Consider the following 111493-nt stretch of genomic DNA (forward strand, 5'->3'; position numbering starts at 1 on the left):
TTCCTCCATCAACTGCTGAGCAAGAAAAACTCTTGGCATTGCTGGAGGTTCAGAGTGTCCGTCTTAGCAAAATTGAACAAAGGGCAGCGGACAGCGTGGCGCTTCTCAAAGAACGCCGCTCCGCCCTGATCACCGCCGCGGTCACCGGCCAGATCGACCTGAGGGAAAGCGCATGAGCCAGGGCCGCAGCATTCGCCTGTTCCTCGTCGACGGCACGCCCAACGGCCTGCTCACCGCCGAGATCATGAACTGGACCGGCCATGTGCTGACCGGCCCGCGCAGCAAACTCGCCGAGCTGGTGCAGCGCCCCGAGTGCGCGCGCACTGGCGTGTACTTCCTGATCGGCCCCGACCCGGACGACAGCCTGCGCACCCGCGTATATGTGGGTGAGTCCGACGACGTGGCCCAGCGCCTCAAGCAGCACAACCGCCCCGAAGAGCAGGGCGGCAAGGACTTCTGGGAGCGCGTGTGCCTGGTCACCAGCAAGGACCAGAACCTCACCAAGGCCCACGTGAAGTACCTGGAAAGCAAGCTGATCGACATCGCCACCGGCGCCGGCCGCTGCCTGCTGGCCAACGGCACCGCCCACGAATACGCCGGCCTGCCGGAGTCCGACCGGGCCGACATGGCGTACTTCCTGGAGCAGATCCGCACCGTGCTGCCGGTGCTGGGCTTCGACTTCCTGCGCGAACTGACCAAGCCCTCCAGCCTCGCCACGGCGCCGGCCGAACAGCCGGTCAGCCGGTCGCCGCGCTTCGTGCTGGATATCCCCAAGAGCAAGGCGCGCGCCCTGGCCGAGGAAGTCGACGGCGAATTCTTCGTGCTCAAGGGCTCCAAGGCCCGGGCCGAGTGGGTAGGCGCCCAAGGCGGCTATCAAGGCATGTTCAAGCAACTGGTGGTTGAGGGCATGCTGGTTCCCGATGGCAATGGACACTTGTCGTTCAGCAATGACTACGCCTTCAACAGCCCCAGTGCCGCAGCAGCGGTGGTTTGTGGCCGGTCAGCCAACGGCCGCACCACTTGGCTGGTGGAAGGCTCCGGCCAGACGTACGCTGCCTGGCAGGATCAACGCTTGAACACAGTCACCCCCCTGGCGGAGGACGCATGACCCCCATCTCAGCAGATACCGCTCTGCAGCCCCTGCTGGGCAGCCTTGCCGAGCTGATCCGCCAGGCCCGGCAACAGGCTGTCCGGGCGGTGGATGTGATTCAGGTAAAAACCTGCTGGGAAATCGGCCGGCACATCGTCGAGGTCGAGCAGGGCGGTGAAGCGCGTGCGGCCTATGGCAAGAAGCTGCTGCCAACGCTCGCCGAAAGGCTCAGGGCCGAGTTTGGCAAGGGCTTCGATGAGCGCAACTTGCGGCATATGCGTGCCTTCTACCAGGCCTTCCCCATTTGGAACGCACTGCGTACCGAATTGAGCTGGACCCACTACCGCACCCTGCTCAAGGTGGACAGCGACAGCGCCCGCCAGTGGTACATGAACGAGGCTGTGACGCAGAACTGGAGCACCCGCGCGCTGGAGCGGCAGATTGGCACGCTGTATTACGAACGCCTGCTGGCCAGCCAGGATCGTGCGGCCGTCGAGCAGGAAGCTGCCAGCAACCTGCAGGCGCTAGGCAAGAGCCCGCGCGAATTTGTGCGCGACCCGGTGCTGCTGGAGTTTCTCGGGTTGCCCAATGCCGGCGCCTTGCTGGAAAGCCAACTGGAGCAGGCGCTGATCGACCAGCTGCAGGGGTTTCTGCTGGAGCTGGGCAAGGGCTTTGCCTTCGTCGGTCGGCAGCAGCGTATCAGCACCGAGAGCAAGGACTTCTATGTCGACCTGGTCTTCTACAACTACTTGCTCAAGTGCTTCGTGATCTTCGATCTCAAGCGCGGCGAGCTGACCCATCAGGACATTGGCCAGATGGACATGTACGTGCGCATGTACGACGACCTCAAGCGCGGCCCGGACGACAACCCGACCGTGGGCATCATCCTTTGCGCGCAGAAGGATGCGTCGATCGTGCGTTACTCGGTGCTCAATGGCAGCGAGCAACTGTTCGCCAGCAAGTACAAACTGGTGCTGCCCACCGAGGAAGAGCTGAGGGCCGAGCTGGACCGCGAGCGAGCCTTGCTGACAGAGCAGGGCGCCGCGCGGGATGACTGACCAGTACGGCGGCCCGAATCCGGGCGCTGTCTTGAATTGAAAGTTTGATAGGGAAGCAGGGAACGCATGAGCCACATCCACCACGAATGCGAACTGGAACGCCACATCGTCGAGCAGCTTGCCGCGGCCGGTTGGCTCGTCGGCAAGTCTGCGGATTACGACGCCGCTCGGGCGCTGTACCCCGAGGATGTGCTCGGCTGGCTGGAGGACAGCCAACCGCAGGCCATGGCCAAGCTGCAGGCGATGAATGGCGCCGGCACCTCGCAGGTGGTGCTGGATCGCCTGGTCAAGCAATTGGAGAACAAGACCGAGGGTGGCACGGTGAATGTGCTGCGCTACGGCTTTGCCGTGGCGGGCGGCGGTACGCTCGCCATGAGCCAGGCGATGCCCGAGGACGAGCGTAACGAGACGGTGATCCAGCGCTACGCGGCGAACCGCCTGCGCGTGGTGCCGCAGCTGCGCTACTCGCTCGACAAGGCCGATGAGATCGACCTGGCCTTCTTCATCAATGGCATTCCCGTGGCGACCGTCGAGTTGAAGACGGACTTCACCCAGTCGGTGCAGGCTGCCATGCAGCAGTGCCGCATGGACCGCCGCCCCGAGCGCAAGAGCGGCGGCACCGAGCCGCTGCTGACCTTCAAGCGCGGCGCGGTCGTGCATTTCGCCATGAGTGACAGCGATATCCGCATGACCACCAAGCTGGCCGGCGATTCGACCTTCTTCCTGCCGTTCAACCGGGGCAACGATGGTGCTGCCGGCAACCCGCTGGGCGACAACGGCGCCTATCCGGTGAGCTACTTCTGGGAGCGCGTGCTGCAGAAGGGCAACTGGCTGCACATCTTCCACCGCTTCGTGCTGCAGGAGCGCAAGGAAGCCCAGGATGTGAACGGCAAGACCTACTTCAAGGAAGGCCTGATCTTCCCGCGCTTCCACCAGTGGGAAGGCGTGACCCGGATGATCGATGCCGTTCGCCTGGAGGGTGTCGGGCAACCCTATCTGATCCAGCACAGCGCCGGCTCCGGCAAGACCAACACCATCGCCTGGACAGCCCATTCGCTGATCCGCGTGCGCCAGCCCAATGGCGAGCCGTTCTTCCATAGCGTGATCGTGGTGACCGACCGCCAGGTGCTGGACCAGCAGCTGCAGGACGCCATCCAGCAGATCGAGCACCAGGCTGGCGTGGTGTGCGCCATCGACCGGCAGCAGTCGAGCCTGCCCAAGAGCCAGCAATTGGCCAAGGCGATGCTGGAAGGCGTGCCGATCATCGTCTGCACCCTGCAGACCTTCCCGTATGCGCAGAAGGCCATCCTGGGCGAGCAGAGCCTGCGGGATCGCCGCTTTGCCATCATCATCGACGAGGCGCACAGCTCCACCGGTGGCAGCACCGCCGACGACCTGCGCTATGTGCTGACCGGGCAGAGCGAGGAGGAGTGGGAGAAGCTGTCCAAGGAGGAGCGGCTGTCTGTTTGGCAGAACTCGCGCAGCCGGCCGGGTAATGCCAGTTACTTCGCCTTCACCGCTACGCCCAAGCATTCGACGCTGAGTTTGTTCGGTCGCCCGCGTAATCCGGCCCTGCTGGTGAGCCAGGAAAACCCGCCGGCTCCGTTCCACCTCTACACCATGCAGCAGGCGATCGAGGAGGGCTTCATTCTCGACGTGCTGCTCAATTACACGAGCTACCAGGCGGCCTTCAAGATCGGCAGCGAGTTGGCGGACGACAAGCGCGTCGATGAGAAGAGCGCACGGCGCAAGCTGGCCAAGTGGCTTTCGCTCAACCCGGTGAACGTGGGGCAGAAGGTCGAGCTGATCGTCGAGCACTTCCGCAAGAACGTGGCGCACCTGCTCGGCGGCCAGGCCAAGGCGATGGTGGTCACCAGCTCTCGCGCGGCGGCGGTGAAGTACCACCTGGCGCTGGAGGATTTCTGCAAGCGCAAGGGCTACGACAACGTGCGGGCGATGGTGGCGTTTTCCGGCGAGGTGCCGAACGCGGAGGTCGAGGAAGCCAGTCTGCCGGCCGACCACCAGTTCAGCGAAACCAACCTGAACCCCGGCCTGAACGGCCGCGACATGCGCAAAGTGTTCGACACCCCGGACTACCGGGTGATGATCGTGGCCAACAAGTACCAGACCGGTTTCGACCAGCCCAAGCTGGTGGCCATGTACCTGGACAAGAAGATCTCCGGCGTGGAGGCGGTGCAGACCCTCTCCCGGCTGAATCGAACCTTCCCAGGCAAGGACAAGACCTTCGTCATCGATTTCGCCAATGAGGCGAAGGAGATCCTGGCGGCCTTCAAGACCTTCTACCGCGACGCACAGATGGCGGATATCCAGGACCCGAACATCGTCTACGACATCAAGCAGCGCCTGGACGGCATGTTCATCTACGAGCAGGGCGAGGTAGAGGCTTTCGGTAATGCCATCGTTGACCTGAACGTCACCCACCAGAAGCTCTACGCACTGACCCAACCCGCTACTGACCGCTTCAACGGCAAGCTGAAAACCCTCAACGATGCCATTGACCTCTGGGAGAAGGCCTGGGAGAAGGCGCATGACGAGGGTAGCGAGAAGGACATGGAGTACGCCGACGCCCAACGATCGGAATACTGCAAGGCGCGCGACGAGCTGATGATCTTCAGCGAGAGCCTCTCCAAGTTCGTGCGGAGCTACGAGTACATCGCCCAACTGGTCGAGTTTGGCGACCCGACCCTGGAAGCCTTTGCCAGTTACGCTCGCCTGCTGCGCAAGCGCCTGAAAGGCATCACGCCCGAGCAGGTTGACCTGGGCGATCTCAAGCTCAGCCACTACAAGCTCAAGAAGGGCGACAACCTCAGTGGTGTCGCAGTCCTGGCGGAAACGCCCGGCCTGTACGGCATCACCGACAGCGGCCTGCGCGATGCCCGCGACCGCGAGAAGAAGTATCTCGCGGAGCTGATTGAGAAGCTCAACAACGCGTTCGGCAAGGACATTACCGATACCGATCAGGTGAGCCTGGCGCTGCAGGTATCCGAACACTTGCGCACGGATGGCGTCGTGATGGCTCAGGTGAAGAACAACAACCTGGAGCAGGCTAAGAAGGCTGACTTCCCGTTGAAGGCTATTCAGATCATTACGAGTGCCATGAGCAGTCACACCGCCATGGCAACCAAGTTGCTCAGCGATGAGTCTGCTCGCGATGTGTTCCTGACGGTGATCTATGAGCTGCTGAAGAATGACTCTGGAGCGGAGTTGCTTGCTGCTACCAGAAAATAGGAACGGTTAGAAACGCAAAAGCCGCGCAATGCGCGGCTTTCGTGTATCTGGAAGGTGGTGGGCCCACACGGACTCGAACCGTGGACCAAAGGATTATGAGTCCTCTGCTCTAACCGACTGAGCTATAGGCCCCCAGAAGGCCGGCGGATTATACCGGCGTCGTCTGCGGGGCGCCAATCGGATGCAGCGGAGTCAGGAATCTTGCGGCGAATTGGTCGGCGGGCAGGGGCGGGCTCAGGGCGTAGCCCTGGACGTGGTCGCAACCTTCGCTGGCGAGGAATTGCTCCTGCTCCTCGCGCTCGACGCCTTCGGCGATCACCGTCAGGCCCATGCTGCGGCCCAAGGCGATGATGGCTCGGGTAATCGCCGCGTCCTGGGCATCTTCGGGGAGGCCGTGGATGAAGGACTGGTCGATCTTCAGGATGTCCAGCGGCAGTCGCTTGAGGTAGCTGAGCGAGGAATAGCCGGTGCCGAAGTCGTCGATCGCCAGTTGCACGCCCAGGCCCTTGAGGGCGTGGAGGGTGATCAGGGCTTCTTCGGTCTGGTGCATCAGGAAGTTCTCGGTGATCTCCAGTTGCAGCCGGGGCGCGTGCAGGTTGAAGCGCTGCAGCAGTTCGCGCACCTGTTCCACCAGGTCCACCTGGTGCAGCTGGGCGCCGGCGAGGTTCACCGAGAGCGGGCCGAAGGCGGCGTGGCTTTGCTGCCAGCGGCTCATTTGCCGGCAGGCTTCTTCCAGCACCCAGGTGCCCAGCGGCAGGATCAGCCCGGTTTCCTCGGCGAGGGGGATGAAGCGGTCCGGCGGGATGCTGCCCAGCTGCGGGTGGTGCCAGCGGATCAGGGCTTCGGCGCCGACCAGCGAGCCGTCGAGCAGCGATTGCTTGGGCTGGTAGTAGAGCTGCAGCTGGAGGGTTTCGAGGGCGCGGCGCAGTTCGTTTTCCAGGGCGACGCGCTCGGTGGCCTGGAAGGTCAGTTCGCGGGTGTAGAACTCGGTGCGGTTGCGGCCCTGGGCCTTGGCCCGGTACATGGCGGCGTCGGCATTCTTCACCAGGGTGGCGACGTCCCGGCCGTCGCCGGGGTACAGGCTGATGCCGATGCTGGCGCTGACGAAGAACTCCTGGTTGTTGGCCTGGTACGGTTTGCCGAAGCACTGCAGGAGCTTGTTCGCCACCAGCTCCGCGTCGCGCGGCTGGTGCAGGCCGGGAAGCAGGATGATGAATTCGTCGCCGCCCAGGCGTGCCACTGTGTCGACGTCGCGCAGTTGTTCGCGCAGGCGTTGGGCGATGGACTTGAGCAGCTGGTCGCCGACCGGGTGGCCCAGGCTGTCGTTGATGTGCTTGAAGCGGTCCAGGTCGAGGAAGAGCACGGCGCCTTGCTGGTGTTCTTCCTGCGCCTCCTTGAGCGCCGTGGTCAGGCGGGCCTCGAACAGCAGGCGGTTGGGCAGGCCGGTGAGCGGGTCGTGGTGGGCCTGGTAGTCGAGGCGGGCCTGGGCGTACTTGAGCGTGGAAATATCGGCGAAGACGCCAACGTAGTGGCTGATCTCGCCCTGGCCGTCCCGGACCGCGCTGATGGTCAGCCATTCGGGGTAAAGCTCGCCGCTCTTACGCCGGTTCCAGATCTCGCCCTGCCAATGCCCTTCGGCGTTGAGGTGGTGCCAGAGGGCCAGGTAGAAACTGCTGTCGTGCTGGCCGGAAGCGAGCAGGCGGGGCGACTGGCCGAGCACTTCGTCTTCGCCGTAGCCGGTGATTTCGCTGAACGCGCGGTTGACCGCGATCATGCGCTGGCTCGCGTCGGTGATCATCACGCCTTCGGCGGTGCTTTCGAACACGGTGGCGGCCAGGGTGAGCTTTTCCTGCATCTGCTGGCGTTCTGTGATGTCGCGGGCGATGGTCAGCAGGCAGTCGTCTTCGCCGATGACAATGTGGTGCGCTGAAAGCTCGCAGAGCCGTGCGGCGCCCTCGCGGGTGCGGATGAACGCGGTGAAGCCCTGCACGGACGAGCGCTCGACCAGTAGTTGCAGCAGGCGCCGACGGTCCGCCGGATTGGCCCAGAGGCCCAGTTCGAGGGTCGAGCGGTCGTTGGCTTCGTCGCGGTTGTAGCCGGTGATGCGGGTGAAGCCTTCGTTGGCTTCCAGCAGCATGCCATCGCGGATTCGGGTGATGAGCATGCCGTCGGGCGAGGCGTGGAAGGCCTTGGCGAACTTCTCTTCGGAGGTGCGCAGCTGTTCCTGGGTGGCCTTGAGCTGGGAGATGTCGCGGACCACCACGACCAGTGCGGGGGTGTCGTCCAGGGCGATCTGCTGGGCCGAGAGCAGGGCGGTGAAATGGCTACCGTCGCGGCGATGCAGGGTGGTCTCGATGTTGTTGAGGTTCTCGCCCTGCAGGCGCGCGAGCATGCGCGGGCCCATGCCCGGTTCGCCCCAGATGTTCAGTTTCGTGGCGGTGCTGCCGAGGGCTTCACTGGCGGGAATGCCGACCTGTTGCTCGAAGGTGCTGTTCACCGCCAGCAGGCGGCCGTCGATGCGCCGGGCGAGGACGATGATGTCGGGGCAGTGGTGAAAGACCGAGGCGAATTTCTGTTCGGACAGGCGCAGCGCCTGCTCGGTGCGCTTGGTTTCGGTGATGTCGACCATCAGGCCGCGCAGGATGAGTTCTTCGCCGTGGTGGATCAGGGTGATGATGTCGCGAATCCACACCACTCGGCCGTCGGCCGCGAGCATGCGGTAGTCCATGCTGTGGTTGCGCCCGGCGCGGCTCTCGGAGAGGCAGTAGCTCATCGCCTGCTCTGCGTCGTCGGGGTGCAACGTGCGTTGCCAGAAGCCCGGCTTCAGCCATTCACTCAACGGATAGCCGAGCAGCGCCTGGGCGTGTGGCGAGACGTAGGTGAAGCGGTTCTCCGACAGGCGCATTTCCCAGGCGATGGCGGTCATGCTTTCGACCAGGCCACGGTAGTGCTGCTCGCTGTCGCGCAGGGCCTGTTCGAGCTTTTCCCGGCGCGCCACTTCGCCGCGCAGGCGGCGGTTCATGGCCACCAGCATGGTGACGATGGCGATGCCGAGAAGCAGGGCCGGTATGCCGAATTTGAGGATCTGGCCCCAGTCGGTGCGGTTGTCGACCAGGCCGCCGACCCAGGGCGTTTGCAGGGCTTCGATCTCGTCGCGGCTGAGGTCGGCAAGCACCTTGTCGAGGATGCCGCTGAGGATCGCCTCGTCATGCGGTACGGCCATGGCAAGCTGATAGCGGTAAGGCGTTTCGCCGCTCACCAGAATGCCTTCGATCTTCAGTTGTCGCAGACTCCAGACGCTGGAGGCGAAGTCGCCCACGAAGGCGTCGACCTGTCCGGTGGCCAGCGCCTGCAGGGCGGCGGGGACGTTGGGCAAGGGCTGCAGATTGAGGTCCGGGTGATTGGCGATCAGCAGTTCGTGGGAGGCGTAGTGGTCGACCACGCCGACCTTGAGTCCGTACAACTGCTTCAGGTTGCTCGGACTGGGCCCGTTCTTGCGGCTGAGGATGACGATCGGGAAGTCCAGATAAGGACGGGTGAAGCTGAGGTATTCGCTGCGTTCGGGCGTGGACATCACGCCGGGCAGCAGGTCGACCTGGTCGTGCCGGGCCTTGTCCAGCACCTCGGCCCAGCTATGCGATTCGGTGGGGATCAGCTGGATCTGCAGGCGCTCGCCGAGGATCTTGACGTAACTGGCCGCCAGGCCCTGGTAGCGGCCCTGGTCGTCGCGAAATTCGAAGGGTGGCCAGGAGGCGTCGACGCCAAGGCGTAGCTGCGGATGCTGCTTGAGCCAGGCCTGCTCATCGGCGCTGAGGGTAAAGGCGTCCGCCTGCGCGACCCAGCACGCAAAGCACAACAAGACTGCCTGCAGACGCGGCATAGCGGGGCCTCGGTCAAGGGAGTATTGGCGAAGTGTAGTCGCGCCCCCGTGCCTGCTGGAACCCCAAAGAAAAACCCCCGGCTTTCGGGCCGGGGGTTCGTCTTCACTCGTCGAGGAAGGAGCGTAGATGCTCGCTTCGCGACGGGTGACGCAGCTTGCGCAGCGCCTTGGCTTCGATCTGGCGGATACGCTCGCGGGTTACATCGAACTGTTTACCGACTTCCTCGAGGGTGTGGTCGGTATTCATGTCGATGCCGAAGCGCATGCGCAGGACCTTGGCTTCCCGGGCGGTGAGGCCGGCGAGGACTTCGCGGGTGGCTTCCTTGAGGCTCTCGCTGGTCGCCACTTCGATCGGGGACTGCATGGTGGAGTCCTCGATGAAGTCGCCCAGGTGCGAATCTTCGTCGTCACCGATCGGGGTTTCCATGGAGATCGGTTCCTTGGCGATCTTCAGGACCTTGCGGATCTTGTCTTCCGGCATGTCCATGCGTTCGCCCAGCTCTTCCGGGGTCGGTTCACGACCCATTTCCTGCAGCATCTGGCGGGAAATACGGTTGAGCTTGTTGATCGTCTCGATCATGTGCACCGGGATACGGATGGTGCGCGCCTGGTCGGCGATCGAACGAGTGATCGCCTGGCGAATCCACCAGGTGGCGTAGGTCGAGAACTTGTAGCCGCGACGGTATTCGAACTTGTCCACCGCCTTCATCAGGCCGATGTTGCCTTCCTGGATCAGGTCGAGGAACTGCAGGCCGCGGTTGGTGTACTTCTTGGCAATCGAGATCACCAGACGCAGGTTCGCCTCGACCATTTCCTTCTTGGCACGGCGGGCCTTGGCCTCGCCGATGGACATGGCGCGGTTGACGTCCTTGATCTCATTGACCTTCAGCTCGACTTCGCTTTCCAGGGCAGACATTTTCTGCTGGTTGCGAACTACGTCGGCCTTCAGGCGCTCCAGGGCTTCGGCGTACTTGGGCTTGCCCTTGAGTACGGCGTCGACCCAGCCTTCGTCGGTTTCGTTGCCCGGGAACAGGCGCAGGAAGTCGGCGCGCGGCATACGCGCATCACGCACGCACAGTTGCATGATGGCGCGTTCTTGCTGGCGTACGCGATCCAGTGCATCGCGGACACGGGCCACCAGGGCGTCGAACTGCTTGGGTACCAGCTTGATCGGCATGAACAGCTCGCTCAGGGCGAGCAGTTCTTCGTCGACTTGCTTGGTGCCGCGGCCGTGCTTCTTCAGGGCCTTCTTGAATTTCTCAAGCTGATCGGCGACCAGGCCGAAGCGACGCGCGGCTTCTTCCGGATCCGGACCGCCATCGCCTTCTTCTTCCTCGGAGTCGCTTTCGCTTTCCTCTTCCTCGTCCTCTTCTTCCTTGGCAGCAGCACTGCTGTCCTTGAGGTCGAGTTCGACTTCCTCGGCCGGTACCGAGCCGTCGTCCGGATCGATGTAGCCGCTGAGGATGTCGGACAGGCGGCCGCCTTCGGTGACCACCCGTTTGTAATCGTCGAGAATGCTGTCAACCGCGCCAGGGAACTGGGCGATGGCACCCATCACCTCGCGGATGCCTTCCTCGATGCGTTTGGCGATTTCGATTTCGCCTTCGCGGGTTAGCAGCTCCACGGTACCCATTTCGCGCATGTACATGCGCACCGGGTCGGTGGTGCGGCCGACATCGCTCTCTACCGCAGCCAGGGCCGCAGCGGCCTCTTCGGCAGCGGCTTCGTCGGTATCGGTTTCCGCCAGCAGCAGGGCATCCGCATCCGGGGCTGTCTCGAATACGTTGATCCCCATGTCATTGATCATGCGGATGATGTCTTCTACCTGTTCCGGATCGGAAATATCCTCCGGCAGGTGGTCGTTGACCTCCGCGTAAGTCAGGTAACCCTGCTCACGACCACGGCTGATCAACTCTTTAAGACGAGATTGCTGTTGCGCTTTTCCGGACATAACACCCTATCCACTGAAGGTCTTGGCGGGCAAAAAACAAGCTGACCATTATAGCTGAAAGATGACCTCAAGCGCCAGATGAGGTCGGGGCGACGGGAATTGCGGTGCGAGTGAGGAGTTCGAGGAGGCGCCCCTTTTCCTCTGAACTGAGTCCGCTTTCGCGATCCTTGCGGATCAGTTGCTCAAGGCTGCGCTCGCGTTGGCTGGCAGCCATCCTAGTTATAGTGTCGAAAAACTGTTGTTCAAGGTTGTCGGCGGAAATCAGCCATTCCTTCTCCGCCAGGGCGCGCAGCAGGCGGCCCTGTTCGGTGCCGTGCCAGCGGGCGATCAACTGCATCGAACGCTGCTTCGGATTCTTCTGCAGGGCCTCGAGCAGGGCGACCAGCAGTTGCGAGTAAGTCTGGTCTTCTCCGGCGAAATGGCTGGCATCTTCGACTTTCTGCGCCAGTTGCGGATGATGCAGTAAAGTCCGCAGGGCGGTCAGGGTTGGCGATTCGACACCTATCTCGGTGCGTGGTTGGCGAGGGGTGAAGTCACCGCGCTTGCCGCCTTTCTTGCCGTCCCATTTACCTTCCCACTTGCGCTCGCCTTTCCAGGGCTTTTTCTCCTGTTTCGAGAAACTTGGAGTGCTCGGCGCTTCGAAGTAGCTGGCGCTGTCCTGGTAATGCGAGTCGCCGTGATCGGCGAATTGTCCTACGTCGTAATCGGCATATTCGTGCGCGTGCTTATCAGCATGACTTGGTGCGGTGCTACCGCCCGAGCTGCGCGGTGCGCTCAACTGGTTGAGCGCTTCGCCGCTTAGGCCGGTGATTTCGCCCAGGCGTTGGCGCATCAGCAGGCGCAGGGTGTTGCCGGGGATCTTCTCCAGCAGCGGGCTGGCCAGGGTGGCCAGGTGTGCCTTGCCTTCCAGCGTGCTGGGGTCGGCTTCGCGCATCAGTTGCTGGAAGAAGTAGTCGGCCAGCGGTTGGGCTTGCTGCGCCAGGCGGGCGCGGAAGGCGTCGGGGCCTTCGGCGCGTACCAGGCTGTCCGGGTCCTCGCCTTCGGGGAGAAACAGGAAGCGTACTTTGCGCCCGTCCTGCAGGTTCGACAGTGCCGATTCCAGGGCGCGCCAGGCGGCGTTGCGGCCGGCCTGGTCGCCGTCGAAGCAGAACAGGATGTTCGGGACCAGTCGGAAGAGGCGCTTGATGTGCTCTTCGCTGGTTGCGGTGCCAAGGGTCGCCACGGCATTGCGGATGCCTTGCTGGGCAAGGGCGATGACGTCCATGTAGCCCTCGACCACCATGATCTCGTCGAGGTCGCGGTTGTTCTTGCGCGCCTCGAACAGCCCGTAGAGCTCCTGGCCTTTGTGGAAGACCGGGGTTTCCGGGGAGTTCAGGTATTTCGGCTTGTCGTCGCCCAGGACTCGGCCGCCGAAGGCGATCACTCGCCCACGGCTGTCGCGAATGGGGAAAATTACCCGGTCGCGGAAGCGGTCGTAGCGTTTGCCGCTGTCGGGGTTTTCCACCAGCAGGCCGGCGTCGAGCATGGCCTTGAGCTGCAGGTTGTCGCCACCCAGATGCTTGAGCAGGTTGTCCCAGCCGGGTGGTGCGAAGCCCAGGCCGAAGTCGCGGGCGATCTCGCCGGTCAGGCCGCGGCCTTTTAGGTATTCCACCGCGGCCTTGCGCGCCGGATGGCTCTTCAGTGCCTGGCGGTAGTAGTCGGCGGCGGCGGCGAGTAGCGGGTAGAGTGGCGAGTCGGTCGGCTGGCGCGGCTTGCCGCGACGACCGTCTTCTCGCGGCACGTCCATGCCGGCGCGTTTGGCCAGTTCCTCGACGGCCTGGGGAAAGTCCAGGCTGTCGTGGTCCATGATGAAGCCGAGCGCGTTGCCGCCGGCGCCGCAGCCGAAGCAGTAGTAGAACTGCTTGTCCGGACTGACGGTGAAGGAGGGGCTCTTTTCCTTGTGGAACGGGCAGCAGGCGCTGTAGTTCTTGCCGGTCTTCTTCAGCTGGATGCGCGAACTCACCACATCGAGGATGTCGGTGCGGTTGAGCAGGTCGTCGATGAAGGATTGCGGGATCAGGCCGGCCATAGGCTCACGCGATACGCGGGGTGGACCAAGCATAGTGCAGCGAGGCTGCGCGGGGCTTGGTTTTCAGTGGCGCGAAAAGCAAAAAACTCCGAGCTTCGCCTGCGCGAATCGGAGTGCGGTGTAGCTTGTCAGGCACTCGCCCGGCGAGTGGGCCGGGCGATGTGCAGCGCGTGCGACTGAGTAGTGAAACTCAGTACAGACGCTCGCGGCGGCGCTGTTCGCGCTGCACTTTCTTGGCATGACGCTTAACAGCGGCAGCGGCTTTGCGCTTGCGCTCAGCGGTCGGCTTTTCGTAGAACTCGCGGCTACGGACTTCAGCCAGTACGCCTGCTTTTTCGCAGGAGCGCTTGAAACGACGCAGGGCTACGTCGAAGGGTTCGTTCTCTTTAACTTTGACGGCGGGCATCCAGGTCGTACCTATCAATGATTACCGGGGATTTGCACGCTCCTGGCAGTAGGCACGGGAGACGGCGGTTTTCAAGGGTTGCGGATATTAACGGTTCGGGCTGAGGAATGCAAAGCCTCCGATCGAAAAACGCTGGTCGGCGTCCGCAGCCGGCGATTATCATGCGCGGCTTCTCATTTGCCCAGAACTGAAGGCTCGAACCCATGCGTGTGCTGGGGTTGGAAACCTCCTGCGACGAAACCGGCGTCGCCCTCTACGACAGCGAACGCGGCTTGCTGGCCGATGCGCTGTTCAGTCAGATCGACCTGCATCGCGTCTACGGCGGCGTGGTTCCCGAGCTCGCCTCGCGCGATCACGTCAAGCGCATGCTGCCGCTGATCCGCCAGGTGCTCGACGAAGCCGGCTGCAAGCCGGACGAGATCGATGCCATCGCCTATACCGCCGGTCCCGGCCTGGTTGGCGCGCTGCTGGTCGGCGCTTCCTGCGCCCAGGCCATGGCGTTCGCCTGGGGTGTTCCGGCCGTCGGCGTGCATCACATGGAGGGCCACTTGCTGGCGCCTATGCTCGAGGAGCAGCCGCCGCAGTTCCCGTTCGTCGCCCTGCTGGTTTCCGGCGGCCACACCCAGCTGGTTCGGGTGGATGGCATCGGCCGCTACCAGGTGCTCGGCGAGTCGCTGGACGACGCCGCCGGCGAAGCCTTCGACAAGACTGCCAAGCTGCTCGGCCTGGCTTATCCGGGTGGCCCGGAGATCGCCCGCATGGCCGAACAGGGCACCCCGGGGCGTTTCGTCTTCCCGCGGCCGATGACCGATCGTCCCGGCCTGGACTTCAGTTTCAGCGGTCTCAAGACCTTCGCCCTGAACACCTGGCAGCGTTGCCGGGAAGAGGGCGACGACGGCGAGCAGACTCGCTGCGACATCGCCCTGGCCTTCCAGCAGGCGGTGGTCGAGACGCTGACCATCAAGTGCCGTCGTGCACTCAAGCAGACGGGCCTGAAGAACCTGGTGATCGCCGGCGGCGTGAGCGCTAACCGCGCGCTGCGCGAGCACCTGCAGAAGATGCTCGGCGAGCTGAAGGGGCAGGTGTTCTACGCGCGCCCGCGCTTCTGCACGGACAACGGTGCGATGATCGCCTACGCTGGCTGCCAGCGCTTGCTCGCCGGCCAACAGGAAGGCCCCTCGATCGATGTGCGCGCCCGCTGGCCGATGGAATCCCTGCCGGCCGTCTGAGCACGGTGAGCTGAAAACGACAGGCTGCAAGCTGCAAGCGGCGCGCTGCCACATTCTTCTTGCAGGCTGTGGCTCGCGGCTTGAAGCTTTCTTTCTAGAAGTGCCGTTCGCGTCCTGCCAGCAGGTCGCGGAGGTTGCCGCGATGGCGCCAGACGATGAGCCCGGTCAGGAGGGTCATCGGGAACAGCACCGCCGGCATCTGCCAGGCCAGTAGCGGCAAGGTCAGCGGGGTGGCGACCAGCGAGGCGAGCGAGCTGGTGCGCGAGAGCTTGAAGGTGACGAGCCAGGCCACGACCGCGAGCAGCGCGGCCGGCGGGTAGAGCGCCAGGAGTACGCCGGCGGCGGTGGCGACGCCCTTGCCGCCGCGGAAGTTGAAGTACAGCGGGTAAAGGTGGCCGAGTACCGCCGCCAGGCCTATCCAGGCTTCCTGCATGGCGCCGACATCGAAAAGGCGGCCGATCAGGACCGGCAACAGGCCCTTGGCCAGATCGCCGAGAAGCGTGAGGATAGCGGCCTTCTTGCCGGCCAGGCGCAGCATGTTGGTGGCGCCGGGATTGCCCGAGCCGCTGGCGCGCGGGTCGGTGCTGCCGAACAGGCGGCTGAGGAGTACCGCGAAGGACAGCGAGCCAAGCAGGTAGGCGAGGATCGCCAAAAGCCAGACCATGGTTTCCACCGGGGACGAGATTGCCCCGATTCTAGCGGGGCGGCGTGCGCTTGTCGTGCGCCTGCCTTGGAGCGTGCAGCAAGTGGACAAAGTTTTTATCGAGGGCCTGGAAGTCGACACCGTGATCGGCGTCTACGACTGGGAGCGGGGGATCCGCCAGTGCCTGCGGCTGGACCTGGACCTGGGCTGGGACAATCAGCCGGCGGCCGCCGACGACGACATCGCCAAGGCGCTGGACTATGCCGTGCTGTCCGAGCGCATCGGCGCGTTCGCACGTGACGCGCACTTTCAGCTGGTGGAAACCTTCGCCGAACGCCTGGCCGCGCTGTTGATGGCCGAGTTCGGCATTCGCTGGCTGCGCCTGCGGGTGACCAAGCCGGGGGCGGTAGCCGCTGCTGCCGGCGTTGGCGTGGAGATCGAACGCGGATGCCGCTGACCACCGTTTTCCTCGGCATGGGGAGCAACGTCGAGCGCGAGCGTCATTTGCACGCAGGCCTCGAGGCGCTTACCGGCTTTGTCCACAACCTGCGCTGCTCGCCGGTCTTCGAGAGCGAGCCGGTAGGTATCCGTAGCGGTCCCTTCTTCAATCTGGTGGTGACCGGCGAAACCGAGCTGTCGCTCACCGAACTGAGCCTGCGGTTGAAACACATCGAGGCCGACAACGGCCGCTACGCGCCGGATCGCAAGGGCCTGCCGCTGGATATCGACGTGCTGCTCTACGGCGACTTGCATGGCGACTTCGACGGCCTGGTGCTGCCGCGCGCCGAGGTGCTGAAGAACGCCTTCGTGCTCTGGCCGTTGGCGCTGCTGGCTCCTGACGTTCGCCATCCGGGTGTTGATCGCGACTTCGCCAGCCTCTGGGCCGATGCGCAGATCGACCAGAGTCTGTGGCCGGTGCCCTTCCAGTGGCGCGGCATGGAGCTGACCCCGGCGGAGCTGATCCAGGCGCATCCGGCCGCCTAACCGGTTCCGGACTTCCTGCTCGCGAACCGTCGGCGCGCCGGAGGTTCGCGAGCATGCTCGCTCCTACAAGCGCGCTTATTCGTCCGGCGTGTGCGCTGCCTTGTAGGTCTTGAGCGCGTTCAGGCGCTCGCGCTTGAGCGCCTCGCCCAGTTCCGCCCCCTTGAATCCTTTCTCCAGCAGCGGTTGCACGGCTACTTCGCGTGCGGCCTGGGCTGCGCCGCGAAGGTAATCCGCCTGTGGATAAGCACGTTGCTCCAGGCCATGGCGGCCGCGCGCATCCATTTCGCTGGCGGCAATGAACTCTTCGAAGCGCTGCGGCCGGCGATAGACGTCGAAGGCCTGCAGCAACTCGAGCAGGGTATTGGGACGCAGCTCCAGCGCACGGTGCGCGTGGGTGTGGTACTCGCCGACCAGGCGCGCCAGCTCCTGGCAGTCGCGCGGCACCTTGAAGCGTGCGTTGACCGCGTCGATCAATGGCAGGCCAAGGTGTTCGTGGGCGATGTGCTTTGGCCAGTCCTCGCGCCGTGTGCGTGCCTTGCCCAGGTCGTGGAGCAGGCAGGCCCAGCGCACGGTCAGTGGCTGCTTGTGCTCGGCGCACTGGCGCAGCACGGCCAGCAAGTGTTCGCCGGTGTCGATTTCCGGGTGGTGCTCGGCCGGTTGTGGTACGCCGAACAAGGCGTCTACTTCGGGCATCAGCACGCTCAAGGCGTTGCAGTCGCGCAGCACCTGGATGAATACGTCGGGACGCGTCTCCATGAGGGCGCGGGAGATTTCCTTCCAGGTGCGCTCGGGCGTCAGCGCTTCAAGTTCGCCGGAGTCGGACAACTCGCGCATCAGCTCCAGGGTTTCATCCGCGACGCGGAAGCCCAACGGCGCAAAGCGCGCGGCGAAGCGGGCGACCCGCAGGACGCGCAGCGGGTCTTCGACGAAGGCCGGGGAGACGTGGCGTAGCAGGCGGGCCTGGAGATCGCGTTCCCCGCCGTAGGGGTCGATGACCCGGCCCTGGTCGTCCTCGGCCATGGCGTTGATGGTCAGGTCGCGGCGGATCAGGTCCTCTTCCAGGGTGACATCCGGGCTGGCGTAGAAGGTGAAACCGCCGTAGCCGCGACCGCTCTTGCGTTCGGTGCGCGCCAGGGCGTACTCCTCGCCGCTCTTGGGATGGAGGAAGACCGGGAAGTCGGCACCGACCGGGCGGTAGCCTTTTTCCAGCATGTCTTCGGCACTGGCGCCGACCACGACCCAGTCGATGTCGCTGGTGGGTTGGCCGAGCAGGCGGTCGCGCACGGCGCCGCCCACCTTGTAGATCTGCATGAAGCTGTCTCCTGTGAAGGGGATAGCTTGGGTCTTCACGGGGGCGGGTTCAAGCCGGGTGCAGGTTCGCGAGCAAGCTCGCTCCTGTGCAGAGCCGAAATCAGGGTGCCGCTTTCGGCACCTGGCCGACCAGTGCCTCGGTGGCGTGCCGCAGCAATTCGCTGCTGGCGTGCTGCGGGCTCAGGCCGGTGCTGACCGTGCCTTCCCAGAGCACCTGGTCCCGCAGGTCGGTCAGGCGCACTCGCAGAGTGCCGGTTTCGTCGTGCAGGCGGTGGATCGCGAGGTACGGGCCGAGGCTCTGCGGTGGCGGCACATCCACCTTGAACTCCAGCGGCGCGTCGCGCAGGGCCAGCCAGTAGTAGACGCGCAGTTGCGGTTGGGCAGAGTCCCGGTAGCCGCGTTGTTCCATGCCCTGGCGCAGCCAGGCATTGAGCAGCGGATAGCGGCTGGCGTAGGGCAGGGCGTCGACGGCATTTTCCGGCGGCATCAGCTGGAACGCGTGCAGGCCGTTCAGGCGCGCGTCGGCCAGCTGGGTGACGTGCGCCTGGGGAATCTGCGTGGTGCAGGTGGCGAGGGCGAGGCAGAGCAGGAGGATGGCGAACAGGCGCATGGCGACCTCGACTGGGCTAGTCGCCATGCTCTGTCGCGCTCCGGAGAGGGTCAACCGATCAAATGGGCGGGATGATCAGGTCGAGACGCGGGTAGCCCTCCTCGCTCTCGCGTTCACCCTTTGGGGGCATGTGGTGGGTCTGCACGATCTGTTCGCCGTTGAGGGTTTCCAGGTGGATGTCGAAGCCCCAAAGGCGGTGCAGGTGCTTGAGCACGTCTTCGGTGGACTCGGCCAGCGGCTGGCGATTGTGCTGCTGGTGGCGCAGGGTCAGCGAGCGGTCGCCGCGGCGGTCGACGTTCCATATCTGCACGTTCGGTTCGCGGTTGCCGAGGTTGTACTGGGCGGCCAGGGTCTCGCGGATCTTGCGGTAGCCGTCGTCGTCGTGGATGGCGTCGACCAGCAGGTCGTCCTTCTGGTCGTCGTCGAGGATGCTGAACAGCTTGAACTCGCGGATCACCTTGGGCGAGAGGAACTGCAGGACGAAGCTCTCGTCCTTGAAGCTCTTCATGGCGAACTTGAGGGTCTCCAGCCAGTCGCTGCCGGCGTAGTCCGGGAACCAGCGCTTGTCCTCCTCGGTGGGCTCCTCGCAGATGCGGCGGATGTCGCGGTACATGGCGAAGCCCAGGGCGTAGGGGTTGATGCCGCTGTAGTAGGGGCTGTCGAAGCCGGGCTGGTAGACCACGCTGGTGTGGTACTGGAGGAACTCCATCATGAAGCCGTCGGTGACCAGGCCCTCGTCGTAGAGGTCGTTGATCAGCGTGTAGTGCCAGAAGGTCGCCCAGCCTTCGTTCATCACCTGGGTCTGGCGCTGTGGATAGAAGTACTGCGCGACCTTGCGCACGATGCGCACGACTTCGCGCTGCCACGGCTCCAGCAGCGGGGCGTTCTTCTCGATGAAGTAGAGGATGTTCTCCTGCGGTTCGCTCGGGTAGCGCGCCAGTTCGTGTTCCTTGTCCTTGCCGCCGCTGCGCGGGATGGTCCGCCAGAGGTCGTTCACCTGGCGCTGGATCAGCTCTTCACGCTCTTTCTGGCGCTGCCGTTCCTCTTCGGCGGAGATCGGGTAGGGACGTTTGTAGCGGTCCACGCCGTAGTTCATCAGCGCGTGGCAGGAGTCGAGCAGGTCTTCCACGGCATCAATGCCGTAACGCTCTTCGCACTGGTTGATGTACGACTTGGCGAACACCAGGTAGTCGATGATCGAACTGGCATCGGTCCAGGTGCGGAAGAGGTAGTTACCCTTGAAGAAGCTGTTGTGCCCGTAGCAGGCGTGGGCGATCACCAGCGCCTGCATGCACTGGGTGTTTTCTTCCATCAGGTACGCGATGCAGGGGTCGGAGTTGATGACGATCTCGTAGGCCAGGCCCATCTGGCCGCGCTTGTAATTCTTTTCCGTGCTGAGGAAGTGCTTGCCATAGGACCAGTGGTTGTAGCCGATGGGCATGCCGACGGATGCATAGGCATCCATCATCTGCTCGGCGGTGATCACTTCGATCTGGTTCGGGTAGGTGTCCAGCGCATAACGCTCGGCGATACGGCTGATTTCCCGGTCGTATTGGCGGATCAGGTCGAAGGTCCACTCCGACCCTGTGGCGATCGGCTGGCGCTTGCTCATGCCACTAGCCTCCTCTGGAACAGCTCGCGGAACACCGGGTAGATGTCGGCGGCGGAGACGATCTGCTGCTGCGCGAAGCTCTCTTCGAAGGCCTCGCGTACCCGCTCGTATTCGAACCAGAGCGCCTGGTGCTCGCGCGGGGTGATCTCGACGTAGGTGTAGTACTGCACGAACGGCATGATCTGCTTGGCCAGGATATCGCGGCAGACCGGCGAGTCGTCGTTCCAGTTGTCGCCGTCCGAGGCCTGGGCGGCGTAGATGTTCCACTCGTTGGTGGGGTAGCGCTCGGCCATGATCTCCTGCATCAGCTTGAGCGCGCTGGAGACGATGGTGCCGCCGGTTTCCCGGGAGTAGAAGAACTCTTCCTCATCCACTTCGCGGGCGCTGGTGTGGTGGCGGATGAACACCACTTCGATCTTCTCGTAGTTCCGCTTGAGGAACAGGTAGAGAAGGATGAAGAAGCGCTTGGCGATGTCCTTGGTCGCCTGGGTCATAGAGCCGGAAACGTCCATCAGGCAGAACATCACGGCCTTGGAGGTGGGGTTCGGCTGCTTGATCAGCAGGTTGTACTTGAGGTCGAAGGTGTCCAGGAAGGGCACGCGGTCGATGCGCGCACGCAGCCGGGCGATCTCGATCTCCAGTTCCTGGATGTCGCCGAGGTTGTCTGGCTCATCGCGTTTCAGGCGTTCCAGCTCGGCTACTGCGAGGCGTAGTTTCTTCCGTGTGCTGCCGGTCAGGGCGATGCGCCGGGCGTGCGCCGAGCGCAGCGTGCGGACGATGTTGATGCGCGATGGGTTGCCGTCATTGCTGATGCCGGCCCGCACGGTCTTGAAGGTGTCGCTGCCGGTCAGGTGGCGCTTCACCAGGTTGGGCAGCTCCAGGTCCTCGAACATGAAGTCGAGGAATTCTTCCTGGGTGATCTGGAAGACGAAGTCGTCCATCCCTTCGCCCTGGTTGCTGGCCTTGCCGGAGCCGCGGCCGCCACCGCCGCCTTGCGGGCGCTGGATGTGTTCGCCGGTGGTGAATTCCTTGTTGCCGGGGTGGACGACGGTCTGCCGACCGCCGCGGCCATGGTGCAGCACGGGTTCGTCGATGTCGCGGCCGGGGATGCTGATCTGTTCGCCGTGTTCCATGTCGGTGATGGAGCGGCGGCTGACGGCCTCTTCGACCGCCTTCTTGATGTGATCACGGTAACGCCGCAGGAAGCGCTGGCGGTTCACCGTGCTCTTGTTCTTGCCGTTCAGACGCCGGTCGATGACGTAGCTCATGAATGCTCCTCAGGGCCTGCTGCGCGGCGGCGAGCGGCCGCCACGCAGAGGTCCGAATGCGACGGCGACCGGCGCGGCGGAATCCGCCGCGCCGATGGCAGACTACTGCGACTTGCGAACGCGCAGATACCATTCCGACAGCAGGCGCACCTGCTTCTCGGTATAGCCGCGCTCGACCATGCGCCGCACGAAGTCGTTGTGCTTCTGCTGGTCTTCCTTGCTGGCCTTGGCGTTGAAGCTGATGACCGGCAGCAGGTCCTCGGTGTTGGAGAACATTTTCTTCTCGATCACCACACGCAGCTTCTCGTACGACAGCCAGCTCGGGTTCTTGCCGTTGTTGCCGGCACGAGCGCGCAGCACGAAGTTCACGATTTCGTTGCGGAAGTCCTTCGGATTGCTGATGCCGGCCGGCTTCTCGATTTTCTCCAGCTCCTCGTTCAGCGCGGCACGGTTGAGGATCTCGCCGGTTTCCGGGTCGCGGTATTCCTGGTCCTGGATCCAGAAGTCGGCGTACAGCACGTAGCGGTCGAAGATGTTCTGGCCGTACTCGCTGTAGGACTCGAGGTAGGCGGTCTGGATTTCCTTGCCGATGAACTCGACGTAGCGCGGCGCCAGGTATTCCTTGATGAAGCGCAGGTAGCGCTCGCGGGTCTCGGGCGGGAATTGCTCCTGCTCGATCTGCTGTTCAAGCACGTAGAGCAGGTGCACCGGGTTGGCGGCGATCTCGTGAGGGTCGAAGTTGAACACCTTGGAGAGGATCTTGAAGGCGAAGCGGGTGGAAAGCCCGGCCATGCCCTCGTCGACCCCGGCGGAGTCGCGGTACTCCTGGATCGACTTGGCCTTGGGATCGGTGTCCTTGAGGTTCTCACCGTCGTAGACGCGCATCTTCGAGTAGATGTTGGAGTTGTCCGGCTCCTTCAGGCGCGACAGCACGGAGAACTGCGAGAGCATCTTCAGGGTGTCCGGTGCGCAGTGCGCATGGGCCAGCGAGCTGTTGATCAGCAGCTTGTCGTAGATCTTGATCTCGTCGGCAACGCGCAGGCAGTACGGGACCTTGACGATGTAGATGCGGTCGATGAAGGCCTCGTTGTTCTTGTTGTTGCGGAAGCTGTGCCATTCCGATTCGTTGGAGTGGGCGAGGATGATGCCGCTATAGGGCAGCGCGCCCAGGCCTTCGGTGCTGTTGTAGTTGCCCTCCTGGGTAGCAGTCAGCAGTGGGTGCAGGACCTTGATCGGCGCCTTGAACATCTCGACGAATTCCATCAGGCCCTGGTTGGCCCGGCACAGTGCGCCCGAGTAGCTGTAGGCGTCGGCGTCGTTCTGTGGGTATTCCTCGAGCTTGCGGATGTCGACCTTGCCGACCAGGGCGGAGATGTCCTGGTTGTTCTCGTCGCCCGGTTCGGTCTTGGCGATGGCGATCTGGTTGAGGATCGAGGGGTACAGCTTGACCACGCGGAACTGGCTGATGTCGCCGCCGAATTCGTTCAGCCGCTTGGTGGCCCAGGGCGACATGATCGAACGCAGGTAGCGCCGCGGGATGCCGTAGTCCTCTTCGAGGATGGCGCCGTCTTCGTCCGGGTTGAACAGCCCCAGGGGCGATTCGAACACCGGCGAGCCCTTAATGGCGTAGAAGGGCACCTTCTCCATCAATTGCTTGAGCTTCTCGGCCAGGGACGATTTACCGCCGCCGACCGGGCCCAGCAGGTAGAGGATCTGTTTCTTCTCTTCCAGGCCCTGAGCGGCATGGCGGAAGAAGGAAACGATCTGGTCGATGCACTCTTCCATGCCGTGGAAGTCGGCGAACGCCGGGTAACGGCGGATGACCTTGTTGGAGAAGATCCGCGACAGGCGCGGGTCGGTGGATGTGTCCAGAAGCTCAGGATCGCCAATGGCCATCAGTATGCGTTCGGCGGCCGTGGCGTAGGCAGTCTTGTCCTGCTTGCAGATGTCCAGGTACTCCTGCAGGGAGTATTCCTCCTGGCGGGTCGCTTCGAAGCGTTCCTGGAAGTGACTGAAAATACTCATGACGTCTCCTCGCTCGATGCATGGAGCCGGCGCGGGATCGGTCGTGTGCGGGTGCGGTCGGGCTGCCAGCGTAGCCGGCGAGATTCCCCCCAGAACTCCAACGGTGCCTGGCTTACGCCCTGAACCGCCCCAAAATGGTCACTGCCGATATCCCGGAAGCCGGTGGGCCGGCTCTCCCCTTTGATGGATGGCCTGAGGAAAAGGATAGTTCGTTATCCGGCCTGTAAAGGGGAATCGGGCGAGAAGTTACAGAAATTTTGAAGCGCGGGATCTGACGCTTCAGTCAGCCGATTCCCTGGCCGTATCCGCAGGATAGACGCTGCGCCACAGTTCGAAGCCGCCGTCGACGCTGTAAACGTCGGTGAATCCTTGCTGGACGAAGTAGGCCGCAGCGCTCTGGCTGGAGTTGCCGTGGTAGCAGACCACCAGCAGGGGCGCGTCGAGGTCGGCCTGGCGGATGAAGTCGGCAACCGAGTAATTGTCTATGTGCTGCGAACCGGTGATGTGGCCCATGGCGAAACTCTGCGGATCGCGGATATCCACCACCTGGGCGCCGGACTGACGCAGCTGTTGGGCCTGTTCGGGGGCTATGCGCTTGAATTCGCTCATGTTCTCTACCTCGGGAAAAGTCAGCTGGGCTTGGCGGCACAGCTGCAGTTGATGCGTTCGCCAGTGTCGACGTTCAGCAGCGTCATGCTACCGCCCCACACGCAGCCGGTGTCCAGGGCGTAGAGGCCGGGGATGTCGCATTGGCCTTCCAACGCCGCCCAGTGGCCAAAGATGATCTTGCGTCCTTGGGCCTTGCGCTCGGCATAGCTGAACCAGGGGGCGTAGCCCTCGGGCGCGGTGCCCAGGCCTTCCTTGCTCTTCAGGTCGAGCTTGCCGTCGGGTGTGCAGAAGCGCATACGCGTGAAGTAGTTGGTGATCACCCGCAGGCGGTCGATGCCGTGCAGCTTCTTGTCCCACTTGGCGGGTTCGTTGCCGTACATGCCTTCGAGGAACAGCGGCAGGCGATCGTCGTCGCGCAGCACTTCTTCCACCTCGGCGGCGCGTAGCAGGGACTTCTCGATGCTCCACTGCGGCGGGATGCCGGCGTGGACCAGGGTGACGTCGCGCTCGGCGTCGTGGTGCACCAGCGGCATGCGTCGCAGCCAGTCGAGCAGGTCGTCACGCTCCGGCGCTTCGAGAATCTCGCGCAGGGTGTCGGCTTTCTTCAGGCGCTCTGCGTTGTGCGCCACGGCCAGCAGGTGCAGGTCGTGGTTGCCGAGCACGCTGATCACCGAGCCGCGCATGGCGTAGAGGAAACGCAGGGTCTCCAGGGACTGCGGGCCGCGGTTGACCAGGTCGCCGACCAGCCAGAGGCGGTCGGTGGCGGGGTCGAAGTGGACTTGATCGAGCAGGCACTTCAGCGGTTCCAGGCAGCCCTGGACGTCGCCGACGGCGTAGGTGGTCATCAGTGCAGCGCCCCGGGCACGGCAAGGCGGAATACGGGGATTTCCGCGTCGAACTGGTGGCCATCGGTGGCGACCATCTGGTAACTACCGTGCATGCTGCCAACTTTGGTGTTGAGCACCGTGCCGCTGGTGTAGGTATGGCTGGCGCCTGGCTCGATCAGCGGCTTCTCGCCTACGACGCCGGCACCCCGCACTTCCTGCACATGGCCGTCGCCGTCGGTGATGATCCAGTGCCGGCTGAGCAGCTTGGCAGCCTGTTCGCCGTGGTTGTGGATGGTCACCGTGTAGGCGAAGACGTAGCGCTGCTGGTCCGGCTGCGACTGCTCGGGCAGGTGGCGGGTGGTAACGCTGACGGTGATCTGGTAACGGGGATCGCTCATGCTCGGGGTCGTCGCCTAGGGCAGGTGGATCAGGAATCGGGGGTCAGCTCGGCCAGGCGGTTGGCCAGCTTGACGAAGTCGGACACGTCCAGTTGCTCGGGGCGCAGGGTCGGGTCGACACCTACCGCTTCGATATCTTCCACCGAGAGCAAGGTTTTGAGCGTGTTGCGCAGGGTCTTGCGGCGCTGGTTGAAGGCTTCGCGGACGATGCGTTCGAGCAGGCGGTGATCCTTGGCCGGGTAGGGCGGCTCGGCATAGGGCGCCAGGCGCACGATGGCCGACTCGACCTTGGGCGGCGGGTTGAAGGCGCCCGGGCCGACGGTGAACAGGTAATCCACCTTGCAGAAGTACTGCACCATGATCGACAGGCGACCCCAGTCGCCATTGCCGGGTTCGGCGGCCAGGCGTTCCACCACTTCCTTTTGCAGCATGAAGTGCATGTCCTGGATGATCCCGGCGTGTTCCAGCAGGTGGAAGATCAGCGGCGTGGAGATGTTGTAGGGCAGGTTGCCCACAACGCGCAGTTTCTCGCCGGCCTGAGGCAGGGTGGAGAAGTCGAACTTCATCGCATCGCCCTGGTGCAGGCGGAAGTTCGGCTTCAGGCCGAATTTCCATTTCAGCTGCGGGATCAGGTCGAGGTCGAGCTCGATTACGTCCAGTTGCGCGCCGCTGTCCACCAGGCCTTCGGTCAACGCCCCCTGGCCCGGGCCGATTTCCAGCAGGTGCTGGCCTTCCTTGGCGGCGATGGCGCGCAGGATACGGTGGATCACCCCGGCGTCATGCAGGAAGTTCTGGCCAAAGCGCTTGCGCGCGCGGTGTTGGAAAAGCTCGGACATGGAGGCTCCAGGGGAGCAGCTGACAGCAGCTGGATGCGGAAAAAGGCGTAAGTTTACCAGCCCTGGGCGGCCAGCACGTAGCGCTGGCCGAACGGCGGCCGGTTGCACCTAGCCGGCGTTGCGTGCTTCCGCCATCTGGTAGGCGGTTTCCAGGGCCACCAGCAGGCTGCCGCCGTCGATCCGGCCGCTGCCTGCGAGGTCGAGTGCGGTGCCGTGGTCGACCGAGGTGCGGATGATCGGCAGGCCGAGGGTGACGTTCACCGCTGCGCCGAAACCCTTGTACTTGAGCACCGGCAGGCCCTGGTCGTGGTACATGGCGAGCACGGCGTCGCAGTGTTCCAGGTGCTTGGGGGTGAAGAGCGTGTCGGCCGGCAGTGGGCCGATCAGGTCCATACCCTCTTCGCGCAGGCGCTCCAGGGTGGGCTCGATGACGTCGATTTCCTCGTGCCCGAGGTGGCCGCCTTCGCCCGCGTGGGGGTTGAGGCCGCAGACCAGGATGCGCGGGCTGGCCAGGCCGAACTTGTCGCGCAGGTCGGCATGCAGGATGCGGGTAACGCGCTCCAGGCGTTCCGCGGTAATGGCGTCGGCCACATCGCGCAACGGCAGGTGGGTGGTCACAAGCGCCACGCGCAGGTCGCGGGTGGCGAGCATCATCACGACCTGTTCGGTGTGGGTCAGCTCGGCGAGGAATTCGGTGTGACCGGAGAACGCAACGCCGCCTTCGTTGATTACGCCTTTGTGCACCGGGGCAGTGATCATCCCGGCGAAGTCGCCGTTGAGGCAGCCGGTGCCGGCGCGGGTAAGGGTCTCCAGGACGTAGGCGGCGTTGGCCGGGTCGAGTCGACCGGCTGCGACTGCGGCGCCGAGCGGAGTGTCCCATACGAATAGGGCGCCGGCTGGCGCCGGTTGCTGCGGCCAACGTCCCGGGCCGACTTCCAGCAGCTGGATGTCCAGGTCGAGCAGCTTCGCGCGGTCGGCGAGCATCTGGCGGTTGGCGATGGCCACCAGCGGATGCGGTTGTGCTTCGCGGGAGAGCAGCAGGCAGAGGTCCGGGCCGATACCGGCTGGCTCACCGGGGGTCAGGGCGAAAAGCTTGGGGTCTTGCATGGCGGGTATCCCAGGGCGTCGACCGCTCGAATGCGGCCGGGATTATTCGTGAGTTCTTCACTCTACGACGAAGCCGGGCGCGGACAAAAAGAAACCCGGCCTGGGCCGGGTTTCCTTGTCGCGCGAGGCGCGGCTTACAGCTTGATCTCGACGTAGGCTTCGTCGCGGATCTGGCGCAGCCAGGCCTGCAGTTCCTCATCGTACTTGCGGTTGCGCAGGACCTGGGCGGCCTGCTGCTCGCGGAACTTGTCGCTGCTGTCGGTGGCGCGGCGGCCCAGTACTTCCAACACGTGCCAGCCGAACGGCGAGCGGAATGGCTTGGACAGCTGGCCTTGCGGGGTGTTGTTCATCACTTCGCGGAATTCCGGTACCAGGGCCTCCGGGTCGATCCAGTTCAGATCGCCGCCGTGCAGCGCCGAGCCCGGGTCTTCCGAGAATTGCTTGGCCAGGGTGCCGAAGTCTTCGCCGCTCTTGATGCGGTCGTAGAGCTTCTGCGCCAGCTTCTGGGTCTCTTCGTCGCTGCGGATCTCGCTGGGCTTGAGCAGGATGTGGCGAACGTGGACTTCGTCGCGCACCATCTTGCTGCCGCCGCGCTTCTCCTCGACCTTGAGGATGATGAAGCCGCCGGGCGTGCGTACCGGCTCGGTAACGTCGCCAACAGCGATGCTGCTGATCATGCTGTCGAACGGCGAGGGCAGCTGTGCGGCCTTGCGCCAGCCGATCTCGCCGCCTTCCAGGGCGTTGTCGCCAGCCGAGCGGGAAATTGCCAGCTGGTTGAAGTCGGCACCCTGCTTGAGCTGCTGGTAGATGTCCTGGGCCTGCTTGCCGGCGGCCTGCAGCGTCTGCGAGGACGCGCCATCGGGTACCGGGATCAGGATGTTGGCCAGGCGGTACTCTTCGGAGAGCTGGATCTTGCCAAGGTCGGAGGCGAGGAAGTTCTGCACTTCCTGCTCGCTGACCTGGACGCGCTCGGCGACGCGGCGCTGGCGCACGCGGCTGATGACCATCTCGCGGCGCACCTGCTCGCGGGCGTCGTCATAGGACAGGCCGTCGCGGGTCAGGGCCGCCTGGAACTGATCCAGGGTCATGTGGTTGCGCTGGGCGATGGTGCCCATGGCCTGGTTCAGCTCTTCGTCGGTGATGCGGATGCCGGAGCGCTCGCCGATCTGCAGCTGGATGTCCTCGATGATCAGGCGCTCGAGCACCTGCTGGGTCAGCACGTGCTCCGGCGGCAGCGGTGCGCCGCGCTTCTGGATGGTCTGGCGCACTTCGCGCAGACGCTGGTCCAACTGGCTCTGCATGACCACGTCGTTGTCGACGATGGCCACGACGCGGTCCAGGGGGGTCACGTCTGCACGGGCGAAGGAACTGATGAGGAGCGCGCCCAGCATCAGCGGGCGCAGGGCGTTACATAGAGTTGTCTTCACGTTGACGATAGCCTTGGATGCCTTGGTCGAGGAAGCCTTCGACTTGGTTGCCGACCACGCCGCCAAGGCCTTTCAGGATGATTTGCAGGAAGATGCCGCGGTCAGCTTTCGAGTTCGCAGTAATGAACTCGTTGTCGTCGTACTTCAGCCAATAGCGGTTGACCAGACGCAGCTTCCAGCAGCAGCTGTCGTACTCGAAGCCGCCGAGTGCTTCGAGGGTACGGCTCTGGTTGTAGTCGAACTGCCAGCGCGCGATGGCGCTCCACTGCGGAACGACCGGCCAGATGACCGAGAAGTCGTGCTGGTTGATCTTGTACTGGTCGCTGTTGTAGGTGAACTGGCCCAGGTTCGGGTCGAACACCTTGCTGTTCGCGCGATAGCGATAGCCCGCGTTGAACACTTTCTGCGGTTCCGCTTCCGGCTGGTAGTGGAACATCACGCTGCCGTTGTCGGTGTGGTGAGTGTTCGGGTTCCAGTTGTAGTCGGAGTTCAGGCGCCAATCGTGGTTGAAGCGATAGATGCCTTGCAGTGCATAGGGCGAGCGCCAGGCGTCCGCATCCGGATTGGAAATCTGGTTGTTCGGGTTGGCCAGGTTGTAGTTGCGGATGTAGTCCTCGGTCAGGCCGGGGAGCTGCACGCGACGATCGGAGAAGTAGTAGATCTGGCCCGCGCTGATGGACGCCCGCTCGAAGCCGTTGTCCTCGATGAAGCGCGAGGTCGCGCCGAGGGAAAGCTGGTTGGCATCGCCAATGCGGTCCTTGCCGGTGAAGCGGTTCTCACGCCACAGCGAGTCGTAGCTGAAGGTGAATTCGCCGGTGTCGAAGGTCGGCAGGTCGTCCTGGTTCTTGTACGGCACGTACAGGTACATGGCGCGCGGTTCCAGGGTCTGGCGGAACTTGGTGCCAGCGAAGCTGGTGTCGCGGTCGAAGTACAGACCGCTGTCGAGCTTGGCCAGGCCCAGCGAACGATCCGGGCTGTCGTCGAAGCTGATGCCGGCATAGTTCGGATGCGCCGGGTCGAGACCTTTCAGCTGTGCCTGGCCGGTGCTGTCCAGGTCCAGGTTGTACTTGGTGTACATCGCCTTCAGCGTCGGGGTGACGAAGCCGTAGCTGCTTGCCACTGGCAGGCTCACGCCCGGCTCGAGGTGCATGCGGTCGCCGGTGGCGCGGGCCAGGCCGGAAATGTTGACGTCCGGGCGCTGGCCGATGACGTTGCCATCGGTATCGAAGTAGACGTCCTCGTCCAGGTTGCGGTCGAAGCGCACCAGTTCGCTGCCGTAGGTGAAGTTCAGGCCGCCCGGGTTGTACGGCAGGTGGCCGTCGAGGGTCAGCTGCGGCAGGCGGTCATACGGGGTCACGTCGGTGACGGTGGCGAGTTGGTACGCCTGAGCGTTGAGGCGAGCGGTGAAGTCATCGCCGCGATAGGTCAGTGCGCCCTGCTGGTTCACGTAGGTCGGCGAACCGAGGCCCAGCGAGGTGTCCAGGTCCTGGAAGTAGTACGGATCGCTGATGCGGGTGTAGTCGACCTGCGCCAGCCAACGGGAATCCAGGCCGCTGGTGTTCTTCCAGCCGTACAGCCAACGTTGGTCGGTGTAGTGCGGCTGGTTGCTGCGGCTGTCGTCGCTGTCGTTCAGGTAGGCGGCTGTGAACTGGCCTTCGCTGCTGTGGGTCAGGTAACGGAAGTCGCCTTCCATCATCAGGCCGCGCTTGGCCATGTAGCGCGGATACAACGTGGCGTCGTAGTTCGGGGCCAGGTTGAAGTAGTACGGCGTGACCAGCGTGAAGCCAGTGTCCGAGGTGCTCGACAGGGTCGGCGGCAGGAAGCCGGACTGGCGACGGTCGTCGATCGGGAAATAGATGTAGGGGGTATAGAACACCGGAATGTCCTTCACCCGCAGGGTCGCGTTGGTCGCGGTGCCGAAGCCGGTGGCCGGGTTCAGCTTGATGTTGTTGCCCTTGACGTACCAGGAGTTGCTGCCCGGCTCGCAACGGGTGTAGGTACCGTCCTTGAGCTGGATGATGGCGTCTTCCTGGCGCTTGGCGTAGAGCGCGCTGCCACGGACCTGGGCCTGGTGCATGACGTACTCGGCGTTGTCGATCTTCGCCTCGCCGTTGTCCAGTTGCAGGTCGGCGTGGTCGCCGACGATCAGCGCGCCGTTGTCGCGCAGGCGCACGTTGCCGGACAGCTCGCCGCGGTTCTCGGCCTGGTGCAGGTTGGCCTCGTCGGCCTCGACCTGCATGCTGCCCTGGCGCAGCACGACGTTGCCGGCCAGCGTCGCGACCTGGGATTCCTGCTCGTAGCGGGAGGCCTTGGCCGAAACGTAGGTCGGTGCTTCGTCGCGCGGGGTCTTGTCGTTCATGCCCGGACGGACCGGCTCGACGTATTCGCCGCTGCAGTACGGGCCGACTTCCGCGAGTTGTGCGGCGGTCAGCTTCTCCCGCGGTACCCAGTCCAGGTGGCTATAGTCGGCGCTGCGCGACTTGAGGGCGCGGCCCGAGCTTTCGGTTACCAGCTGCTCCTTGGCTTCGCCGGAGGTTTGCTCGGCGGCTTCGCTGCCGCCTGCACTCACGGCGTTGGCGCTGTGCTGCGGGCGCGGCGGGAGGGCGGCGGCCGGTTGTTGGCTGGAGCAGTCCCAGCTGCCGCCGGAGGGCGCGCAGCTGAATTGTTCGGCCGCGGAAGCGGTCGAGGAAGCGAGCGGCTGTATAGCCAGCAGGCCACCGGTCACCAGTAAGGGAAACTTTCTACGGAACACGGGGAAGTTAACTGCCATCTTGTTAATCCGGGCTTCCTGCGAGCCTGCAGCGCGATCGAGCTGCGCGCCTCTCGATGGGCTCAAAAAGATGCTGGATAATAAAGCATGACCCGCGCAACGGCTAGGGCCGTGGAGAACCCCTGAAGATGTCAGATGATGCCCGTTACCAGCAATTGAATGGCTGGCTGGACTCGTGTATGCCCGCTGTGTTCGCCGCCGAAGGCTGGGGTGCGGTTCCGCCCGCCGAGCTGACTCCCGCAAGCAGCGATGCCAGTTTCCGCCGCTACTTCCGCTGGCAGGCCGGAGACCGCACGCTGATCGTCATGGATGCGCCGCCACCGCAAGAGGACTGCCGTCCCTTCGTCAAAGTCGCCGGCCTGCTCGCTGAAGCTGGCGTGCATGTGCCGCGCATCCTGGCCCAGGACCTGGAGCAGGGTTTCCTGCTGCTCAGCGATCTCGGCCGGCAGACCTATCTCGATGTGCTCAATGCGCAGAACGCGGAGGAGCTGTTCGAGGATGCCCTCGACGCCCTGGTTGCCTTCCAGCAGGTGCCGGTTGAAGAGCGCCTGCCGCCCTACGACGAGGCCCTGCTGCGCCGCGAGCTGCAGCTGTTCCCCGAGTGGTACCTGGGCAAGCACCTGGGCGTCGTCCTCGAGGGCGAACAACTGGCGCGCTGGCAGCGCACCTGCGACCTGCTGGTAGCCAGTGCCCTGGAGCAGCCTCGCGTGCTGGTGCACCGTGATTACATGCCACGCAACCTGATGCTCAGCGAGCCCAACCCGGGCGTGCTCGACTTCCAGGACGCGGTGTACGGCCCGGTTACCTACGACGTCACCTGCCTGTACAAGGACGCCTTCCTCAGCTGGCCGGAGCCGCGCATCCACGACGGACTCAGCCGTTACTGGCGCAAGGCACAGGCGGCAGGCATTCCCCTGCCGCCTACCTTCGACGAGTTCTTCCGCGCCAGCGACCTGATGGGCGCGCAGCGCCACCTCAAGGTGATCGGCATCTTCGCGCGCATCTGCCATCGCGACGGCAAGCCGCGCTACCTCGGTGACGTGCCCCGCTTCTTCCGCTACCTGGAAAGCGTGATTGCGCGACGTCCCGAACTGGCCGACCTGCGCGCCCTGCTCGCCGACCTGCCGCAGCCGGTGGCCCCATGAAAGTGATGATTCTCGCAGCCGGCAAGGGCGAGCGACTGCGTCCGCTGACCCTGCACACGCCCAAGCCGCTAGTGCAGGCCGGCGGCCTGCCGTTGATCGAGCACCAGCTGTTGTCCCTTCGCCGTGCCGGTTTCGACGAGTTGGTGATCAATCACGCCTGGCTCGGCCAGCAGATCGAGGATTACCTCGGCGATGGCGCACGCTTCGACGTGAGCATTCGCTACTCGGCCGAGGGCGAGCCGCTCGAAACCGGCGGCGGCATCTTCCGCGCGCTGCCGCTGCTGGGGTCGGAGCCTTTCGCCGTGGCCAATGGCGACATCTGGACCGACTTCGACTACGCCCATCTGCACAACGCGCTGGCCGACGGTGACCTCGCGCATCTGGTGCTGGTCGCCAATCCCGAGCACAACGGACGTGGCGATTTCTGCCTGCGCGAAGGGCGCGTGAGCGATTACCGCGAAGGCGAGCCGAGCTTCACCTATAGCGGTATCGCGGTGCTGCACCCGGCGCTGTTCGCCGCCAGCCAGGACGGTGCCTTCAAGCTTGCCCCATTGCTGCGCGAGGCGATGGCGGCCGGGCGCGTCAGCGGTGAGCTGCACGAGGGGCGCTGGGTCGATGTCGGTACCCATGAGCGCCTGGCCGAGGTCGAGCGCTTGTTGGCGGCGCGCTGAATGTTCTGGCCTGGCACCCTGATAGGCATCCTCGCCGGCTGGGCGCTGGCGAGCATTCCCGGCGCCATGCTCGGCGGGGTGCTCGGCCAGGTGCTCGACCGGCGCATGCGCCAGCGCACCTGGCGCGGCTTGTTCGAGCAGCTTCGCGGAAGCGGGCGGGTGCCGGACGACGAGCTGCTGTTCATGCTTCTAGGCCGCCTGGCGAAGATTCGCGGGCGGGTGCAGGACGCGCATATCCAGCAGGCGCGGGCCGAGATGCTGCGTCTCGGTCTGGATGAGCCGGCACGCTTGCGCGCCATAGATGCCTTCGGGCGCGGCAAGCAGGGTGGTCCGCTGCTCGACGAGGGGCTGGAGCAACGCCATGGCCAGCGTCCGACCGCAGATGGCCTGCTCCAGGCCTGCTGGCGCATGGCCTGGGCCGCCGGGGTGCCGACCGCTGCAGAGAAGGCGCTGATCCTGCGCTGGGGTGAAACGCTGGGGTTGCCGCGGGCTACCGTGCTGGCGCTGGCTTCGGGTGCGGAGAAAGTCCGCGCACCGCTGACCCGCGCCGAGAGCTACACCCGTGCCCTGCGCCTGCTCGGCGTCGAGGAGGGTGCCGAACCGGCGGAGATCAAGCGTGCCTACCGCCGGCTGATCAGCCAGCACCATCCGGACAAGCTGGTCGGCGCCGGCGAAGCACGCATCGCCGCGGCCACCGAGAAAACCCGCGAGATCCAGGAAGCCTACTCGCTGATCCGCGAGCGCCACGGCTTCCGTTGAATTGCCCTCAGGGGCTGTCGGCCTGCTTGATGTGCATTGAAAGCCAGCCGCGCACCCGACGATAGAGCTGGTCCTGCTCGCTGACGGGGTCGCCGGGAAGGGCGTTCATGCCGATCTGTACGTAGGTCTTGCCGGTTTCGCGTTTGCTCGCCTGCAGGCGCAGCTGCGCCGCTTTTCGGTCCGTATCGCGGTCGCGGTAGAAGAAGTCGCCGGTGGCCAGCGCCAGGCGCGGCACCATGTCTTCCAGTGGCGGGCGGAATTCATTGGGCATTTGCGCTGCGACCAGCAGCAGGTTGCGGATGTCGGTCGGTTCGCGTTCGGCCAGGTAGCGGGCGGCCCAGTAGGCGCCCGTGCCGTGGCCGAGGAGGATGATGCTCTTCGGCTTTTCCTGCCGGGGGGAGTCGACGCCGGCCTGGATACGCGCCATGACCCGGTCGGAATAGGCCTTGCGCCGTTCGATGGCAGGGTCCTGCGCGGGCGCGGCCTCGCTGGCGGAAGGCGTGTCGCCTGAGGGCGCCGGCGCATCGGCCTTGGCCGCTTCCTTGTCGTCGCTAGCGACAGCGTCCACCGGGCGCGTCTGCGCCAGGCTGTCCATGCGGTCGGGCAGGCTCAGGCTGAGGGTCTGCCAGCCGGCGTCGGGCAGTTTGTGCCGCAGAGGGCCGACCGCCTTGGGCCAGTCGGGGCTCTCGCCATCTCCGGGCACGATGATCACCACACCTTCGGCCTGGGGCGCATTGGCGGGCAGCCAGAGGGCGAGGAAGCTTTCGTCGCCGGCCTGCAGGGTCTGTTGCTGGCGATCGGGCAGGTGCTGTATCAGGCCGCTGGCCTCGGCCTGGCTGCGCTCTTCCACGGCCGGTCGCTTGGGTTCTGCCGGGGCGGCGGTTTCGGCTGGAGCGGCGGCAGGCTTGTCTTCCGCCCAGCCTGGTGCGCCAGGCAGCAGGCAGAGGGCGATGCAGAGGGCGAGGCGTGTAGGTGACGAGGAGCGTGGCATCGGGCTATTCCCGGAGGTTCGGCTGGCGTGCGGGCGCGAAAGGCGCCAGCCTAATCGGTTGTGCCCGCTTTGTCAGGCCGTGGCTTGGCAGCTGGCCAGCACACTGCGGTAAGGTAGCGGCGCTTTCAATTCGGTACGTGGTGCTGTCGGCATGAGACCTCTGTTGCGCAAGGCCCTGGTGGCGCTTCTTCTGTTCCTTCCGCTCTGGGCGCAGGCGCAGGCGGCGCAGTTGGCTGCGGGGCTGGACGCAACTCAGCGCGACTGGCTGCAGGCGCATCCGCAGCTGCGTGTCGGCGTCGTGCTGGAAGCGCCCTATGCCCAGCAGGACCGTCGCCTGCAACAGCTCTCAGGGGCTAACGTCGAACTGCTGGAGTGGATCGCCGGAAGTCTCGGGGTCAACCTGCAATGGCAGGTCTATTCCGATCAGAACCTGCTGGAGCGCGCGGCCCGCGCTGGCGAGATCGATATGGCGCCGGGCCTTGCGCAAACGCCCGACACGCTGCGCGAGTGGCTGTTCTCCGATCCCTACCTGCGCGTACCGCGCCTGCTGGTCGGCTTCCAGGCCGAAGCGGCCACGGTGGAGCTGGAGCACCTCGGTAGCGACGAGCCGGTGGCGTTGCGGGGACCCGGCCCGGTTTCGGACTACCTGCACGGCACTTATTACGGGGCGCGCCTGCAACTGACCGGAAGCGACCGCGAGGCGCTGCGCCGGGTGCTCGATCAGACCGCCAGCTATGCGGTGGTCGACGAAGCGAGCCTGGCGCGCCTGAGCCGCGAGGGCGAGTTCGGCGGCTTCCGCGTGGTCGCTGACATCGGCTATCCGCAGCTGCTGCGCCTGGCCACGCGGCGCGACTTGCCGGAGCTGGCCGCCATCCTCGATGCCGCCTTGCGCGCCGTTCCGGCCAAGGAACTCGACCAGATCCACCAGCGCTGGCTGCAGCCGCAGTATCCGCGCCTGGTCGAGTCGCCGAGCTTCTGGAAGAACCTTTGCATTCTGCTCGGGCTGCTGCTCGTGCTGGCCCTGGCGACTGTGGCCTGGCTGCGTCGTCAGCGCGGTGCCCTGGAGCAGCGACTGCTCGCAGCGCGGCGTGACATCGAGCTGCGCCAGGCGGCGGAGGAAGCGCTGCGCCTGACCCAGTTTGCCATCGACAGCAGCACGGTCGGCATCCTCTGGGTCAACTGGGACAGCCATATCCGCTACGCCAACCGAGCGGCCGAGGAAATGCTCGGCGAGGCGGCCGGCGCGCTGGCCGAGCGCCCGCTGGCGGATTTCGAGCCGACGCTGAACATGGACAACTGGCTGAACCTGTGGCGCCGAGCGCGCAACAGCGACGAGGGACCATTGAGCTTCGAGACCGGTCTGCGCCGCGCCGACGGTAGCTGGCTGCCGGCCGAAGTCTCGCTGAGTTTCCTGCGCTTCGGCGGTTCGGAATACCTGCTGGTTTTCGTCAGCGACGCCACCGAGCGGCGGCGCGCGCACGCGGCCCTGGAAGAAAGCGAGGCGCGCCTGCAGGGCATCGCCGGCAACGTGCCGGGGCTGGTGTTCCGCCTGGAGCCGAGCGCACCGGGCGACGACTCGGACTTCGCGCACCTCAGCTTCATCAGTGGTGGTAGCGAAGCCTCGCTCGGCTACAGCCCCGGTTACCTGCGCGAAAGCGGCCTGGGCATCATGGGCCTGGTGCATCCGGATGAGCGCGGCGGCTATCTCGCCAGCCAGGAACAGGCAGTCTTCAACGGCACCAACTGGCATTGGCAGGGGCGCATCCTCACCCGCAGCGGCGAGCCGCGCTGGGTCGATATCAAGGCCACCGCGCGGCGCCTGGAGGACGGCCGCCGCGCCTGGGACGGCGTGGTCTGGGACATCACCGAGAACAAGCAGATCGAGCTGGAGCTGGCCGAGTCCCGCGCCCAGCTACGTGAGCTTTCCGCGCACCTCGAGAGCGTTCGCGAAGAAGAAAAGGCGCGCATCGCCCGCGAGGTGCACGACGAGCTCGGCCAGGTGCTGACGGTGCTCAAGCTGGAGACGTCGATGTGCGAGCTCGCCTATGGCGAGCTGGATCCGGGATTGCACGACCGCCTGGGCAACATGAAGAAGCTCATTGCCCAGCTGTTCCAGTTGGTGCGCGACGTGGCAACGGCTTTGCGTCCGCCGATCCTCGATGCCGGCATCGGCTCGGCGCTGGAGTGGCAGGCGCGGCGTTTCGAGGCGCGCACCGGCATCCCCTGCCTGGTGACGGTGCCGGAGCATTCGCCGCGGCTGGCCGACGCCAAGGCCATCGGGCTGTTCCGCATCCTCCAGGAGGCGCTGACCAATGTCATGCGCCACGCGCAGGCGCATACTGTGGAGCTTGAGCTGACGGTCGAGAACGGTGAGTTGTGCCTGAGCATCGGCGACGATGGCCGCGGCTTCGACACGGAGGCGGCTTGGCGCGGCAGCTCCTTCGGCCTGGTCGGTATGCGCGAACGTGTGCTCATGCTCGGCGGCAGCCTGGAAATCCACAGCCAGCCGGGCGAGGGCAGCAACCTGCGTGTGCGGGTGCCGCTGGGGGCCGACGAGGTCGTGGAGCAAAGCGCCTGAGGTGTTCACAGAAATACTCGGCGCGTTAGAGCGTTTTACGGGGAGAAGTGCAGTGATCCGAGTACTGGTGGCCGAAGACCACACCATCGTCCGCGAGGGCATCAAGCAACTGATCGGCATGGCCAAGGACCTGCAGGTGGTCGGCGAGGCCACCAATGGCGAACAACTGATCGAGACGTTGCGCCAGGTGCCTTGCGAGGTGGTCCTGCTGGACATCTCCATGCCCGGGGTGAACGGCCTGGAGGCGATCCCGCGGATCCGCGCGCTGGCCAATCCGCCTGCCATTCTCATGCTGTCGATGCACGATGAAGTGCAGATGGCGGCTCGCGCGCTGAAGATCGGCGCGGCCGGCTACGCCACCAAGGACAGCGACCCCGCACTGCTGCTCACCGCCATCCGCAAGGTTGCCAGCGGCGGTCGCTACATCGACCCGGCACTGGCCGACCGCATGGTCTTCGAGGTCGGCCTGACCGACTCGCGGCCTTCCCACGCATTGCTCTCGGAGCGCGAGTTCTCGGTGTTCGAGCGCCTGGTGAAGGGCGAGGGCGTGAACGAGATCGCCCAGCACCTGGCGGTCAGCAACAAGACCGTGAGCACCCACAAGGCGCGGCTGATGCAGAAACTCAACGCGCACTCGGTGGCAGACCTGGTGAAGTACGCCGTCGAGCACAAACTGGTTTGATCCGCGACGCGCGGACGCGCCGAATGTGCGTCCCTTCCGCTTTTTGCAAAGCCCGTCTATCTCGCGCACCGGCGACAGTGAATGATGGCCGGCGCAGTGAGCTGCCTCATCAGAACAAGGAGAAAAGGATGTTGTTGCGAGCGGTAAAGCGGGGGCTGGTATTCGGCCTGCTAGGCGCAGTCGCCACCCCGGCGCTGGCGGAGTACGTGACGGTGATTTCCTTCGGCGGGGCCAACATGGCCGCGCAGGAGAAGGCGTTCTACAAGCCGTTCAAGGACAGCACCGGCACGGCGGTGGTGCATGGCTCCTATAACGGCGATCTCGACAAGCTCAAGCAGATGGTGCAGATCAGCCATGTGTCTTGGGACGTGGTCGAGGTGGAGGCGCCGGAGCTGGCGCGCGGCTGCCAGGAAGGCCTGTTCGAGAAGCTCGATCCGAAGCTGGTCGGCAATGCCGCGGACTACGTGCCGGGAGCGGTGCAGCCGTGCGGCGTCGGCATCTTCGTCTGGACCACGCTGCTGGCCTACAACCAGGACAAGGTGCAGGGGCAGCCTTCGGGCTGGGCCGACTTCTGGGATGTGAAGAAGTACCCAGGTAAACGCGGCCTGCGCTGGGGCGCCAAGTACAGCCTGGAGTTCGCCCTGATGGCCGATGGCGTGGCGCCCAATGAGGTCTATCAGGTGCTGGCGACGCCGGCCGGTGTCGACCGCGCCTTCCACAAGCTCGATGAGCTCAAGCCCTACATCCGCTGGTGGAAATCCGGCCAGGACCCGGTGCGTGATTTGGCCGACGGCAGCGTGGTCATGAGCTCGGCCTACAACGGCCGGATCGCTGCGGCGCAGGGTGAGCAGAAGGGCTACCGGATGGTCTGGAGCGGCGGCATCTACGACTTCGACTACTGGGCGATGCCTTCCGGGGTATGGAAGAAGGCCGATGCCGAGCGCTTCATCGCCTTCGCCAGCCAGCCGGCGCAACAGAAGGTGTACTCGCAGAACATCGCCTACGGCCCCGCCAACCGCAAGGCGGTGGAGCAGCTGGACCCGCAGGTGGCGGCCAATCTGCCCACCGCGCCGAAGAACATGAGCAATGCGCTGGGCATGAACGTGGCCTTCTGGAGCGAGCACGGCGACGCCCTGGAGAAGCGTTTCGAGGCCTGGGCCAAGCGCTGAGGTCGCTCTCGGAACGGTCGGTGTCGCAATCGTGCGGCACCGATTTTCCGGCGCTGCTAGCGCGCCGGTTTTGTAGGAATCGCCCTACAGACGATCCTCTTCTACCCTTATAGCAAGTTCTCTTCCCGCCCGATTTGCGCGTGCTGCAGGCTTCTCTAGTCTTGCTGTACGGCATTACTTACATAAATACAAAGGTGCGGTTATGGCCGAGACTCAGGCGAGCGATGTGCTGGTCAGCTTTCGTGGCGTACAGAAGAGCTACGATGGCGAAACCCTCATCGTCAAAGACCTCAATGTGGATATTCGCAAAGGCGAATTCCTGACCCTGCTGGGGCCGTCCGGTTCCGGCAAGACCACCAGCCTGATGATGCTGGCCGGTTTCGAAACCCCCACGTCCGGCGAGATCCTCCTGGCCGGCCGCGCGATCAACAACGTCCCCCCGCACAAGCGCGACATCGGCATGGTGTTCCAGAACTATGCCCTGTTCCCGCACATGACCGTGGCCGAGAACCTGGCGTTCCCGCTCTCTGTGCGCGGCATGAGCAAGACCGACGTCGCCGAACGCGTTAAGCGCGCGCTCTCGATGGTCCAACTCGACGCCTTCGGCGGCCGTTATCCGGCGCAGCTTTCCGGCGGCCAGCAGCAGCGCGTGGCCCTGGCCCGTGCGCTGGTCTTCGAGCCGCAGCTGGTGCTGATGGACGAACCCCTGGGTGCGCTCGACAAGCAATTGCGCGAGCACATGCAGATGGAGATCAAGCACATCCACCAGCGCCTGGGCGTGACCGTGGTCTACGTGACCCACGACCAGGGCGAGGCGCTGACCATGTCCGACCGCGTGGCGGTATTCCACCAGGGCGAGATCCAGCAGATCGCGCCGCCGGCGGAACTCTACGAGCACCCGCGCAACTCCTTCGTCGCCAACTTCATCGGTGAGAACAACCGTATCGCCGGCCAACTGCAGAGCCGCGACGGCGACCGTTGCGTGGTCAGCCTGGCGCGGGGCGAGAAGGTCGAGGCACTGGCAGTCAACGTCGGCGAGCCGGGCCAGCCGGTGAGCCTGTCGATCCGCCCGGAGCGGGTCCGCCTGAATGGCCACAGCGAGAACTGCGCCAACCGTTTCTCCGGCCGCGTGGCCGAGTTCATCTACCTTGGCGACCACGTGCGCATCCGCCTCGAGGTTTGCGGCCGCACCGACTTCTTCGTCAAGCAGCCGATCGCCGAGCTGGACTCCGCGTTGGCGGTCGGGGATGTGGTACCGCTGGGCTGGGCCGTGGAGCACGTGCGTGCCCTCGACCCGCTCCCGGCGGCCTGAGTCGAAGAAAAACAAACCTGCACACTGTGGAGAGAAGAATAATGTCGAAGTTCCCGTCCCATCCGTTGAAAGCCGGTCTGCAGCTCGCCGCACTGAGTCTGGGCCTGGCTGCCGCCGCGCAGAGCATGGCCGCTACCGATCTGACCGTGATCTCCTTCGGCGGCGCCAACAAGGACGCCCAGGTCAAGGCCTTCTACCAGCCCTTCGAGAAAGCCACTGGCAACAAGATCGTCGCCGGCGAATACAACGGCGAGATGGCCAAGGTGAAGGCCATGGTCGACACCAAGAGCGTGACCTGGGACCTGGTCGAGGTGGAATCGCCGGAGCTGGCCCGTGGCTGTGACGAGGGCATGTTCGAGGAAATCGACCCGGCCATCCTCGGCAAGGCCGAAGACTACGTTCCGGGCGCGGTGAGCAACTGCGGCGTCGGTTTCTTCGTATGGTCCACCGTGCTGGCCTACAACGCCGACAAGCTGAAGACCGCTCCGACCGGCTGGGCCGACTTCTGGGACGTGAAGAAATTCCCCGGCAAGCGCGCACTGCGCAAGGGCGCCAAGTACACCCTGGAATTCGCCCTGATGGCCGACGGCGTTGCGCCGAAAGACGTCTACAAGGTGCTCGCCACCAAGGAAGGCCAGGATCGCGCGTTCAAGAAACTCGACGAGATCAAGCCGAACATCCAGTGGTGGGAAGCCGGCGCCCAGCCGCCGCAGTACCTCGCTTCCGGTGACGTGGTCATGAGCTCGGCCTACAACGGCCGTATCGCCTCGGTTCAGAAAGAAAGCAACCTGAAGGTCGTGTGGAACGGCGGCATCTACGACTTCGACGCCTGGGCCATCCCGAAAGGCGCCAAGAAGAAGGACGACGCGCTGAAGTTCATCGCCTTCTCGGTCAAGCCCGAGCAGCAGAAGATCTACGCCGAGAACATCGCCTACGGTCCGGTGAACAAGAACACCGTGAACCTGCTGGACAAGGGCGTTCTGACCAACATGCCGACCACCCCGGCCAACATCGAAGGCCAGGTGGGCATGAACGTCGGCTTCTGGGCTGACTACGGCGAGCAGCTGGAACAGCGCTTCAACGCCTGGGCCGCCAAGTAAGGTCGGCCCCGCGCCGCCGGCTCTCGGCGGCGCCTGTGGCGACGCCGCCACGAACCGCGCAGTTTGCGGTCCGCAGCGGCCGGGAGGCTCTCCCGGTCCGGCGGCGTTCGTCCCGAAACGTCCGAAATACCACACTTAAGCCGCCTTCGCGGGCGGCTCGTTTTACCGGAGTTCGCTATGGCCACCGCTGTGTCCTTGAACGAGGTCGCCGGCCCCACCCTCAAGCAGCGCCTGGCGCGTGCAGAGCGGATGAACCGTCTGAAATCCCAGGCGCTGATCCTGCCGCTGCTGCTGTTCCTCCTGCTGGTGTTCCTGGTGCCGATTGCCGCGCTGCTCATGAAGAGCGTGAACAACCCCGAGGTGGTCGGCTCGCTGCCGAAGACCGTCAACGCCATCACCGTATGGGACGGCAAGTCGCTGCCGCCTGAGCCGGTGTACCAGGCGCTGAGCGAAGACCTGGTCGCTGCGCGCAAGAACCAGACCATCGGTGACCTCTCCAAGCGCCTGAACATGGAGCTGGCCGGCTACCGCAGCCTGATGGCCAAGACCGCCCGTGCCCTGCCGTTCCAGCAGCCGCCGGCCTCTTATAAAGACGCCATGGAAGCGCTCGACGAGCGCTGGGGCGACCCGGCCTACTGGCAGGTGATCCGCCGCAACGCCAGCAGCATCACCCCCTATTACCTGCTCGCCGCGCTCGATCATCGTATCGACGACCTCGGCGAACTGGCCCAGGCCACGCCCGACCAGTCCATCTACCTGGACATCTTCGCGCGCACTTTCTGGATGGGCGCGGTGATCACCGTGATCTGCCTGCTGTTCGCCTATCCGCTGGCGTACCTGCTGGCCAACTTGCCGACGCGCAAGAGCAACCTGCTGATGATCCTGGTCCTGCTGCCGTTCTGGACGTCCATCCTGGTGCGCGTAGCGGCGTGGATCGTGCTGCTGCAGTCCGGCGGCCTGATCAACGGCGCGCTGCTCAAGCTGGGCTTGATCGACCAGCCGTTGCAACTCGTGTTCAACCGCACCGGCGTGTACATCGCCATGGTGCACATCATGCTGCCGTTCATGATCCTGCCGATCTTCAGCGTGATGAAGAGCATCTCGCCGAGCTACATGCGTGCGGCCATCTCCCTGGGCAGCCATCCGTTCGGCGCCTTCTGGAAGGTCTACTTCCCGCAGACCGTAGCCGGCGTCGGCGCCGGTTGCCTGCTGGTGTTCATCCTGTCGATCGGCTACTACATCACCCCGGCGCTGCTGGGCAGCCCGAACGACCAGATGGTCAGCTACTTCGTCGCCTTCTACACCAACACCACCATCAACTGGGGCATGGCCACGGCCCTGGGCGGCCTGCTGCTGTTCGCCACCCTGGTGCTGTACGTGATCTACGGCTGGCTGGTGGGCGCGAGCCGCCTGCGCCTGGGCTGAGGAGAAGAAGAAAATGCTGAGTCCCTACATGTCCCCGGTCGAGCGCGTGTGGTTCTACACCCTGCGCATCCTCTGCGGCCTGGTGCTGCTGTTCCTGGTGCTGCCGGTGCTGGTGATCATTCCGTTGTCGTTCAACTCCGGCACCTTCCTGGTCTACCCGCTGCAGGGCTTCTCGCTGCGCTGGTACGCCGACTTCTTCCACTCCGCCGAGTGGATGCGTTCGCTGACCAACAGCATGATCGTGGCCCCGGCCGCGACCGTGCTGGCTATGGTCTTCGGCACCCTGGCGTCGATCGGCCTGACCCGCGGCGAGTTCCGTGGCAAAGCCCTGGTGATGAGCCTGGTGATCTCGCCGATGGTGGTCCCGGTGGTGATCATCGGTGTGGCGAGCTACCTGTTCTTCGCGCCCTTCGGCCTGGGCAACAGCTACATCTCGCTGATCATCGTGCACGCCGTGCTCGGCGTGCCCTTCGTGATCATCACGGTGTCGGCGACCCTGCAGGGCTTCAACCAGAACCTGGTGCGCGCCGCCGCCAGCCTGGGCGCGCCGCCGGTGCTGACCTTCTTCAAGGTGACCCTGCCGCTGATCGCCCCCGGGGTGATCTCGGGTGCGCTCTTCGCCTTCGCCACCTCGTTCGACGAAGTAGTGGTGACGCTGTTCCTCGCCGGCCCCGAGCAGGCCACCCTGCCGCGCCAGATGTTCAGCGGTATCCGCGAGAACCTCAGCCCGACCATCGCCGCCGCGGCGACCCTGCTGATCGGCTTCTCCGTCCTGCTGCTGCTGACCCTGGAATGGCTGCGCGGCCGCAGCGAGAAGATGCGTACCGCACCGACTGCCTGATCCACAGTGGATCGCGGCAGGTCCGTCGCCTCGGCGGCGGGCCTGTTCCGCGATCTTTTTTTTGCCTGGCACTCGGCCATCGGGCCGATCCCACCTCGCCGCTGTCAGCGGCTACAATGCGCGCCATCCGTGATTCCGCCCACAGAGGTGCGCCATGCAACCCTACGCCATCGCCCCGTCGATCCTCTCCGCCGACTTCGCCCGCTTGGGCGAGGATGTGGACAAGGTGCTCGCCGCCGGCGCCGACATCGTCCACTTCGACGTGATGGACAACCATTACGTGCCGAACCTCACCATCGGCCCGATGGTCTGCACGGCGCTGCGCAAGTACGGCGTGACCGCGCCCATCGACGTGCACCTGATGGTCTCCCCGGTGGACCGCATCATCGGCGACTTCATCGAAGCCGGCGCCACCTACATCACCTTCCACCCGGAAGCCTCGCAGCACATCGACCGCTCCCTGCAACTGATCAAGGACGGCGGCTGCAAGGCCGGCCTGGTGTTCAACCCGGCCACCTCGCTGGACGCGCTCAAGTACGTGATGGACAAGATCGACATGGTCCTGCTGATGAGCGTGAACCCCGGCTTCGGCGGGCAGAAGTTCATCCCCGGCACCCTCGACAAGCTGCGCGAAGCGCGCGCACTGATCGACGCCTCCGGCCGTGACATCCGCCTGGAGATAGATGGCGGCGTCAACGTGAAGAACATCCGCGAGATCGCCGCGGCGGGTGCCGACACCTTCGTCGCCGGTTCGGCCATCTTCAATGCGCCGGACTACGCCGAAGTCATCCGCACCATGCGCGCCGAGCTGGCACAGGCCGGCAAGTGATGAGCGCTGCGCAACCGTTGTTCGCCGGGAAGCTGCCGCGTCTGGTGATGTTCGACCTCGACGGCACCCTGGTGGACTCGGTTCCGGACCTGGCTGCTGCGGTGGACAAGATGCTGCTGCAGCTCGGCCGTCCGGCTGCGGGCCTGGAGGCCGTGCGCCACTGGGTCGGCAACGGCGCCCGCGTGCTGGTGCGCCGCGCGCTGGCCGGTGACATCGAGCACGATGGCGTGAGCGAGGAAGACACCGAGCGCGCCCTGGCCCTGTTCATGGAGGCCTATGCCGACAGCCACACGCTCACCGAGGTCTATCCCGGTGTGGTCGATACCCTGAAGTGGCTGAAGAAGCGCGACGTCGAGCTGGCGCTGATCACCAACAAGCCTGAGCGTTTCGTCGCTCCGCTGCTGGACGAGATGGGCCTGGGCAAGTTCTTCCGCTGGATCGTCGGCGGTGACACCCTGCCGCAGCAGAAGCCCGATCCGGCAGCGCTGCTGTTCGTGATGAAGGCTGCCGGTGTGCTCGCGGATGACGCCTTGTTCGTCGGCGACTCGCGCAATGACGTGCTGGCAGCGAAGGCCGCCGGCGTACGTAGCGTTGGCCTCACCTACGGCTACAACCACGGCCGTCCGATCGATGAAGAGCAGCCGACCCTGGTGGTGGACGACCTGCGCCAACTGCTGCCTTGCTTCGATCAGGGCAAAGCGATAGTGTTGCCGGACTCTGTTTCGACCCCCGCTCAACGAGATCGCATCGTGCTGGACTCGGCTCCCCGCAAACTCTGGATGAAGGTCATCAAGGCCCTGGCCCGTTGGCGCTGGCGCGCCTGACATCTGCCTGGCCGGTCATCCCGGCGTGTTTGCCACAAGCCCGTTTCCTCCCTCTCTCCACGAGGCCGATCATGAACCGTGAAGCATTCCAGCGGCTGGCCGCCGAAGGCTACAACCGCATCCCCCTGACCTGCGAAACCCTCGCCGACTTCGACACCCCGCTGTCGATCTACCTCAAGCTCGCCGACGGCCCGAACACCTACCTGCTCGAATCCGTCCAGGGCGGCGAGAAGTGGGGGCGCTACTCCATCATCGGCCTGCAGTGCCGCACCGTGCTGCGCGTCTACGGCCACAGCGTGAGCATCAGTGTCGACGGCGTGGAAACCGAACACTTCGAGAGCGAAGACCCGCTGGCCTTCGTCGAGGAATTCAAGGATCGCTACCGCGTTCCGACCCTGCCGGGCCTGCCGCGCTTCAACGGCGGCCTGGTCGGCTACTTCGGCTACGACTGCGTGCGCTACGTCGAGCAGCGCCTGGCGAAGTGCCCGAACCCCGACCCGCTGAACAACCCGGACATCCTGCTGATGGTTTCCGACGCGGTGGTGGTGTTCGACAACCTGGCTGGCAAGCTGCACGCCATCGTCCTCGCCGACCCGGCCGAAGACGGCGCCTACGACAAGGCCGAGGCGCGCCTGGAAGAGCTGCTGGAGCACCTGCGCCAGCCGATCACCCCGCGCAAGGGCCTGGACTTCAGCGCGGTCAACGCGCCCGAACCGCAGTTCCGCGCCAGCTTCACCCGCGAGGACTACGAGCGCGCGGTGGAAACGGTCAAGGAATACATCCTCGCCGGCGACTGCATGCAGGTAGTGCCGTCGCAGCGTATGTCGATCGACTTCAAGGCGGCGCCCATCGACCTGTACCGCGCGCTGCGTTGCTTCAATCCGACGCCGTACATGTACTTCTTCAACTTCGGCGATTTCCACGTGGTGGGCAGCTCGCCGGAAGTGCTGGTGCGTGTGGAAGACGGCGAGGTCACCGTACGCCCGATCGCCGGCACCCGCCCGCGCGGCGCGACCGAGGAAGCCGACCACGCGCTGGAAGTCGACCTGCTCTCCGACGCCAAGGAAATCGCCGAGCACCTGATGCTCATCGACCTCGGCCGCAACGACGTCGGCCGCGTCTCGCAGACTGGCTCGGTGAAGGTCACCGAGCAGATGGTCATCGAGCGCTACTCGAACGTCATGCACATCGTTTCCAACGTCAACGGCCAGCTCAAGCCCGAGCTCAGCGCCATGGACGCCCTGCGCGCGATCCTCCCGGCCGGCACCCTGTCCGGCGCACCGAAGATCCGCGCGATGGAAATCATCGACGAGCTGGAACCGGTCAAGCGCGGCGTCTACGGCGGCGCCGTCGGCTACCTGGCGTGGAACGGCAACATGGACACCGCCATCGCCATCCGCACCGCGGTGATCAAGAACGGCGAGCTGCACGTGCAAGCGGGCGGCGGCATCGTCGCCGACTCGGTACCGGCAGCGGAGTGGGAAGAAACCATCAACAAGCGCCGCGCGATGTTCCGCGCCGTGGCGCTGGCCGAGCACACCGCGCGGTTGCACGGCGACGACTGATCCCGTTCGCGGCAATGCAAAACGCCGTTTCCCTGAGAGGGGAAACGGCGTTTTCGTTTGTGTTCTTCGTAGGAGCGGGCAGGCTCGCGAACCTGTTCTGCTGCGGGGGCTATTACAGGGCCGCGGCTTCCGGATTCCAACTGGCGCGGCGGCGGGCGAGGGTAGCGTCGGCCAGGCTGGCGCGCTGTTCGACGAAGGCGGCCAGGTGGTCCACCGAGACGAACTGCATGGCCTTGTGGCTGTCGTCCAGCGTGGTCACCGGCAGGGCGATGCGCCCGCAGGCCAGGGCCTTGCCGAAGTTCTCCCGGTTGAGGTTGCGGAACCAGCGCTCGCGGACCTGCTCCAGCGGCACGAGCACGTCGCCGAAGATCTGGTAGACCAGGGTCACGGTTTCCTGGCGAGGCGCCGGCGGGTTGTCGAGGCTCGATGGCAGCATGGAGGTCCTCCTGCTCGAAGGGGGGGAATCGATGGAGGAAATATAGCTTTTGTTGTATTTCCTGGCAATCGCTTCCCGACGAACTTTCTGCCAGGCAGAAGAAACCCCGCCTGGGCGGGGTTCGGGTGAACTTCAGCGGACCAGCGTCGGCGCGCGCCGGTGGCGTACGGTGGACCACCAGAACACCCAGCCGATGATGCTGATCTGGTTGGCGTGGATTTCCTCCGGGCCGTACTCCTCGTCCTGGTACTCGTCGCGGTTGAAGCTGCGCAGGCGGATACCGCCGCCGGGCAGGCGGTAGAGGAACTTCACCCGCAGCATGCCGTCGTGCTCCAGCGCATAGATCTCGCCGTCGGTGATGTGCGTGGTGGCGGTGTCGATGCCGATGGTGGAGCCATCCATGATCAGCGGCTCCATGCTGTTGCCGGTGAGCTGGGCACAGATCGCCGCGGCCGGGTCGACCCCCGCGGCGCGCAGCGTGGCGTAGGAGAAACGCAGCTTGCGCCCCTCGATCTGGCGCACCGCCGTACGCCCGGCGCCGGCAGCCATTTCCACTTCCTTGTACAAGGGCAACTCCACTTCGTCCTCGTCCAGCGGCGTGCTGCTGTCCCACGGGAGCAGCGGCTCCAGGCGCAGCGGGCTGGCGTCCGCCGGTGCCTTCGAGGCATCGGGCGCCAGCGCGGGGGCGCCTTCGCCGGTGCCCAGCCAGATCGGCGAAACGCCCAGCGCGGCAGCGATCTCGATCAGCTTGCGGGTGCTCTGCGCCTTGCCGGAGGTCAGCTTGTGAATGGTGTTCTGCGAAACCCCCGCCGCCTCGGCGAGGGTCTCCTGCTTCAGGTTGCGCGCCGCCATGGCCTGCTTGAGGCGCTCGGCGAGCGTGGAGGGGCTGGGTGTGCTGTTCATGGCGGCACTCTACCCCCAGGGTTGTAGGCTGTAAATAGCTTTGGTGTTGACGAAATAATAGCTTTGGTTGTAAGTTTTTTCTCGCCAACCCGGTGAGCCGCAGAGGCGGCTGTCGGACCAGGGCTCCGCACGGTGCGGAGCGACAGAAGCGCGGAGTGCCCCGGCGGCGCGCTTCGCTGACATGGCAAGGAAGCCATGGGTTGCCTGCGGTCACGCAGGCTGGCGGGGGGGGGGGGGGGGGGGGAGGGCGCCGTCTCCGCGACGCGAACGACACAACCGCAACACCACGCAGATAGCGAACGACCTGGCAACGCGGCCTCCCGAAGGCACGCGAAGGGAGGGTCTTCGCCAGGAGAAAACCCAGATGCGACACCCAACCTCGAAAACCCGGGAGGCCCGCCATGGCTGACCTCGCCGACTACGCCAACGACCTGATGCTGGAACGCCTGGATGCGCTAATCGCGGCCCGCCGTCACAGCGCAATACCTGCCGCCGCCGAGGACTGCCAGGTCTGTGGCGAGCCCATCCCCGAAGCGCGCCGCCAGGCCGTGCCCGGGTGCGACCGCTGTCTGGATTGCCAGGCCCTGGAAGAACTCGAACGCCGCCGCTGAAGCGCGAAGGAGAGACCCGTGATCAAGCCGATCGACGAAATGCTCAAGCTCTGGGCCGAAGAAATGCACGACCCCGGCGTAGCCGGCGGTGGTTATGCCGGCGGCAACCTGCTGGCGATGATGATGGCCAACAAGGGCGAGATGATTCGCGGCACCCGTGGCAGCCGCGTCCTGCTCGACCGGGTCGGCGAGCTCGACCTGATCGTCAATGGCCTGCCCGAACAGCAGAAAGAGGTGGTCACCGAGCACTACCTGAACCGCGACAGCGAGCCGGCGCAGAAGTACCGTCACTGCCGCTGCAGCCGCAACACCTTCTACCTGCGCCTGCATGTGGCGCACCAGACCATCCAGGCCCGGCTGATGCGCCGCGTCGCCTGAGTCTTTTACTCTAATGACGAGCCCGGCCCCGCGCCGGGCTCTGTATTTTCCGCGGGCCGGTCTATGCTCGCTGGCATGCCCAGCAATACGCTCTTCCTGCAAATTCGCCGCGCTACGCCGGCCGACGCCGAGGCCATCCTGCGCGTGCTCGGCGAAACCTACGAAAACACCTGGAAACCCCAGCTCGCCGAGACCGCCCGTGAGCGCTTCGAAAGCGCCGGCCGCAGCGGCGCCTATGTCGCCGAGCGCCTGGGCGATTTTCACCTGGCCTGCCTCGCCGATCGGGTGATCGGCCTGGTGGACTGGCGCGGCGACTTCATCGAATCCCTCCACGTTTCCCCGCTCTGGCAGCGCAGCGGTGCCGGCAGCGCGCTGCTGCGCTTCGCCGAGTCGTGCATCGCCGCTGCCGGTCACGCTTGCGTGCGCCTGGAGACCGACACCTTCAATCACCAGGCGCGCACCTTCTATGGCAAGCACGGCTATGCCGAGATCGATTTCTACCCGGACGAGGAGTGGCACAGCGGCTTCACCACGGTGCTGCTGAGCAAGACGCTTTGACCTGTCGCCGCATCTCTCCGGTGTATTGCCGGTGCATTACCCCCCTATTGCGGTGTATCGCCGGCGAGGCCTTGTTCGGCCGGGAATCGGGGGGTAAAAAGTAGTCATTCTTGTAAAGGTGCGTCCCCAGGGAGCACCGCTGAAACCCCCATAGAGCCCGGCCTTAGCGCCGGGCTCTGTCGTTTGTACCGCCGCCATTTCGCAGGCGCCGGCAGTGATCCCCGGTCGGCTGATAGTCGCCGGTTCCGCCCGCACTCGCGGGCGTTTCTATTCGAGGAGAGCCCATGGGCAACGAACCTCAGACCCTGGCCGAGATGCCGCTGTGGGTGCTGATCCTGCTTGCCGCGCTCGGTGGCGTCAGCGGCGAGATGTGGCGGGCGGACAAGGCCGGCCTCGGCGGCTGGGTGCTGCTGCGGCGGCTCGCCTTGCGCTCCGGCGCCTCCATCGTCTGCGGCGTCGCGGTGATGCTGCTGGCGATGTCCTGCGGCGCCTCGCTACTGCTCAGCGCCGCGGTCGGCAGCCTGACCGCGGCGGCCGGGGCAGAAATCGCCGTCGGCCTCTACGAGCGCTGGGCGGCGCGGCGCCTCGGCGTTTGCGAGGTGCCCGAACACAACGATCAGCAGCGCCACTGAGACGCCGCTTCACCCCATCCACTGGAGGTTTCATGTCCGAGCAACCCATGACGCTCGACGCGCTGCTCGCGGCCGTCGAGCAGACCCTGGCCGCGCAGCTGACGGAGATCGAGCAGATTCTGCGCGGGCCGCTCGGCGACATAGCGCCGACCCCGCCGGCATTGTTGCTGGACCTGGCGCAACTGCAGCCCGATCGAGACCCCGGCACCGGCAAGACGGCCGTTATCTGCGCGTTGCAGGCGCGGCTGCTGGTGCCCCTCGACGATGCTGCAGCAGAGGCCCTGGCACTGCGCTGCGTGGCGCGCCTGGCGCTGTTGCTGCGCAGCCAGACCTGGGGCCTCGACGTGCAGCCACCGACTTTCATCCAGGCGCAGCCGGTGAGCGATGATCCGGCGTTGAGTGCGTACCGCTGCTGGCTCGTCGAGTGGCGCCAGCCGCTGCTGCTCGGCGAGCCCGAATGGCCCTGGGAAGACCTGCCGCCCGGCTCACTGCTGATCGGCATCGACCCGCAGACCGGTTCGGGGCACGAGCCCGACTACTTCGCGCCGGAGGAGCTGCAATGAGCCAGGTCTATGTGAGCGCCGAGCAGGATCGCCGGTTGGCCGCGCTGGTCCTGCCCTGCGTGGTGGTGGCCGTCGACCTGGCCGCCGCGCGGGTTCGGGTGCAGTCCGGCGAATGGACCAGCGCCTGGGTGCGCTGGCACGACCAGGCTGCCGGCCAGGCCCGTCACTGGCGTGCACCGAGCATCGGCGAGCAGGGCGTATTGCTCAGCCCGTCCGGTGTGCTGGCGATGGGGACTTTCATCCCCGGGCTGTTCGGCGATGCCGGCGAGCCGGCGGACAACCGCGACCACGTGCAGACCTGGCGCTTCGCCGATGGCGGCACGCTGGTCTACGACTGGGCGGCGCACAGCTACAGCATCAGCCTGCCCAGCGGCACGGTGAACGTGCAGGTGGGTTCGGCGAAGGTGGCGGTAAGCGACAGCGCCGTCAGCGTGCAGGCCGGGCAGATCAGCCTGAAGGGCGCGGTGAGCATCCAGGGCAACCTGACGGTGCAGGGCAACGTCAGCAGCACCGGCTCGATCATGGACACCACCGGCAACAGCAACCACCACACGCACTGAATCCTTTTCATCCACAGGCCCGCCGCGCGCGGGCCTCTTCGTTTCTGGAGAACAGCATGGGCAGAAGCACTCGCGCACGCCCGCCACGGCGGAGGGCGCAGCCATGATCGGCATGGACAGGCGCACCGGCCAGCCGCTGAGCGGCCTGGCGCATCTGAAACAGTCCATCGAGGACATCCTGAGCACGCCGCTGGGCAGCCGGCGCATGCGCCCGGAGTACGGCAGCCGCCTGCGGCGCATGGTCGACCTGCCTCTTACCGAGGGCTGGAAGAGCGCGGTGCAGGCCGAGGTGGCATATGCCCTCGGGCGCTGGGAACCGCGCATTCGCCTGCAGTCGGTGAAGGTGGTGGCCGTCCTCGGCGGTAGCGTGACGCTGCTGTTGCGCGGCATCTACCAGAACAACGACGTACAGCTGGAGGTGCAGCCATGAGCGTCATCGACCTGTCGCAGCTGCCGGCCCCCGAGGTGGTCGAAAGCCTCGATTTCGAAGCGCTGTACCAGGATCTGCTGGCCGCCTTCCGCGCCGCCATGGGCGAGGGCTGGAACGCTGCGCTGGAGTCCGACCCGGTGCTCAAGCTGCTCGAGCTGGCGGCCTATCGCGAGCTGCTGCTGCGTGCCCGGATCAACGATGCCGCGCGCTCGGTGATGCTCGCCTACGCGATCGGCAGCGACCTCGACCAACTGGCCGCCGGCTACAACGTGGCGAGGCTGGTGATCCAGCCGGCCGACCCCACGGCTGTGCCGCCGCAGGAAGCGGTGCTGGAAAGCGACGACTCGCTGCGCAACCGCACCCAGCTGGCCTTCGACCAGCTCTCGGTGGCTGGGCCACGCAACGCCTACATCGCCTTCGCGCTGGGGGCGGACGGGCGCATCGCGGACGTTTCGGCGACCAGTCCGGCCCCCTGCGAGGCGCTGATCAGTGTGCTTGCCCGTGAGGGGGATGGCAGTGCCGGCGAGGACATCCTGGATGCGGTGCGTGCTGTGCTGTCCGACGAAGACGTGCGCCCGGTCGGCGATCGCGTCACCGTGCAGTCGGCCAGCATCGTCGAGTACCAGGTGCAGGCGGTGCTCTACATCTACCCGGGGCCGGAGGCCGAGCTGATCCAGCAGGCCGCGGAGAGTTCGCTGCAGACCTACATCGCCACCCAGCGCCGCCTCGGCCGCGACATCCGCCGCTCGGCGCTGTTCGCCGCGCTGCATGTCGAGGGCGTGCAGCGGGTCGAGCTGGCGCAGCCGGTCGCCGACGTGGTGCTCGATGCCACCCAGGCGGCGTACTGCAGCGGCTACGACGTCAGCGTCGGTGGCTCCGATGAGTAGCCGCCTGCTGCCGAGCAACGCCACGCCGCTGGAGCGCGCCCTGGCCGACGTGCAGTCGGCCGATCTGCCGGTGCCGCTGCGTGAACTGATGGACCCGCAGCACTGCCCGCTGGCGCTGCTGCCCTACCTCGCCTGGGCCTGGTCGGTGGACCGCTGGGACCCGACCTGGCCGGAGGCGGTGAAGCGCAAGGCAGTGCTCGCGGCGTTCCGCATCCACCAGCACAAGGGAACCATCGCTGCGCTGCGCCGGGTGATCGAGCCGCTGGGCTACCTGATCGAGGTCATCGAATGGTGGCAAGTCGGCGGGGAAGTCGAGCCGGGCACCTTCCGCCTGCGCATCGGCGTGCTCGACAGCGGCATCAGCGAAGAGATGTACGAGGAAGTGGAGCGCCTGATCGACGACGCGAAACCGCTGACCCGCCACCTCATCGGGCTGGACATCAGCCTGGAAACCCAGGGCCGGATCACCATCGGCTCGGGGCAATACGACGGCGACATCGTCACCGTCTACCCGTACCTCCCGGACGTCATCGAAACCCGCGGCAGCTTCGGTCTGCCCGGCCGGGAACACACCATCGACCAACTGAGCGTCTACCCATGGCCGTGACCTACTACGCACTCCTCACCACCATAGGTGCGAGCAAGCTGGCGAACGCCAGCGCCCTCGGCACCACACTGAAGATCACCCAGCTCGCCGTCGGCGACGGCGGCGGCACCGTGCCGACCCCGGACGCCAGCCGCACCGCGCTGGTCAACGAAGTCCGCCGCGCACCGCTGAACCAGCTGAGCGTCGACCCGGCCAACGCCGCGCAGATCATCGCCGAGCAGGTCATCCCCGAGGATGTCGGCGGCTGGTGGATTCGCGAGATGGGCCTGTACGACGACAGCGGCGCGCTGATCGCCTACGCCAACTGCGCCCCGTCGTACAAACCGCAGCTGGCAGAAGGCAGCGGCCGCACCCAGACCGTGCGCATGGTGCTGATCGTCAGCAACACCGCCTCGGTGGAACTGAAGATCGACCCGAGCGTGGTGCTGGCCACCCGCGAGTACGTTGATTCTGCTTTCCGCACTCGGGTCGCAACAGAGGCGAGCCTCGGTGTAGTACGACTAGCGACAACTGCGGAGGTACAAGCCGGTATAGAAGCTACACATAGTGTGACTCCTGCCGGATTGAGCGCTCGCACGGCCACGGAGATTCGAACCGGCCTGGTTGAGCTGGCGACTACTGCTGAGGTACAGGCGAAGAGCGATACTACCCGAGCCGTAACTCCCGCCGGCCTTGCAGCGTGTACGGCAACTGACGTTCGTTCAGGACTAGTTGAGCTGGCAACGATAGCCGAGGCTGCTGCGGGTGTGGATGCCGAGCGTGCAGTGACCCCGGCGGGGCTGGCAGCTGCGATCACATCGCGATACTCCACCGATAATGTTTGGCGCTCTGCGACTGTCATGTTGGATCTGGCTGGGGCCGTCAAATATGAGCGTTCGCCCAATGGTCTGGTTCGGATATTTGGCTCGACCATTCCAACTGCAAATAGCGATGGTAAAGGGACCGTGCGCGTTAGCTTCCCGTTAACCCTGACCTCTGTCTGGTCGGTAGTTGTATCGGAGTACCAGACGGAAGCAACAATAGGTTCGGGAGTTCAGGCGTCCCCCAGTGTCATCACAGGCACCTACCTGGATATCTGCTTTAAAACGCTGTCTGGTGGCCCGCTGCGTATTGAGTACCAAGTGATTGGAAGTATCTAGCTAGCCTCCTTCGAGTGAGTTCGTTGCTGACTTGGGCAACTTTCTGTGGTGCCCACCTACCTAGCCAGCCGCTGCTGACCTCCAAAGCGTCGATGCTGTGAAGGCCGCTACGGTGGTTTGGTCCTGTCATTGTCTAAAACCGCCTTAAACGTTCCACAACCAACCGCCTTCCGGCGGTTTTTTTATGTCTGGAGAAAACCCTATGAGCTTCTTTCACGGCGTTACCGTGACCAACGTCGACATCGGCGCGCGGACCATCGCGCTGCCGTCGTCCTCGATCATCGGCCTGGTGGATACCTTCGCCCCGGGGGCGTCGGTCAGCGCGCAGGCTGACGTGCCGGTGCTGATCACCAGTCTGCGCGAGGCCGCGGCGGCCTTCGGCGTCGACTCGGCGATCTACAAGTCCTGCGTGGCGATCTACACCCAGTCTGCTGCCGTGGTGGTAGCGGTCGGCGTCAAGCTCGCCGAAACCCCGGAAATGCAGGCATCCGCGGTCATCGGTACCGTCACCGCTTCGGGGCAGCGCACCGGTCTGCAGGCACTGCTCGACGGCAAGTCGCGCTTCAACACCCAGCCGCGCCTGCTGGTGGCGCCCGGGCATTCGTCCACCCAGGCAGTGGCTACCGCCATGGATAGCCTGGCCGAGAAGCTACGCGCCATCGCCATCGTCGACGGGCCCAACACCACCGACGAAGACGCCGTCGATTACGCCGGCGAGTTCGGCAGCAAGCGCATCTTCATGGTCGATCCGGGCGTGCAGTACTGGGACACCGAGTTCAGCGAAACCACCGACGCCCCGGCCTCCGCCTACACCGCCGGGCTGTTCGCCTGGACCGACGCCGAGTACGGCTTCTGGTCCTCGCCGTCGAACAAGGAGTTCTCCGGTATCACCGGCACCGGCCGGCCGATCGAGTTCCTCGACGGTGACGCGACCTGCCGCGCCAACCTGCTGAACAACGCCAACATCGCCACCATCATCCGCGACGACGGCTACCGCCTGTGGGGCAACCGCACCCTGTCCAGCGACGCCAAGTGGGCCTTCGTCACCCGCGTGCGGACCCTCGACCTGGTGATGGACGCCATCCTCGCCGGGCACAAGTGGGCGGTGGACCGCGGCATTACCAAGACCTACGTGAAGGACGTCACCGAAGGCCTGAACGCCTTCATGCGCGACCTGAAGAACCAGGGCGCGCTGATCGACTTCGAGGTCTACGCCGACCCCGACCTCAACACCAGCAGCCAGCTGGCCCAGGGCAAGGTGTACTGGAACATTCGCTTCACCGACGTCCCGCCTGCCGAAAACCCCAACTTCCGCGTGGAAGTCACCGACCAGTGGCTGACCGAAGTCCTCGACGCCTAAGGAGAGCAATCCATGATTCCGCAAACCCTGAGCAACACCAACCTGTTCATCGACGGCGTCAGTTTCGCCGGCGACGTGCCTTCGCTGTCCCTGCCCAAACTGAGCGTCAAGACCCAGGATTACCAGGCCGGCGGCATGGACGCGCCCATCGCCCTGGACATGGGCCTGGAGAAGATGGAAGCGAAGTTCTCCACCAACGGTGCCCGCCGCGAGGCGCTGAACTTCTTCGGCCTGGCCGACCAGAACGGCTTCAAGGGCGTGTTCCGTGGCTCCTTCAAGGGCCAGAAGGGCGAAGCCGTGCCGGTGATCGCGACCATCAACGGCATGCTCCAGGAAGTCGACCCGGGCGACTGGAAGATCGGCGAGCTGGCCGAGTTCAAGTTCAACGTGGTGGTCAGCTACTACAAGCTGGAAGTCGACGGCCGCGAGGTCTTCGCGATCGATCCGCTGAACGCGGTTCGCCGGATCAACGGCGTCGACCAGCTGGCGGCCATGCGCGGCCACCTGGGCATCTGAGGAGCACGCCATGACTCAAGCACAACCGGTCTGGCTCAGCCTCGGCGCCGACGCCGCGACCGTGCGTCTATCGCGCCCCGCGCAATGCAACGGCGTGAGCGTCGACAGCCTGACCCTGCGCGCGCCGACCGTGCGCGACATCCGCCTGGCCACCCGTGTCGGTGGCGATGCCGAGGAGCGCGAACTGCAGCTGTTCGCCTCGCTGGCGCAGGTCAGCGCCCAGGACCTGGAGGGCCTCAAGCTCAGCGACTACCAGCGGCTGCAGAACGCCTACTTTCGCCTGGTGCGCGAAGACGGCGACGAGCCCGACGCGGATGCGTGAGCTGGCGCGGCGCCTGGCCCGCGAGCTGGGTTTCGGCGCCGCCGACCTCGACGGCATGCACCAGGGCGACCTGCTCTGGTGGCTCGGCGAGGACGGTGCCTGAGGCATGGAGGCGGCGCCGCGGGGCGCCGTTTCCTCCTTTACGGAAGGAATGAGCGATGAGCGAACAACAGAAGATCACCGTCGTACTCGGCGGGGTGCTCGACGCCAGTTTCGGAGCGGTCATGGCGGATGCCAAGGACCGTGTGGAAGCGCTGCGGCGTGACAGCGAGCGCGCTTTCAACTTGCAGGGATTCGTCGGCGAGACGCGCCGCCTGCAGCAGGAATACCTGCAGCTGCACCGCATCGGCGATGCCGGTGCGAGCATTACGCTGCGGAACCTGGAGAGCAATCTTGCGCTGCTCAAGCGCCAGGGCCTGGAGGTGCGCAACCTGTCCAAGCTCTATGACCGCCTGGGCGAAAGCGTTCGCGGCAGTGAATTGCGGGCGCGCGGCTGGCAGCAGCTGGAGCAGGCCGGAAGGCGAGTGGGCGAGCTGGGCAAGTTTGCCGGTGCGATGGCCGTACCGATCGGCATAGCCGCCAACTACCAGGACCGCATCCGTGGTCTGGCCATTCGAGCCGGTATCGCCGGGACCGACCAGGAGCGGCAACTCTCCCAGGGCGTCGAAGCGAGCGCCCGGCAGAGCGGCATGAGCCGCGGCGACAGCGCCTCGTTGCTGGAAGCGCTGATGGGCAGTGGCATGCAGCCGGGCGATGCGCAGAACCTGCTGCCGCTGGCCGCCAAGTTCGTCCGTAGCCAGGGCGCCGACATCGGCGACACCGCCACCTTGCTGCGTGGCCTGCAGGTGCGGGCGGGGCTCGGTACTCCGGGGGAGATCGGCAAGGCCCTGGATGCGCTGAGCAACCTCGGGAAGAACGGTGAATTCGAGGCGGCGGACCTGGCCCGGCAACTGCCGCAGTTGCTGGAGAAGGTCCGCCCGAAGAAGGGGGAGGGACTGCAGGCGCTGGCGCGCTTGGGCGCCATGCTGGAGCTGCAGGTCCGCCAGGGCGCGACGCCAGCGGGTGCTGTAGCCAAGGTGACGGATTGGCTCAAGGTCGATCCGACTACTGGAAGTCTGGCCTCGCATGCACGGGGCAAAGACGCGACAGAGCAGTTCCAGGCATTTCTGACGAGCACAACGCAAGCCGATGCAACGGTCGACAAGGTGTTGGCGCTGCGCAACGCGACCATCGCTGCCCGGATCGATGCAGCTAGCCAGGCGAGCGAAGAGCTGCTCGGCAGCATCGGTGGCGCTTTCACCGACGACCCGCTGTTCGGCAAAGCGCTCGACAGCGGAACGGACCTTCTCCGCCAGGCCAAGGGTGTGGTCGATGAGCACCCGCGGGTGGTTGAGGGTTTGGTCGGAGCCTTTGCTGCCTACAAGGGGGGCAAAGCGCTTTACGGTCTGGGCCGCGGTGCGTTCGACCTGGTTCGGGGCGGCGTGCTCGGTTGGCGGAACGGCAAGGTCGGCTCATTGCTTCCGGAGATCGCCCTGCGTACGGGGCCATCGGCGGGGAGCGTTGGCGGCGCCATGCCGGCCGTGCTGGATGCCGCTGGCAACGACGGCGCGCGACTCGCTCGGGCCGGTCGCCTGCTGCGGCATGGCACGGGGCCGCTCGGCGTCGGGCTCGCCCTGCTGGGTGCGGCGCAGACCTACGCCAGCGACGGCAATGCGCAGCAGAAAGGCAAAGGCTACGGCGAAGCAGCGGGCGGCGTGATCGGCACGGCGCTGGGCGCAGCCGTGGGTTCGGTGCTGCTCACCCCCGGTTTCGGCACTGCGGTCGGGGGCGCCCTTGGCGGCGTGCTCGGCGAGCGGGTCGGCAGTTGGGGCGGCAGCCTGATCGGCGGCTGGATCGACAAGCACAGCGATTCCGCTCCAGCCGGCGTCTCGCAACCAACTGCGCAACCGACCTCGCCACCGGTGCAGAACTGGAACTTCGCTCCGCAGATCAGCGTGAACGTCGACGGCGGCCTGTTCGAGCCGCACATGCTGGCCGAGCAACTGCTGCCGCAACTGCGCCGGCTGCTGGACGACTTCAGCGCCCGGCAGCGCAACGACAGCCTGTGGGACCTGCCCCTGGCCTGAGCCTTCCCGGCGCGCCGGGTAGCGCTCGGACCTGGGAGCAGGCCGACTGACCAAGAGGAGCCGACATGGCTTACACGGAGCAACTACAGGCCGCGCTGAAATCCATCGGCGAGGCCATCGAGAGCAGGCACCAGGACCTGAGCAAGAAGGTTTCGCCGGTGGACGCTGCCATCGGCGAATTGCAGGCGGCGACCGCCGAGCTGGAAAAGCAGCTCGGCCTGCCACCGGACGTATCGAGCGCACTGCAGCGCGTGATGCGCGGCATCGACCAGGCCAACGCCAAGCTGGATAAGGTCGTGGGCGTCTTCAGCAAGGCCGAGCGCCAGCTGCACGACTTCGACGAGCGCATCGACAAGCTGAAGAACCAGGCGCAGCTCGTCGGCAAGGCGATCAACAAGCTGGCCGGGGCGATCAGCCCGGCAATGGGCGACATCATCCCCAGTGCCTGGCTGGCGGGTGCAAGCGTCCCGGAGCCGGCGGCGATCACGGCGAGCCCGCACCTGCTGGTGATGCGTCCGCTCGCGCCCACCGCCAGCGCTTTCTACTTCAACCTGAGCACCGCGGCCTTCGACAAGCTGGTGCGCGACACCCAATACAGCTGGGCTGCCCAGCCGCGCCTGGGCTTGAGCCCGGCCTTGCAGTTCACCGGACAGGGCGCGGAAACCCTGACCCTGAGTGGCACCATCGCGCCCCTGTTGGGCGCCGGCGTCGGGCAGGTTCAGAAGCTGCGCGACATGGCGACGCTCAGCGTGCCGTTAAGCCTGTCGCGCACCAGCAACGGCAATTCGGAGCAGTTGCTGGGCAACTGGTGCATCACCCGTATCACCGAGAACCAGAGCAGCCTGCTGAACGACGGCACGCCGCGCAGCCAGGAATTCACCTTGGAGTTCACCCGCTATGGCGACGATCTGTAGAACCGCGGACGGCGACTGCCTGGACAGCCTCTGCCAGCAACATTACGGCCACCTGCTCGGCACCCTGGAGGCGACCCTGGACGCCAACCCCGGCCTGGCCGACGAGCCGCAGCCGTTGCCGGCCGGGTTGCTCATCGCGCTACCCGAGCTGCCCGCCGCGCCCAGCAGTCCACAGGTTCGCCTGTGGGATTGACCCCGACCCCGCTCCGGCGGGGTCTTTTCTTTCCGGAGGCCCGAACGTGCAACCGACCTTTCGCCTGATCGCCGACGGCAACGACATCACCAAGCTGCTCAGTGCGCGCCTGCTCAGCCTGACGCTGAGCGACAAGACGGGCCAGACGTCCGACACCCTGGAGTTGGTCCTCGATGACCGCGACGGCGAGATCGAGCTGCCCCGGCGCGGCGCGCTGCTCGATGTACTCCTCGGCTACCAGGGCCAGGAGCTGACGCCCATGGGCCGCTACAAGGTCGACACTGTCGCCTGCTCGGGGCCGCCCAGGAAACTGACCCTCAGCGGCCGCGCCAGCGACATGCGTGGCGAGGCCAAGAGCGGCCGCTGCGCCGCCTGGGAGAACGTGAGCCTGGCGTACATCGTCAGCGAGCTGGCTGCGCGCAACGGCTGGGGCGCGCATTGCCCGGTACAGGTGTCCATCGCCCGTGCCGAGCAGATGATCGAGTCGGACTACAACTTCATCACCCGCCTGGCCAAGCAGTACGACTGCACCGCCAAGGTTGCCGACGGCCAGCTGCTGGTCCTGCCCCGCGAGTCCGGGCAGAGCGCCAGCGGCCAGCCAATCGAGCCCTTGGTGCTGATGCCGATGGATGTCAGCAGCTTCTCCATCCGCTTCGACGACCGCAGCGTCTACAAGGCGGTGCGCACCCTCTATCCGGACCTGGCCAGCGGGGGCACGCGCCAATTCGAGCTGAAGAACCCCAAGGTGCCCGAGGACGTCACGGCCATCTACACCGAGCGCCATCCCTACGCCGATCGCGCCGCTGCCGTGCAGGCCGCGAAATCCCGCCTCGCGGCGCTGAATCGCGCCAGCGCCAGCGTGCAGTTGCAGATGCCCGGACGCGCCGACCTGTTCGCCGAGCGCAGGCTGCGGCTCAGCGCCTTCAAGAACGGCCTGGACGGCGACTACCTCTGCGAGTCGGTGGAGCACCAGTTCGACGGCGGCGGCTGGCGCACCAGCGTCACCTGCAACGGCGGCGCCGATGGCAAGGCGCTGGCGGGCGCGACCCAGCCGAAACAGGCGAGCGGCCGATGAGGGAGGCGAACGCATGAGCATTACCGCGGAGCAACTGCTTCAACTCTTCCCCAAGGCGGCGCCACTGCTGCCCTGGCTGCTGCCGGCAATGCAGGCAAGGGGAGTGGACACGGCGATCCGCCAGGCCGCCTTCCTCGCCCAGGTCGGCCACGAAAGCGCCGGCCTGACGCGCTGGGTGGAAAGCCTCGCCTACAGCGCCCAGGGCCTGGCCGACACCTGGCCGCGGCGTTTTCGCAACGCCGCCGGCAAGCCGACGGCCCTGGCCAATCAACTGGCGTATCAGCCGCCAGCCATCGCCAACCAGGTGTACGCCGGGCGCAACGGCAACGGCGACGAAGCTTCCGGAGACGGCTGGCTATACCGAGGTCGCGGCCTGCTGCAGGTCACCGGCCGGGCCAACTACCGGCGCGTCGGCGATGGCCTGGGCCAGCCGTTCGAGGCCGCGCCGCAACTGCTCGCGGAGCCGCGCTGGGCTTGCGAGTCGGCAGCCTGGTGGTGGTCCGCTGCCGGGCTCAATGAGCTGGCTGACGGCGGGCGTTTCGAGGACATCACCCGACGCATCAACGGCGGCCTGACCGGCCAGGCGGAGCGCCTGAAATTGTGGAAAAGAGCGCAAGAGCTGCTGGCGATCCCGCCGGCACCGGCGCGTTAGGCAACGAATCTTCCGCTGCGCAATCCGCGACCACGAACCGGCCACCGAAAGGTGACGCCGGCAGCCGTGCTCGCCCGTGGCACAGCCCTTCACTCGAGGAGTCAACCGATATGCAACCGGCCCTGATGCCGTTGAACCTGATCCGTGGGGCGACCTACCGCGACACCCGGCGCTTCATGCAGCCTCGTCGTGAGTACCGCGACATCTCAGCCATCGCCCCGAGCGCGCCCCTGCGCCTCACCGTGCCGGGGCACCAATTGCTCGGCGACTGGCTGGTCTGGGTCGCCGGGGTTTCCGGATTCCCGGAGCTCAATCGCGTACCCGGTCGCCAGCTCGCCCACCGTGCCGAGGTGATCGACGCGGACACGCTGGAGATCAACAGCCTGAGCGGCATTGGCCTCTCGCCAGCCGGCGGGCAGCTGATCTACCAGCCGCCGGTGGACCTCAGCGGCGCCACGGCGCGCCTGGTGATCCGCGAGCGCGAGGACGGCGGCAACGAACTGTTCAGCCTCGCCACGGGCCACGGCATCAGTGCCGGCGCGCCAGGAACCCTGGTGGTTGAACTGGATGCCGAGGACACCACGGCAATCAGCTGGACCTCCGGCTGGTACCACCTTGACGTCACCTTCCCGGATGGCTCGGTGTCGCGGTTCTTCCGCGGCCCGGTAACGGTCGAGCAGTGAGGTGAGCATGAACGACGTGGAGCAGACCGAGCCCTGGGCGGTGGCCGTCGAAGGCGACGCGCCCGCGCTCGTGCTCGAGCAGATCAACGAATGCGCGGTGACCGTTTCCGCTGGCGCCGAGCTGACGGTGATTACCGTCGGTGAGCAGGGGCCGCCCGGGCCGAAAGGCGTTCCCGGACCTGCCGGCGGAAGTGCGCTGCAGAAGGTCGCGGCCGTTCCGCTGAGTGGCCACCGTCTCGTCTTCTCGACCGATGGCACCGCTGTCACTTACGCCGACTGCAGCCAGTTGGCCAATCGCGGCAACACGCTAGGCATGACGCTGGGGGCGGCAGAAGCCGGTGATCCGGTGGATATCCAGCGCTCCGGCGAGGTGGCGTTCGAGGGCTGGTCGTGGAACGACGGGCCGGTATTTCTCGGGCACGACGGCCAGCTCACCCAATCCCTGCCGCAGGACGCGGCATTTTCCCTGGTCGTCGGCTTCGCCATGAATGCGACGACTGTTTTTCTCGACATGGGCGTGGCGATCACGCTGGAGGCTTAAAAGATGGCTGGTGACAAATTCCTCATGAACAACAACGGCAACCTGCAAGAGGTCGCTGCCACCCAGATCTCCGCGGGCGCCGCGAGCGCCGGGGATATCCCGGCGCTGGATGCCAGCGGCCGCCTCGACACTTCGATGATGCCGGTCGGCCTGGGCGCCGATACCGCCGTGGTTACCGCAAGCGAAGCGTTGGCCGCCGGTGACTACGTCAACATCTGGTCGAACGCCTCGGCCTTTGCGGTGCGCAAGGCCGATGCTTCGGGCGGCGTTGCCAAGCAGGCGCACGGCTTCGTCCTGGCAGCGGTGACTTCCGGTACGGCAGCGACCGTGTACTTCGAGGGCACCAACACCCAGGTCAGCGGGATGACTCCGGGCGACGTCTGGCTGAGTGCATCTACCCCCGGCAAAGGCGTGGCCACTCCGCCGACTGCCACGGGCAACATTCAGCAGAAGGTCGGTGTTGCGGTGGCGGCCACTTCGGTGAACGTCGAACTCGGTCAACCGATCATCCTGGCGTAACGACATGGCCCAGCGCAGACCCCTCTACAGCAACGGCGGCACGCCCGCCGAACTGCCAAGCGGTGACACCCTCGCTGGCGCCGAGCCGCCCATCACCTCTGGCACGGCGGCTCAGTTCTGGCGGGGCGACAAGACCTGGCAGGACCTCGGGGCAGCAGTGCGCTCGGCGGTGCTGACTGGACTGAGTACCGCCCCCGCCGTGAGCACGGCTGTCGCGGCTACTGACAGCGTGCTGGTGGCGCTGGGCAAATTGCAGGCCCAGCTGAACGGGAAGGCGGCGTCAGGCAGCAACGCCGACATCACCAACCTGAACGCCCTTGCAACAGCGAGCTGGGGAACTGGTGGCCGCATCTACGGTGACTTCATCAACGCGACGCACTCCTCGCGAACGCTGTTGCAGAGCTCGGCTGCGAACAGCAACACCGTAGTCGGCACTATTCCAACCGGAACTGCTTCGGCTTCCGGGCTCAACGCCTATAGCTCGTCCAATCCGGATAGTTCCACGATTGGCCAGTTCCAGCAGGTCGGTGCCGAGACTCGCATTTCCAATACGGTCGTAGGTAGCGGGACTCCAGGTGATATCGGGTTCTATCTCAACGGAGCCTTGCGAGCGGCGGTCTCTACGGATGGTACGTTCAGGGCAATCAGTACAAATTCGACATATGCAGGCTATCTGCGTATGCAGAATGCATCGGCGTCTCAGCGTCGGGCCTTTCGGGTGAACAGCGGCAACGGACTGGAGGTGCTGAACCAAGCTGAGTCAGCCATTACTCATAGCTTCAGCAATAACGGTGACGTCAACTTTCTGGGTGATACGTACATCCAAGGAAATTCTAGTGGCGGTGGGTATGCACTTATCACTCGAGTTGTCGATGGGAGCGGGAATCGTACAGCGCAGTTTCGGGAAACGGCGAGCGGCGTGGGTATAGCTGTTGGCAACTTCCCGGGAGTCTCGCTGAACCTGTTCGCACCAAACTCTGATAACGCGGTTGCTTGTGGGTGGGCGCTTGGTCGATGGTCTGCGGTGTATGCGGCAAACGGTACCATTCAGACGTCCGATCAGCGCGAGAAGACCCCGGTGAGGATGTTCTCGCCGTCCGAGTTGAAAGTTGCGATACGTCTGGTTGGCGAGATTGGTTTCTTCAAGTGGTTAGAAGCCATCGAGAAGAAGGGCGAGGAAATGGCTCGCTGGCACTGCGGCCAAACTGTGCAATTCATCATGTCGTGCTTCGAGGCTGAGGGGCTCGATCCGTTCGCCTATGGCGCGGTCTGCTACGACAGCGTGGATGCAGTCCCCGATGTCCTGGATGAGCAAGGAGCGGTAGTTATACCGGGCCGTCGTGCCGAGGATCGCTATTCCCTGCGCTACGACGAACTCAACCAGTTCATCCTTCGTGGCGTGGCCGAGAGTATGTGCTTGATGGAGGGGCGCCTTGCTGCTCTTGAGCGCGCAGCTTCAAAGGGCGCCTGATCGCCGTCAGGCCATCAACATATGCGCTCGCGCAAGTTTGTGCCGCCTTGTCATGGGAGTGGAGTGATGGAGTGGCAGGCTGTTCTGAAAACCCTGGCTCCCTGGATCGGCAGTGCCTTTGGCGGTCCGCTCGGGGGACTCGCAGTCGACGCTGCAGCCAGCGCCATGGGCCTTTCCGACAAGACGGCGGAAGCGGTGAAGCAGGCCCTCTCTGGCGCAACGCCCGAGCAACTGCTGGCCGTCAAGCAAGCCGACCAAGCCTTCGCGCTGCAGATGCAGGCCCTCGGTTTCAAGCAAGTCACCGATCTGGAAACGCTGGCCTCGGGCGACCGCAAGGACGCCAGGGCCATGCAGATCGCCCAGCGCTCCTGGGTGCCTGCCGCGCTGTCGATCATCGTGACCTTCGGCTACTTCGCCATCCTGGCCGGCATGATGCTGGGCGTCCTGCATGTCGCCGATTCGCAGGCGCTGCTGCTGATGCTCGGCAGCCTGTCCACCGCCTGGGGCGTGGTCATGGCTTTCTGGTTCGGGACGACTTCGGATAGCGCGCGGAAGACCGAGTTGCTGGCGTGTTCATCGCCGGCGAAGTAGCAGCGAGGGTCCGCGCCGATCGAGATGACGAAAGGTTCGATTCTCGCGGCCCCGTCCTTCGCAGGTGCAATGCAGCCGGGTCTGTCGCCTGCAAGGCGTCAATCTCCGGCTGTGGCAGGGAGCAGTCGGACCTGCTCTTGCCGCTCACCCTTCAAATCCCCGCATACGTCCGAGATTCGCCGGTCGCGCCGCAATGGCGCGAAGTTGCGCCTGGAGTGCCCGGTGGGCTATGTTCCGCCAATCGCTAGACGAGACCGCAACAGTGATCCACCTCCGCAGCATCATCACCTCCCTCCTCAAGGCATTCGCCCGCTGGCGCTGGCGCGCCTGATTCCTTCTTTCCCGGCCTTGCGCCGGTCCTTTTCCCGCGTCTCCACCGTCCCCTGGCATAATGCCGGACTGCACCAGCTACCCTCTGGTCCTTACCGGGCACGCCGATGGCGCGAATCGAAAGCAGTGCAATCACGAGGTTCGAGCAGACATGCTGCTGATGATCGACAACTACGACTCCTTTACCTACAACCTGGTGCAGTACTTCGCCGAGCTGAAGGCCGATATCCACGTCATTCGCAATGACGAGCTCAGCGTCGACGAGATCGCCGCGCTGAATCCCGAGCGCATCGTCCTGTCGCCCGGTCCGTGCACGCCCAACGAAGCCGGTGTGTCCCTCGAGGTGATCGAGCGCTTCTCCGGCAAGCTGCCGCTGCTGGGCGTTTGCCTGGGCCACCAGTCCATCGGCCAGGCTTTCGGCGGTGATGTGGTGCGTGCGCGCCAGGTCATGCATGGCAAGACCAGCCTGGTGTACCACATTGACCAGGGCGTTTTCGCCGGCCTGAACAATCCGCTGACCCAGACCCGCTACCACTCGCTGGTGGTCAAGCGCGAAACCCTGCCGGACTGCCTGGAAATCACCGCCTGGACCGCCCACGAAGATGGTTCGGTCGACGAAATCATGGGCCTGCGCCACAAGACCCTGAACGTCGAGGGCGTGCAGTTCCACCCCGAATCCATACTCTCCGAGCAGGGCCACGAGATGCTGGCCAACTTCCTCAAGCAGCAGGGCGGGGTGCGCGCATGAACATCAAGGAAGCCCTCGATCGGGTCGTCAACCAGCTCGACCTCACCACCGAGGAAATGCAGGCGGTCATGCGCGAGATCATGACGGGTGGCTGCACCGACGCGCAGATCGGCGCCTTCCTCATGGGCATGCGCATGAAGAGCGAGACCATCGACGAGATCGTCGGTGCCGTGTCGGTCATGCGCGAACTCGCCGACGGCGTGAAGCTGAAGAGCCTGGACAATGTGGTCGACGTGGTCGGCACCGGTGGCGACGGCGCGAACATCTTCAACGTCTCCTCGGCATCGGCCTTCGTGGTCGCCGCTGCCGGAGGCAAGGTGGCCAAGCATGGCAACCGCGCGGTATCCGGCAAGAGCGGCAGCGCCGATCTGCTGGAGGCTGCCGGCATCTACCTGGACCTGAAATCCGAACAGGTCGCGCGCTGCATCGAGAGCGTCGGCGTGGGTTTCATGTTCGCCCAGGTCCACCACAAGGCCATGCGCTATGCCGCGGGCCCGCGCCGTGAGCTGGGCCTGCGCACCCTGTTCAACATGCTCGGCCCGCTGACCAACCCGGCCGGCGTGAAGCACCAGGTGGTCGGTGTGTTCAACCAGGCGCTGTGCCGCCCGCTGGCCGAGGTGCTCAACCGCCTGGGCAGCAAGCACGTGCTGGTGGTGCATTCGCGTGACGGCCTGGACGAGTTCAGCCTGGCCGCCGCTACGCACGTTGCCGAACTCAAGGACGGCGAAGTGCGCGAGTACGAAGTGAAGCCGGAAGACTTCGGCATCCGCAGCCAGACCCTGATCGGCCTGACCGTGGACAGCCCGCAGCAATCGCTGGAGCTGATCCGCGACGCCATTGGCCGTCGCAAGACCGAGGCCGGGCAGAAAGCCGCCGAGCTGATCGTGCTCAATGCTGGCGCTGCGCTGTACGCGGCGGACCTGGCGACCTCGCTGCACGAAGGCATGCAGCTGGCCCATGATGCCCTGCACACAGGCTTGGCCCGGGAAAAGATGGACGAACTGGCGGCCTTCACCGCCGTTTACCGAGAGGAGAATGCACAGTGACTGTGCCTACGGTTCTGCAGAAGATTCTGGCCCGCAAGGCCGAGGAAGTCGCCGAGCGTCGCACCCGTGTTTCCTTCGCCGAGCTGGAGCAGCAGGCGCGCGCCGCCGATGCCCCGCGCGGTTTCGCCGCGGCCCTGCTGGCGCAGGCTGCACGCAAGCAACCGGCGGTGATCGCCGAAGTGAAGAAGGCTTCGCCGAGCAAGGGCGTCCTGCGCGAGAACTTCCAGCCAGCGGAGATTGCCCGCAGCTATGAAGAGGGTGGGGCGACCTGCCTGTCGGTGCTCACCGATATCGATTTCTTCCAGGGCGCCGACGCCTACCTGCAGCAGGCGCGTGCGGCCTGTTCGCTGCCGGTCATCCGCAAGGACTTCATGATCGACCCCTACCAGGTGGTCGAGGCCCGTGCCATCGGCGCCGACTGCATCCTGCTGATCGTCTCGGCGCTGGATGACGTGCGCATGGCCGAACTGGCCGCGGTGGCCAAGGAGCAGAATCTCGACGTACTGGTCGAGGTGCACGACGGCGAGGAGCTGCAGCGCGCGCTCAAGACCCTGGACACCCGCCTGATCGGCATCAACAACCGCAACCTGCACACCTTCGAAGTGAGCCTGGACACCACCCTCGACCTGCTGCCGGAAATCCCGCGCGATCGCCTGGTGGTGACCGAGAGCGGCATCCTCAACCGCGCCGATGTCGAGCTGATGGAAGTCAGCGAGGTCTACTCGTTCCTGGTAGGCGAGGCCTTCATGCGCGCCGATGAGCCGGGCACCGAGCTGCGCCGCCTGTTCTTCCCCGAGCGCCGTGGCGTGGTGCTGGGCGCCGACCCGGACTGAGTCACGCGAAAATAAAAAGGCCCGCGAATCAGACTGTGTGAGAACACGCTGAGAGCGAGGCCATACCAACGCCCCGACCGATTCGGGGCGTTGGTGTTTCTGGGGAGCCTCAGGCCATCAGTTCGATCAGGCGCCGAGCACCTGAATCGCGCGCTTGAGGTTGTAGGCCTGCACGGCCAGGGCCATTTCCGTCTTGGCGCCCGCTAACTGCCGCAGCAGGAAGCGGCCGTTGCCGAATATCCACTGTTTCAAGTTGCCAAAGGGGTGTTCGACGATCGCTCGGCGCTTGGCCATCATCTCCGGCCGGGCCTTTAGGCTTTGCTGCATGCGCTCGAAAGCTGACTCATGGGCATGACGGCTGAGATGGCGACGCTGGCTATTCGTGCAACGCGCCTTCAAAGGGCAAGCGCGGCAGTCGCCGGCGATCGCATAAAGCCTCTCTGTGCCTCGTACCTGTTTGAGCAGGAGCCACTGGCCTGCCGGGCACTGATAGCGGTCATGATCCACGTCGTAGGTAAAGGCGCTGCGATCGAACAGCGCCGTGCCGTTGCCATGATTGTTAACGCCACGGTTCGGCGGTACATACGCCGTGATGCCCGCATCCTCGCACGCCTGGAATTTGCTGCCATCGATGGCCACCAACTGACCACCGAGCAACCCGATCTGGCGGCAAAACTGCACGACAGCTCGCCTGAAACGCCGCGCCATTGTCCTTGCGGAAGTCGGCAATTGTCTTGAAGTCCGGCGCCAGTCGGCCCAGCAGCCACATCACTTCGACATTGCGCTGACATTCGGCTTCCAGTCGGCGCGAGGAACGAATGCGCTGGAAGTAGCCATACAGGTACAGCTTGAGCAGGTCGGCCGGATCATAGGCCGGGCGTCCGACCTTGCTCGCCTGCGCCTTGCTGAAGCCCAGCCGCTGCAGATCCAGCCGCGCCACGTAGGCCTCGATCACGCGGACCAGATGTTCTTCGGGAACCCACTCATCCAGCGACACTGGAAACAAGCTGCCCTGATCACGGCCTTCACCGCGGATATAGCCCATGAACGACAATGCCCGTATCGATCGATACGGGCATTGTCTTTGGCTTGTGCTCAGACGGCTAGGTTTTCACACAGTCTGATCTGCGCGGCGTTTTTGTTTCTGCCTCAGGCGGGGTAGAGCGCGCCGAGAATGCGTGGTCCGGACGCCCCGGTAACCTCGGGGCAGTTGCCGGGCAGGCGTTCGAGGAATCGATGCGCCAGCCAGGCGAACGCCATGGCCTCCATCCACTCCGGCGGTACGCCGTAATCGGCCGTACTGCCCACGCGGGCCCGCGGAAGGTGTGCAGCCAGACGTGCCATCAGCTCGGGGTTGAAGGCGCCGCCACCGCAAACCAGCACTTCTTCGCAGTCCGGCTGCGCATGCAACAGCGATTCGGCGATGCTGCTGGCGCTCAGCTCGAGTAGCGTCGCCTGTACGTCTTCGGCCGGCAGGGCAGGGCCTTCGGCCAGCTTGGCCTTCAGCCAGAGCAGGTTGAAGCGCTCGCGGCCGGTGCTCTTCGGTCCGCGAGCGGCGAAGAAGTCGTCGCGCAGGAAGCGGCGCAGGAGCTCGTCATTCACCTTGCCGCTGGCCGCCCAGGTTCCGTCGCGGTCATAGGCGTCGCCGCGCTGGTCATGGATCCAGCTATCCAGCAGCACGTTGCCGGGGCCGCAGTCAAAACCGCGTACAGGTTGCCCGGGGGCGAGCAGGGAGACATTGCTGAACCCGCCGATATTGAGCACCGCGCGCTGGCGCTGATCACCGAACAGGGCTGCGTGGAACGCGGGCACCAGCGGGGCGCCCTGGCCGCCGGCGGCGACGTCGCGGCGGCGGAAGTCGGCAACCACGTCGATACCGGTCAGTTCGGCCAGCAGGGCGGGGTTGTCGATCTGCACCGTGAATCCACGCTGCGGCTCATGGCGCACGGTTTGCCCGTGGCTGCCAATGGCGCGGATCTGTGCGGGAGAGAGCTGCTGATTCGTCAGCAGCTCCTTGATGCCCTGGGCGGCCAGGCGAACCCAGTCGTTCTCTGCGCAGGCGCTCTGGGCAATCTCGTTGGGACCGCTGGCGCATAGAGCCAGGAGATCGGCGCGTAGGCCTTCGGGCATGGGGATGTAGTGGGAAGCGAGCAGAGTGGTGTGGTCACTCTGCTCGACCAGGGCGATGTCCAGACCATCTAGGCTGGTGCCGGACATCACTCCCAGATACAGCGGCATGGCTTAGCGCTGCTGCTGTTGTTGCTTGTTCATGGCCAGGAGAGTGGACTTCTCCTGTTCCATGCGAGCCATGAGCGGCTGGGTCTGCGCCATGAAGCGCTTGCGCTCGGGGCCTGCCAGCGGGTCGGCCATGGGCAGCTTGGCGCTGAGCGGGTCGATATACTGGCCGTTGACGTGGAACTCGTAGTGCAGGTGCGGGCCGGTGGCCAGGCCGGTCATGCCGACGTAGCCGATTATCTGCCCCTGCTTGACCGGAACGCCGGAGCGAATGCCGTTGGCGAAGCGGCTCATATGGCCGTAGACAGTCTGGTAGGTCGAGCCGTGCTGGATGACCACCGCGTTACCGTACCCGCCCTTGCGGCCAGCTTCGACCACCTTGCCGTCGCCAGTCGCCTTGATCGGCGTGCCGATGGGCGCGGCGTAGTCGACACCCTTGTGTGCACGAATCTTGTTCAGGATCGGGTGCAGACGCCCCATGGAGAAGCGCGAGCTGATCCGAGCGAAGTCCACCGGCGTGCGAATGAAGGCTTTTCGCATGCTGGTGCCATCGGCACGGTAGTAGCTGGTGTTGCCGGTCTTGTTGGTGAAGCGGACGGCGGTGTATTCCTTGCCACGGTTGATGAAGCGAGCGGCGAGGATGTTGCCGGTGTCCACCTGGCGGCCGTTGACCACTTTCCTTTCGTAGATCACGTCGAACTGGTCGCCTTCGCGCAGGTCGAGGGCGAAGTCGATGTCGTAACCGAAGATGTTCGCCATGGCCATGATCAGGTCGTGCGACAGCCCGGCTTCCTTGCCCGCCGTGAACAGCGAGCTGTCGATGCGGCCGTGCGCGTAGGCGGTCTGCAGATCCGGTTTGACCAGGTCACGCTTGAAGACGTAGCCCTTGGCGGTCTTGTTCAGGCTGATGGTTTCCAGATCGCTCTGCTTGATGCGCAGACCTTCCAGCTCACCCTTGTGCGAAACCAGGAACTCGACTTCATGGCCGACGTCCAGGCGAGTGAACTGCTTGGCGTCCTTGCTGCTCGCCAGGACGTCATGCACGACGCCAGCCGGCAGGCCTGCCTTGGCGAAAACGGTAGACAGCGTGTCGCCTTTGCCCACGGTCACGCCCTTCCAGGCCGGCTCGGCGGGAGTGGCAGGTTTCTGTTCGTTGGTGGCGGTGAGTGCTTTGTTTTCTTCTTTTTCCGCGTCTTTTCCGGCGCTGTCTTTATCGGACTGGCCTTCGATCTGCGCGAAGGGCGAGTCGGTGTTCTCGGTGACCGGCGTGCTTCGCAGGTCGTCTTTTTCCTGAACGATGCGATCGGCACCGTTCTCCAGCTCCAGATTGAGCGTGGTCTTCTTCGCCTCGACTTCACTCGAGGGGAACACCAGCAGAGCCAGGCTGAGGAGCGCTGCTACACCGCTTGCGGCCAGCAGATGGCTCTTCGGGTAGTAGGGCGCTTTCTGATTCGATTGCGTCATGGCGTGAGTGGTGTTTTTGGAATGTGAAATAACTGCCTAAAATATAACCAAATTTCCTTCGAATCAAGCCTGTCGCCCAGGCTTTGACGTCAAGCCCCCGTACGCCGGGCAAAACTTGTTTTTAGTGCCCGATCTTGTATGGTTGGTTCCCTTTTTTGAATACCGAAAAACGGAACGGGAACTGTGATGAAGTCGGTCGAAGAACAGCTGGCGCTGATCAAGCGTGGGGCGGATGAACTTCTCGTGGAGGCCGAGCTGGTCGCCAAGCTCGAGCGTGGTCAGCCGCTGCGGATCAAGGCTGGTTTCGACCCGACCGCGCCGGATCTCCACCTTGGGCATACAGTGCTTATTAATAAGCTGCGTCAGTTCCAGGAGCTCGGTCATCACGTCATCTTCCTCATCGGTGACTTCACCGGCATGATCGGCGACCCCAGCGGCAAGAGCGTCACGCGCCCGCCGCTGACCCGCGAGCAGGTGCTGGATAACGCCGAAACCTACAAGACCCAGGTATTCAAGATCCTCGACCCGGCCAAGACCGAGGTCGCCTTCAACTCCACCTGGATGGACAAGCTGACGCCGGCCGACTTCATTCGTCTGGCTTCCCAGTACACCGTGGCGCGCATGCTCGAGCGCGATGACTTCAGCAAGCGCTATGCCAGCAACCAGTCGATCGCCATCCACGAGTTCCTTTATCCGCTGGTGCAGGGCTATGACTCGGTGGCGCTACGTGCGGACGTCGAGCTGGGTGGTACCGATCAGAAATTCAACCTGCTGATGGGGCGCGAGCTGCAGCGCGCCTATGAGCAAGAACCCCAGTGCATCCTGACCATGCCGCTGCTGGAGGGTCTGGATGGGGTGAAGAAGATGTCCAAGTCCCTGGGTAACTACATCGGTATTCAGGAAGCGCCGGGCGTCATGTACAGCAAGCTCGTTTCCATTCCGGATACGCTGATGTGGCGTTACTTCGAGCTGCTCAGCTTCCGCTCGATGGATGAGATCGAATCCTTCAAGAAGGATGTCGAGGCAGGTGCGAACCCGCGGGATATCAAGATCAAGTTGGCCGAAGAGATCGTTGCACGCTTCCATGGCGAAGAGGCCGCGGCCAATGCTCACAAATCAGCTGGCAATCGCCTTAAGGAAGGCGAGCTGCCGGAAGATCTGCCGGAAGTGGAAGTGGCCGCTGGCGAAGATCTGCCCATCAGCGCTGTGCTGAACCGTGCGGGCCTGGTGAAGAACTCGGCAGTCGCTCGTGACTTGCTGGGCTCCGGTGGGGTGCGTGTGGATGGTCAGGTTGTGGACCGCAGCTATATATGCAAGCTGGGCGCTACCCACGTTATCCAGGCTGGTAAGAAGGCTTTCGCCAAGGTCACCCTGGCGGCTGAGTAAAGAAAGTGTCAGAAAGTCGTTGACGGGCACTTTTAAGTCCCTATAATGCGCACCACTCCCAGCGACGAAGTGCTGAAAGAGCTTGAAAATCAAGCACTTACAGATAATCAGAGCTGAGAGTGGTGGTCCGGCAGGCGACTCGCTTGCCGCTTTCTCTTGTCCGCTTCGGTGGGCTGGCTGAAAGAAGATCGCTGAGGTGCTTGACAGCGAAATTCAACGCTGTAATATGCGCCTCCCGCTGACGAGAAGCGCTGCTACTCGAAAGCGCAAGCGGTTGAGTAGAAAAGAGATTTTCGAAAAACAGCTTGACAGTAAGAAAGGCTGCTGTAGAATGCGCGGCCTCGGTTGAGACGAAAGACTTGATCGAAACGCTCTTTAACAAGTTGAATCAAGCAATTCGTGTGGGTGCTTGTGAGTTAAGACTGGTGATCGCAAGATTATCAGCATCACAAGTAACACTCGTGAATTCGAGAGTTTTTTGCGATTGCTGAGCCAAGTTTAGGGTTTTCTCAAAACCCAATCAGTATTGAACTGAAGAGTTTGATCATGGCTCAGATTGAACGCTGGCGGCAGGCCTAACACATGCAAGTCGAGCGGATGAAGGGAGCTTGCTCTCTGATTCAGCGGCGGACGGGTGAGTAATGCCTAGGAATCTGCCTGGTAGTGGGGGACAACGTTTCGAAAGGAACGCTAATACCGCATACGTCCTACGGGAGAAAGTGGGGGATCTTCGGACCTCACGCTATCAGATGAGCCTAGGTCGGATTAGCTAGTAGGTGAGGTAATGGCTCACCTAGGCGACGATCCGTAACTGGTCTGAGAGGATGATCAGTCACACTGGAACTGAGACACGGTCCAGACTCCTACGGGAGGCAGCAGTGGGGAATATTGGACAATGGGCGAAAGCCTGATCCAGCCATGCCGCGTGTGTGAAGAAGGTCTTCGGATTGTAAAGCACTTTAAGTTGGGAGGAAGGGCAGTAAGTTAATACCTTGCTGTTTTGACGTTACCAACAGAATAAGCACCGGCTAACTTCGTGCCAGCAGCCGCGGTAATACGAAGGGTGCAAGCGTTAATCGGAATTACTGGGCGTAAAGCGCGCGTAGGTGGTTTGGTAAGATGGATGTGAAATCCCCGGGCTCAACCTGGGAACTGCATCCATAACTGCCTGACTAGAGTACGGTAGAGGGTGGTGGAATTTCCTGTGTAGCGGTGAAATGCGTAGATATAGGAAGGAACACCAGTGGCGAAGGCGACCACCTGGACTGATACTGACACTGAGGTGCGAAAGCGTGGGGAGCAAACAGGATTAGATACCCTGGTAGTCCACGCCGTAAACGATGTCGACTAGCCGTTGGAATCCTTGAGATTTTAGTGGCGCAGCTAACGCGATAAGTCGACCGCCTGGGGAGTACGGCCGCAAGGTTAAAACTCAAATGAATTGACGGGGGCCCGCACAAGCGGTGGAGCATGTGGTTTAATTCGAAGCAACGCGAAGAACCTTACCTGGCCTTGACATGTCCGGAATCTTGCAGAGATGCGAGAGTGCCTTCGGGAATCGGAACACAGGTGCTGCATGGCTGTCGTCAGCTCGTGTCGTGAGATGTTGGGTTAAGTCCCGTAACGAGCGCAACCCTTGTCCTTAGTTACCAGCACGTTATGGTGGGCACTCTAAGGAGACTGCCGGTGACAAACCGGAGGAAGGTGGGGATGACGTCAAGTCATCATGGCCCTTACGGCCAGGGCTACACACGTGCTACAATGGTCGGTACAGAGGGTTGCCAAGCCGCGAGGTGGAGCTAATCCCATAAAACCGATCGTAGTCCGGATCGCAGTCTGCAACTCGACTGCGTGAAGTCGGAATCGCTAGTAATCGTGAATCAGAATGTCACGGTGAATACGTTCCCGGGCCTTGTACACACCGCCCGTCACACCATGGGAGTGGGTTGCTCCAGAAGTAGCTAGTCTAACCGCAAGGGGGACGGTTACCACGGAGTGATTCATGACTGGGGTGAAGTCGTAACAAGGTAGCCGTAGGGGAACCTGCGGCTGGATCACCTCCTTAATCGAAGATCCCGGCTTTCTCATAAGCTCCCACACGAATTGCTTGATTCACTGGTAAAGCGACGGTTAGGCAACCCTATATGGGTCTGTAGCTCAGTCGGTTAGAGCGCACCCCTGATAAGGGTGAGGTCGGCAGTTCGAATCTGCCCAGACCCACCAATCGTTGGAAAAGAGGGGGCCATAGCTCAGCTGGGAGAGCGCCTGCTTTGCACGCAGGAGGTCAGGAGTTCGATCCTCCTTGGCTCCACCATCCACGTCGCGAAAGTTCAGACATGAATGTTCAGGGTAATGGAACATTGATGTCTGGTCTTTGTACCGGAACCGTTCTTTAAAAATTTGGGTATGTGATAGAAGTAGACTGAATAATCTCTTTCACTGGTGATTATTCAAGTCAAGGTAAAATTTGCGAGTTCAAGCGCGAATTTTCGGCGAATGTCGTCTTCACGTTCGAGACGTATAACCAGATTGCTTGGGGTTATATGGTCAAGTGAAGAAGCGCATACGGTGGATGCCTTGGCAGTCAGAGGCGATGAAAGACGTGGTAGCCTGCGATAAGCTTCGGGGAGTCGGCAAACAGACTTTGATCCGGAGATCTCTGAATGGGGGAACCCACCCAGCATAAGCTGGGTATCTTGCACTGAATACATAGGTGTAAGAGGCGAACCAGGGGAACTGAAACATCTAAGTACCCTGAGGAAAAGAAATCAACCGAGATTCCCTTAGTAGTGGCGAGCGAACGGGGACTAGCCCTTAAGCTTCTTTGAATCTAACAGAACGCTCTGGAAAGTGCGGCCATAGTGGGTGATAGCCCCGTATGTGAAAGGTTCTTGGAAGTGAAATCGAGTAGGACGGAGCACGAGAAACTTTGTCTGAATATGGGGGGACCATCCTCCAAGGCTAAATACTACTGACTGACCGATAGTGAACCAGTACCGTGAGGGAAAGGCGAAAAGAACCCCGGAGAGGGGAGTGAAATAGAACCTGAAACCGTATGCGTACAAGCAGTGGGAGCCTACTTTGTTAGGTGACTGCGTACCTTTTGTATAATGGGTCAGCGACTTATATTCAGTGGCGAGCTTAACCGAATAGGGAAGGCGTAGCGAAAGCGAGTCTTAATAGGGCGTTTAGTCGCTGGGTATAGACCCGAAACCGGGCGATCTATCCATGAGCAGGTTGAAGGTTAGGTAACACTGACTGGAGGACCGAACCCACTCCCGTTGAAAAGGTAGGGGATGACTTGTGGATCGGAGTGAAAGGCTAATCAAGCTCGGAGATAGCTGGTTCTCCTCGAAAGCTATTTAGGTAGCGCCTCACGTATCACTCCAGGGGGTAGAGCACTGTTTCGGCTAGGGGGTCATCCCGACTTACCAAACCGATGCAAACTCCGAATACCTGGAAGTGTCAGCGTGGGAGACACACGGCGGGTGCTAACGTCCGTCGTGAAAAGGGAAACAACCCAGACCGTCAGCTAAGGTCCCAAAGTTATGGTTAAGTGGTAAACGATGTGGGAAGGCTTAGACAGCTAGGAGGTTGGCTTAGAAGCAGCCACCCTTTAAAGAAAGCGTAATAGCTCACTAGTCGAGTCGGCCTGCGCGGAAGATGTAACGGGGCTCAAACCATACACCGAAGCTACGGGTGCATCGCAAGATGTGCGGTAGAGGAGCGTTCTGTAAGCCTGTGAAGGTGAGTTGAGAAGCTTGCTGGAGGTATCAGAAGTGCGAATGCTGACATGAGTAACGACAATGGGAGTGAAAAACTCCCACGCCGAAAGACCAAGGGTTCCTGCGCAACGTTAATCGACGCAGGGTTAGTCGGTCCCTAAGGCGAGGCTGAAGAGCGTAGTCGATGGGAAACAGGTTAATATTCCTGTACTTCTAGTTACTGCGATGGAGGGACGGAGAAGGCTAGGCCAGCTTGGCGTTGGTTGTCCAAGTTTAAGGTGGTAGGCAGAGATCTTAGGTAAATCCGGGGTCTTAATGCCGAGAGCTGATGACGAGCGTTCTTTTAGAACGTGAAGTGGTTGATGCCATGCTTCCAGGAAAAGCTTCTAAGCTTCAGGTAACTAGGAACCGTACCCCAAACCGACACAGGTGGTTGGGTAGAGAATACCAAGGCGCTTGAGAGAACTCGGGTGAAGGAACTAGGCAAAATGGCACCGTAACTTCGGGAGAAGGTGCGCCGGTGAGGGTGAAGTATTTACTACGTAAGCCCATGCCGGTCGAAGATACCAGGCCGCTGCGACTGTTTATTAAAAACACAGCACTCTGCAAACACGAAAGTGGACGTATAGGGTGTGACGCCTGCCCGGTGCCGGAAGGTTAATTGATGGGGTTAGCGAAAGCGAAGCTCTTGATCGAAGCCCCGGTAAACGGCGGCCGTAACTATAACGGTCCTAAGGTAGCGAAATTCCTTGTCGGGTAAGTTCCGACCTGCACGAATGGCGTAACGATGGCGGCGCTGTCTCCACCCGAGACTCAGTGAAATTGAAATCGCTGTGAAGATGCAGTGTATCCGCGGCTAGACGGAAAGACCCCGTGAACCTTTACTGTAGCTTTGCACTGGACTTTGAGCCTGCTTGTGTAGGATAGGTGGGAGGCTTTGAAGCGTGGACGCCAGTTCGCGTGGAGCCATCCTTGAAATACCACCCTGGCATGCTTGAGGTTCTAACTCTGGTCCGTTATCCGGATCGAGGACAGTGTATGGTGGGCAGTTTGACTGGGGCGGTCTCCTCCTAAAGAGTAACGGAGGAGTACGAAGGTGCGCTCAGACCGGTCGGAAATCGGTCGTAGAGTATAAAGGCAAAAGCGCGCTTGACTGCGAGACAGACACGTCGAGCAGGTACGAAAGTAGGTCTTAGTGATCCGGTGGTTCTGTATGGAAGGGCCATCGCTCAACGGATAAAAGGTACTCCGGGGATAACAGGCTGATACCGCCCAAGAGTTCATATCGACGGCGGTGTTTGGCACCTCGATGTCGGCTCATCACATCCTGGGGCTGAAGCCGGTCCCAAGGGTATGGCTGTTCGCCATTTAAAGTGGTACGCGAGCTGGGTTTAGAACGTCGTGAGACAGTTCGGTCCCTATCTGCCGTGGACGTTTGAGATTTGAGAGGGGCTGCTCCTAGTACGAGAGGACCGGAGTGGACGAACCTCTGGTGTTCCGGTTGTCACGCCAGTGGCATTGCCGGGTAGCTATGTTCGGAATAGATAACCGCTGAAAGCATCTAAGCGGGAAACTAGCCTCAAGATGAGATCTCACTGGGAACTTGATTCCCCTAAAGGGCCGTCGAAGACTACGACGTTGATAGGTTGGGTGTGTAAGCGCTGTGAGGCGTTGAGCTAACCAATACTAATTGCCCGTGAGGCTTGACCATATAACACCCAAACAATTTGTGTGTTAGACGGTGAAGTCGACGAACCGAAAGTTCGTGAGAACCGCAAATACCTGTCACATACCCGAATCGGGATGAGCGTGTGCGCAAGCCACGAGCGTCCGAAAGAATTGCTTGACGACCATAGAGCGTTGGAACCACCTGATCCCATCCCGAACTCAGAAGTGAAACGATGCATCGCCGATGGTAGTGTGGAGTTTCTCCATGTGAGAGTAGGTCATCGTCAAGCACCTATCCCAAAGCCCCTGATCAGCGAAAGCTGGTCGGGGGTTTTGCTTTGCGCGCGGAAAAATTTCGAGTGTCGAAGCGCAAAGCGCGAGCTCGTGTTTGCATTGCTGGAATGCGGCGGCGGAACGGCACGAATACCTCCCTGTCTTGTGCGTAGGCAAGGCGGTAGCGCCTCTATATTATTTGCGCCTGGTTGTAATGGGGCATGACATGCAGACATTGCTGAAATTGCTGGGCGATGGAAGGTTCCATTCCGGCGAGGAGCTGGGGGCGGCCTTGCAGGTCAGTCGCAGCGCGGTTTGGAAGCGGCTGCAGAACCTGGAGCGCGAATACGGCGTGGTTGTGCAGTCGGTGCGCGGACGCGGCTATCGCCTGGCTGAGCCGTTAATCCCCATTGACCCGCAGCAGGTGCAAGCGCCCTGGCCGATAGAGGTGCAGTTCTCGGTCGACTCCACCAATGCCGAGGTGATGCGGCGTCTGGATGCGGGGGCGTCCACGCCGTTCGCTGTAGTTGCTGAGCGGCAAACGGCTGGCCGAGGTCGGCGAGGTCGCGCCTGGGTTAGCCCCTTCGGCGCCAATCTGTATTGCACGCTGGGTATTTCGGTGCGGGGTGGGCCTAAAGAGCTCGAAGGTTTGAGCCTGGTTGTCGGTCTAGCCGTCGTGCGGGCTATTCAGTCGCTCGGTATCGGTGGGGTAGGGCTCAAGTGGCCCAACGACATTCTGCTCGATGGGCGAAAGCTTGCCGGAATTCTGCTTGAGCTTACGGGTGATCCCGCTGATCTATGCAGTGTCGCCATAGGCATTGGTATCAATGTGAACATGCGTGCGGCCGACGCAATTGATCAGCCCTGGACATCCTTGCGGGCATCGTCCGGTATGGTTGTGGATCGCAATCTGCTGCTGTCGGCGCTGAGCCGGGAGCTCGAACGGCATCTGGCTCGGCATCGCGCGCAGGGTTTCGCAGCCAGCCAGGCTGAGTGGGAGTCTTTCCATCTCTGGCAAGGGCGTGAGGTTTGTCTGTCCACTGCTTCCAAGCAGATTGTCGGTCGTGCCCTCGGGATTGATGAACAGGGCGCGTTGCGCCTGGAAGTCGACGGTGTCGAGAGCCGCTTCAGCGGTGGTGAGTTGAGCCTGAGGTTGTCTGATGATTCTTGAACTGGACTGGGGCAATAGCCTGATCAAGTGGCGTGTCATTGATGCGCGCGATCAGAAGTCTTTGGCTGCGGGGGTGGCTGATTCTGATGCTGCTCTGCTTGAGCAGCTGCAGGGGCAAGCCGGTCTTGCATTGGCGCGCGGGCGGATGGTCAGCGTGCGCAGTGAGCAGGAGACCCAGTCCCTGGTCTCGAGCTTGAATCAGGCTTTTGCCATCGACGTTCGCGTTGCAGAGTCGGCGGAAGAGCTGGCTGGCGTACGCAACGGCTATCGCGACTACCAGAGGCTTGGCCTTGATCGCTGGCTGGCTCTGGTTGCAGGTTACCGCATCGCCGGTGGGGCTTGCCTGGTGCTCGACCTGGGGACGGCGGTGACATCCGATCTGGTGGATGCCGCGGGGCAGCACCTTGGTGGCTATATCTGTCCCGGCGTGCCGCTGATGCGCAGCCAACTGCGCACTCATACCCGACGAATTCGCTATGACGATGCAACGGCTCAAGTGGCAGCCCAGGAGCTTTCTCCCGGGCGGGAGACTGCTGAGGCGGTCGAACGTGGCTGCCTGCTGATGTTGCGTGGCTTCGTTCGTGAGCAGTACTTGCTTGCACGGGACTTGTTGGGAGGCGAGTGCGCTGTCTTTCTGACTGGTGGGGATGCTGAGTTGGTCAAGGATGAGTTGCCGCAAGCGCAGGTTCTCTCCGATCTGGTATTTGCCGGGTTGGCGCTCGCCTGCCCGCTGGAGTAGTGCCTCAGATGCGTTGGTTTTTCCTGTTCCTCCTGGTGCTGAACGTCTTCTATTTCGTCTGGCACCAGCAGCAGACACCGTTGCGCGCGAAAGAAATCGCGCCACTCGCCCTTTATCGAAGCGAGCAGAAGAATATTCGTCTGCTAAGCGAGTCGCCTGAATCTGCGCCTAAGCGGCCGTCAGCGCCGCAGGCGCAGGTCGGCGCGCCGCAGGCGGGCGCATGCCTGTACTTCGGGCCGTTCTATGACGAAAGTCGCGCCAAGGCTCTGGAGCAGCGCCTGACCAGCCTGGACATCCAGGCCAGCAGGCAGAAGGTCGATAGCGGGGTGGGTGCGGATTACTGGGTGTATCTGCCGCCCCTCGCATCGCGCCAGGCCTCCCTCCTTCAATTGCGCGAGTTGCAAGCGCGCAAAATCGACAGCTACATCATTACCGAGGGTGATCTGACTGACGGGATCTCTCTTGGCTTCTTCCAAAGCCAGGATTCGGCTGGTGCCGTGGTGGAGCGATTGAAGGGGGTGGGCTACGAGGCGCAAGTCCGGGAAATGGCGCGCAACCAGCACGATATCTGGATCCAGATATCCCCCGAGAGCCGTCGTCTTGCCGATGATGGACTGGTCCATCAGCTGGTCTCCGACTTCCCTGAACTGCAACAGCAAACAATGCCGTGCAAAAGTGTTGCATCGGGAAATTAGTTTGATAGAATGGCGCCCGCTTCGCAGGGGGGACCCGAAAGGGGATTTTCTCGAAGTCGCTGTTAAGGAGCTAAGCTCAAGTTTTTTAAAGAAAAACTCTTGACAGCGCGGTGGCAGACTGTAGAATGCCGCCTCACTCGGAGGGGTTCCCGAGCGGCCAAAGGGATCAGACTGTAAATCTGACGTCTCAGACTTCGAAGGTTCGAATCCTTCCCCCTCCACCAGTTTCAAGCGTGAGCCGCAAGCTCCGCGGGTATAGTTCAGTGGTAGAACCTCAGCCTTCCAAGCTGATGATGCGGGTTCGATTCCCGCTACCCGCTCCAAGTTTGTTGCTGATGTCTTGCTCATGTAGCTCAGCTGGTAGAGCACACCCTTGGTAAGGGTGAGGTCAGCGGTTCAAATCCGCTCATGAGCTCCACTTCACAAAGGCAGATATGAAAGTATCTGCCTTTGTTTTATCGGTGATGTGGCTTTCTCAATTCCTAGTGGGAGATGGTCAAAATGGCTAAAGAGAAGTTTGAACGTAACAAACCGCACGTCAACGTTGGCACCATCGGTCACGTTGACCACGGTAAAACCACTCTGACCGCTGCTCTGACCAAAGTCTGCTCCGAGACCTGGGGCGGTTCCGCTCGCGCTTTCGACCAGATCGACAACGCTCCGGAAGAAAAAGCTCGCGGCATCACCATCAACACCTCGCACGTAGAGTACGACTCGGCTGTTCGTCACTACGCGCACGTTGACTGCCCCGGCCACGCCGACTACGTGAAGAACATGATCACCGGTGCTGCCCAGATGGACGGCGCGATCCTGGTCTGCTCGGCTGCTGACGGCCCCATGCCGCAAACCCGTGAGCACATCCTGCTGTCCCGTCAGGTAGGCGTTCCTTACATCGTCGTGTTCCTGAACAAGGCCGACATGGTTGACGACGCCGAGCTGCTGGAACTGGTCGAGATGGAAGTTCGCGACCTGCTGAGCACCTACGACTTCCCGGGTGATGACACCCCGATCGTTATCGGTTCCGCTCTGATGGCCCTGAACGGCCAGGACGACAACGAGATGGGCGTTTCCGCCGTGCGTAAGCTGGTAGAAACCCTGGACGCCTACATCCCTGAGCCGGTTCGTGCTGTTGATCAGCCGTTCCTGATGCCGATCGAAGACGTGTTCTCGATCTCGGGTCGTGGTACCGTGGTGACCGGTCGTGTTGAGCGCGGCATCGTCAAAGTGGGCGAGGAAATCGAAATCGTCGGTATCCGTCCGACCACCAAGACCACCTGCACCGGCGTTGAAATGTTCCGTAAGCTGCTCGACGAAGGTCGTGCTGGCGAGAACATCGGCGCCCTGCTGCGCGGCACCAAGCGTGAAGACGTAGAGCGTGGCCAGGTTCTGGCCAAGCCGGGCACCATCAAGCCGCACACCAAGTTCGAGTGCGAAGTGTACGTGCTGTCCAAAGAGGAAGGTGGTCGTCACACCCCGTTCTTCAAGGGCTACCGTCCGCAGTTCTACTTCCGTACCACCGACGTAACCGGCAACTGCGAACTGCCGGAAGGCGTTGAGATGGTAATGCCGGGCGACAACGTGAAAATGGTTGTCACCCTGATCGCTCCGATCGCCATGGAAGATGGCCTGCGCTTCGCGATCCGCGAAGGCGGTCGTACCGTTGGCGCCGGCGTGGTTGCCAAGATCTTCGAATAATCGATTGATCTTTCCCTATCAGGCCGGCATAATGGTCGGCCTGACTTTGTTCTAGGCCAGTAGCTCAATTGGCAGAGCGGCGGTCTCCAAAACCGCAGGTTGGGGGTTCGATTCCCTCCTGGCCTGCCAGATTCTCAAAAATGGATCTGGCATTTCTTCAACGGGATTCCTAGCAGATGAATGCGAAGGCAGAAGCCAAAGACTCGCGGCTCGATGTCGTGAAGTGGCTCTTGGTTGCAGTTGTTGTTGTGATTGGTGTTGTTGCCAATCAGTACTACTCCGCGCAGCCGCTCTTCTATCGCGTGCTCGGCATTCTGGTTCTGGCGGGTGTTGCTGGCTTCGTTGCTCTGCAGACCGTCAAGGGTCGCGCCTTCTTTACCCTGGCGAAAGAAGCACGTGCCGAGATTCGCAAGGTCGTATGGCCGACTCGCCAAGAAACCACTCAGACCACCATGATCGTGGTCGCTGTAGTGCTGCTGATGGCGCTGCTGTTGTGGGGGCTCGATTCCCTGCTGGGTTGGCTCGTTTCCATGATTGTAGGTTAAGGGTGTTCCGTGGCTAAGCGTTGGTACGTTGTGCATGCCTACTCGGGCTACGAGAAGCATGTCATGCGCTCGCTGATCGAGCGGGTCAAACTGGCCGGCATGGAAGATGGCTTCGGCGAGATTCTGGTTCCCACGGAAGAAGTTGTGGAAATGCGTGGTGGCCAGAAGCGCAAGAGTGAGCGCAAGTTCTTTCCTGGCTACGTGCTGGTCCAGATGGACATGAACGAGGGTACTTGGCACTTGGTCAAGGACACTCCTCGTGTCATGGGTTTCATCGGCGGTACTGCTGATAAGCCGGCTCCGATTACTGACAAGGAGGCTGAGGCCATCCTTCGTCGCGTCGCCGATATAGCGGCGACAAGCCCAAGCCGAAGACTCTCTTCGAACCGGGCGAAACCGTTCGCGTCATCGATGGTCCCTTTGCGGACTTCAATGGCGTGGTTGAAGAGGTCAACTACGAAAAGAGCCGGATCCAGGTCGCAGTGCTCATTTTCGGTCGCTCCACTCCGGTGGAGCTGGAGTTCAGCCAAGTCGAGAAAGTCTGACTGGCAAAATTCATCCCACACCCCGCAGCCCTAGGCTGCGGGGTTTTGTCGTCCTTGGGATAAACGCGAAAGCAACCGGGGAGCCCTTCGGGGCGTTAGAACCCGTAACTGGAGTAGCAAATGGCTAAGAAAATTCAGGCTTACATCAAGCTGCAGGTAAAGGCTGGTCAAGCCAACCCGTCGCCGCCGGTTGGTCCCGCTTTGGGTCAGCACGGCGTGAACATCATGGAATTCTGCAAGGCGTTCAACGCCAAGACCCAGGGCATGGAACCTGGTCTGCCGACTCCTGTGATCATCACCGTTTACAGCGACCGCAGCTTCACCTTTGAAACCAAGAGCACCCCGGCCTCCGTGCTGCTGAAGAAAGCTGCTGGCATCACCAGCGGTTCCAGCCGCCCGAACAGCCAGAAAGTAGGCACCGTTACCCGTGCTCAGCTGGAAGATATCGCCAAAGCTAAACAGGCCGATCTGACTGCAGCTGACATGGAAGCGGCCGTGCGTACCATCGCCGGTTCCGCTCGTAGCATGGGCCTCAACGTGGAGGGTGTGTAATGGCTAAGCTGACCAAGCGTCAAAAGGCTATCGCCGAGAAAGTCGAAGCTGGCAAACAGTACGGCTTCGAAGATGCCGCCAAACTGCTGGCCGAGCTGTCGACCATCAAGTTCAAGGAATCCGTGGACATCGCCATCAACCTTGGCGTCGACCCGCGTAAATCCGACCAGGTCGTTCGCGGTGCCACCGTTCTGCCGAACGGCACTGGCAAGTCTGTCCGCGTTGCTGTGTTCACCCAGGGCCCGGGTGCCGAAGCCGCTCTGGCTGCTGGCGCTGACAAGGTCGGTATGGATGAACTGGCTGCCGAGATGAAAGCAGGCGACCTGAACTACGACGTGGTCATCGCTTCCCCGGACGCGATGCGTGTCGTTGGTCAACTCGGTCAGGTGCTGGGCCCGCGCGGTCTGATGCCGAACCCGAAAGTGGGTACCGTTACCCCGGACGTAGCCACTGCCGTCAAGAACGCCAAGGCTGGTCAGGTTCGTTTCCGTACCGACAAGAACGGCATCATCCACGCCTCCGTTGGCAAGATCGATTTCGAGCCGGTCAAGCTGAAGCAGAACGTCGAAGCTCTGCTGGCTGACCTGAAGCGCCTGAAGCCCGCCTCCTCGAAAGGCGTGTACGTTCAGCGCGTGACCCTGAGCACCACCATGGGCCCGGGTCTGCAGATCGATCAGGCTTCTCTGGAAGGCTGATAAGACAAAGTCGGGTGGTGGGCCTGGCCCATCACCCGCAGGTATTGGGGTCCCTGCCTGGCGGGGGCTATCCAAGACCGTAGGCGGCGCAAGCCTTAAACCTCAAGCCTACGCAGATGGTGCTCCCGATTCGTTTACCGAATCAGACACCAAAACGCCGTCCGGCTCCGGCTGGACGAATCGGTAACATCCAGGAGTAAACCCGTGGCAATCAAACTCGAAGACAAGAAGGCCATCGTCGCTGAAGTCAACGAGGCTGCCAAAGCCGGTCTGTCCGCTGTCGTGGCTGATGCCCGTGGCGTGACTGTCGGCGCAATGACCGGACTCCGTAAAGAGGCCCGCGCAGCTGGTGTGTACGTGAAAGTCGTGCGTAACACCCTGCTCAAGCGCGCCGTTGAAGGCACTCAATTTGAAGTGCTCAACGACACGTTCAAGGGCCCGACCCTGATCGCTTTCTCCAACGAACATCCGGGCGCTGCCGCTCGTATCTTCAAGGAGTTCGCCAAGGGTCAGGACAAGTTCGAGATCAAGGCGGCCGCGTTCGAGGGTCAATTCCTCGCAGCCAATCAGATCGACGTTCTGGCAACCCTGCCGACCTACAACGAAGCCGTTGCACAGCTGATGAGCGTGATCCAAGGCGCTACCAGCAAGCTGGCTCGTACTCTGGCGGCAATTCGTGACCAGAAAGAAGCAGCCGCTGCCTAAGGCATCCGGTTCGCTTTCAACCTTTTTTGTTTAATAGATGGCGCGAGCGCCGTCGCCCAATACAGGAATTAGAGTCATGGCTCTGACCAACGAAGACATCATCAACGCCGTAGCCGAAATGTCCGTCATGCAAGTGGTGGAACTGATCAAGGCAATGGAAGAGAAATTCGGTGTAACCGCTGCCGCTGCTGTTGCTGCTGGCCCGGCTGTTGCCGCTGCTGCTGTTGAAGAGCAAACCGAGTTCACCATCGTTCTGGCCGAAGCTGGCGAGAAGAAAGTGAACGTGATCAAGGTCGTCCGCGAGCTGACCGGCCTGGGCCTGAAAGAAGCCAAGGCTGTCGTTGACGGCGCCCCGGGCGTGGTCAAGGAAGGCGCTTCGAAAGAAGAAGCCGAAGCTGCCAAGAAGGCTCTGGAAGAAGCTGGCGCCAAGGTCGAACTCAAGTAAGTTCGCGCCTTGCGTCTACAGCCCAAGCGTTAAGCGACAGGCTGATGGCTGGTGGCTTTTGCCACCGGCCTTTTTCCGTTATGGGAAGGGTGCCGATTGGCCCCCTCCCTTAACGCGAAAGTCCCACCGCGTGCGGTGGCGCAAACGTCAGGTTTGCACGATTTTTCGGCTGCTCCCGTGGGAGAAGCCAAACAAGCAGGTGACCAAGCTGGGGAACGCTGATGGCTTACTCATACACTGAGAAAAAACGTATCCGCAAGGACTTTAGCAAGTTGCCGGACGTCATGGATGTGCCGTATTTGCTGGCCATCCAGCTGGATTCCTATCGCGAATTCCTGCAGGCAGGTGCAAGCAAGGATCAGATCCGTGACATCGGTCTGCATGCGGCCTTCAAGTCCGTTTTCCCGATTATCAGCTATTCCGGCAATGCTGCCCTGGAATACGTCGGTTATCGCCTGGGCGAGCCGGCATTTGACGTCAAGGAGTGCGTGCTGCGCGGCGTGACATTCGCTGTCCCGCTGCGTGTGAAAGTGCGCCTGATCATTTTCGACAAAGAATCGTCGAGCAAAGCGATCAAGGACATCAAGGAACAGGAAGTCTACATGGGGGAAATCCCCCTGATGACCGAGAACGGTACCTTCATCATCAACGGTACCGAGCGCGTCATCGTCTCCCAGCTGCACCGTTCCCCGGGTGTGTTCTTCGACCACGACCGTGGCAAGACCCACAGCTCCGGCAAGCTGCTGTACTCCGCGCGCATTATTCCTTACCGCGGTTCCTGGCTGGACTTCGAGTTCGATCCGAAGGACTGCGTGTTCGTGCGTATCGACCGTCGCCGCAAGCTGCCGGCGTCTGTCCTGCTGCGCGCGCTGGGTTACAGCACTGAAGAAGTGCTCAACGCCTTCTATGACACCAACCTGTTCCAGGTGAAGGGCGAGACCCTCAATCTGGAGCTGGTGCCGCAACGTCTGCGTGGGGAAATCGCCGCGTTCGATATCAAGGACGCTTCCGGCAAGGTCATCGTCGAGCAGGGCCGCCGTATCACCGCGCGCCACATCAATCAGCTCGAGAAGGCCGGCATCAAAGAGCTGGAAGTGCCCTTCGACTACCTCATTGGCCGTACCGTGGCCAAGGCTGTCGTGCACCCGGCTACCGGCGAGATCATCGCCGAGTGCAACACCGAGCTGTCCGTCGACGTTCTGGCGAAGATCGCCAAGGCCCAGGTCGTGCGCCTGGAGACCCTGTACACCAACGACATCGACTGCGGCCCGTTCATCTCGGACACCCTGAAGATCGACTCCACCAGCAACCAGCTGGAAGCACTGGTCGAGATCTACCGCATGATGCGTCCGGGCGAGCCGCCGACCAAGGAAGCCGCAGAGACCCTGTTCGGCAACCTGTTCTTCAGCGCCGAGCGTTACGACCTGTCTGCCGTCGGCCGTATGAAGTTCAACCGCCGTATCGGCCGCACCGAGATCGAAGGTCCGGGCGTGCTGAGCAAGGAAGACATCGTCGAGGTTCTGAAGACCCTCGTCGCTATCCGTAACGGCAAAGGCATCGTCGACGACATCGACCACCTGGGTAACCGTCGCGTTCGTTGCGTCGGCGAGATGGCCGAGAACCAGTTCCGCGTTGGCCTGGTACGCGTAGAGCGCGCGGTCAAGGAACGTCTGTCGATGGCCGAAAGCGAAGGCCTGATGCCGCAGGACCTGATCAACGCCAAGCCGGTGGCTGCCGCGATCAAGGAGTTCTTCGGTTCCAGCCAGCTGTCGCAGTTCATGGACCAGAACAACCCGCTCTCCGAGATCACCCACAAGCGCCGCGTCTCCGCACTCGGTCCGGGCGGTCTGACTCGCGAGCGTGCGGGCTTCGAGGTTCGTGACGTACACCCGACCCACTACGGCCGCGTGTGCCCGATCGAAACCCCTGAAGGTCCGAACATCGGTCTGATCAACTCCCTGGCGACCTACGCCCGCACCAACAAGTACGGCTTCCTGGAAAGCCCGTACCGCGTGGTCAAGGAAGGTCAGGTCAGCGACGACATCGTCTTCCTCTCCGCGATCGAAGAGGCCGATCACGTGATCGCCCAGGCCTCCGCGACCCTGGACGAGCAAGGCCGTCTGGTCGACGAGCTGGTAGCCGTACGTCACCTGAACGAATTCACCGTGAAGGCGCCGGAAGACGTCACCCTCATGGACGTTTCGCCGAAGCAGGTCGTTTCCGTCGCTGCCTCGCTGATTCCGTTCCTCGAGCACGACGACGCCAACCGTGCACTCATGGGTTCGAACATGCAGCGTCAGGCTGTACCGACCCTGCGCGCCGACAAGCCGCTGGTAGGTACCGGCATGGAGCGCAACGTCGCCCGTGACTCCGGTGTCTGCGTGGTTGCCCGTCGTGGCGGCGTGATCGACTCGGTCGACGCCAGCCGTATCGTGGTGCGCGTGGCGGACGACGAAGTCGAGACTGGCGAAGCCGGTGTCGACATCTACAACCTGACCAAGTACACCCGCTCCAACCAGAACACCTGCATCAACCAGCGTCCGCTGGTGAGCAAGGGTGACGTGATCGCTCGCGGTGACATCCTCGCCGACGGTCCGTCCACCGATATGGGTGAACTGGCCCTGGGTCAGAACATGCGCGTTGCGTTCATGCCCTGGAACGGCTTCAACTTCGAAGACTCCATCTGCCTGTCCGAGCGCGTGGTCCAGGAGGATCGTTTCACCACGATCCACATCCAGGAACTGACCTGCGTTGCCCGTGACACCAAGCTCGGCCCAGAAGAAATCACCGCGGACATCCCGAACGTGGGTGAGGCTGCGCTGAACAAGCTGGACGAGGCAGGTATCGTCTATGTTGGCGCCGAAGTGCAGGCTGGCGACATCCTGGTCGGTAAGGTCACCCCGAAAGGCGAGACCCAGCTGACTCCGGAAGAGAAGCTGCTGCGCGCGATCTTCGGTGAGAAGGCGTCCGACGTTAAGGACACTTCCCTGCGCGTGCCGACTGGCACCAAGGGCACCGTGATCGACGTACAGGTCTTCACTCGCGATGGCGTCGAGCGCGACAGCCGTGCCCTGTCCATCGAGAAGATGCAGCTGGACGAGATCCGCAAGGACCTCAACGAAGAGTTCCGCATCGTCGAAGGTGCCACCTTCGAGCGTCTGCGTTCCGCCCTGGTCGGCTCCATTGCCGATGGCGGCCCGGCGCTGAAGAAAGGCACCGAGATCACCCACGAGTACCTCGACGGTCTCGAGCGCGGCCAGTGGTTCAAGCTGCGCATGGCTGAAGACGCGCTGAACGAGCAGCTGGAGAAGGCTCAGGCCTACATCAGCGATCGCCGTCAGATGCTCGACGACAAGTTCGAGGACAAGAAGCGCAAGCTCCAGCAGGGCGACGACCTGGCTCCGGGCGTGCTGAAGATCGTCAAGGTCTACCTCGCCATCAAGCGCCGCATCCAGCCGGGCGACAAGATGGCCGGCCGTCACGGTAACAAGGGTGTGGTCTCGGTGATCATGCCGGTCGAAGACATGCCGCACGATGCCAATGGCACTCCGGTGGACATCGTTCTCAACCCGCTGGGCGTACCGTCGCGTATGAACGTCGGTCAGATCCTCGAAACCCACCTGGGCCTCGCGGCCAAGGGGCTGGGCGAGAAGATCAACCGCATGCTCGAAGAGCAGCGCAAGATCGCCGAACTGCGCCAGTTCATGAACGAGATCTACAACGAGATCGGTGGCCGCCAGGAGAACCTGGACGAGCTGAACGATAACGAGATCATCGCTCTGGCCAACAACCTCAAGGGCGGCGTGCCCATGGCTACCCCGGTCTTCGACGGTGCCAAGGAACGCGAGATCAAGGCCATGCTGAAGCTGGCCGATCTGCCGGAGAGCGGCCAGATGCGCCTGTTCGATGGCCGCACCGGCAATCAGTTCGAGCGTGAGACCACCGTTGGTTACATGTACATGCTCAAACTGAACCACCTGGTCGATGACAAGATGCACGCACGTTCCACCGGCTCCTACAGCCTGGTTACCCAGCAGCCGCTGGGTGGTAAGGCGCAGTTCGGTGGCCAGCGCTTCGGGGAGATGGAGGTCTGGGCACTGGAAGCCTACGGCGCCGCCTACACCCTGCAGGAAATGCTGACCGTGAAGTCGGACGACGTGAACGGCCGGACCAAGATGTACAAGAACATCGTGGACGGCGATCACCGCATGGAGGCCGGCATGCCCGAGTCCTTCAACGTGTTGATCAAAGAGATCCGTTCGCTCGGCATCGACATCGAACTGGAAACCGAATAACACGCGACGCTAGAACGGTGCGGCGGCCGAGGCCGTCGCACCGGGTCCGTGAGGAGGAAAGGCCTTGAAAGACTTGCTCAATCTGTTGAAAAACCAGGGTCAAATCGAGGAGTTCGATGCCATCCGTATTGGTCTGGCGTCCCCCGAGATGATTCGTTCCTGGTCCTTCGGCGAAGTTAAGAAGCCGGAGACCATCAACTACCGTACCTTCAAGCCGGAGCGCGATGGCCTGTTCTGCGCCAAGATCTTCGGCCCGGTGAAGGACTACGAGTGCCTGTGCGGTAAGTACAAGCGCCTGAAACACCGTGGTGTGATCTGCGAGAAGTGCGGCGTTGAAGTCGCCCTGGCCAAGGTGCGCCGTGAGCGCATGGGCCACATCGAGCTGGCTTCGCCGGTCGCCCACATCTGGTTCCTGAAGTCCCTGCCGTCCCGTATCGGTCTGCTGCTGGACATGACCCTGCGCGATATCGAGCGCGTGCTCTATTTCGAGAGCTACGTCGTTATCGACCCGGGCATGACCACCCTGGAGAAGGGCCAGCTGCTGAACGATGAGCAGTACTTCGAAGCCCTCGAAGAGTTCGGTGATGACTTCGACGCGCGCATGGGCGCCGAAGCCGTTCGCGAACTGCTCAACCAGATCGACCTGGAGCACGAGATCGGCCGCCTGCGCGAAGAGATTCCGCAGACCAACTCGGAAACCAAGATCAAGAAGCTGTCCAAGCGCCTGAAGCTGATGGAAGCCTTCCAGGGCTCCGGCAACCATCCGGAGTGGATGGTGCTGACCGTCCTTCCGGTGCTGCCGCCGGACCTGCGTCCGCTGGTTCCGCTGGATGGCGGCCGCTTCGCGACTTCCGATCTGAACGATCTGTACCGTCGCGTGATCAACCGTAACAACCGTCTGAAGCGCCTGCTCGACCTGGCTGCTCCGGACATCATCGTGCGCAACGAAAAGCGCATGCTGCAGGAAGCTGTCGACGCCCTGCTGGACAACGGCCGTCGCGGTCGCGCCATCACTGGCTCGAACAAGCGTCCGCTGAAGTCCCTGGCCGACATGATCAAGGGTAAGCAAGGTCGCTTCCGTCAGAACCTGCTCGGTAAGCGTGTTGACTACTCCGGCCGTTCGGTAATTACCGTAGGTCCGACCCTGCGCCTGCACCAGTGCGGTCTGCCGAAGAAGATGGCCCTCGAGCTGTTCAAGCCGTTCATCTTCGGCAAGCTCGAAGCCCGCGGCATGGCCACCACCATCAAGGCGGCCAAGAAGATGGTCGAGCGCGAACTGCCCGAGGTATGGGACGTTCTCGCCGAAGTCATCCGCGAACACCCCGTGCTGCTGAACCGTGCGCCGACCCTCCACCGTCTGGGCATCCAGGCGTTCGAGCCGGTCCTGATCGAAGGTAAAGCCATCCAGCTGCACCCGCTGGTCTGCGCCGCGTACAACGCCGACTTCGACGGTGACCAGATGGCCGTGCACGTTCCGCTGACCCTCGAGGCTCAGCTGGAAGCTCGCGCGCTGATGATGTCGACCAACAACATCCTCTCGCCCGCCAACGGCGAGCCGATCATCGTGCCGTCGCAGGACGTGGTAATGGGTCTGTACTACATGACCCGTGAAGCCATCAACGCGAAAGGCGAGGGCATGGCCTTCGCTGACCTGCAGGAAGTTGACCGCGCGTACCGCAGCGGCCAAGTGTCCCTGCACGCCCGCGTGAAAGTGCGCATCAACGAGAAGATCAAGAACGAAGACGGCAGCCTGACCGCCAACACCCGTATCGTCGACTCGACTGTCGGCCGTGCGCTGCTGTTCCAGGTTGTGCCGGCCGGTCTGCCGTTCGACGTGGTCAACCAGTCGATGAAGAAAAAGGCGATCTCCAAGCTGATCAATCACTGCTATCGCGTGGTAGGTCTGAAGGACACCGTCATCTTCGCCGACCAGTTGATGTACACCGGCTTCGCCTACTCGACCATCTCCGGTGTGTCGATCGGCGTGAACGACTTCGTCATCCCGGATGAGAAGGCGCGCATCATCAACTCCGCCACTGAAGAAGTGAAGGAGATCGAGAGCCAGTACGCGTCCGGCCTGGTAACCCAGGGCGAGAAGTACAACAAGGTGATCGACCTGTGGTCGAAGGCCAACGACGAAGTGTCCAAGGCGATGATGGCCAACCTCTCGAAAGAGAAGGTCATCGACCGCGAGGGCAAGGAAGTCGACCAGGAGTCCTTCAACTCCATGTACATGATGGCGGACTCCGGTGCGCGGGGTTCCGCGGCCCAGATCCGTCAGCTGGCCGGTATGCGTGGCCTGATGGCCAAGCCGGACGGCTCCATCATCGAGACCCCGATCACTGCGAACTTCCGTGAAGGCCTGAACGTACTCCAGTACTTCATCTCCACTCACGGTGCTCGTAAGGGTCTGGCGGATACCGCGCTGAAGACCGCGAACTCCGGTTACCTGACTCGTCGTCTCGTCGACGTGGCCCAGGACCTGGTAGTGACCGAGATCGATTGCGGCACCGAACACGGCCTGCTGATGTCCCCGCACATCGAAGGCGGCGACGTGGTTGAACCGCTGGGTGAGCGCGTGCTCGGCCGTGTGGTTGCACGTGAAGTGTTCAAGCCGGGTACCGATGACGTCATCGTTCCGGCCGGTACCCTGATCGACGAGAAGTGGGTCGACTTCCTCGAGCAAATGAGCGTCGACGAAGTTCTGGTTCGTTCGCCGATCACCTGCGAAACCCGTCATGGCATCTGCTCCAAGTGCTACGGCCGCGATCTGGCCCGTGGTCACCAGGTGAACATCGGTGAAGCTGTCGGCGTTATCGCTGCACAGTCGATCGGTGAGCCGGGTACCCAGCTGACCATGCGTACCTTCCACATCGGTGGTGCGGCCAGCCGGACCTCCGCCGTGGACAACGTACAGGTCAAGAACGGCGGTACCATCCGCCTGCACAACTTGAAGCACGTAGAGCGTGCCGATGGCGCGCTGGTGGCGGTTTCCCGTTCCGGCGAGCTGGCCGTAGCCGACGACTTCGGTCGCGAGCGCGAGCGCTACAAGCTGCCGTACGGTGCGGTCATTTCGGTGAAGGAAGGTGACAAGGTCGATCCGGGCGCCATCGTCGCCAAGTGGGACCCGCACACCCACCCGATCGTGACCGAGATGGACGGTACCGTTGCCTTCGCCGGCATGGAAGAGAACATCACCGTCAAGCGCCAGACCGACGAACTGACCGGTCTGACCAACATTGAAGTGATGGATCCGAAAGACCGTCCGGCTGCCGGCAAGGACATCCGTCCGGCCGTGAAGCTGATCGACGCTGCAGGCAAGGACCTGCTGCTGCCGGGTACCGACGTACCGGCGCAGTACTTCCTGCCGGCAAACGCGTTGGTCAACCTGAACGACGGCGCCAAGGTGCGCGTCGGTGACGTTATCGCGCGTATCCCGCAAGAAACGTCGAAGACCCGCGACATCACCGGTGGTCTGCCACGCGTTGCCGACCTGTTCGAAGCTCGTCGTCCGAAAGAGCCTTCGATCCTGGCGGAAATCAGCGGCACCATCTCCTTCGGCAAGGAAACCAAGGGCAAGCGCCGCCTGGTCATCACTCCCACCGACGGTAGCGATCCGTACGAGGAGCTGATTCCGAAGTGGCGTCACCTGAACGTGTTCGAAGGTGAACAGGTAAGCCGTGGTGAAGTGATCTCCGACGGCCCGAGCAACCCGCACGACATCTTGCGTCTGCTGGGCGTCAGCTCGCTGGCCAAGTACATCGTCAACGAGATCCAGGACGTTTACCGCCTGCAGGGCGTGAAGATCAACGACAAGCACATCGAGACCATCCTGCGTCAGATGCTGCGCAAGGTCGAAGTGGCCGAGTCGGGCGATTCTTCCTTCATCAAGGGCGACCAGGTCGAACTGGTACACGTACTGGAAGAGAACGAAGTGCTGGCCACCGTGGACAAGTTCCCGGCCAAGTACGAGCGCGTGCTGCTGGGTATCACCAAGGCATCGCTGTCGACCGAGTCGTTCATCTCCGCGGCGTCCTTCCAGGAGACCACTCGCGTCCTCACCGAGGCGGCGGTCACCGGCAAGCGCGACTTCCTGCGCGGCCTGAAGGAAAACGTGGTCGTGGGTCGTCTGATCCCGGCTGGTACCGGCCTGGCCTATCACAGCGAGCGCAAGCGTCAGCGCGAACTCGGCAAACCGCAGCGTGTGAGCGCCAGCGAAGCCGAAGCAGCACTGGCAGAAGCGCTCAACCTGAGTGGCAACTAAGCCTTGATAAAAGCCCCGGCTGTCTTGACAGCCGGGGCTTTGTCTTGACGGGGTGCTGGAAGCTCTTTAGTATTTTGTACCCCGAAAATTGGCAGGGCGCTTGCTCTGCCATTTCGTTTAAGTGTCGTAAGACAATCAGTGGAGCTATAGATGGCAACTATCAACCAGCTGGTGCGTAAGCCGCGCAAGCGCATGGTCGACAAGAGCGACGTGCCTGCGCTGCAAAACTGCCCGCAGCGTCGCGGCGTTTGCACCCGCGTTTACACCACCACGCCGAAAAAGCCGAACTCTGCACTCCGTAAGGTTTGCCGTGTACGTCTGACCAACGGCTACGAAGTGACTTCGTACATCGGTGGTGAAGGTCACAACCTGCAAGAGCACAGCGTAGTGCTGATCCGTGGCGGTCGTGTAAAAGACCTTCCGGGTGTGCGTTACCACACCGTGCGCGGTTCGCTGGATACCTCCGGCGTTAAAGACCGTAAGCAGGGTCGTTCGAAGTACGGCGCGAAGCGTCCGAAGTAATCCATTTTTCTTTTTGCTGAGTCGATAAGAGTAAGGTCGGGCTGTAACAGTCCCGGGCTAACCTGAAGACCGTTTGAGGGCTTATCAATGCCAAGACGTCGTGTAGCGGCCAAACGTGAGATCCTGGCCGATCCGAAATACGGAAGCCAGATTCTGGCGAAGTTCATGAACCACGTGATGGAAAGCGGCAAGAAAGCCGTTGCCGAGCGTATCGTTTACGGTGCTCTGGACAAGGTCAAAGAGCGCAGTAAAGGTGACCCCCTGGAACTCTTCGAGAAAGCTCTCGACGCCATCGCTCCGCTGGTCGAAGTGAAGTCGCGCCGTGTAGGCGGTGCTACCTACCAGGTTCCGGTCGAAGTACGTCCGTCCCGTCGTAATGCCCTCGCCATGCGTTGGCTGGTGGACTACGCCCGCAAGCGTGGCGAGAAGTCCATGGCCCTGCGCCTGGCTGGCGAACTGCTCGATGCCGCTGAAGGCAAAGGCGCCGCCGTCAAGAAGCGTGAAGACGTGCACCGTATGGCTGAAGCCAACAAGGCCTTCTCCCACTACCGCTTCTAATCGCGGCTTCCAAATTTTTGCGAGGGCTTTATGGCTCGTACTACAGCAATTAACCGCTACCGGAACATTGGTATCTGTGCCCACGTTGACGCGGGCAAGACCACCACTACCGAGCGGATCCTGTTCTACACAGGTCTCAGCCACAAGATGGGTGAGGTACACGACGGCGCTGCTACCACCGACTGGATGGTGCAGGAGCAAGAGCGTGGTATCACCATCACCTCTGCTGCGATCACGACCTTCTGGGAAGGTTCGCGCGGCCAGTACGACAAGTACCGCGTAAACGTCATCGACACCCCCGGCCACGTAGACTTCACCATTGAAGTTGAGCGCTCCCTGCGCGTACTGGACGGCGCTGTCGTTGTGTTCTGCGGCACTTCCGGCGTTGAGCCGCAGTCCGAAACCGTATGGCGTCAAGCCAACAAGTACGGCGTTCCGCGTATCGTTTATGTGAACAAGATGGACCGCGCCGGCGCTGATTTCCTCCGCGTTGTCGGCCAGATCAAGAACCGCCTGGGTCACACCCCGGTTCCTGTTCAGCTGGCCATCGGTGCAGAAGACGACTTCCAGGGTCAGATCGACCTGATGAAGATGAAAGCCGTCTACTGGAACGAAGACGACAAGGGCACCAGCTACCGCGAGGAAGAAATTCCTGCTGAGCTGCTGGACCTGGCGAACGAGTGGCGCAACAACATGGTCGAGGCTGCTGCCGAGGCCAACGAAGAGCTGATGAACAAGTACCTGGAAGAAGGTGAGCTGTCGATCGAAGAGATCAAGGCCGGCCTGCGTCAGCGTACCATCGCCTGCGAAATCGTTCCGGCGGTCTGCGGCTCCTCGTTCAAGAACAAGGGCGTGCCCCTGGTTCTCGACGCCGTCATTGACTTCCTGCCTGCTCCGACCGAGATTCCGGCGATTCAGGGCGTCCATCCGGACAGCACTGATGACAACGAAATCCACGACGAGCGTCCGGCTGACGACGCTGCTCCGTTCTCCGCTCTGGCGTTCAAGATCGCTACCGACCCGTTCGTAGGTACTCTGACCTTCGTTCGCGTTTACTCGGGCGTTCTGGAGTCCGGCCAATCGGTCGTCAACTCCGTGAAAGGCAAGAAAGAGCGCGTTGGTCGTATGGTGCAGATGCACGCCAACCAGCGTGACGAGATCAAAGAAGTACGCGCTGGTGACATCGCTGCTCTGATCGGCATGAAGGACGTCACCACTGGTGACACCCTGTGCGACATCGAGAAGCCGATCATCCTCGAGCGTATGGACTTCCCGGAGCCGGTAATCTCGGTAGCTGTTGAGCCGAAGACCAAGGCTGACCAGGAGAAGATGGGCATTGCCCTCGGCAAGCTGGCTCAGGAAGACCCGTCGTTCCGCGTGAAGACCGACGAAGAAACCGGCCAGACCATCATCTCCGGTATGGGTGAGCTGCACCTGGACATCCTCGTCGACCGCATGAAGCGCGAGTTCGGCGTAGAGGCCAACATCGGCAAGCCGCAGGTTTCGTACCGCGAAACCATCTCGAAGGACAACGTCGAGATCGAAGGCAAGTTCGTTCGCCAGTCCGGTGGTCGTGGCCAGTTCGGTCACTGCTGGATTCGCTTCTCCACTCCCGATGTGGACGAGAAGGGCAACATCACCGAAGGCCTGGTGTTCACCAACGAAGTCGTGGGTGGTGTGGTTCCGAAGGAATACATCCCGGCGATCCAGAAGGGTATCGAAGAGCAGATGAAAAACGGCGTTGTTGCCGGCTATCCGCTCATCGGCCTGAAGGCAACGGTGTTCGATGGTTCCTACCACGACGTCGACTCGAACGAGATGGCGTTCAAGATCGCAGCTTCCATGGCTACCAAGCAGCTGGCCCAGAAGGGTGGCGGCAAGGTCCTTGAGCCGATCATGAAGGTAGAGGTAGTGACTCCTGAGGATTACATGGGCGACGTGATGGGTGACCTGAACCGTCGTCGTGGTCTGATCCAGGGCATGGAAGACTCCGTCTCCGGCAAAGTCATTCGCGCCGAAGTTCCGCTGGGCGAGATGTTTGGCTACGCTACCGACGTACGTTCCATGTCCCAGGGTCGCGCGAGCTACTCCATGGAATTCTCCAAATACGCCGAAGCTCCGTCGAACATCGTCGAAGCGCTGGTTAAAAAACAAGCTTGATTCAGCCCTTTAAGTAAGAGGTTTACTGTCGTGGCCAAGGAAAAATTCGAACGTAACAAACCGCACGTCAACGTTGGCACCATCGGTCACGTTGACCACGGTAAAACCACTCTGACCGCTGCTCTGACCAAAGTCTGCTCCGAGACCTGGGGCGGTTCCGCTCGCGCTTTCGACCAGATCGACAACGCTCCGGAAGAAAAAGCTCGCGGCATCACCATCAACACCTCGCACGTAGAGTACGACTCGGCTGTTCGTCACTACGCGCACGTTGACTGCCCCGGCCACGCCGACTACGTGAAGAACATGATCACCGGTGCTGCCCAGATGGACGGCGCGATCCTGGTCTGCTCGGCTGCTGACGGCCCCATGCCGCAAACCCGTGAGCACATCCTGCTGTCCCGTCAGGTAGGCGTTCCTTACATCGTCGTGTTCCTGAACAAGGCCGACATGGTTGACGACGCCGAGCTGCTGGAACTGGTCGAGATGGAAGTTCGCGACCTGCTGAGCACCTACGACTTCCCGGGTGATGACACCCCGATCGTTATCGGTTCCGCTCTGATGGCCCTGAACGGCCAGGACGACAACGAGATGGGCGTTTCCGCCGTGCGTAAGCTGGTAGAAACCCTGGACGCCTACATCCCTGAGCCGGTTCGTGCTGTTGATCAGCCGTTCCTGATGCCGATCGAAGACGTGTTCTCGATCTCGGGTCGTGGCACCGTGGTGACCGGTCGTGTTGAGCGCGGCATCGTCAAAGTGGGCGAGGAAATCGAAATCGTCGGTATCCGTCCGACCACCAAGACCACCTGCACCGGCGTTGAAATGTTCCGTAAGCTGCTCGACGAAGGTCGTGCTGGCGAGAACATCGGCGCCCTGCTGCGCGGCACCAAGCGTGAAGACGTAGAGCGTGGCCAGGTTCTGGCCAAGCCGGGCACCATCAAGCCGCACACCAAGTTCGAGTGCGAAGTGTACGTGCTGTCCAAGGAGGAAGGTGGTCGTCACACCCCGTTCTTCAAGGGCTACCGTCCGCAGTTCTACTTCCGTACCACCGACGTAACCGGCAACTGCGAACTGCCGGAAGGCGTTGAGATGGTAATGCCGGGCGACAACGTGAAAATGGTTGTCACCCTGATCGCTCCGATCGCCATGGAAGATGGCCTGCGCTTCGCGATCCGCGAAGGCGGTCGTACCGTTGGCGCCGGCGTGGTTGCCAAGATCTTCGAGTAATCGTTGATCTAGCGCATGAGAAAAAGGGGCCCTTCGGGGCCCCTTTTTCGTTTCGTTGATCAAATATTGACACCCTCAGGGGGCATCCGTACAATTGCGCCTCCTTTTAACGGGCGGAGTCCGTCCGTTGGGAATGGCAACTTGGAGTCTGAGGTCAAATGCAAAATCAACAAATCCGTATTCGGTTGAAGGCTTTTGACCATCGCCTGATCGACCAATCTACCCAGGAAATCGTGGAAACCGCGAAACGTACTGGCGCTCAGGTGCGTGGTCCGATTCCTCTGCCGACCCGCAAGGAACGTTACACCGTGCTGATTTCCCCGCACGTCAACAAGGACGCTCGTGACCAGTACGAAATTCGTACCCACAAGCGTGTTCTCGACATCGTTCAGCCGACCGACAAAACCGTCGACGCGTTGATGAAGCTCGACCTTGCTGCTGGCGTCGAAGTACAGATCAGCCTCGGCTAATGCCTTCGGCATTGGTCGTGTAACGCTCTGAAATGGGCGGCCATAGCGGGTGAAAGCCCCGTACACTAAAGAGGTTCTAAAGATGACAATTGGTGTTGTCGGTCGTAAGTGCGGCATGACCCGCATTTTCACCGAAGATGGTGTCTCCATTCCGGTCACGGTCATTGAGGTCGAGCCGAATCGCGTCACCCAGTTCAAAAACGAAGAGACTGATGGCTATCGCGCTGTGCAGGTAACTGCTGGCGAGCGTCGTGCTTCTCGCGTGACCAAGGCTCAGGCCGGTCACTTTGCCAAGGCGAATGTCGCCGCCGGTCGCGGCGTGTGGGAATTCCGTCTGGGCGAAGAGGAGTTCAAGGCGGGCGATTCCATTTCCGTCGATCTGTTCCAAGCGGGTCAGCTGGTAGACGTTACCGGCGAATCCAAAGGTAAAGGCTACGCCGGTACCATCAAGCGCTGGAACTTCCGTGGTCAAGACAATACCCACGGTAACTCCGTTTCCCACCGCGTCCCGGGTTCGATCGGCCAGTGCCAGACTCCTGGTCGAGTGTTCAAGGGCAAGAAAATGTCCGGCCACATGGGTGCTGAGCGTGTAACCGTTCAATCCCTCGAGGTCGTGCGTGTCGATGCAGAGCGCAATCTGCTGCTGGTCAAAGGTGCCGTTCCTGGCGCTACCGGCGGTGACGTGCTCGTGCGTCCGGCAGCCAAGGCACGCGGTTAAGAGGGGAAGCTGAGATGCAACTTAATGTAAATGGCGCTCAGGCTATCGAAGTCTCCGAGCGTACCTTTGGTAGCGAATTCAACGAGACTCTGGTTCACCAGGCAGTCGTCGCCTACATGGCTGGCGGTCGTCAGGGTACCCGTGCTCAGAAGACTCGTTCCGAAGTCTCCGGTGGTGGCAAGAAGCCGTGGCGTCAGAAGGGCACTGGTCGTGCTCGTGCTGGCACCATCCGTAGCCCCATCTGGCGTGGGGGCGGCACCACTTTCGCCGCCAAACCGCAGGATCACTCCCAGAAGCTCAACAAGAAGATGTACCGCGCCGCAATGCGCTCCATCCTCTCCGAGCTGGTTCGTCTGGAGCGCCTGGTAATCGTTGCCGACTTCGCTGTCGATGCACCGAAAACCAAAGGTCTGGTTAGCAAGCTGGACGGCCTGGGCCTGAAAGACGTGCTGATCGTTACCGATGGCGTCGATGAAAACCTGTACCTGGCTGCGCGCAACCTGGCGCACGTCGACGTACGCGACGTTCAGGGTTCCGACCCGGTCAGCCTGATCGCCTACGACAAGGTGCTCGTCACCGTGTCTGCCGTGAAGAAGTTCGAGGAGCTGCTGGCATGAACCAGGAACGCGTATTCAAAGTGCTGCTGGGCCCGCATATCTCCGAGAAGGCCACTGGTCTCGCGGACGGCAACAGCCAATTCGTTTTCAAGGTTGCCACTGATGCAACCAAGCTGGAAATCAAGAAGGCCGTAGAAAGCCTGTTCGGCGTGAAAGTACGTCGCGTCACCACCCTGAATGTTCAGGGCAAGACCAAGCGTACCGTTCGCGGCCTGGGCAAGCGTAACGACTGGAAAAAAGCGTACATCGCTCTCCAGCCGGGCCAGGATCTCGATTTCGCAGCTGGCGCTGAGTAAAGGGGTGCATCATGGCAATCGTTAAATGCAAACCGACTTCCGCTGGTCGTCGTTTCGTAGTCAAGGTAGTGAACCAGGACCTGCACAAAGGTGCTCCGTTCGCTCCCCTGCTCGAAAAGAAATCCAAGTCGGGCGGCCGTAACAACAACGGTCGTATCACCACCCGTCATATCGGTGGTGGTCACAAGCAGCACTACCGTCTGGTCGACTTCCGCCGCAACAAGGATGGCATCCCTGCCATCGTTGAGCGCGTGGAATACGATCCGAACCGTACTGCTCACATCGCTCTGCTGAAATACGCGGACGGCGAGCGTCGCTACATCATCGCCCCCAAAGGCGTAGTAGCTGGCGATCAGCTGATCTCCGGTATCGGCGCGCCGATCAAGCCCGGCAACAACATGCCGCTGCGCAACATCCCGGTTGGTAGCACCATCCACGGCATCGAACTGAAGCCTGGCAAAGGCGCTCAGGTCGCTCGCTCCGCTGGCGCTTCCGCTCAGCTGGTTGCCCGTGAAGGTGCATACGTAACCGTGCGTCTGCGTTCCGGTGAAATGCGCAAAGTCCTGGCTGACTGCCGTGCGACCCTGGGTGAAGTCTCGAACTCCGAGCACAGCCTGCGTTCGCTGGGTAAAGCTGGTGCCAAGCGCTGGCGTGGCGTTCGCCCGACCGTTCGTGGTGTTGCCATGAACCCGGTCGACCACCCGCATGGTGGTGGTGAAGGTCGTACCTCTGCTGGTCGTCATCCGGTGTCGCCGTGGGGTCTTCAGACGAAAGGTAAGAAGACTCGCGCGAACAAGCGTACCGATAACATGATCGTCCGTCGCCGCAAGTAAATAGAGGGATACGACAGTGCCGCGTTCTCTGAAAAAAGGTCCTTTTATCGATCTTCACCTGCTGAAGAAGATCGAAGTGGCGGTGGAAAAGAACGACCGTAAACCGATCAAGACCTGGTCGCGTCGTTCGATGATTCTGCCGCATATGGTTGGTCTGACCATCGCTGTCCACAACGGCCGTCAACACGTGCCGGTTCTGGTCAACGAAGACATGGTCGGTCACAAACTCGGCGAGTTCGCTGCTACCCGCACTTATCGTGGGCATGCTGCGGACAAGAAAGCCAAGCGTTAAGGGGTAAGGAAGATGGAAGTAGCCGCTAAGCTGTCGGGCGCTCGTATCTCCGCCCAGAAAGCCCGCTTGGTCGCCGACCAGATCCGCGGGAAGAAGGTGGGCGAAGCGCTCAACCTCCTGGCTTTCAGCAGTAAGAAAGCCGCCGAGATCATGAAGAAAGTGCTGGAGTCGGCTGTGGCCAACGCCGAGCACAACGAAGGCGCCGATGTGGACGATCTCAAAGTCTCCACCGTCTTCGTAAACGAAGGTCGTTCGCTCAAGCGCATCATGCCGCGTGCTAAAGGCCGTGCTGATCGCATCGTCAAGCGGTCTTGCCATATCACTGTCAAGGTTGCGGACAAGTAACGGAGTCGATCAGATGGGTCAGAAAGTACATCCCAATGGCATCCGCCTGGGTATCGTCAAGGAGCACACCTCCGTTTGGTACGCAGATAAGCGCACTTACGCTGATTATCTGTTCGCCGACCTGAAGGTCCGTGAATACCTCCAAGACAAACTAAAAAGCGCGTCCGTAAGCCGTATCGATATCCATCGCCCGGCTCAAACCGCACGTATCACCATCCACACCGCTCGTCCCGGCATCGTGATCGGCAAGAAAGGTGAAGATGTTGAGAAGCTGCGTCAGGACCTGACCAAGCAAATGGGTGTGCCCGTGCACATCAACATCGAGGAAATCCGCAAGCCGGAACTCGATGGCATGCTGGTTGCGCAGAGCGTAGCTCAGCAGCTGGAGCGTCGCGTTATGTTCCGTCGCGCCATGAAGCGCGCTGTACAGAACGCCATGCGCATTGGTGCCAAAGGCATCAAGATCCAGGTGAGTGGTCGTCTGGGTGGCGCTGAAATCGCTCGTACCGAGTGGTATCGCGAAGGTCGTGTGCCCCTGCACACCCTGCGTGCCGACATCGACTACGCAACCTACGAAGCGCACACCACTTATGGTGTGATCGGTGTGAAGGTTTGGATCTTCAAAGGCGAGGTCATTGGTGGCCGCCAGGAAGAGCTGAAGCCTGTAGCGCCCGCTCCTCGTAAAAAAGCTGCTAAGTAAGGAGTACGCAAATGCTGCAACCTAAGCGTACGAAGTTCCGCAAGCAAATGACCGGTCACAACCGTGGCCTGGCTCATCGCGGTAGCAAAGTCAGCTTCGGTGAGTTCGCCCTCAAAGCGACCAGCCGTGGCCGTCTCACCGCGCGTCAGATCGAGTCCGCACGTCGTGCGCTGACCCGTCACGTAAAACGTGGCGGCAAGATCTGGATCCGCGTATTCCCTGACAAGCCTGTTACCAAAAAGCCCCTGGAAGTACGTATGGGTAAAGGTAAGGGCGGCGTCGAGTACTGGGTAGCCCAGATTCAACCGGGCAAGGTCCTGTACGAGATCGAGGGTGTATCCGAAGAGCTGGCGCGCGAGGCCTTCGCCCTGGCTGCTGCAAAGCTGCCGCTCGCCACCTCCTTTGTTAAGCGGACGGTGATGTGATGAAAGCGAATGAACTTCGTGAAAAATCCGTTGAGCAGCTGAACGAGCAACTGCTCGGCCTGCTGCGCGACCAGTTCAATCTGCGCATGCAGAAAGCAACTGGCCAGTTGGGGCAGTCTCACCTGCTCTCGCAAGTGAAGCGCGACATCGCTCGCGTTAAAACTGTGCTCAACCAGCAAGCAGGTAAGTAATCATGGCTGAAGCTCAGAAAACCGTCCGTACGCTGACTGGCCGCGTCGTCAGCGACAAGATGGACAAGACCGTCACCGTTCTGATCGAGCGCCGCGTTAAGCACCCGATCTACGGCAAATACGTGAAGCGTTCGACCAAACTGCACGCCCACGACGAAACCAATCAGTGCCGCATTGGTGACCTGGTCACCATTCGCGAAACTCGTCCGCTGGCCAAAACCAAGGCCTGGACCCTGGTTGATATCGTCGAGCGCGCGGTGGAAGTCTAAGGGTCGGAGATAGAAGATGATTCAGACTCAATCCATGCTCGATGTCGCTGATAACAGCGGCGCGCGTCGCGTAATGTGCATCAAGGTGCTCGGCGGTTCCCACCGCCGCTACGCCGGCATTGGCGACATCATCAAGGTCACCGTCAAGGAAGCGATTCCGCGCGGCAAAGTGAAGAAAGGCCAGGTAATGACTGCCGTGGTCGTTCGCACCAAGCACGGCGTACGTCGTACCGACGGTTCGATCATTCGCTTCGACGGCAACGCCGCCGTCCTGCTGAACAACAAGCAGGAGCCGATCGGCACCCGTATCTTCGGGCCAGTGACTCGTGAACTTCGTACCGAGAAGTTCATGAAGATCGTCTCGCTCGCCCCTGAAGTGCTGTAAGGAGTAGCCGTCATGCAAAAAATTCGTCGTGACGACGAAATCATCGTCATTGCCGGCAAGGACAAGGGCAAGCGTGGCAAGGTGCTGAAGGTTCTCGCTGACGACCGTCTGGTCGTTGGTGGGATCAACCTGGTGAAGCGCCACACCAAGCCGAACCCCATGCTCAACCAGCAAGGCGGGATCGTCGAGAAGGAGGCGCCTCTGCACGTCTCCAACGTCGCCATCTTCAACCCGGAAACCAGCAAGGCTGACCGCGTTGGCTTCAAGGTAGAAGACGGTAAGAAAGTTCGTGTCTTCAAGTCGACCCAGAAACCGGTTCAGGCTTGAGGGAGCTAGGTAGATCACCATGGCACGATTGAAAGAAATTTATCGGAAGGAAATCGCGCCCAAGCTGAAGCAAGAGCTTCAGCTGGCGAACGTGATGGAAGTTCCGCGCGTCACCAAAATCACCCTGAACATGGGTCTGGGCGAAGCTGTCGGCGACAAGAAAGTCATCGAGAGCGCCGTAGCCGATCTGGAAAAGATCGCTGGCCAGAAACCGGTTGTGACTTACGCTCGTAAGTCCATCGCTGGCTTCAAGATTCGTGAAGGCTGGCCAATCGGCGTGAAGGTCACCCTGCGTGGCGACCGCATGTACGAGTTCCTGGATCGCCTGCTCTCCATCTCCCTGCCGCGCGTACGTGACTTCCGCGGCCTGAATGCCAAGTCCTTCGATGGTCGTGGCAACTACAGCATGGGCGTTAAAGAGCAGATCATCTTCCCGGAAATCGATTACGACAAAATCGATGCTCTGCGCGGCATGGATATCACTCTGACCACCACCGCTCGTTCGGATGATGAAGGTCGTGCACTGCTGCGCGCCTTCAACTTCCCGTTCCGCAACTGATTGGAGTAGGACCATGGCTAAAGAGAGCATGAAGAACCGTGAGCTGAAGCGTCAGCGCACGGTAGCCAAGTACGCCAAAAAGCGTGCCGAGCTGAAAGCTACCATCGCGAATCCGGCTACCAGTGCGGAAGACCGTTGGGCTGCTCAGGTCGCCCTGCAGAAGCAACCGCGTGACGCGAGCGCCAGCCGCCTGCGTAACCGTTGCCGTCTGACTGGTCGTCCGCACGGCTTCTACCGCAAGTTCGGCCTGAGCCGTAACAAGCTGCGTGAAGCCGCGATGCGCGGTGACGTACCGGGCCTGGTGAAAGCCAGCTGGTAAGTCGTTAGCGGGGTTGGCAACAGCCCCGTTGATCGCTTCGCAAATCAAGCCCCCTCGTGGGGCTTGATTCGTTTTTGAGCGATCTCTAGAATACCCGGCTCCGCCGAGCCCGGGTTTATGTCGCCCGGTGTTTTGAGGGGTGATGAAGTTGAAGGCTTATCTTTTGTATCAGGAGCATTAAGCCCATGAGTATGCAGGACCCGTTAGCAGACATGCTAACTCGCATCCGTAATGCCCAGATGGCTGAGAAGACCGTCGTGAGCATGCCGTCTTCCAAGCTGAAGGCAGCCGTAGCCAAAGTCCTCAAGGACGAAGGCTACATTGCGGATTTCCAAGTCAGCACTGAGGCCAAGCCTCTGCTGTCGATCGAGCTGAAGTACTTCGAAGGCAAGCCTGTCATCGAGGAAGTGAAGCGTATCAGCCGTCCTGGCCTCCGCCAGTACAAGTCCGTAGATCAGCTGCCGAAAGTACGCGGCGGTCTGGGTGTGTCGATCGTCTCCACCAACAAAGGTGTGATGACTGACCGCGCTGCCCGTGCCGCTGGTGTTGGTGGCGAAGTGCTCTGCACTGTGTTCTAAGGGGAATCAGCATGTCTCGCGTTGCTAAGAACCCCGTCAAACTGCCCGCCGGCGTTGAAATCAAGCTGGCTGGTCAGGAACTCTCGGTCAAGGGCTCCAAAGGTTCCCTGGAACTGAAAGTCCACCCGTCCGTAGAAGTCATCCAGGACAACGGTGAGCTGCGTTTCGCCGCCCGTAACGGCGATCAGCAGACCCGTGCCATGGCCGGTACCACCCGTGCTCTGGTCAACAACATGGTAATCGGCGTTAGCCAGGGCTTCGAGCGCAAGCTCCAGCTGGTCGGCGTTGGTTACAAGGCGCAGGCCAAAGGCCAAGTGCTGTCCCTGGCCCTCGGCTTCTCCCACCCGGTTGATTACGAACTGCCCGCCGGCATCGTAGCCGAAACCCCCAGCCAGACCGATATCCTGATCAAGGGCATCGACAAGCAGCTGGTCGGTCAGGTTGCCGCGGAGATTCGCGACTTCCGTCCGCCGGAGCCGTACAAAGGCAAGGGCGTGCGTTACTCCGACGAAGTCGTACTTCGTAAAGAAGCCAAGAAGAAGTAGGGCATAGCAAATGAGCGTCAAGAAAGAAACCCGTCTGCGTCGCGCTCGCAAGGCACGCCTGAAGATGCGCGAACTGGAAGCTGTACGCCTCTGCGTGTACCGCTCTTCCCAGCACATCTACGCCCAGGTCATTGCGGCCGATGGCGGCAAGGTCCTGGCCAGCGCCTCGACCCTGGACAAGGAACTGCGCGAAGGTGCCACCGGCAACGTCGACGCAGCCAAGAAAGTTGGTCAACTGGTCGCCGAACGCGCCAAGGCTGCCGGCGTCACTCAGGTGGCGTTCGACCGTTCTGGCTTCAAGTACCACGGCCGCATCAAGGCCCTGGCTGATGCCGCTCGCGAAGGCGGTCTGGAGTTCTAAGTTATGGCAAACAACGATCAAAAGCGCGACGAAGGCTACATCGAGAAGCTGGTTCAAGTTAACCGCGTCGCCAAAACCGTAAAAGGTGGCCGTATCTTCGCCTTCACCGCGCTGACCGTGGTTGGCGATGGCAAGGGCCGTGTTGGCTTCGGTCGTGGCAAGGCGCGTGAAGTGCCGGCTGCCATCCAGAAAGCCATGGAAGCTGCTCGCCGCAACATGATCCAGGTCGATCTGAACGGCACCACCCTGCAGTACCCGACCAAGTCCGCCCATGGCGCCTCCAAGGTGTACATGCAGCCGGCTTCGGAAGGTACCGGCATCATCGCCGGCGGCGCCATGCGTGCTGTCCTGGAAGTTGCTGGTGTGCAGAACGTTCTGGCCAAGTGCTACGGCTCGACCAATCCGGTCAACGTGGTATACGCCACCTTCAAGGGCCTGAAGAACATGCAGTCCCCTGAGTCGGTAGCGGCCAAGCGTGGCAAGAGCGTCGAGGAGATTCTCTAACCATGGCAACCGTAAAAGTTACTCTGGTAAAGAGCGTGAACGGTCGTCTGGCCAATCACAAAGCCTGCGTCAAGGGTCTGGGCCTGCGTCGCATTGGTCACACCGTCGAAGTTCAGGACACTCCTGAAAACCGCGGCATGATCAACAAGGCTTACTACCTTCTGAAGGTTGAGGGTTAATCATGCAACTGAACGATCTGCGTTCCGCGCCGGGTGCCCGTCGCGAGAAGCACCGTCCGGGTCGTGGCATCGGTAGCGGCCTGGGCAAGACCGGTGGTCGCGGCCACAAGGGTCAGACCTCCCGTTCCGGCGGCACCATCGCTCCGGGCTTCGAGGGCGGCCAGCAGCCTCTGCACCGTCGTCTGCCGAAGTTCGGCTTCAAGTCCCTGAAAGCCCTGGACCGCGCCGAGGTTCGTACCTCCGAGCTGGCCAAGGTCGAAGGCGGAGTCGTGACCGTGCAGTCCCTGAAGGATGCCAACGTCATCAACCGTAACGTACAGCGCGTCAAAGTCGTGCTGTCCGGCGAAGTTGCTGGTGCGGTAACCCTGAAAGGCATCGGCGCCACCAAAGGTGCGCGCGCGGCCATCGAAGCAGCTGGCGGCAAAATCGAGGACTAAATGGCTAAGCAAGGTGCTCTCTCTGCGCTGAGCAACGGTGGTGGTCTGTCCGAGCTCTGGGCACGTCTGCGCTTCCTGTTCCTGGCGATCATCGTCTATCGGATAGGTGCGCACATCCCGGTTCCGGGCATCAACCCCGACCGCTTGGCGTCACTGTTCCGGCAGAACGAGGGGACCATTCTTAGCCTCTTCAACATGTTTTCCGGCGGCGCGCTGGAGCGCATGAGCATTTTTGCGCTGGGGATCATGCCGTACATCTCGGCATCGATCATCATGCAGCTCATGACATCCATCAGCCCGCAGCTGGAGCAGTTGAAGAAAGAGGGTGAGTCTGGGCGTCGCAAGATTAGCCAGTACACCCGCTACGGGACCGTCGCTCTGGCGCTGGTCCAGGCCATCGGCATGTCCGTTGGTCTGGGCAGCCAGGGCGTGGCCTTCTCCAATGACTTCGGCTTCTACTTCGTGTCGGTCACCACCTTCGTGGCGGGTGCACTGTTCATGATGTGGCTGGGCGAGCAGATCACCGAGCGAGGCGTCGGCAATGGTATTTCCATGCTGATCTTCTCCGGTATCGTTGCCGGCCTGCCGCGCGCTATCGGGCAGTCTTTCGAGTCTGCTCGCCAAGGTGACATCAACATCTTCGCCCTGATCGCCGTAGGCCTGCTGGCCGTTGCGATCATCGCGTTCGTTGTGTTCATCGAGCGTGGCCAGCGCCGGATTGCCGTGCATTACGCCAAGCGCCAACAAGGCCGCAAGGTGTTTGCCGCGCAAACCAGCCATCTGCCGTTGAAGGTGAACATGGCGGGCGTAATCCCGGCCATCTTCGCCAGCAGCATTCTGCTGTTCCCGGCGTCCCTGGGCGCCTGGTTCGGTCAGTCGGAGGGCCTGGGTTGGCTGCAGGACGTCGCGCAAGCGATTGCCCCCGGTCAGCCGTTGAACATTCTGCTGTTTAGCGCAGGGATCGTCTTCTTCTGCTTCTTCTACACAGCGCTGATGTTCAACCCGAAGGACGTGGCGGAAAACCTCAAGAAGTCCGGTGCATTTATTCCGGGTATTCGTCCGGGCGAACAGTCGGCTCGCTACATCGATGGCGTTCTGACCCGTTTGACCATGTTCGGTGCCCTGTACATGACGGCGGTGTGCCTGTTGCCCCAGTTCCTGGTGGTGGCAGCTCACGTTCCGTTCTACCTCGGCGGGACCTCGTTGCTGATCGTGGTCGTGGTTGTGATGGACTTTATGGCCCAAGTACAATCGCACCTCGTTTCTCACCAGTACGAATCCCTCATGAAGAAAGCCAACCTGAAGGGTTATGGCGGCAGCAGCATGCTGCGCTGACCGGCCCGTAAGGTTAGTAGGAGTCACTGATGAAAGTTCGTGCATCGGTTAAGAAGCTGTGCCGTAACTGCAAGATCATCCGCCGCGAAGGTGTTGTTCGCGTGATCTGCAGCGCGGAGCCGCGTCACAAGCAGCGCCAAGGCTGAGTGTGATCCACGCGATATAGCCCGGCAGCTAGTGTGCTGCCGGGTTGATTATTTGTTTTTACAGCGCTAATATCCGCGCCCTTTCTTGGCTTCCTGGGCGCCGGGTAGCTGTCAATTGGAGTTTTTCTGAATGGCCCGTATTGCAGGCGTAAACATTCCGGATAACAAGCACACTGTTATCTCGCTGACCTACATCTATGGTGTTGGTCGCACTACTGCACAGAGCAT

The 111493-nt window shown here is 62.6% G+C and carries 108 protein-coding genes, 7 tRNA genes, 3 rRNA genes and 2 pseudogenes (2 of these 120 only partly in view); 96 read left to right on the forward strand and 24 right to left on the reverse strand.

Annotated features, from left to right (window positions below):
• From PKB_RS28915 to PKB_RS02605, 4 genes are all read left to right on the forward strand, one after another.
• Positions 1 to 176: the 3' end of a restriction endonuclease subunit S gene (locus PKB_RS28915; RefSeq protein WP_084166559.1), read on the forward strand. Its footprint begins 1174 nt before the window's first position; 176 of the gene's 1350 nt are visible here — the last part of the coding sequence; its start codon lies off the left edge, out of view; its stop codon occupies positions 174 to 176.
• The gene (locus PKB_RS02595) at positions 173 to 1108 is read left to right on the forward strand and encodes a GIY-YIG nuclease family protein (protein ID WP_043248800.1); all 936 of its coding nucleotides are present in this window, start codon (positions 173 to 175) and stop codon (positions 1106 to 1108) included. The genes PKB_RS28915 and PKB_RS02595 overlap by 4 nt, the downstream gene beginning before the upstream one ends.
• Positions 1105 to 2148, forward strand: coding sequence for a PDDEXK nuclease domain-containing protein (locus PKB_RS02600; RefSeq protein WP_043248802.1), 1044 nt, complete (start codon positions 1105 to 1107; stop codon positions 2146 to 2148). The genes PKB_RS02595 and PKB_RS02600 overlap by 4 nt, the downstream gene beginning before the upstream one ends.
• 66 nt (positions 2149 to 2214) lie before the next feature.
• On the forward strand, positions 2215 to 5397 hold the full coding sequence (locus PKB_RS02605) for a type I restriction endonuclease subunit R (RefSeq protein WP_043248803.1): 3183 nt from the start codon (positions 2215 to 2217) through the stop codon (positions 5395 to 5397).
• Between the two features lie 55 nt (positions 5398 to 5452).
• Here the strand turns inward: PKB_RS02605 and PKB_RS02610 are convergent.
• The 5 genes from PKB_RS02610 to rpsU form a co-directional block, all read right to left on the reverse strand.
• A tRNA-Ile gene (locus PKB_RS02610) sits at positions 5453 to 5529 on the reverse strand.
• Between the two features lie 16 nt (positions 5530 to 5545).
• A complete protein-coding gene (locus PKB_RS02615) occupies positions 5546 to 9277 on the reverse strand; it encodes a bifunctional diguanylate cyclase/phosphodiesterase (protein ID WP_043248805.1) in 3732 nt (1243 codons plus the stop codon).
• A gap of 103 nt (positions 9278 to 9380) precedes the next feature.
• Positions 9381 to 11228, reverse strand: a complete 1848-nt coding sequence (gene rpoD, locus PKB_RS02620) for an RNA polymerase sigma factor RpoD (protein WP_043248807.1) — start codon at positions 11226 to 11228, stop codon at positions 9381 to 9383.
• A 67-nt stretch (positions 11229 to 11295) separates the two neighbouring features.
• Entirely contained in the window at positions 11296 to 13296 is a 2001-nt protein-coding gene (gene dnaG / locus PKB_RS02625; protein ID WP_043248809.1) for a DNA primase, read from the reverse strand.
• 190 nt (positions 13297 to 13486) lie between these two features.
• Complete coding sequence (gene rpsU, locus PKB_RS02630) at positions 13487 to 13702, reverse strand: 30S ribosomal protein S21 (RefSeq protein ID WP_003085057.1); 216 nt, start codon at positions 13700 to 13702, stop codon at positions 13487 to 13489.
• Positions 13703 to 13905: 203 nt separating this feature from the next.
• Between rpsU and tsaD the strand changes: the two genes are divergently transcribed.
• The gene (gene tsaD, locus PKB_RS02635; protein WP_043248811.1) at positions 13906 to 14931 is read left to right on the forward strand and encodes a tRNA (adenosine(37)-N6)-threonylcarbamoyltransferase complex transferase subunit TsaD; all 1026 of its coding nucleotides are present in this window, start codon (positions 13906 to 13908) and stop codon (positions 14929 to 14931) included.
• Positions 14932 to 15025: 94 nt separating this feature from the next.
• Here the strand turns inward: tsaD and plsY are convergent, their stop codons facing one another.
• Entirely contained in the window at positions 15026 to 15595 is a 570-nt protein-coding gene (gene plsY / locus PKB_RS02640; RefSeq protein WP_043248812.1) for a glycerol-3-phosphate 1-O-acyltransferase PlsY, read from the reverse strand.
• A gap of 82 nt (positions 15596 to 15677) precedes the next feature.
• Between plsY and folB the strand changes: the two genes are divergently transcribed.
• Positions 15678 to 16031 (forward strand): dihydroneopterin aldolase, encoded by a 354-nt coding sequence (gene folB / locus PKB_RS02645; protein ID WP_043248814.1) that lies wholly within the window; start codon positions 15678 to 15680, stop codon positions 16029 to 16031.
• Entirely contained in the window at positions 16022 to 16558 is a 537-nt protein-coding gene (gene folK, locus PKB_RS02650; RefSeq protein ID WP_043248815.1) for a 2-amino-4-hydroxy-6-hydroxymethyldihydropteridine diphosphokinase, read from the forward strand. Before folB ends, folK begins: the two co-directional genes overlap by 10 nt.
• Positions 16559 to 16633: 75 nt before the next feature.
• On the opposite strand, the gene PKB_RS02655 is transcribed toward folK, so the two are convergent.
• The 12 genes from PKB_RS02655 to PKB_RS02710 form a co-directional block, all read right to left on the reverse strand.
• Positions 16634 to 17869, reverse strand: coding sequence for a multifunctional CCA addition/repair protein (locus tag PKB_RS02655; RefSeq protein ID WP_043248817.1), 1236 nt, complete (start codon positions 17867 to 17869; stop codon positions 16634 to 16636).
• Positions 17870 to 17969: 100 nt separating this feature from the next.
• Positions 17970 to 18479 (reverse strand): DUF4136 domain-containing protein, encoded by a 510-nt coding sequence (locus PKB_RS02660; RefSeq protein WP_043248819.1) that lies wholly within the window; start codon positions 18477 to 18479, stop codon positions 17970 to 17972.
• A gap of 58 nt (positions 18480 to 18537) precedes the next feature.
• Entirely contained in the window at positions 18538 to 20091 is a 1554-nt protein-coding gene (locus PKB_RS02665; RefSeq protein WP_043248820.1) for a SpoVR family protein, read from the reverse strand.
• Positions 20088 to 21359, reverse strand: a complete 1272-nt coding sequence (locus tag PKB_RS02670; RefSeq protein ID WP_043248822.1) for a YeaH/YhbH family protein — start codon at positions 21357 to 21359, stop codon at positions 20088 to 20090. The genes PKB_RS02665 and PKB_RS02670 overlap by 4 nt, the downstream gene beginning before the upstream one ends.
• Positions 21360 to 21461: 102 nt before the next feature.
• Positions 21462 to 23384, reverse strand: coding sequence for a PrkA family serine protein kinase (locus PKB_RS02675; protein WP_043248824.1), 1923 nt, complete (start codon positions 23382 to 23384; stop codon positions 21462 to 21464).
• A gap of 279 nt (positions 23385 to 23663) precedes the next feature.
• Positions 23664 to 23993: a thiosulfate sulfurtransferase GlpE gene (gene glpE / locus PKB_RS02680; protein WP_043248826.1), complete on the reverse strand. Its 330-nt coding sequence runs from the start codon at positions 23991 to 23993 to the stop codon at positions 23664 to 23666.
• Between the two features lie 20 nt (positions 23994 to 24013).
• A complete protein-coding gene (locus PKB_RS02685; protein WP_043248828.1) occupies positions 24014 to 24838 on the reverse strand; it encodes a symmetrical bis(5'-nucleosyl)-tetraphosphatase in 825 nt (274 codons plus the stop codon).
• Positions 24838 to 25218 carry a Co2+/Mg2+ efflux protein ApaG gene (apaG, locus tag PKB_RS02690; protein WP_043248830.1) on the reverse strand — a complete coding sequence of 127 codons (381 nt, stop codon included), beginning with the start codon at positions 25216 to 25218 and terminating at the stop codon, positions 24838 to 24840. Before apaG ends, PKB_RS02685 begins: the two co-directional genes overlap by 1 nt.
• A gap of 29 nt (positions 25219 to 25247) precedes the next feature.
• Positions 25248 to 26054: a 16S rRNA (adenine(1518)-N(6)/adenine(1519)-N(6))-dimethyltransferase RsmA gene (gene rsmA / locus PKB_RS02695; RefSeq protein ID WP_043248831.1), complete on the reverse strand. Its 807-nt coding sequence runs from the start codon at positions 26052 to 26054 to the stop codon at positions 25248 to 25250.
• Between the two features lie 108 nt (positions 26055 to 26162).
• Positions 26163 to 27161 carry a 4-hydroxythreonine-4-phosphate dehydrogenase PdxA gene (gene pdxA / locus PKB_RS02700; RefSeq protein WP_043248832.1) on the reverse strand — a complete coding sequence of 333 codons (999 nt, stop codon included), beginning with the start codon at positions 27159 to 27161 and terminating at the stop codon, positions 26163 to 26165.
• Between the two features lie 134 nt (positions 27162 to 27295).
• The gene (surA, locus tag PKB_RS02705; RefSeq protein ID WP_043248834.1) at positions 27296 to 28588 is read right to left on the reverse strand and encodes a peptidylprolyl isomerase SurA; all 1293 of its coding nucleotides are present in this window, start codon (positions 28586 to 28588) and stop codon (positions 27296 to 27298) included.
• Positions 28569 to 31358, reverse strand: a complete 2790-nt coding sequence (locus tag PKB_RS02710; protein ID WP_043248835.1) for an LPS-assembly protein LptD — start codon at positions 31356 to 31358, stop codon at positions 28569 to 28571. The genes surA and PKB_RS02710 overlap by 20 nt, the downstream gene beginning before the upstream one ends.
• 128 nt (positions 31359 to 31486) lie before the next feature.
• Here PKB_RS02710 and PKB_RS02715 point away from each other — a divergent pair, with 128 nt between their 5' ends.
• Genes PKB_RS02715 through PKB_RS02725 form a run of 3 tightly spaced genes read left to right on the forward strand, consistent with a single transcriptional unit; the run spans position 31487 to position 33933 of the window.
• Positions 31487 to 32503 (forward strand): aminoglycoside phosphotransferase family protein, encoded by a 1017-nt coding sequence (locus PKB_RS02715; RefSeq protein WP_043248837.1) that lies wholly within the window; start codon positions 31487 to 31489, stop codon positions 32501 to 32503.
• Positions 32500 to 33174 carry an N-acetylmuramate alpha-1-phosphate uridylyltransferase MurU gene (gene murU / locus PKB_RS02720; RefSeq protein ID WP_043248839.1) on the forward strand — a complete coding sequence of 225 codons (675 nt, stop codon included), beginning with the start codon at positions 32500 to 32502 and terminating at the stop codon, positions 33172 to 33174. The genes PKB_RS02715 and murU overlap by 4 nt, the downstream gene beginning before the upstream one ends.
• On the forward strand, positions 33175 to 33933 hold the full coding sequence (locus PKB_RS02725) for a DnaJ domain-containing protein (RefSeq protein WP_043248841.1): 759 nt from the start codon (positions 33175 to 33177) through the stop codon (positions 33931 to 33933).
• A 7-nt stretch (positions 33934 to 33940) separates the two neighbouring features.
• Here the strand turns inward: PKB_RS02725 and PKB_RS02730 are convergent, their stop codons facing one another.
• Complete coding sequence (locus tag PKB_RS02730; RefSeq protein ID WP_043248843.1) at positions 33941 to 34924, reverse strand: alpha/beta hydrolase family protein; 984 nt, start codon at positions 34922 to 34924, stop codon at positions 33941 to 33943.
• Positions 34925 to 35075: 151 nt separating this feature from the next.
• Between PKB_RS02730 and PKB_RS02735 the strand changes: the two genes are divergently transcribed.
• The 10 genes from PKB_RS02735 (at position 35076) to trpE (ending at position 47249) form a co-directional block, all read left to right on the forward strand.
• The gene (locus tag PKB_RS02735) at positions 35076 to 37502 is read left to right on the forward strand and encodes a PAS domain-containing sensor histidine kinase (protein ID WP_084166560.1); all 2427 of its coding nucleotides are present in this window, start codon (positions 35076 to 35078) and stop codon (positions 37500 to 37502) included.
• A gap of 52 nt (positions 37503 to 37554) precedes the next feature.
• Entirely contained in the window at positions 37555 to 38184 is a 630-nt protein-coding gene (locus PKB_RS02740; RefSeq protein ID WP_043248845.1) for a response regulator, read from the forward strand.
• 128 nt (positions 38185 to 38312) lie between these two features.
• The gene (locus PKB_RS02745) at positions 38313 to 39353 is read left to right on the forward strand and encodes an ABC transporter substrate-binding protein (RefSeq protein ID WP_052355155.1); all 1041 of its coding nucleotides are present in this window, start codon (positions 38313 to 38315) and stop codon (positions 39351 to 39353) included.
• Between the two features lie 202 nt (positions 39354 to 39555).
• Complete coding sequence (locus PKB_RS02750; RefSeq protein WP_043248846.1) at positions 39556 to 40665, forward strand: ABC transporter ATP-binding protein; 1110 nt, start codon at positions 39556 to 39558, stop codon at positions 40663 to 40665.
• A gap of 41 nt (positions 40666 to 40706) precedes the next feature.
• Positions 40707 to 41765 (forward strand): ABC transporter substrate-binding protein, encoded by a 1059-nt coding sequence (locus PKB_RS02755; RefSeq protein ID WP_052355156.1) that lies wholly within the window; start codon positions 40707 to 40709, stop codon positions 41763 to 41765.
• 177 nt (positions 41766 to 41942) lie between these two features.
• Entirely contained in the window at positions 41943 to 43190 is a 1248-nt protein-coding gene (locus PKB_RS02760; protein ID WP_043248848.1) for an ABC transporter permease, read from the forward strand.
• A gap of 13 nt (positions 43191 to 43203) precedes the next feature.
• On the forward strand, positions 43204 to 44031 hold the full coding sequence (locus PKB_RS02765) for an ABC transporter permease (protein ID WP_043248850.1): 828 nt from the start codon (positions 43204 to 43206) through the stop codon (positions 44029 to 44031).
• Positions 44032 to 44185: 154 nt separating this feature from the next.
• Positions 44186 to 44860 (forward strand): ribulose-phosphate 3-epimerase, encoded by a 675-nt coding sequence (rpe, locus tag PKB_RS02770; RefSeq protein ID WP_043248851.1) that lies wholly within the window; start codon positions 44186 to 44188, stop codon positions 44858 to 44860.
• The gene (locus PKB_RS02775; RefSeq protein ID WP_043248852.1) at positions 44860 to 45684 is read left to right on the forward strand and encodes a phosphoglycolate phosphatase; all 825 of its coding nucleotides are present in this window, start codon (positions 44860 to 44862) and stop codon (positions 45682 to 45684) included. The genes rpe and PKB_RS02775 overlap by 1 nt, the downstream gene beginning before the upstream one ends.
• Positions 45685 to 45755: 71 nt before the next feature.
• Complete coding sequence (gene trpE, locus PKB_RS02780; RefSeq protein WP_043248853.1) at positions 45756 to 47249, forward strand: anthranilate synthase component I; 1494 nt, start codon at positions 45756 to 45758, stop codon at positions 47247 to 47249.
• 112 nt (positions 47250 to 47361) lie between these two features.
• Here trpE and PKB_RS02785 read toward each other — a convergent pair whose 3' ends face one another.
• Positions 47362 to 47685 (reverse strand): pyocin activator PrtN family protein, encoded by a 324-nt coding sequence (locus tag PKB_RS02785; protein ID WP_043248854.1) that lies wholly within the window; start codon positions 47683 to 47685, stop codon positions 47362 to 47364.
• A gap of 132 nt (positions 47686 to 47817) precedes the next feature.
• Complete coding sequence (locus tag PKB_RS02790) at positions 47818 to 48588, reverse strand: XRE family transcriptional regulator (RefSeq protein WP_043248855.1); 771 nt, start codon at positions 48586 to 48588, stop codon at positions 47818 to 47820.
• A gap of 401 nt (positions 48589 to 48989) precedes the next feature.
• Between PKB_RS02790 and PKB_RS02795 the strand changes: the two genes are divergently transcribed.
• From PKB_RS02795 to trpC, 26 genes are all read left to right on the forward strand, one after another.
• The gene (locus PKB_RS02795; protein ID WP_043248857.1) at positions 48990 to 49199 is read left to right on the forward strand and encodes a TraR/DksA C4-type zinc finger protein; all 210 of its coding nucleotides are present in this window, start codon (positions 48990 to 48992) and stop codon (positions 49197 to 49199) included.
• Between the two features lie 18 nt (positions 49200 to 49217).
• A complete protein-coding gene (locus tag PKB_RS02800; RefSeq protein ID WP_043248858.1) occupies positions 49218 to 49577 on the forward strand; it encodes a PA0613 family protein in 360 nt (119 codons plus the stop codon).
• Between the two features lie 75 nt (positions 49578 to 49652).
• Positions 49653 to 50135: a GNAT family N-acetyltransferase gene (locus PKB_RS02805; RefSeq protein WP_043256847.1), complete on the forward strand. Its 483-nt coding sequence runs from the start codon at positions 49653 to 49655 to the stop codon at positions 50133 to 50135.
• 284 nt (positions 50136 to 50419) lie between these two features.
• Positions 50420 to 50767, forward strand: coding sequence for a phage holin family protein (locus PKB_RS02810; RefSeq protein ID WP_043248859.1), 348 nt, complete (start codon positions 50420 to 50422; stop codon positions 50765 to 50767).
• Positions 50768 to 50799: 32 nt separating this feature from the next.
• The gene (locus PKB_RS02815) at positions 50800 to 51330 is read left to right on the forward strand and encodes a hypothetical protein (protein WP_043248861.1); all 531 of its coding nucleotides are present in this window, start codon (positions 50800 to 50802) and stop codon (positions 51328 to 51330) included.
• Positions 51327 to 51890 carry a phage baseplate assembly protein V gene (locus PKB_RS02820; protein ID WP_043248863.1) on the forward strand — a complete coding sequence of 188 codons (564 nt, stop codon included), beginning with the start codon at positions 51327 to 51329 and terminating at the stop codon, positions 51888 to 51890. Before PKB_RS02815 ends, PKB_RS02820 begins: the two co-directional genes overlap by 4 nt.
• Positions 51891 to 51993: 103 nt before the next feature.
• Positions 51994 to 52320, forward strand: coding sequence for a GPW/gp25 family protein (locus tag PKB_RS02825; protein ID WP_043248865.1), 327 nt, complete (start codon positions 51994 to 51996; stop codon positions 52318 to 52320).
• Positions 52317 to 53207 carry a baseplate assembly protein gene (locus tag PKB_RS02830; protein ID WP_043248868.1) on the forward strand — a complete coding sequence of 297 codons (891 nt, stop codon included), beginning with the start codon at positions 52317 to 52319 and terminating at the stop codon, positions 53205 to 53207. Before PKB_RS02825 ends, PKB_RS02830 begins: the two co-directional genes overlap by 4 nt.
• On the forward strand, positions 53200 to 53814 hold the full coding sequence (locus PKB_RS02835) for a phage tail protein I (RefSeq protein WP_043248870.1): 615 nt from the start codon (positions 53200 to 53202) through the stop codon (positions 53812 to 53814). Before PKB_RS02830 ends, PKB_RS02835 begins: the two co-directional genes overlap by 8 nt.
• On the forward strand, positions 53805 to 54953 hold the full coding sequence (locus tag PKB_RS30070) for a phage tail protein (RefSeq protein WP_242411207.1): 1149 nt from the start codon (positions 53805 to 53807) through the stop codon (positions 54951 to 54953). The genes PKB_RS02835 and PKB_RS30070 overlap by 10 nt, the downstream gene beginning before the upstream one ends.
• A gap of 202 nt (positions 54954 to 55155) precedes the next feature.
• Positions 55156 to 56313, forward strand: a complete 1158-nt coding sequence (locus PKB_RS02845) for a phage tail sheath subtilisin-like domain-containing protein (RefSeq protein WP_043248873.1) — start codon at positions 55156 to 55158, stop codon at positions 56311 to 56313.
• Positions 56314 to 56325: 12 nt separating this feature from the next.
• Positions 56326 to 56829, forward strand: coding sequence for a phage major tail tube protein (locus tag PKB_RS02850; protein ID WP_043248875.1), 504 nt, complete (start codon positions 56326 to 56328; stop codon positions 56827 to 56829).
• A gap of 10 nt (positions 56830 to 56839) precedes the next feature.
• Positions 56840 to 57151: a phage tail assembly protein gene (locus PKB_RS02855; RefSeq protein ID WP_043248877.1), complete on the forward strand. Its 312-nt coding sequence runs from the start codon at positions 56840 to 56842 to the stop codon at positions 57149 to 57151.
• 158 nt (positions 57152 to 57309) lie between these two features.
• Positions 57310 to 59277: a phage tail tape measure protein gene (locus tag PKB_RS02860; protein ID WP_043248879.1), complete on the forward strand. Its 1968-nt coding sequence runs from the start codon at positions 57310 to 57312 to the stop codon at positions 59275 to 59277.
• 65 nt (positions 59278 to 59342) lie between these two features.
• Positions 59343 to 60191: a phage tail protein gene (locus PKB_RS02865; RefSeq protein WP_043248881.1), complete on the forward strand. Its 849-nt coding sequence runs from the start codon at positions 59343 to 59345 to the stop codon at positions 60189 to 60191.
• Entirely contained in the window at positions 60175 to 60384 is a 210-nt protein-coding gene (locus PKB_RS02870) for a tail protein X (RefSeq protein WP_043248883.1), read from the forward strand. The genes PKB_RS02865 and PKB_RS02870 overlap by 17 nt, the downstream gene beginning before the upstream one ends.
• A 46-nt stretch (positions 60385 to 60430) precedes the next feature.
• Positions 60431 to 61459 (forward strand): phage late control D family protein, encoded by a 1029-nt coding sequence (locus tag PKB_RS02875; protein WP_043248886.1) that lies wholly within the window; start codon positions 60431 to 60433, stop codon positions 61457 to 61459.
• A 13-nt stretch (positions 61460 to 61472) separates the two neighbouring features.
• Positions 61473 to 62111, forward strand: a complete 639-nt coding sequence (locus tag PKB_RS02880) for a glycoside hydrolase family 19 protein (RefSeq protein WP_043248888.1) — start codon at positions 61473 to 61475, stop codon at positions 62109 to 62111.
• Between the two features lie 110 nt (positions 62112 to 62221).
• Positions 62222 to 62794, forward strand: a complete 573-nt coding sequence (locus tag PKB_RS02885; RefSeq protein ID WP_043248890.1) for a hypothetical protein — start codon at positions 62222 to 62224, stop codon at positions 62792 to 62794.
• Between the two features lie 7 nt (positions 62795 to 62801).
• On the forward strand, positions 62802 to 63335 hold the full coding sequence (locus PKB_RS02895; RefSeq protein WP_156957980.1) for a hypothetical protein: 534 nt from the start codon (positions 62802 to 62804) through the stop codon (positions 63333 to 63335).
• 3 nt (positions 63336 to 63338) lie between these two features.
• The gene (locus tag PKB_RS02900; protein WP_043248892.1) at positions 63339 to 63854 is read left to right on the forward strand and encodes a hypothetical protein; all 516 of its coding nucleotides are present in this window, start codon (positions 63339 to 63341) and stop codon (positions 63852 to 63854) included.
• Positions 63855 to 63858: 4 nt separating this feature from the next.
• Positions 63859 to 65325 carry a tail fiber domain-containing protein gene (locus PKB_RS02905; RefSeq protein WP_043248894.1) on the forward strand — a complete coding sequence of 489 codons (1467 nt, stop codon included), beginning with the start codon at positions 63859 to 63861 and terminating at the stop codon, positions 65323 to 65325.
• A gap of 66 nt (positions 65326 to 65391) precedes the next feature.
• On the forward strand, positions 65392 to 65916 hold the full coding sequence (locus tag PKB_RS02910) for a hypothetical protein (protein ID WP_052355158.1): 525 nt from the start codon (positions 65392 to 65394) through the stop codon (positions 65914 to 65916).
• Between the two features lie 481 nt (positions 65917 to 66397).
• Positions 66398 to 66994 carry an aminodeoxychorismate/anthranilate synthase component II gene (locus tag PKB_RS02915; RefSeq protein WP_043248897.1) on the forward strand — a complete coding sequence of 199 codons (597 nt, stop codon included), beginning with the start codon at positions 66398 to 66400 and terminating at the stop codon, positions 66992 to 66994.
• Entirely contained in the window at positions 66991 to 68040 is a 1050-nt protein-coding gene (trpD, locus tag PKB_RS02920; RefSeq protein ID WP_043248899.1) for an anthranilate phosphoribosyltransferase, read from the forward strand. Before PKB_RS02915 ends, trpD begins: the two co-directional genes overlap by 4 nt.
• The gene (gene trpC, locus PKB_RS02925; RefSeq protein WP_043248901.1) at positions 68037 to 68873 is read left to right on the forward strand and encodes an indole-3-glycerol phosphate synthase TrpC; all 837 of its coding nucleotides are present in this window, start codon (positions 68037 to 68039) and stop codon (positions 68871 to 68873) included. Before trpD ends, trpC begins: the two co-directional genes overlap by 4 nt.
• A gap of 126 nt (positions 68874 to 68999) precedes the next feature.
• On the opposite strand, the pseudogene PKB_RS28920 reads toward trpC, so the two are convergent.
• The 3 genes and pseudogenes from PKB_RS28920 to PKB_RS02940 all read right to left on the reverse strand — a co-directional run bounded on the left by PKB_RS28920 (position 69000) and on the right by PKB_RS02940 (position 72572).
• Positions 69000 to 69918 (reverse strand): annotated as a pseudogene (locus tag PKB_RS28920) (transposase).
• Positions 69919 to 70022: 104 nt separating this feature from the next.
• The gene (locus PKB_RS02935) at positions 70023 to 71111 is read right to left on the reverse strand and encodes an anhydro-N-acetylmuramic acid kinase (RefSeq protein ID WP_043248904.1); all 1089 of its coding nucleotides are present in this window, start codon (positions 71109 to 71111) and stop codon (positions 70023 to 70025) included.
• 3 nt (positions 71112 to 71114) lie between these two features.
• Positions 71115 to 72572, reverse strand: a complete 1458-nt coding sequence (locus PKB_RS02940; protein ID WP_043248906.1) for a peptidoglycan DD-metalloendopeptidase family protein — start codon at positions 72570 to 72572, stop codon at positions 71115 to 71117.
• Between the two features lie 186 nt (positions 72573 to 72758).
• Here PKB_RS02940 and tyrS point away from each other — a divergent pair, with 186 nt between their 5' ends.
• The 50 genes and pseudogenes from tyrS to rpsM form a co-directional block, all read left to right on the forward strand.
• Positions 72759 to 73958, forward strand: a complete 1200-nt coding sequence (gene tyrS / locus PKB_RS02945) for a tyrosine--tRNA ligase (RefSeq protein WP_043248907.1) — start codon at positions 72759 to 72761, stop codon at positions 73956 to 73958.
• A gap of 528 nt (positions 73959 to 74486) precedes the next feature.
• Positions 74487 to 76023: ribosomal RNA gene (locus PKB_RS02950) — 16S ribosomal RNA — on the forward strand.
• A gap of 81 nt (positions 76024 to 76104) precedes the next feature.
• Positions 76105 to 76181: transfer RNA gene (locus PKB_RS02955), tRNA-Ile, on the forward strand.
• 15 nt (positions 76182 to 76196) lie between these two features.
• A tRNA-Ala gene (locus PKB_RS02960) sits at positions 76197 to 76272 on the forward strand.
• Between the two features lie 231 nt (positions 76273 to 76503).
• Positions 76504 to 79394, forward strand: a 23S ribosomal RNA gene (locus tag PKB_RS02965).
• 131 nt (positions 79395 to 79525) lie between these two features.
• A 5S ribosomal RNA gene (gene rrf, locus PKB_RS02970) occupies positions 79526 to 79641 on the forward strand.
• The 16S, 23S and 5S rRNA genes sit together here with 2 tRNA genes alongside, the layout of an rRNA operon.
• A gap of 209 nt (positions 79642 to 79850) precedes the next feature.
• The gene (gene birA, locus PKB_RS02975; RefSeq protein ID WP_043256856.1) at positions 79851 to 80795 is read left to right on the forward strand and encodes a bifunctional biotin--[acetyl-CoA-carboxylase] ligase/biotin operon repressor BirA; all 945 of its coding nucleotides are present in this window, start codon (positions 79851 to 79853) and stop codon (positions 80793 to 80795) included.
• Positions 80785 to 81534 (forward strand): pantothenate kinase, encoded by a 750-nt coding sequence (locus PKB_RS02980; RefSeq protein WP_043248910.1) that lies wholly within the window; start codon positions 80785 to 80787, stop codon positions 81532 to 81534. Before birA ends, PKB_RS02980 begins: the two co-directional genes overlap by 11 nt.
• Positions 81535 to 81542: 8 nt before the next feature.
• Positions 81543 to 82229, forward strand: a complete 687-nt coding sequence (locus PKB_RS02985) for an SPOR domain-containing protein (RefSeq protein ID WP_043248912.1) — start codon at positions 81543 to 81545, stop codon at positions 82227 to 82229.
• 139 nt (positions 82230 to 82368) lie between these two features.
• Positions 82369 to 82453, forward strand: a tRNA-Tyr gene (locus PKB_RS02990).
• A gap of 25 nt (positions 82454 to 82478) precedes the next feature.
• Positions 82479 to 82552, forward strand: a tRNA-Gly gene (locus tag PKB_RS02995).
• Positions 82553 to 82571: 19 nt separating this feature from the next.
• Positions 82572 to 82647, forward strand: a tRNA-Thr gene (locus tag PKB_RS03000).
• An 83-nt stretch (positions 82648 to 82730) separates the two neighbouring features.
• On the forward strand, positions 82731 to 83924 hold the full coding sequence (gene tuf / locus PKB_RS03005; protein WP_043248914.1) for an elongation factor Tu: 1194 nt from the start codon (positions 82731 to 82733) through the stop codon (positions 83922 to 83924).
• Positions 83925 to 83977: 53 nt separating this feature from the next.
• Positions 83978 to 84053, forward strand: a tRNA-Trp gene (locus tag PKB_RS03010).
• A 47-nt stretch (positions 84054 to 84100) separates the two neighbouring features.
• A complete protein-coding gene (secE, locus tag PKB_RS03015; protein ID WP_043248916.1) occupies positions 84101 to 84469 on the forward strand; it encodes a preprotein translocase subunit SecE in 369 nt (122 codons plus the stop codon).
• A gap of 9 nt (positions 84470 to 84478) precedes the next feature.
• Positions 84479 to 85014: pseudogene (gene nusG, locus PKB_RS03020) on the forward strand (transcription termination/antitermination protein NusG).
• A 120-nt stretch (positions 85015 to 85134) separates the two neighbouring features.
• The gene (rplK, locus tag PKB_RS03025; RefSeq protein ID WP_043248918.1) at positions 85135 to 85566 is read left to right on the forward strand and encodes a 50S ribosomal protein L11; all 432 of its coding nucleotides are present in this window, start codon (positions 85135 to 85137) and stop codon (positions 85564 to 85566) included.
• Complete coding sequence (rplA, locus tag PKB_RS03030) at positions 85566 to 86261, forward strand: 50S ribosomal protein L1 (RefSeq protein WP_043248921.1); 696 nt, start codon at positions 85566 to 85568, stop codon at positions 86259 to 86261. Before rplK ends, rplA begins: the two co-directional genes overlap by 1 nt.
• Before the next feature lie 204 nt (positions 86262 to 86465).
• The gene (rplJ, locus tag PKB_RS03035) at positions 86466 to 86966 is read left to right on the forward strand and encodes a 50S ribosomal protein L10 (RefSeq protein WP_009617123.1); all 501 of its coding nucleotides are present in this window, start codon (positions 86466 to 86468) and stop codon (positions 86964 to 86966) included.
• A 76-nt stretch (positions 86967 to 87042) separates the two neighbouring features.
• Positions 87043 to 87411: a 50S ribosomal protein L7/L12 gene (gene rplL / locus PKB_RS03040; RefSeq protein WP_043248924.1), complete on the forward strand. Its 369-nt coding sequence runs from the start codon at positions 87043 to 87045 to the stop codon at positions 87409 to 87411.
• A gap of 221 nt (positions 87412 to 87632) precedes the next feature.
• Positions 87633 to 91706: a DNA-directed RNA polymerase subunit beta gene (rpoB, locus tag PKB_RS03045; protein ID WP_043248927.1), complete on the forward strand. Its 4074-nt coding sequence runs from the start codon at positions 87633 to 87635 to the stop codon at positions 91704 to 91706.
• Positions 91707 to 91770: 64 nt separating this feature from the next.
• Positions 91771 to 95970, forward strand: a complete 4200-nt coding sequence (gene rpoC, locus PKB_RS03050) for a DNA-directed RNA polymerase subunit beta' (RefSeq protein WP_043248929.1) — start codon at positions 91771 to 91773, stop codon at positions 95968 to 95970.
• Between the two features lie 150 nt (positions 95971 to 96120).
• On the forward strand, positions 96121 to 96492 hold the full coding sequence (gene rpsL, locus PKB_RS03055; protein ID WP_009617130.1) for a 30S ribosomal protein S12: 372 nt from the start codon (positions 96121 to 96123) through the stop codon (positions 96490 to 96492).
• Between the two features lie 87 nt (positions 96493 to 96579).
• On the forward strand, positions 96580 to 97050 hold the full coding sequence (rpsG, locus tag PKB_RS03060) for a 30S ribosomal protein S7 (RefSeq protein ID WP_009617132.1): 471 nt from the start codon (positions 96580 to 96582) through the stop codon (positions 97048 to 97050).
• A 30-nt stretch (positions 97051 to 97080) separates the two neighbouring features.
• The gene (fusA, locus tag PKB_RS03065) at positions 97081 to 99210 is read left to right on the forward strand and encodes an elongation factor G (protein ID WP_043248930.1); all 2130 of its coding nucleotides are present in this window, start codon (positions 97081 to 97083) and stop codon (positions 99208 to 99210) included.
• Positions 99211 to 99240: 30 nt separating this feature from the next.
• Positions 99241 to 100434: an elongation factor Tu gene (gene tuf / locus PKB_RS03070; protein ID WP_043248914.1), complete on the forward strand. Its 1194-nt coding sequence runs from the start codon at positions 99241 to 99243 to the stop codon at positions 100432 to 100434.
• A 158-nt stretch (positions 100435 to 100592) separates the two neighbouring features.
• A complete protein-coding gene (gene rpsJ / locus PKB_RS03075) occupies positions 100593 to 100904 on the forward strand; it encodes a 30S ribosomal protein S10 (RefSeq protein ID WP_003243886.1) in 312 nt (103 codons plus the stop codon).
• An 82-nt stretch (positions 100905 to 100986) separates the two neighbouring features.
• A complete protein-coding gene (rplC, locus tag PKB_RS03080; protein WP_009617147.1) occupies positions 100987 to 101622 on the forward strand; it encodes a 50S ribosomal protein L3 in 636 nt (211 codons plus the stop codon).
• A gap of 14 nt (positions 101623 to 101636) precedes the next feature.
• A complete protein-coding gene (rplD, locus tag PKB_RS03085) occupies positions 101637 to 102239 on the forward strand; it encodes a 50S ribosomal protein L4 (protein ID WP_043248932.1) in 603 nt (200 codons plus the stop codon).
• Positions 102236 to 102535 (forward strand): 50S ribosomal protein L23, encoded by a 300-nt coding sequence (rplW, locus tag PKB_RS03090; protein WP_015475322.1) that lies wholly within the window; start codon positions 102236 to 102238, stop codon positions 102533 to 102535. Before rplD ends, rplW begins: the two co-directional genes overlap by 4 nt.
• A gap of 11 nt (positions 102536 to 102546) precedes the next feature.
• Positions 102547 to 103368: a 50S ribosomal protein L2 gene (gene rplB / locus PKB_RS03095; RefSeq protein WP_043248936.1), complete on the forward strand. Its 822-nt coding sequence runs from the start codon at positions 102547 to 102549 to the stop codon at positions 103366 to 103368.
• 16 nt (positions 103369 to 103384) lie between these two features.
• Positions 103385 to 103660 (forward strand): 30S ribosomal protein S19, encoded by a 276-nt coding sequence (rpsS, locus tag PKB_RS03100; RefSeq protein WP_015475324.1) that lies wholly within the window; start codon positions 103385 to 103387, stop codon positions 103658 to 103660.
• A 12-nt stretch (positions 103661 to 103672) separates the two neighbouring features.
• Positions 103673 to 104005 (forward strand): 50S ribosomal protein L22, encoded by a 333-nt coding sequence (gene rplV, locus PKB_RS03105; RefSeq protein WP_003103908.1) that lies wholly within the window; start codon positions 103673 to 103675, stop codon positions 104003 to 104005.
• A gap of 13 nt (positions 104006 to 104018) precedes the next feature.
• Positions 104019 to 104705: a 30S ribosomal protein S3 gene (rpsC, locus tag PKB_RS03110; protein ID WP_015475326.1), complete on the forward strand. Its 687-nt coding sequence runs from the start codon at positions 104019 to 104021 to the stop codon at positions 104703 to 104705.
• An 11-nt stretch (positions 104706 to 104716) separates the two neighbouring features.
• On the forward strand, positions 104717 to 105130 hold the full coding sequence (gene rplP / locus PKB_RS03115; RefSeq protein WP_009617163.1) for a 50S ribosomal protein L16: 414 nt from the start codon (positions 104717 to 104719) through the stop codon (positions 105128 to 105130).
• Complete coding sequence (gene rpmC, locus PKB_RS03120) at positions 105130 to 105321, forward strand: 50S ribosomal protein L29 (RefSeq protein WP_003093720.1); 192 nt, start codon at positions 105130 to 105132, stop codon at positions 105319 to 105321. Before rplP ends, rpmC begins: the two co-directional genes overlap by 1 nt.
• 2 nt (positions 105322 to 105323) lie before the next feature.
• Positions 105324 to 105590: a 30S ribosomal protein S17 gene (gene rpsQ, locus PKB_RS03125; RefSeq protein WP_009617165.1), complete on the forward strand. Its 267-nt coding sequence runs from the start codon at positions 105324 to 105326 to the stop codon at positions 105588 to 105590.
• A gap of 16 nt (positions 105591 to 105606) precedes the next feature.
• Positions 105607 to 105975: a 50S ribosomal protein L14 gene (gene rplN, locus PKB_RS03130; RefSeq protein WP_003093714.1), complete on the forward strand. Its 369-nt coding sequence runs from the start codon at positions 105607 to 105609 to the stop codon at positions 105973 to 105975.
• A gap of 12 nt (positions 105976 to 105987) precedes the next feature.
• A complete protein-coding gene (rplX, locus tag PKB_RS03135; RefSeq protein ID WP_043248939.1) occupies positions 105988 to 106302 on the forward strand; it encodes a 50S ribosomal protein L24 in 315 nt (104 codons plus the stop codon).
• A 19-nt stretch (positions 106303 to 106321) separates the two neighbouring features.
• A complete protein-coding gene (gene rplE, locus PKB_RS03140; RefSeq protein ID WP_043248941.1) occupies positions 106322 to 106861 on the forward strand; it encodes a 50S ribosomal protein L5 in 540 nt (179 codons plus the stop codon).
• A gap of 13 nt (positions 106862 to 106874) precedes the next feature.
• Entirely contained in the window at positions 106875 to 107180 is a 306-nt protein-coding gene (rpsN, locus tag PKB_RS03145; protein ID WP_043248942.1) for a 30S ribosomal protein S14, read from the forward strand.
• Between the two features lie 185 nt (positions 107181 to 107365).
• On the forward strand, positions 107366 to 107758 hold the full coding sequence (gene rpsH / locus PKB_RS03150) for a 30S ribosomal protein S8 (RefSeq protein ID WP_043248944.1): 393 nt from the start codon (positions 107366 to 107368) through the stop codon (positions 107756 to 107758).
• 11 nt (positions 107759 to 107769) lie between these two features.
• Positions 107770 to 108303 (forward strand): 50S ribosomal protein L6, encoded by a 534-nt coding sequence (gene rplF, locus PKB_RS03155; RefSeq protein ID WP_009617171.1) that lies wholly within the window; start codon positions 107770 to 107772, stop codon positions 108301 to 108303.
• Positions 108304 to 108313: 10 nt separating this feature from the next.
• A complete protein-coding gene (gene rplR, locus PKB_RS03160) occupies positions 108314 to 108664 on the forward strand; it encodes a 50S ribosomal protein L18 (protein WP_009617172.1) in 351 nt (116 codons plus the stop codon).
• A 3-nt stretch (positions 108665 to 108667) separates the two neighbouring features.
• Entirely contained in the window at positions 108668 to 109168 is a 501-nt protein-coding gene (gene rpsE / locus PKB_RS03165) for a 30S ribosomal protein S5 (protein WP_009617173.1), read from the forward strand.
• 2 nt (positions 109169 to 109170) lie between these two features.
• The gene (gene rpmD, locus PKB_RS03170) at positions 109171 to 109347 is read left to right on the forward strand and encodes a 50S ribosomal protein L30 (protein WP_043248946.1); all 177 of its coding nucleotides are present in this window, start codon (positions 109171 to 109173) and stop codon (positions 109345 to 109347) included.
• Positions 109348 to 109349: 2 nt separating this feature from the next.
• Positions 109350 to 109784 (forward strand): 50S ribosomal protein L15, encoded by a 435-nt coding sequence (rplO, locus tag PKB_RS03175; RefSeq protein ID WP_043248948.1) that lies wholly within the window; start codon positions 109350 to 109352, stop codon positions 109782 to 109784.
• Positions 109785 to 111119 carry a preprotein translocase subunit SecY gene (secY, locus tag PKB_RS03180; RefSeq protein WP_043248950.1) on the forward strand — a complete coding sequence of 445 codons (1335 nt, stop codon included), beginning with the start codon at positions 109785 to 109787 and terminating at the stop codon, positions 111117 to 111119.
• 29 nt (positions 111120 to 111148) lie between these two features.
• Positions 111149 to 111265, forward strand: a complete 117-nt coding sequence (rpmJ, locus tag PKB_RS03185; RefSeq protein WP_002555468.1) for a 50S ribosomal protein L36 — start codon at positions 111149 to 111151, stop codon at positions 111263 to 111265.
• A gap of 130 nt (positions 111266 to 111395) precedes the next feature.
• Positions 111396 to 111493 carry the 5' portion of a 30S ribosomal protein S13 gene (gene rpsM, locus PKB_RS03190; protein WP_043248952.1) on the forward strand. It continues 259 nt past the right edge of the window, so the window shows 98 of its 357 coding nt (coding positions 1–98); the start codon lies at positions 111396 to 111398; the stop codon falls past the right edge of the window.

The sequence above is a fragment of the Pseudomonas knackmussii B13 genome, assembly GCF_000689415.1.
Lineage (GTDB): Bacteria > Pseudomonadota > Gammaproteobacteria > Pseudomonadales > Pseudomonadaceae > Pseudomonas > Pseudomonas knackmussii.

What these genes read in the sequence shown, in the direction of transcription:
- rplF (WP_009617171.1), top strand. Translation starts at nt 107,770, where the DNA reads ATGTCTCGCGTTGCTAAGAACCCCGTCAAACTGCCCGCCGGCGTTGAA.
- PKB_RS02865 (WP_043248881.1), top strand. Translation starts at nt 59,343, where the DNA reads ATGGCTTACACGGAGCAACTACAGGCCGCGCTGAAATCCATCGGCGAG.
- PKB_RS30070 (WP_242411207.1), top strand. Translation starts at nt 53,805, where the DNA reads ATGGCCGTGACCTACTACGCACTCCTCACCACCATAGGTGCGAGCAAG.
- rpoD (WP_043248807.1), bottom strand. Translation starts at nt 11,228, where the DNA reads ATGTCCGGAAAAGCGCAACAGCAATCTCGTCTTAAAGAGTTGATCAGC.
- rplL (WP_043248924.1), top strand. Translation starts at nt 87,043, where the DNA reads ATGGCTCTGACCAACGAAGACATCATCAACGCCGTAGCCGAAATGTCC.
- PKB_RS02815 (WP_043248861.1), top strand. Translation starts at nt 50,800, where the DNA reads ATGTCCGAGCAACCCATGACGCTCGACGCGCTGCTCGCGGCCGTCGAG.
- glpE (WP_043248826.1), bottom strand. Translation starts at nt 23,993, where the DNA reads ATGAGCGAATTCAAGCGCATAGCCCCCGAACAGGCCCAACAGCTGCGT.
- fusA (WP_043248930.1), top strand. Translation starts at nt 97,081, where the DNA reads ATGGCTCGTACTACAGCAATTAACCGCTACCGGAACATTGGTATCTGT.
- PKB_RS02940 (WP_043248906.1), bottom strand. Translation starts at nt 72,572, where the DNA reads ATGACGCAATCGAATCAGAAAGCGCCCTACTACCCGAAGAGCCATCTG.
- rpsL (WP_009617130.1), top strand. Translation starts at nt 96,121, where the DNA reads ATGGCAACTATCAACCAGCTGGTGCGTAAGCCGCGCAAGCGCATGGTC.
- rplO (WP_043248948.1), top strand. Translation starts at nt 109,350, where the DNA reads ATGCAACTGAACGATCTGCGTTCCGCGCCGGGTGCCCGTCGCGAGAAG.
- dnaG (WP_043248809.1), bottom strand. Translation starts at nt 13,296, where the DNA reads ATGGCCGGCCTGATCCCGCAATCCTTCATCGACGACCTGCTCAACCGC.
- PKB_RS02910 (WP_052355158.1), top strand. Translation starts at nt 65,392, where the DNA reads ATGGAGTGGCAGGCTGTTCTGAAAACCCTGGCTCCCTGGATCGGCAGT.
- PKB_RS02980 (WP_043248910.1), top strand. Translation starts at nt 80,785, where the DNA reads ATGATTCTTGAACTGGACTGGGGCAATAGCCTGATCAAGTGGCGTGTC.
- rpsJ (WP_003243886.1), top strand. Translation starts at nt 100,593, where the DNA reads ATGCAAAATCAACAAATCCGTATTCGGTTGAAGGCTTTTGACCATCGC.
- PKB_RS02775 (WP_043248852.1), top strand. Translation starts at nt 44,860, where the DNA reads ATGAGCGCTGCGCAACCGTTGTTCGCCGGGAAGCTGCCGCGTCTGGTG.
- secE (WP_043248916.1), top strand. Translation starts at nt 84,101, where the DNA reads ATGAATGCGAAGGCAGAAGCCAAAGACTCGCGGCTCGATGTCGTGAAG.
- PKB_RS02835 (WP_043248870.1), top strand. Translation starts at nt 53,200, where the DNA reads ATGAGTAGCCGCCTGCTGCCGAGCAACGCCACGCCGCTGGAGCGCGCC.
- PKB_RS02900 (WP_043248892.1), top strand. Translation starts at nt 63,339, where the DNA reads ATGGCTGGTGACAAATTCCTCATGAACAACAACGGCAACCTGCAAGAG.
- rpsC (WP_015475326.1), top strand. Translation starts at nt 104,019, where the DNA reads ATGGGTCAGAAAGTACATCCCAATGGCATCCGCCTGGGTATCGTCAAG.
- PKB_RS02600 (WP_043248802.1), top strand. Translation starts at nt 1,105, where the DNA reads ATGACCCCCATCTCAGCAGATACCGCTCTGCAGCCCCTGCTGGGCAGC.
- rplC (WP_009617147.1), top strand. Translation starts at nt 100,987, where the DNA reads ATGACAATTGGTGTTGTCGGTCGTAAGTGCGGCATGACCCGCATTTTC.
- rpsN (WP_043248942.1), top strand. Translation starts at nt 106,875, where the DNA reads ATGGCTAAAGAGAGCATGAAGAACCGTGAGCTGAAGCGTCAGCGCACG.
- rpoB (WP_043248927.1), top strand. Translation starts at nt 87,633, where the DNA reads ATGGCTTACTCATACACTGAGAAAAAACGTATCCGCAAGGACTTTAGC.
- rpsE (WP_009617173.1), top strand. Translation starts at nt 108,668, where the DNA reads ATGGCAAACAACGATCAAAAGCGCGACGAAGGCTACATCGAGAAGCTG.
- rplR (WP_009617172.1), top strand. Translation starts at nt 108,314, where the DNA reads ATGAGCGTCAAGAAAGAAACCCGTCTGCGTCGCGCTCGCAAGGCACGC.
- PKB_RS02845 (WP_043248873.1), top strand. Translation starts at nt 55,156, where the DNA reads ATGAGCTTCTTTCACGGCGTTACCGTGACCAACGTCGACATCGGCGCG.
- rplE (WP_043248941.1), top strand. Translation starts at nt 106,322, where the DNA reads ATGGCACGATTGAAAGAAATTTATCGGAAGGAAATCGCGCCCAAGCTG.
- PKB_RS02790 (WP_043248855.1), bottom strand. Translation starts at nt 48,588, where the DNA reads ATGAACAGCACACCCAGCCCCTCCACGCTCGCCGAGCGCCTCAAGCAG.
- rpsH (WP_043248944.1), top strand. Translation starts at nt 107,366, where the DNA reads ATGAGTATGCAGGACCCGTTAGCAGACATGCTAACTCGCATCCGTAAT.
- PKB_RS02985 (WP_043248912.1), top strand. Translation starts at nt 81,543, where the DNA reads ATGCGTTGGTTTTTCCTGTTCCTCCTGGTGCTGAACGTCTTCTATTTC.
- rpsQ (WP_009617165.1), top strand. Translation starts at nt 105,324, where the DNA reads ATGGCTGAAGCTCAGAAAACCGTCCGTACGCTGACTGGCCGCGTCGTC.
- PKB_RS02725 (WP_043248841.1), top strand. Translation starts at nt 33,175, where the DNA reads ATGTTCTGGCCTGGCACCCTGATAGGCATCCTCGCCGGCTGGGCGCTG.
- PKB_RS02685 (WP_043248828.1), bottom strand. Translation starts at nt 24,838, where the DNA reads ATGACCACCTACGCCGTCGGCGACGTCCAGGGCTGCCTGGAACCGCTG.
- PKB_RS02595 (WP_043248800.1), top strand. Translation starts at nt 173, where the DNA reads ATGAGCCAGGGCCGCAGCATTCGCCTGTTCCTCGTCGACGGCACGCCC.
- rpmJ (WP_002555468.1), top strand. Translation starts at nt 111,149, where the DNA reads ATGAAAGTTCGTGCATCGGTTAAGAAGCTGTGCCGTAACTGCAAGATC.
- rpsG (WP_009617132.1), top strand. Translation starts at nt 96,580, where the DNA reads ATGCCAAGACGTCGTGTAGCGGCCAAACGTGAGATCCTGGCCGATCCG.
- rsmA (WP_043248831.1), bottom strand. Translation starts at nt 26,054, where the DNA reads ATGTCCGAGCTTTTCCAACACCGCGCGCGCAAGCGCTTTGGCCAGAAC.
- plsY (WP_043248812.1), bottom strand. Translation starts at nt 15,595, where the DNA reads ATGGTCTGGCTTTTGGCGATCCTCGCCTACCTGCTTGGCTCGCTGTCC.
- PKB_RS02730 (WP_043248843.1), bottom strand. Translation starts at nt 34,924, where the DNA reads ATGCCACGCTCCTCGTCACCTACACGCCTCGCCCTCTGCATCGCCCTC.
- PKB_RS02870 (WP_043248883.1), top strand. Translation starts at nt 60,175, where the DNA reads ATGGCGACGATCTGTAGAACCGCGGACGGCGACTGCCTGGACAGCCTC.
- rplN (WP_003093714.1), top strand. Translation starts at nt 105,607, where the DNA reads ATGATTCAGACTCAATCCATGCTCGATGTCGCTGATAACAGCGGCGCG.
- PKB_RS02880 (WP_043248888.1), top strand. Translation starts at nt 61,473, where the DNA reads ATGAGCATTACCGCGGAGCAACTGCTTCAACTCTTCCCCAAGGCGGCG.
- PKB_RS02935 (WP_043248904.1), bottom strand. Translation starts at nt 71,111, where the DNA reads ATGCCGCTGTATCTGGGAGTGATGTCCGGCACCAGCCTAGATGGTCTG.
- rpe (WP_043248851.1), top strand. Translation starts at nt 44,186, where the DNA reads ATGCAACCCTACGCCATCGCCCCGTCGATCCTCTCCGCCGACTTCGCC.
- PKB_RS02830 (WP_043248868.1), top strand. Translation starts at nt 52,317, where the DNA reads ATGAGCGTCATCGACCTGTCGCAGCTGCCGGCCCCCGAGGTGGTCGAA.
- tyrS (WP_043248907.1), top strand. Translation starts at nt 72,759, where the DNA reads ATGAAGTCGGTCGAAGAACAGCTGGCGCTGATCAAGCGTGGGGCGGAT.
- PKB_RS02785 (WP_043248854.1), bottom strand. Translation starts at nt 47,685, where the DNA reads ATGCTGCCATCGAGCCTCGACAACCCGCCGGCGCCTCGCCAGGAAACC.
- apaG (WP_043248830.1), bottom strand. Translation starts at nt 25,218, where the DNA reads ATGAGCGATCCCCGTTACCAGATCACCGTCAGCGTTACCACCCGCCAC.
- PKB_RS02735 (WP_084166560.1), top strand. Translation starts at nt 35,076, where the DNA reads ATGAGACCTCTGTTGCGCAAGGCCCTGGTGGCGCTTCTTCTGTTCCTT.
- rplV (WP_003103908.1), top strand. Translation starts at nt 103,673, where the DNA reads ATGGAAGTAGCCGCTAAGCTGTCGGGCGCTCGTATCTCCGCCCAGAAA.
- PKB_RS02760 (WP_043248848.1), top strand. Translation starts at nt 41,943, where the DNA reads ATGGCCACCGCTGTGTCCTTGAACGAGGTCGCCGGCCCCACCCTCAAG.
- rpmC (WP_003093720.1), top strand. Translation starts at nt 105,130, where the DNA reads ATGAAAGCGAATGAACTTCGTGAAAAATCCGTTGAGCAGCTGAACGAG.
- tsaD (WP_043248811.1), top strand. Translation starts at nt 13,906, where the DNA reads ATGCGTGTGCTGGGGTTGGAAACCTCCTGCGACGAAACCGGCGTCGCC.
- trpD (WP_043248899.1), top strand. Translation starts at nt 66,991, where the DNA reads ATGAACATCAAGGAAGCCCTCGATCGGGTCGTCAACCAGCTCGACCTC.
- rplP (WP_009617163.1), top strand. Translation starts at nt 104,717, where the DNA reads ATGCTGCAACCTAAGCGTACGAAGTTCCGCAAGCAAATGACCGGTCAC.
- rplD (WP_043248932.1), top strand. Translation starts at nt 101,637, where the DNA reads ATGCAACTTAATGTAAATGGCGCTCAGGCTATCGAAGTCTCCGAGCGT.
- pdxA (WP_043248832.1), bottom strand. Translation starts at nt 27,161, where the DNA reads ATGCAAGACCCCAAGCTTTTCGCCCTGACCCCCGGTGAGCCAGCCGGT.
- PKB_RS02750 (WP_043248846.1), top strand. Translation starts at nt 39,556, where the DNA reads ATGGCCGAGACTCAGGCGAGCGATGTGCTGGTCAGCTTTCGTGGCGTA.
- PKB_RS02850 (WP_043248875.1), top strand. Translation starts at nt 56,326, where the DNA reads ATGATTCCGCAAACCCTGAGCAACACCAACCTGTTCATCGACGGCGTC.
- PKB_RS02860 (WP_043248879.1), top strand. Translation starts at nt 57,310, where the DNA reads ATGAGCGAACAACAGAAGATCACCGTCGTACTCGGCGGGGTGCTCGAC.
- rpmD (WP_043248946.1), top strand. Translation starts at nt 109,171, where the DNA reads ATGGCAACCGTAAAAGTTACTCTGGTAAAGAGCGTGAACGGTCGTCTG.
- rplA (WP_043248921.1), top strand. Translation starts at nt 85,566, where the DNA reads ATGGCTAAGCTGACCAAGCGTCAAAAGGCTATCGCCGAGAAAGTCGAA.
- rplK (WP_043248918.1), top strand. Translation starts at nt 85,135, where the DNA reads ATGGCTAAGAAAATTCAGGCTTACATCAAGCTGCAGGTAAAGGCTGGT.
- PKB_RS02905 (WP_043248894.1), top strand. Translation starts at nt 63,859, where the DNA reads ATGGCCCAGCGCAGACCCCTCTACAGCAACGGCGGCACGCCCGCCGAA.
- PKB_RS02805 (WP_043256847.1), top strand. Translation starts at nt 49,653, where the DNA reads ATGCCCAGCAATACGCTCTTCCTGCAAATTCGCCGCGCTACGCCGGCC.
- murU (WP_043248839.1), top strand. Translation starts at nt 32,500, where the DNA reads ATGAAAGTGATGATTCTCGCAGCCGGCAAGGGCGAGCGACTGCGTCCG.
- folK (WP_043248815.1), top strand. Translation starts at nt 16,022, where the DNA reads ATGCCGCTGACCACCGTTTTCCTCGGCATGGGGAGCAACGTCGAGCGC.
- birA (WP_043256856.1), top strand. Translation starts at nt 79,851, where the DNA reads ATGCAGACATTGCTGAAATTGCTGGGCGATGGAAGGTTCCATTCCGGC.
- PKB_RS02825 (WP_043248865.1), top strand. Translation starts at nt 51,994, where the DNA reads ATGATCGGCATGGACAGGCGCACCGGCCAGCCGCTGAGCGGCCTGGCG.
- rplX (WP_043248939.1), top strand. Translation starts at nt 105,988, where the DNA reads ATGCAAAAAATTCGTCGTGACGACGAAATCATCGTCATTGCCGGCAAG.
- rplW (WP_015475322.1), top strand. Translation starts at nt 102,236, where the DNA reads ATGAACCAGGAACGCGTATTCAAAGTGCTGCTGGGCCCGCATATCTCC.
- PKB_RS02745 (WP_052355155.1), top strand. Translation starts at nt 38,313, where the DNA reads ATGTTGTTGCGAGCGGTAAAGCGGGGGCTGGTATTCGGCCTGCTAGGC.
- PKB_RS02895 (WP_156957980.1), top strand. Translation starts at nt 62,802, where the DNA reads ATGAACGACGTGGAGCAGACCGAGCCCTGGGCGGTGGCCGTCGAAGGC.
- PKB_RS02795 (WP_043248857.1), top strand. Translation starts at nt 48,990, where the DNA reads ATGGCTGACCTCGCCGACTACGCCAACGACCTGATGCTGGAACGCCTG.
- PKB_RS02660 (WP_043248819.1), bottom strand. Translation starts at nt 18,479, where the DNA reads ATGCGCCTGTTCGCCATCCTCCTGCTCTGCCTCGCCCTCGCCACCTGC.
- PKB_RS02885 (WP_043248890.1), top strand. Translation starts at nt 62,222, where the DNA reads ATGCAACCGGCCCTGATGCCGTTGAACCTGATCCGTGGGGCGACCTAC.
- PKB_RS02670 (WP_043248822.1), bottom strand. Translation starts at nt 21,359, where the DNA reads ATGAGCTACGTCATCGACCGGCGTCTGAACGGCAAGAACAAGAGCACG.
- PKB_RS02605 (WP_043248803.1), top strand. Translation starts at nt 2,215, where the DNA reads ATGAGCCACATCCACCACGAATGCGAACTGGAACGCCACATCGTCGAG.
- PKB_RS02915 (WP_043248897.1), top strand. Translation starts at nt 66,398, where the DNA reads ATGCTGCTGATGATCGACAACTACGACTCCTTTACCTACAACCTGGTG.
- PKB_RS02615 (WP_043248805.1), bottom strand. Translation starts at nt 9,277, where the DNA reads ATGCCGCGTCTGCAGGCAGTCTTGTTGTGCTTTGCGTGCTGGGTCGCG.
- PKB_RS02765 (WP_043248850.1), top strand. Translation starts at nt 43,204, where the DNA reads ATGCTGAGTCCCTACATGTCCCCGGTCGAGCGCGTGTGGTTCTACACC.
- secY (WP_043248950.1), top strand. Translation starts at nt 109,785, where the DNA reads ATGGCTAAGCAAGGTGCTCTCTCTGCGCTGAGCAACGGTGGTGGTCTG.
- PKB_RS02710 (WP_043248835.1), bottom strand. Translation starts at nt 31,358, where the DNA reads ATGGCAGTTAACTTCCCCGTGTTCCGTAGAAAGTTTCCCTTACTGGTG.
- PKB_RS02675 (WP_043248824.1), bottom strand. Translation starts at nt 23,384, where the DNA reads ATGAGTATTTTCAGTCACTTCCAGGAACGCTTCGAAGCGACCCGCCAG.
- PKB_RS02715 (WP_043248837.1), top strand. Translation starts at nt 31,487, where the DNA reads ATGTCAGATGATGCCCGTTACCAGCAATTGAATGGCTGGCTGGACTCG.
- rplB (WP_043248936.1), top strand. Translation starts at nt 102,547, where the DNA reads ATGGCAATCGTTAAATGCAAACCGACTTCCGCTGGTCGTCGTTTCGTA.
- PKB_RS02820 (WP_043248863.1), top strand. Translation starts at nt 51,327, where the DNA reads ATGAGCCAGGTCTATGTGAGCGCCGAGCAGGATCGCCGGTTGGCCGCG.
- trpE (WP_043248853.1), top strand. Translation starts at nt 45,756, where the DNA reads ATGAACCGTGAAGCATTCCAGCGGCTGGCCGCCGAAGGCTACAACCGC.
- PKB_RS02755 (WP_052355156.1), top strand. Translation starts at nt 40,707, where the DNA reads ATGTCGAAGTTCCCGTCCCATCCGTTGAAAGCCGGTCTGCAGCTCGCC.
- rpsU (WP_003085057.1), bottom strand. Translation starts at nt 13,702, where the DNA reads ATGCCCGCCGTCAAAGTTAAAGAGAACGAACCCTTCGACGTAGCCCTG.
- PKB_RS02855 (WP_043248877.1), top strand. Translation starts at nt 56,840, where the DNA reads ATGACTCAAGCACAACCGGTCTGGCTCAGCCTCGGCGCCGACGCCGCG.
- PKB_RS02665 (WP_043248820.1), bottom strand. Translation starts at nt 20,091, where the DNA reads ATGAGCAAGCGCCAGCCGATCGCCACAGGGTCGGAGTGGACCTTCGAC.
- tuf (WP_043248914.1), top strand. Translation starts at nt 82,731, where the DNA reads ATGGCTAAAGAGAAGTTTGAACGTAACAAACCGCACGTCAACGTTGGC.
- PKB_RS02810 (WP_043248859.1), top strand. Translation starts at nt 50,420, where the DNA reads ATGGGCAACGAACCTCAGACCCTGGCCGAGATGCCGCTGTGGGTGCTG.
- PKB_RS02655 (WP_043248817.1), bottom strand. Translation starts at nt 17,869, where the DNA reads ATGCAGATCTACAAGGTGGGCGGCGCCGTGCGCGACCGCCTGCTCGGC.